The sequence below is a fragment of the Streptomyces sp. CG 926 genome (genome assembly GCF_003148825.1).
GTDB lineage: Bacteria > Actinomycetota > Actinomycetes > Streptomycetales > Streptomycetaceae > Streptomyces.
This window is the reverse complement of record NZ_QGGZ01000002.1, coordinates 508,052-618,774: the sequence shown is the minus strand read 5'-3', so window position 1 is coordinate 618,774 and position 110,723 is coordinate 508,052. Positions and strand designations below refer to the sequence as shown.

The following is a 110,723-nucleotide window of genomic DNA, read 5'->3' as shown; positions in this document are numbered from 1 at the left end:
CCCGTCGACGAGGACCTCGCCGCCGGTCGCGTCGAAGAGCCGCGGGACCAGGCCCAGCAGCGTGGACTTGCCGCTTCCGGTGGAGCCGATCACCGCCGTGGTCTCACCGGGGCGGGCCACCAGGTCCACCCCGCGCAGCACCGGGGCCTCGGCGCCCGGGTAGCCGAAGTCGGCTCCGCGCAGCTCCAGGTGGCCGCGGCGGGCGAGTTCGCGCACCGGGTCCTTGGGCGGGACCACGCTGGACTCGGTGTCGAGGACCTCCTGGATGCGCTCGCCGCAGACCTCGGCGCGCGGCACCATCATGAACATGAAGGTGGCCATCATCACGGCCATGACGATCTGCATCAGGTAGGCGAGGAAGGCCGTCAGCTGGCCGATCTCCATGCCGCCGCTGTCCACGCGCATCGCGCCGAACCAGATGACGGCGACGCTGGAGATGTTCACGACCACGATGACCGTGGGGAACATGTACGCCAGGAGTTTGCCGGCGGCCAGCGAGACGCCGGTCAGGTCGGCGTTGGCCTCCCGGAAGCGGTCCTTCTCGTAGTCGTCGCGGACGAAGGCGCGGATCACGCGATTGCCGGTGATCTGCTCGCGCAGGACCCGGTTCACGGTGTCCAGGCGCACCTGCATCTGCCGGAACAGCGGTCGCGTCCTGAAGACGATCGCGCCGACGGCGATCCCGAGCACCGGGACCACGGCGAGCAGTACGCCCGACAGCTTCACGTCGAGCGAGAGCGCCATGGCGATACCGCCGACGCACATGATCGGGGCCGAGACCATCAGGGTGAAGGTCATCAGGACCAGCATCTGGACCTGCTGGACGTCGTTCGTCGTACGGGTGATCAGCGACGGGGCGCCGAACTGGCCCAGCTCCCGCGCCGAGAAGCTCTGCACGCGGTCGAAGATCGCGGCGCGCAGGTCCCGGCCGAAGGCCGCGGCCGTGCGGGCGCCGTAGTAGACGGCGCCGACGTTGCAGACGAGCTGGACGAGGGAGACGCCGAGCATCAGCGCGCCGAAGCGCAGGATGTAGCCGGTGTCGCCGTTGACGACACCGTTGTCGATGATGTCGGCGTTGAGGGTGGGCAGGTAGAGGCTGGCGCTGGTCTGCAGCAGTTGCAGCAGGACCAGCACCGCGATGGGTTTCCGGTACGTACCCAGATGGGTCCGCAGAAGTCGTATGAGCACGCGCAGGCTCCGGTCGGCACGATCGAGGGGTTCAACCCATCTTGGGCCAACCGGCCCTGTGATCCCCACCGGATTTCGCAAAGGCCGGTCAAAAGGACCAGCCCGCCCCGACTCGCGACGTAGGCGGTGTCCGGGGGCGGGGAGTGTCCGGTCCAGGTCGTAGGGAGTGTCTAGAACGCCCCGGGGTGGATCTGCTCGCGGGTGGCGATGTACTGCTGGCGGACTCCCTGCCACGCCGGGAACTCCTCGCCCGGCTCGAAGACCTGGGCCGACGGGGCCGGCCAGACCGGCGGGGTGTGCGGGGCCAGTGTGCCCTGCGCCACACCGAGCGCCCAGGCGGCCTGGCGCGCCGCGCCCAGCGCCGCGTAGTCCGCCGGCGCCGGTACGACGACCTGCGTGCCGAACAGCCCGGGAGCCGCGGCCTGCACGGCGGGCAGCTCGGCCGCCGCGCCCAGCAGGAACACCCGACGGATCTCGACCCCGCGCGAGCGCAGCACGTCCAGCGCGTCCACCAGCCCGCACAGCATGCCCTCGAAGGCGGCCCGGGCCAGGTGCTCCGGCTTCATCGAGTCCCGGCGCAGCCCGGACAGGGTGCCGGCGGCGTGCGGCAGGTTCGGGGTCCGCTCACCCTCCAGGTACGGCAGGAGTACGAGGCCGTGCGCGCCCGGCGTCGACTTCAGGGCGAGCTCGGACAGCCCCTCCAGGTCGGTGCCGAGCAGCTCGGCGGTGCCGCGCAGGGCCCGTACGGCGTTGGAGGTGTTCACCACGGGCAGATGCATGCCGCCGGCGTCGGCCAGCGAGGTGACCAGCCCGCTCGGCTCCGACACCGCCTCGTGGTGCACCGCCATCACCGAACCGGAGGCACCCAGCGAGACCACCGCGTCGCCGGGGCCGAGCCCGAGCCCGAGCGCGGCGGCCATCGTCTCGCCGGTGCCGGCCGAGATCAGGAGACCCTCGGGCGTGGTCCCGGCGGCATCGGCCGGGCCGAGCACCTCGGGCAGCAGCGCCCGGTGGCCCAGCGCCAGCTCGACCAGATCGGGGCGCCAGGTTCCGGTGGCCGCCGACCAGTAACCGGTGCCGGAGGCGCCGCCGCGGTCGGTGGTCCGCCGGGCGGGGCGGCCCAGCAGCTGCCAGACGAGCCAGTCGTGCGGGGACATCAGCACGGCGACCCGGCGGGCGGCCTCGGGTTCGTTGCGGGCCAGCCAGGCCAGCTTCGTGACCGGCTGCGCGGAGTGCGGGACCGAGCCGACCGCCTCGACCCAGCGGTGCCGGCCGCCGAAGGCGTCGATGAGGTCGGCGGCGGCACCCTGGCCGCGCTTGTCGTTGCCGACGAGGGCGGGACGCACCAGGGCGCCCTGCGGGTCCAGCGGCAGCAGCCCGTGCTGCTGGGCGGAGACCCCTATGGCCTGGACGCCTTCGAGGAGGCCGCCGCCGGCGGCCTCGCCGAGCGAGAGCAGCCAGGCCTGCGGGTCGGTCTCGTGCGGATTCGAGGAGTCCGGTTCACCCGTGGGTTGTGGATGGGGCGCGTACCCCTGGCGCAGCACGGCGCCGGTCTCGGTGTCACAGACGACGATGCGTGTGAACGCGGAAGAGCTGTCCAGCCCGGCGACTATCCCCATGCGGTGAATTCTGCCGCACGCGGGCCCGGACGCTACCGGTCCGGAGCCCCCGGAACCTCACAGATCCCGTGGGCCCCAGGGGTTCCTGACCGGTCAGGTGTTGCTCGTGCCCCAGTCGTCCTCGCCGGCGCCGCCGCCGGCCCGGCCGCGCAGGCTCCGTACCCGCCCGGCGAGCGAGTCCGGGACGGCGTCACCGACCTTGTGGCTCACCGCGGTGAAGGCCTTCCCGGCGTACTCGCGCCCGGTCTGCCCCGCGGTCTCGGCGGCGTTGCGCACCGCCGGGTTCTGCGCGATCTGGCGGGCGGACTTCCGCAGCTGCTCGTAGCGCTCGCGTCCGGCCCGGGTTCCGAGCACGTACCCGAGGGCCAGTCCGACCACGAACGTGACCTTGTACCGCATGCCTGTCACCCTTCGTCGTGTGGTGCGCGGCCCGCTGTCGATACCGATTGGCGGAGCACCCCCCTGCTTGCGCTAATCTATGACTCGCAGCGGGCACTCGCCCCCCGGCAACGCCGGAGGTGGGCTGTTCGATGCACCGCAGCAATCCCCTGTAGCTCAATTGGCAGAGCAGCCGGCTGTTAACCGGCAGGTTACTGGTTCGAGTCCAGTCGGGGGAGCGCGGTCCCCTGTAGCTCAATTGGCAGAGCATTCGGCTGTTAACCGGAGGGTTGCTGGTTCGAGTCCAGCCGGGGGAGCAAGGAAGAAGAAGAGGGCCCCCGAGGGGTCCTCTTCTTTTCTTTGTGGCCCCGTCCGGGAACCGGACAGCCCTCAGCGCGGTCTCTCTGAACAGGCGAAGCCGATCATGCGAGGCATCCGAGGCAGGAGATCGTATGAGCGGCTATGCTGCGGCAGACGGCGCGCACACGTGTACGCGCCACGCCGTGAAGGGGCGGTAGCTCAGCCGGTTAGAGCAGCGGACTCATAATCCGTCGGCCGTGGGTTCGAGTCCCACCCGCCCCACCACATGCCGCAGGTGCAGAAACGATCGCACCTGCGGCTTCGGCGTTTCCGGGGGCTGTCGCGCCATCAGGCGAACCGAGCCGCCGACGCGGCACGAGGGACGCCGCCTCCTCGGCGGCGTCGCGCCCGACTCCATCCGGCGGGTGCCCGTACAGGTCCGTGGTGATCGTCACGGCGGGGCGCCCCTCGATCGGGCTCTCGCCCCGCGGGGCTGCGCGCGTGCGGATCGTCAGGTCCGGTCGGCCGACGGCTGGGCCGCCTCCCATCCGCCCGTGTGCGACCGGGGAGCGTGCTGGGCGGCGCCGGGCGGCAGCGCGGCGCCGCATGCGGTCGAGCAGGCGTTGACGAGTGGGTCCTTCGGGGCCGGGTGTACCCGTACTCCCGGCTCAGGTGTGCCGGGAGTACGGGTGCGGCGCCGGGGTGGGGTCAGAAGTCCTCCGTTTCGTCCGTGAGGTGGCGCAGGACGTCCGTCAGGTCCTGGCGGCGGGCGAACGCGACGCGTTGGCGGTGGGCGCCCGAGCCGTCGCGCAGGAGGCCCGCCATGGTTTTGGCGGCGTGGTCGAGGTCGCCGGCGGCGGCCAGGTCCGGGGCGACCAGGTCCAGCAGGGCCTCCGCCAGGTCCGCCGCCGGGAGTTCCGTCCCCGTGTACGGGTCGAGGCCGAAGCCCTCCAGGCCGTCGTGGGCCGCCCGCCAGCGCGCGAGGCGCAGTACGTCGTCCCGTACGGCCGGTTCGGGACGCCGCTCCGCGATCTCGCGCAGCGCCGTGGAGACCAGCGCGCGGGCCAGTTCGGCCTGCAGGATGGCCGAGTCGATGTCCGGGGACATGTCCGGTGCCCGGATCTCGAGCGTCGGCCAGTGCCCGGAGGGGCGGAGGTCCCAATAGACCATCTTGGTGTCCAGGGCCGCCCCGGAGCCGAGCAGGGTCTGCACCGAACGCCGGAAGTGCGCCGTGGACGTGAAGTGCGGCGGCAGGCCCGCCGAGGGCCAGCCGGACCAGGCCATCGCCCGCCAGCTGGCGTGACCGGTGTCACGCCCGCCCCAGAACGGCGAGTTGGCGGCCAGCGCGATCAGCGTGGGCAGCCAGGGTCTGATCCGGTTGGACACGGCCACCGCCGTGTCCACGTCGAGCGTGCCGATGTGGATGTGGCGGCCGCAGCTGACGAGGGTGTCGGTGAGCGCGCCGAAGCGGCGGTGCTGTTCGCGCTGGCGCGGCTCGTCGTCGGTCAGGTGCAGCGGCCCCTCCACGGCGACGACCGGCGAGGGGGCGGCCAGCAGTCGGCAGCCGTGGGCGCGGGCGGCCCGGCCGACGGTGCGCCGCAGGGCGGCGAGCTCGGCGCGCAGCGAAGCCGCCGAGTGGGCTATCGGGGTGGATATCTCCACCTGGTAGCGGGTGCCCTCGGGGTGGAGCTCGCCGGGCAGCCCGCCGGCCGTCGCCAGGACCAGCGGGGCGGCGGGGACCACCCGGAAGTTGTGGGCGTCGACGAGCAGGTACTCCTCCTCGACTCCGACGGTGAGGGGGACGGTGGTGCGCACCGTGTTCTGCGTCGTGCCGGTGCTCGTGGTGCTGTTGCCAGGTTCGATCACTACGCCTCCCTGGACATACGAGTCTTTTCATCATGAGCCGAACACGAGGCGGGGAGCGCACGCCGATTCGGTCAAATGTCCGGTGATAGTGGCGAGTTACCGGCAATACGCCACCCAGGTCGGGAGGCCGGAGCCGCGTGTGGCGACTGTTGCCGGTGTGCGAAGAGGCCGAAAATCCCGGAGGGCGTCGAACGGGTGGTGGTTATCATCCGCTGTGACCCGGACGACCGCCCCACCCCAGCTCTGGCAGCGAATATTCGCCGACCTGACCCCGCTCAGCGCGTCCGCCGACTACCGGCGGCTGTGGTTCGGCGGAACCATCTCCTGGGTCGGCCAGGCGATGACCATCCTCGCGATCTCGCTCCAGGTCTACGACATCACCCGGTCCAGCTTCTCGGTCGGACTCGTCGGGCTCTTCTCGCTCGTCCCGCTCGTCGCCTTCGGCCTCTACGGCGGCGCGATCGCCGACACCGTGGACCGGCGCAAGCTCGGCCTCTACAGCTCGCTGGCCGCCGCCGCGCTGTCGGTCGTGCTCGCCGCCGCCGCGCTGCTCGACTATCACCGCGTCTGGTTCCTGTACGCCGTCGTCGCACTCCAGGCGGTCTGCGGGGCGCTCACGGGCCCGGCCCGTTCCGCCATGATCCCGAGGCTGCTGCCGGCCGAGCAGTTGCCCGCAGCCAACGCCCTGAACTCCGTGACCATGACCTTCGGGTCGATGGTCGGCCCGGCCCTCGGCGGATTCATCGTCACCGTCGGGGGCTACGAGACGGCCTACCTCATCGACGCCGTCACCTTCACGGCCGCGCTCTATGCGATGTGGAAGCTGCCGTCGATGAAGCCCGACCGGGCCGAGGGCGCGCGGGGCCGGGCCTCCGTCCTCGACGGACTGCGCTTCCTCGGCACCCGGCCGAACATCCGGATGACCTTCTTCTCCGACCTGGCCGCCATGGTGCTGGCCCAGCCCCGGGCGCTGTTCCCGGCCATCGCGGGGCTCTGGTTCGGCGGCGGTCCCGGAACGGTCGGCCTGCTGGTCGCCGCCATGGCCGCCGGGGCGCTGCTCGGCGGGCTGTTCTCCGGCTGGCAGGGCCGCATCCGCCGGCACGGGCTGGCGATCCTGCTCGCCGTCGCCGGCTGGGGGCTGGCCGTCGCGGTGTTCGGGCTCACCCGGAACCTGTGGCTCGGCATGTTCTTCCTGGCCCTGGCCGGGTACGCGGACACCGCCTCGATGGTGTTCCGCACCACCATGCTCCAGGCCGCCACCCCCGACGACATGCGCGGCCGCCTGCAGGGCGTCTTCATCATCGTCGTCGCGGGTGGACCCCGGCTCGGCGACTTCCTCGCCGGGACCACCGCCGACCTGATCTCCCCGACCGTGGCCGTCACGGGCGGCGGACTGGCCTGTGTACTGGTGCTGGGCCTGCTCGCGCTCCGGTGGCGGAACTTCGCCCGGTACGACGCCCGCTCCCCACAGGCCTGACGCGACCGGCTACGCGTCCACCGGCTACGCGTCCACCGGCTCCCGCGTGCGGTCGCCGCCCGCAGAGCCGGTGTTGGTGGTGCCGGCCGGCTCGAAGAGCAGGATCTGCGCCTCCTCGGTCGCCGCCGGGCAGTGCTCCACCCCGCGCGGGACCACGTACATCTCGCCGGGGCCCAGGACCACGTCCCCGTCGCGCAGGTGGATCGTCAGGGTGCCGCCGACCACCAGGAAGAGCTCGTCGGTGTCCTCGTGGGTGTGCCAGACGAATGCGCCCTGGAGCCGGGCGATCTTGACCTCGTAGTCGTTGACGCGGGCGATGCGTCGGGGGGCCCACTGCTCGGTGAAACCGGCCAGTTTCTCGGCGATGTTGACCTTGCGTGTCGTCATGTGGACAGCCTGTCGCCGCGCCCACGGGCGGTCTTGTACGTTCCTGACATGGCCGCGATCCGTCCGCGCAGCAGCGTCTCCGCCTGGCAGCCGTCGGTGCCCGGCATCGCCGAGGTCTTCCACGCCCGTTTCACCGAGCACGCGTACCCGGCCCATGTGCACGACACCTGGGCGCTGATGATCCTCGACGGCGGGCGGGTGGATTTCGCCCTCGACGGGGAACGCCACGGCGTCGGGGTGTCGGACCGGGTGATCCTGCTGCCGCCCGGAGTGAGCCACAACGGGCGGACCGTGACCGAGGCGGGTTTCCGCAAGCGCGTGCTGTACCTGGACGCCTCGGTGCTCCCGGAGCGGCTGACCGGAGCCGCCGTCGACGCCCCACTCCTCGCCGATCCCGCGTTGCGCGAGCGGGTGCACGGGTTGCACCTGGCCCTCGCGGAGCGGGACCCCTTCGAGGCCCAGTCGCGCCTGGCCTTCGTACGGGAGCGGCTCCATCGGTGGCTGGAGGGGCGCGCGGCCGAAGGGCCGGGGCGGGATCCGCGGTCGGTGGCGGCGCCGGGCGCGCGGGTCGCCGTACGGCTGCGCGAGCTGCTCGACGCGCGGGTGCCCGAGGGGATCACCCTGGAGGAGGCCGCGGCCGAGCTGGGGTACGGGCATCCCACGCACCTGATCCGGAGTTTCACGGCGGCGTACGGGCTGCCGCCGCACGCGTATCTGACCGCGCGGCGGGTGGCGCTGGCGCGGCGGCTCCTGCTGGCGGGGGCGCGTCCGGCCGAGGCGGCGGTGGCGGCCGGGTTCTACGACCAGGCGCACCTGACACGGCACTTCGGGCGCCATGTCGGGACCAGCCCGGCGCGGTTCGCCCGATCCGGCCGCCGGTGAAGGGGAGCCGGTCGGCCGGTTCGTCGCCGCTGCCGCTGCCACTGCCGCCGCCACTGACGCCGCACCGGGGCGGCCGGGGTCAGGCCGGGTCGACGATGCCGCGGGCGACGCCGAGGGCGACCAGGTCCTGCGGGCGGATGCGGAGTTGGTCCGCCGTGGCGGGGGCGGCTTCCGCGGGGCGTTTGAGGATGGCCGCCGCCAGTTCCGGGGCGATCACCGAGAAGTAGCTGTCCGGGGTGACCCAGGTGTTCCCGGGAGCCGCCAGCGCGAGGGCGCCGCCCGAACCGCCCTCGCCGATCAGCAGGGTGGTGACGGGGACGGTGGCTGCGGCCAGCGCCGCGAAGGTGTCGGCGATGGCCGCGCCGGCGCCCGCGTGTTCGGCGGCGGCGTCGTTGGCCGCGCCCGGGGTGTCCACCAGGGTGAGCACCGGGATGCCGAGCCGGTCCGCGAGACGGATGACGCGGGCGGCCGTACGGTAGCCCGCCGGGCGGGTGGCGGTGCCGCACTGGGCGGCGTAGGCGACGGCGCGGCCCTCGCGCAGCCCGAACCCGCACAGCATGCCGGGGTCGGTGCCGCCGGCCCGGTCCCCGCAGAGGTGCAGGCGGAGGTCGAAGTACGCGTCCAGGTACGCGGCGGCGTGCGGCCGTTCGGGGTGCCGGGCCTGCCGGACGGCGTCCCAGCCGGTCCGCGGCGGTGCTACGTCGGCCAGTGCGGCCGGTGGTTCGACCGGCCCGCCGGAGCGGGGCGCGGCCAGCACACGGAGCCAGTTGGCGAGGGTGCCCGGCAGGTGGGCGGCGGGGACGACCGCGTCCACCTGGCCGGCGGCGTACTGCCCCTCGGCGCCGTAAGCCGTCGGATCCGCGTCCGCCGGCCGCACCCGGGACCCGGCGAAGCCGACCTGGGCCCCGGGGAGCGCGAGGACGACATCGGCCCCGGCCCCCAGGGTGGCCCAGCCGCCGCCCGTGGTCGGATCGCGCAGGACGGCGAGCTGGGGGAGCCCGGCGGCCCGGGTCAGGACGCACTGGCGGGCCACGCGCTGGAGTTGGGTGAGCGCGAGCATGCCCTCCTGCATCCGGGAGCCGCCGGTGGCGATGAGCGAGACGAGGGGCAGGCGGTGCTCGCGGGCATGGGCGTACGCGGCTTCGAGCCGGTCCCCGGTGCGCTGCCCCAGCGAGCCGCCCAGGAAGCCGAACTCGAAGGAGATGACGGTCGTTTCGTGGCCGCCGACCCTGGCGGTGCCGATGACCACGGACTCCTGCTCGCCGGTGCGGTCGGCGGCGCGGGCCCGGGAGTCGTCGTAGCCGGTCCACTCCAGGGGGCCGTCGGCGGGTGACTCCCGTTGGGGCGAGGGGAGTTCGGTGAAGCTGCCGGGGTCGGTCACGGAGGCGATGGCCGCGCGGGCCGAGAGGCGGGTCGTCACGCGCTCACCCTAGGCGCTGCGCCCGCGGGGCGGTCAGGGGGAGGGCGCGGGGGAGGAGGGCCGCGGTGAAGAAGAGGGCGCCGAGCGGCAGCAGGTCGAGGCTGACGGCGGAGGTGGCCGTGCCCAGCACCACCATGACGGGCCGCCAGGGGCTGACGCGGCGCTGGACGGCGAGGTGGACCAGGAGCCAGAGGAGGCCGACGTAGAAGAGCGTCGGGCCGACGGTGTAGACGGCGGGGAGCACCCCGGGGTGGCTCTGGATCTCTTCGAAGAGCCGTGTCATCTCCGGTCGGTCGGCGGAGCGGAAGCCGACGACGAGGTCGATGGTGGCCTGGGCGGCGACCGCCAGCGTGCCGGCCAGCCCGAGCAGGGTGGCGGCCCCGGCCCCGAGGCGGGCCGCACCGCGGGCGGGCCCGGTCATCCGGTGCAGCGCGGGGAGGATCAGGGCGAACTGCAGCACCCCGGCCAGCAGGAAGAGGTGGCCCGTGGTCCAGGCGAGGCCCGGCCCGTGGTCGGGGTCGCCGAGCCGGACGGCCCCGTAGACGAGCATGCACAGGGGGGCGGAGATCAGCGCGGCCCGGGTGAGGGTCGCGCGGCGGTGGCTCGGCGGCTGATTCGTCATGTACTGATCATTTCGGCCGGGGGTGTCGCACCGGATCCGGTAGCACCCCGAGATCACCCCGAGCCGTCCCTGACCCCTCCCCGGTGCCTCACCCGAGGGTCGGCAGGGGGAAGGCGATCTTGAGGGCGTAGGCGGCGACCAGGCCGTAGCCGAGGCGGAAGGTCCAGACGCGGGCACCGGCCGGGACGCGGGTGCCGGCGAGGGAGCCGAGCGTCACGAGGGCCTGCTGCCACAGGAGGGAGGCGGCGCCCACGCCGAGGAGGAAGGCGGCGCCGGCCGATCCGGTGCCGAGGGCGGCGCCCTGTGCGGTGGTGAGCGCGGCGAAGTAGAGGGCGGTGGTGGGGTTGAGGGCGGTGAGGCCGACGTACCGCACGAAGGCCTTGGCCGGCCGACCCGCGGGCGAGGCGGAGTCGGACGCCGGAGCCGAGGCGGACGCCGGGGCGGGGGCGGAGGCGGGCGCAGTGTCGGAGGCGGGGCTGGTGTCGGAGTTCGGTCCGCCGACCGGGGCCGAGGCCGAGGGCGGGTCTGACACCGGAGCGGACGCCGAAGCGGGGGCGATGGCCGAGGCGGGCGCGGAGTCCGAGGTGGGTCCGGCGGCCGGGGCCGGGGTCGGGGAGCTGGTGGGGGAGGAACCGTAGAGGCCGTGTGCCGCGATGACCAGCAGGATCACCGCCGAGGCCAGCCGGACCCAGGCCTCGACCGGGGAGATGTGGGAGGCCACCCAGGGCCCCAGGGCGGTGGCGAGGGCCGCGTAGCCGAGGTCGACCGCCGCGATTCCCGCGGCCGCGGCCACGGCCGTACGGCGGTCGCGCATCGCCTCTTGGAGCAGCAGGACGCTCATCGCCCCCATGGGCATCGCCACGCCGAGGCCCGCGGCCGCGCCCGCCAGCGTCGGTGTCATCAGTTCGTTCATGGGGCGAGCGTCGGGCCCGGCCGGCGGGGGACGAGCGCGTATACCGGCCCCGGCTGCGAGAATCGCGGTATGGACCGCCTCGACAGGGAAATCCTCGGCATCCTGCAGCAGGATGCGCGGATCTCGTACCGGGACCTGGGCGTCCGCGTGGGCCTCAGCGCCAACGCCACCGCCGACCGGGTCCGACGGATGCGCCGCGAAGGGGTGATCCGCGGGTTCACCACGATCGTGGACCCGGCGGCCGACACCGCCGGTGGGCTCGTCGTGTTCATCGACGTCACCCTGCGCCAGGACACCACCAACGAGGAGTTCGAGCGGCAGGTCGCCAAGCTCTCCGGGATCACCGAGGTCGTGCACGTGACCGGCGAGCACGACTACCTCGTACGCGCCCGGGCCGCCGACCCCGCCGCCCTCGACGGGCTGCTCCGCCGGATGAAACGGGAGGCGGGGGTGGCCCAGTCCAACACCCGGATCGCGCTGCGCGCGGCCACCCGGCCGGGCCAGTACTAGGCCGTCTCTTTCGGATCTTGCCGGGCCCGCGACGCCCGGCACCGCACCCGGCCGGGTTGTCGGGGCGACCGGGTACGTCCGGTACACGGGCGCCCCTCCGCCTTGCCGGGCACGGCACCGGACGCCGCGGGCTCGGCCGCCACGATCCGAAAGAGACGGCCCAGGTCCTGCCGTCGACGTGGTGCCAGGTCACCCGGTGGCCGCGTAGCAGTGCACGGTCACCGTCCGCTGCGGGCTCCACCGCTGCTCGACCGTGGCCAACAACTCCCAGCCCAGACGCTCGTAGAGGGCCACCGCCGAGGTGTCGGAGGCCACCACGTCGAGCACGGGGTGCAGATCGCGCTCCCGCGCCTCCCGCGTCGCCCGGGCCATCAGGAGCGCACCGATCCCGTGGCCCCGGGCCGCCGGAGCGACGAACAGCCGGCCGATCACGGCGGCCGGCGCACGGTTCGTGCCCTCGCGGCCGTTCCACAGCACGGGCGCCGCGTCGTCCGCCGCACCGCGGGACAGGCCGATGTGGCCGACGATCCGCCCGTCCAGCTCCGCCACCCAGGCCGCGAGCAGCGCCGGCGCGGACAGCCAGCCACGCGGGTCGGCCGGCCAGTCCACCGGGTAGCCGTTCCGCTCGTGGACCTCGGCGAGCACCTGGACGCACGTGGCGAGGTCGGCGTCCGTCCGACGCCGGACGAGCCCGACCACGGGTCCGCCGGTTGCGGGAGCACTCTCTTCGTTCATCCGATCATGGAAGCACGGTCCGCGGAGCAGCGATCCAGACGCCGAGAGGTCGAGAGGTCGAGAGGTCCCGAGGTCCCGAGGTCAGCTCCGGAGGTCCGTGACCGCCGTGACCGGTCGGTCCGGAGCCCGCCGACCGCCGGCCGTCACAGCGCCGACTCCCACGTGGTCGTCGTGCCCCGCGCGCCCGACTCCGTACGGCCGTCGTCCGCCACCGTCAGGCGGACCCGGGACGGGCTCGCGTCCACCTGTACGTCGATGAAGGTGATCTCGCCGCGCCGGTGCGCCGCCGCCAGGGCGCCGCGCAGGGCGCCGAGCAGGGCGACCGACACCGGATCCGGCAGCAGGGCGTCCACCGCGCCCGCGAAGTGCACCGACGGCTGGAAGCCGAGCACGGCCGCCGCCCCGCCCGTCTCGCGCAGCACCCGCCCCCGGAAGGTCGTCGGGGCGTCGGTCGGCGGCTGTTGGAGGGCGAAGATGGCCGTCCGGACCTCCTGGATGGTGGAGTCCAGCTCGTCGACGGCCCGGCTGAGCTCGTCGCCCACGGTGTCCCCCGACGGGGCGTTCGCGGCCCGCCGCCGGGTGCTCTCCAGCATCATCTCGGTGGCGAAGAGCCGCTGGACCACCAGGTCGTGCAGGTCCCGCGCGATCCGGTCGCGGTCCTCGTAGACGGCCAGTTGCTCCCGGTCGTGCTGGGCGTCCGCCAGGACGAGGGCCAGCGCGGCCTGGGAGGCGAACTGCGAGGCGAGCAGTCGGTCCACCGCGTCGTAGGCGGGGCCGCCCCGGTCGCGGGGCAGGGCCAGGGTGCCGATCAGCTGGCCGCCGCTCTGCAGCGGAAGCATCATGGACGGCCCGAACCGCTCCCGTACGTGCGTGGTCATCCGGGGATCCGTCGCCGAGTCGTCGATGAAGACGGGTTCACCGCCGAGGAGTTGGACCAGCACCGGCGAACCGGGGGCGATCGCCGTCCCCACCAGGTCACCGGGGTCGCCCTGCGTGGAGGCGGCCACGATCTCCATGCCGCCTTCGGGGGTGGGCTGGAGCACCACTCCTGCCGCGGCGTCCGCCAGCAGCCGCGCCCGTTCGGCCACGCACATCAGGGCGTCCGCCGCCGGTCGTCCGGCGAGCAGGGCCGTGGTCACGGCGGCGGCGCCGTCGATCCAGCGCTCCCGGCGGCGCGCGGTCTCGTAGAGCCGGGCGTTGCCGATCGCTATGCCCGCCTGCGAGGCCAGGACGCGCAGCAGGGCGAGGTCCTCGTCCGTGAAGGGGCCGCCGCCCCGCTTCTCGGTGAGGTAGAGGTTGCCGAAGACCTCCGTGTGCACCCGGATCGGCACACCGAGCAGGCTGTGCATGGGCGGGTGGCCCGGCGGGAAGCCGGCGGCCCGCGGGTCCTGGGTGACGTCGTCCAGGAGCAGCGGGTGCGGATCGCTGACGAGGGCTCCGAGTACGCCCGCGCGCGCGTCCGGCAGGTGCGGGATCGAGGCCCGTTCCTGCTCGGTGAGCCCTGCCGTGAACAGCTTGGTCAGCAGGACGCGCTCGGGGTCGACGACCCCGAGCGCTCCGTACCTGGCCGCGCACAGCTCGGCCGCCGAGTCCACGATGTGCTGGAGCGTGGTGTGCAGTTCCAGCTCGGACCCGACGTCGAGGACGGCTTCCAGCAGCACCGGAAGGCTTGCCGCCGCCTCGTCGGGCGCCTGCCCTGGGCCCGTCATTCGGCCAGTGGGTTGAGGACCATGGGGGCGATCTTCCCTTCGAGCATCGCGCCGAGACCGAGTACGGCGCACACGTCCGGCCGTTCCGCGATGGCGACGGGCATTCCGGTGGCGTCCCGCAGCATCTGGTCCAGGCCCGGCAGCAGGGCGCTGCCGCCCACCATCATGATCCCCCGGTCCGTCAGGTCGGCGACCAGGTCCGGCGGGCAGTCCCGCAGCACCTTGCCGATGCCGTCGAGCACGGCGGTCAGCGGGGTGTAGATGGCGTCCCGGACCGCGGCGGTGTCGACCTGCACGGAGCGGGCGAGGCCGGTGGCCACGTCGCGGCCGTGGATCAGGGTGGAGGCGGGGCCGCCGACGGTGAGGCCGTTGCCGTGGAGGGCCAGTTGCAGCGGCCGGACGGCCTGGCTGGGCAGCATCAGCTCGTGCGCGTGGCGCAGGTGCTGGACGACCGCGTGGTCGATGGCCTCGCCGCCGACGGGGATCCGCTGGGCGGTGACGATGGAGCCGAGGGAGAGGACGGCCACCTGGGTGGCCGCGGCCCCGCACACCATGATCATTGTCGCGGTCGGCTGCTCCACGGGGAGTCCGCAGCCGACGGCCGCCGCGATCAGGGTGTCGACCAGTTCGACACGCCGGGCGCCGAGTCCGACGAGGGTCTCCACGGTGGCCCGCTGGGCGAGCGGGTCCGCGTCGTGCGGGGTGCAGGCGGCGGCCCGCAGTCGCGGCTTGCGCCGCAGGGCGCGCCGCAGCTTCTCGCCGAGGAGGTGACGCAGCATCCGCTGGGCCATCTCGATGTCGACGACGGTGCCGCCGGAGACGGGGCGGACCACCCGGATGTAGTCGGGCGTGCGGCCGGTCATCCGCTCGGCGAAGGAGCCGACGGCGATGAGTGCGCCGGTGCGCGTGTTGACCGCGGCGACGCTGGGTTCGTCGACCACGAGGCCGGCTCCCTTGACGTACACACGGGTCCTTGCCGCCCCCAGGTCGACGGCGACGTGGCAGCGGCGCAACTGCTCAAGACTGACGGTCACGGCAGATCCTCCCGAGAGCGCTGACGCAAGAGGACCGACGGAAATGTCGGTCACTTTTCATATCATCGCGGGCAATTCGGTCTCATGCCCCGTTGAGATGCTCCGGCCGGGGGGTGCGGCACGGCTGCATGGGGGTGGATTTCTGTACCGACAGGCAGCACCATGCCCGCACCGCACGCGCTACTCACGCGTAACAAGGTAAAGGGGACCTGATGCTGACGGCCCGACAGAGATTGCGGGCGCTTCCGCCCGCCCCGGCGCTCCTGACCCTGCCGGTGCTCCTGCCGGCCCTCCTGGCGCTCCTGACGCTGTGCCTCGCGCTGCCGACGGCCTCCCCGGCCCGGGCCTCCGTCGGGGCCCCCTCCGTCGGGGTCGCCCCTCACAACCCGGTGGTCCTCGTGCACGGCTACAACGCCGATCCGGGAGTGTGGGGAGCCCTGCGCGCGGACCTGCGCGCCGCCGGGTACACCGACGCGGAGCTCTTCTCCTTCGGCTACGACACCCATCAGTCCGTCAACGAGGTCCTCGCCGGGCGGCTCGCCGCCTACGTCGACCAGGTCCGCCGGGAGACCGGCGCCGCCGAGGTGGACGTCGTCTCGCACTCCTTCGGCTCGCTGGTCAGCCGCTGGTACGTGAAGTTCGGCGGCGGCGCGAACGTCGTGGACCACTGGGTCTCGCTCGCCGGCCCCAACCGCGGCACCTCCACCGCCTGGGCCTGCGCGCTGTGGGACCAGGCGTGCCGGGACATGACCCCCGGGTCGTACGTGGTGAAGAACCTGAACAGCGGGGACGAGACCCCGGGCGCGGTGAAGTACGCGACCTTCTGGTCGAACTGCGACGAGATCGTCAACCCCGACGACAGCGTCCCGCTGACCGGAGCCGCCAACACGCCGGTCGGCTGCCTGAAGCACAACGACCTGCTCGGCGACGACACCACCTCGGCCGGAGTCCGCGCCTTCCTCACCCTCTAGCGGACCTGGCGGACCTCGCGGGCCTGCTCCGGCGAGAACCGCTGGAGCAGGCCGTAGGTGAACTCCGCCACGCACGGCCGCCCGCCCGCGGCGAAGGCCAGCCGCCACCGGGTCGGCGCGGTGCCCTCCATCGGCCGGACCGGGGCGAAGGCCCGCGCCACCTCGTCCACCGTCGCCGACCAGGGCCGCAGATCGTCCGGCGACTCCAGTACGGGCCCTCGCGCCCCCGGGGCCCGCACCAGCCACTCGTTCCACACCGCCCCGTCCGGCGCGGCCAGCACCTCGAAGCGCAGGTCCGGCCAGAGCGGCAGCGGCCACAGCAGGGCCTCGCACTCCAGATCGCCGATCGTGCGGTGCTCGGCGGACTCCGGCGGGCCGAGCACCGAGCGGTAACGGGCGAGGGCCCCGCGGGAGCGGGGTGATCGGACCATCGCCTGCCAGCGTTTGTTCGCCTCCCGCTGGTCCGCGAGCGAGGCGCCCAGTCTGCGGCGGGCCTCGTCGGCGAGATCCGGCTGGAAGTCGGCCATCCGCCGCAACAGCACCAACTGGAATCCGCTTGGCCCGAAAGATGTCATGCCGGAAACGATTCCACACAGGATCCTTACGTTCTCGGGATCCGGATGTTGCCGCAGACCACGTAGCCTGCGGGCGCCATGAACTACTGCCACGCATGCCGGAGGCACCTCAACGGCGCACTGGCGTGCGCCGGATGCGGAACCCCCGCCGAGTACCTGATACCCGCCGCGTCCGGTGCCGCGCCGCCCGTCGCGCCCGTTGCCGAGACGCCGTATTCCGGACCTCCGCCGGCCTTGGCCGAGGTCTTCGCCGACTCGCTCGTCGTGCTGTCCGAGCCGAACGAGCGGCGCCCCGGCGCCCGCCGCCGGGCCACGCACCGGCGCCGTCGTCGGACCGTGCTGTCGCTCTCCCTCGGCCTGCTCGTCGCGGTCGGCGGCTCGATGGCGGTGGCCCGTATGGCCACCGAAGGGGAGCGCACCGACCGGGCCTCGAACGTGGTGCTGACCGACGACGGCCCGCAGCAGCCCGCCCCGCTGCCCGACGCCCCGACGGCCGGTGCGCCGAAGGGGCCCGCGAAGGTCACGGCGAAGGCCACCGCCGCGGGGACGAAGACGGCCGGTGCCCCGGCGCCTTCCGGGAGCGTCACGCAGCCGGGTCCGACCACGTCCGCCCCCGCGCCCGAGACATCGGGCCCGGCCTCGCGCACTCCCGGCCCGGGGTCGACCGTACGGGGAACCGCGTCCGGGAAGCCCTCGCCGAGCGCTTCCACGAGCACCCAGGCCCCGCCCCCGCCCTCCCCGACGCCGACCCCCTCGCCGACGAAGGACTGCTGGATCTTCTGCGGCTGGTTCTAGCGGGACGCTCCCGGTTGCGCGGAGGGCGGTCGCCCCCCCCGTCAGGCCAGCATGCGCCTGAGCAGGTCCCGTAGGACCGTCCGCTCCTCGACGGACAGGCCTGCCAGCGGTTCGCGGGCGAAGTCCAGCGACTCGCGCAGCCGCTCCGCCGTCAGCGTGCCCTCCTCGGTGGGGGCCGCCAGCTTCACCCGCCGGTCGGCCGGGTCCGGGCGGCGCTCGACCAGGCCGCGGGTCTCCAGGCGGTCGACGATGCCGGTCACGTTCGAGGGCTCGCACCGCAGCTTCAGCGCGATGCGCCGCATCGGCATCGGCTCCAGGGAGAGCATGTTCAGCACCTTGGCCTGGGCGCCGGTGAGCTGGTGGCTGGCGGCCGCGTGCTCGTACTCCATGTGGTACCGGGCCACGACGTCACCGATGAGCTCGACGACTTCGATGGTCACTGGGTCTACGCGACGACTGGGCATGGAACCAGCGTACCCATTTACTTGACAACATGAAATATCTAGGCGCATGGTTGTTTCACCTAGTGAAGCAATTTTCGTTCTGACCAGGAGCGCCGCATGTCTCAGATCCCCGCCGTCAGCCGCGAGTGGCACCTCGTCCGTCGCCCGCAGGGCTGGCCCGTCGCCGAGGACTTCGCCCTGCGCGAGGTGCCCGTGTCCGCCGAGCCCGCCGCCGGCCGGATCCTCGTGCGCAACCTCTACATGTCCGTGGACCCCTACATGCGCGGCCGGATGAACGACACGAAGTCGTACATCCCGCCCTTCCAGCTGGACGAGCCGATGCAGGGCGGCGCGGTCGGCGAGATCGTCGCCTCCTCCGCCGAGGGCTTCGCCGTCGGCGAGCACGTCCTGCACCCCTTCGGCTGGCGTGAGTACGCGGACGTCGACGCCGCGCACGCCGTGAAGGTGGACGCCTCGCTCGCCCCGCTCTCCGCCTACCTCGGCGTCCTCGGCATGCCGGGCCTGACCGCCTACGCCGGACTCTTCGAGGTCGCCTCCTTCAAGGAGGGCGACTCCGTCTTCGTCTCCGGCGCGGCCGGTGCCGTCGGCAGCCTCGTCGGCCAGTTCGCCAAGATCAAGGGCGCCTCCCGGGTCATCGGCTCCGCCGGCTCGGACGAGAAGGTGACGCTCCTCACGGAGAAGTACGGTTTCGACGCCGCCTTCAACTACAAGAACGGCCCCGTCGCCGAGCAGCTGCCGGCCGCCGCCCCCGAGGGCATCGACGTCTACTTCGACAACGTCGGCGGTGACCACCTGGAGGCCGCCATCTCCTCGATGAAGGTGAACGGTCGGGCCACCCTGTGCGGCGCGATCGCCGGCTACAACGACACCGAGGCCGCCCCCGGTCCGCGCAACCTGATGCAGGTCATCGGCAAGCGCCTGCGCCTGCAGGGCATCCTCGTCAACGACCACAACAACCTGCAGCAGCAGTTCGTCCAGGACGTCGCCGGCTGGCTGCGTTCCGGTGAGCTGCGCTACGACGAGACGGTCGTCGAGGGTGTCGAGAACGCCACCTCCGCCTTCCTCGGCATGCTGCGCGGCGAGAACACCGGAAAGATGATCGTTTCCTTCACCGGTTAGGCTCACTGCACACCGTCGTGATCGTGGGCGCGACTCACGGCGATTACCAGGAGGATTTTCCTTTATGTCCATCCAGCAGTCCGACGTCGCCTACACCGCTGTCGCCACCGCCGAGAACGGCCGTGACGGTCGCGTCGCCACCAACGACGGCCAGCTCGACGTCGTCGTGAACCCGCCGAAGGAGCTCGGTGGCAGCGGCGCCGGCACCAACCCGGAGCAGCTGTTCGCCGCCGGCTACAGCGCCTGCTTCCAGGGCGCCCTGGGCGTCGTCGCGAAGAACGTGAACGCCGACATCTCCGGCTCCACGGTCACCGCCGAGGTCGGCATCGGCAAGAACGACGAGGGCTTCGGTCTGATCGTCAAGATCTCGGCCGTGATCCCGAACGTGGACGCCGCCACCGCCAAGGACCTCATCGAGAAGGCCCACCAGGTCTGCCCGTACTCGAAGGCCACCCGCGGCAACATCACCGTCGAGCTCGCCGTCTGATCCGGCGCTCGCAGCGCGAAGGCCGCACCCCGACCGGGGTGCGGCCTTCGCCGTAAACTGGCCCCATGCGTGATCTTGCGGGGGGCTTCCGGTATCTGCTGGCCGGACAGCGATGGGTGTTCGGCCACGGCCGGTGGCTGGGCTTCGGGCTGCTGCCCGGGCTCGTGGCGTTCGTCCTGTACGTCGGCGCCCTGATCGGGCTCGGCTACGGGGCCGACGACCTGACGGCCTGGGCCACCCCCTTCGCCGACGACTGGTCCTCGCCCTGGCTCTCGTTCTTCCGCGGCTTCCTGACCGCCCTGCTCTTCGGCCTCGGGCTCTTCCTCGCGGTGATCACCTTCACCGCCGTGACCCTGCTGATCGGCCAGCCCTTCTACGAGTCCCTGTCGGAGCAGGTCGACCGCAGCGAGGGCGGCGAGGTGCCGCAATCGGGGCTCCCGCTCTGGCAGGAGCTGTGGATCTCGGCCCGGGACAGCGTGAAGGTGCTCCTGCGGGTGCTGCTGTACGGGATCCTGCTCTTCGCCCTCGGGTTCGTCCCGGTGATCGGCCAGACGGTGATCCCGGTGCTCGGCTTCTGCGTCTCCGGCTACTTCCTGACCCAGGAGCTCACCGCCGTCGCCCTGCAGCGGCGCAAGGTGGAGCTGCCCGACCGGCTGGAGCTGATGCGGTCGCGGCGGCTGCTCGTGCTGGGCTTCGGGGTGCCGCTGGTGCTGGCGTTCCTGGTGCCGCTGGTCGCGGTGTTCCTGATGCCGGGCGCGGTGGCCGGGGCCACGCTGATGGCCCGGGACCTCATGCGGACCGACGAGGCCCCGGCCGCCGAGAGCGCCCCGGCGGGTTTCGGACCGCCGCCGCCCGCGTACTCGTGACCGCCTGAGCCACCCGCCACGGTCCGAGCGGGCCCGCCACGGCTACGATCCGCGGCCACCGCTACGTCCGCGGCTCCACCCACAGGGCCTCGGCGACCGCGCACAGTTCGCCGTCGGCCGTGGCCAGGGCCGTGCCCACGGTGTACTTGCGGCCCGAGGACGTCAGCATCCAGGCGTACGAGACCAGCCCCTCGCCCACCGGCACCGGCCGCAGCAGCCGTGCGCCGAGCGCGGCGGTGACCGCCCCGGCCCGGCGGCCGTCCAGCAGTCGCCCGGCCGCGTTCCCGGGGCAGTCCAGCGCGCCCCACACCAGCTCGGACGGCAGCAGCCCGTCCGGGCCGCCCAGTTCCGGAGCGGGCGTCCACGCGGCGGCGACCAGCTCGCGGCCCGGCACCGTACCGCAGTGCAGCCGCAGACCGGTGGCGGGCGTCCGGTCCAGGCCGCAGCCGAAGCAGTCGGCCTGACCGTCCGGCGGGTCCGCCCGGAAGGCCTCGGCCGCAGCCACCGCCCGGTCCCAGGAAGGGGCTTCGGGGCACGGGGCGGCGGGCGCCTCGATCGGGGTGGCCGCGGCCAGCAGCAGCTCGCCGTCCGTCAGCTCGCAGCCGCCCTCGGCGGTCGCGGCGAGTCGTACCGGCGCCCCGGTCGGCACGGGCCGGCGGAAGTCCACCCGTACGTCCTTCGCGGCGGCCCGGGCGGCCAGGACGCCCGCCACATAGCCGCCGAAGGCCACCCCCGGATATCCGTGGAGGCGTTCCGGAACCGTGATCGTCTCGAAGTCGCTCATGGCGCCCACCTCATCACACCAGGGCCGTCGCGATCGAGGCCGTCACCACCGAGGGCGTACGGTCGTCCGCCTCGGTCAGCAGGGCGCCGCCGGGGGCCCACACGGCCGAGCGGCCGCAGCCGGTCCACGGGCCGGCCGGGCCGACGTGGTTGGCGAGGACCACGTACAGGCCGTGCTCCCGCGCGATCCCCGGGTGCACGGTGGCGCGCTCGTGGATCCCGTCGCCCGTCCCGTACAGGGAGCTCGCCAGGTGCACCCGGCAGCCGTCGGCGGCGCCCCGACCGGGCAGTTCGGGGAAGTGGTTGTCGAAGCAGATGCCCAGGGAGAAGCGGATCCCGCCGAGTTCGAAGTGCCCGTCGCCCTCGCCGCGCTCGAAGACGTCCTGCTCGTGCCGGTACAGGTGCTGCTTCGCGTACGTCGTCACGTGCGCGCCGTCCGCGTCGTGGACCAGCGTCGCGATGGCCGGGCGCGGGCCGCCGGTGGGCAGGGCGACGTTCACCGCGGTGGCGATCCCGGCGCGGCGCAGCGGATCCAGCCGGGGGTCGTCGGCGGCCGTCCACAGGCCGGGGTCGGCGGTCAGCGCGCCCGGCTCGTAGCCGGTGAGCGCGAGCTCGGGGAACACCACCAGGTCGGCACCCTCCTCGCGGGCCCGGACGGCGAGGCCCGCGGCCTGCGCGACATTGGCTCGGACGTCGGCGGGGACACAGTTCAGCTGTGCTGCGGCGATCTTCACCGGGTCAGGATGTCAGGGCGGCGGCGACCTCCACGAGCAGGGCCAGGAAGGCGAGGGCGGCGGGGGAGGGCGCGATCCCGCACGGGGTGGCGGCGTAGACCCGGCGGCGCGGGGTGTCGTCCGGGTGCAGGGGGACGAGTGCGAGGTCGGCCCGTGCCGAGGAGGCGGCGAGTGCCGGGATCAGGGTGACGCCGAGCCCGGCGGCGACGAAGCCCTGCTTGGCGATCCAGTCGGCGGCGACGAAACCGGTGCGCGGGCGGAAGCCACCGGCCAGCGCGGAGTGCATCAGGGTCTCCTCGGGTCGGGTGTCGGCCGCGATCCACTCCTCGTCGGCCAGTTCGGCCAGTCGCAGGTCGGCGCGCCCGGCGAGCCGGTGGCCGCTCGGCAGGGCCACGTACATCCGCTCGTCGAGCAGGTGGTGCGGGGTGCAGCCGGCGGGCGGCCGGGCGGAGGTGTCGGCGACGACGGCGAGGTCGAGGTCCCCGGCGGCGAGCAGGGCCAGGTGTGTGGCGGAGGGGCCCTCGGTACGGGTGACGGCCACGCCGGGGTGGCGGGCCCGGAAGGCGGCCAGCGCCCGGGGCAGCAGGGCGGCGTCGGCGGTGGAGAAGGCGCCGATCCGCAGCCGCCCGGTATCGAGGGCGCGCAGCGCGTCGAGTTCGGCGCGGGCGGTGCGCAGCCGCTCGCCGACGGCCTCGGCGTGCGGGAGCAGGACCTGGCCGGCCTCGGTCAGGCGGACCCCGCGGGGGAGGCGGTCGAAGAGCGGGGCGCCCCACTCGTCCTCCAGGGCCTGGATCTGCCGGGAGACCGCGGACTGGGTGTAGCCGAGCGACCGGGCGGCGGCGGTGAAGGAGGCCAGGCGGGCCACGCGCAGGAAGACCTCGTACAAGCTGTGCGGAGCGGGCATGGCAGCCATGCTAGACATTCGCTTGTCGCATGGATGGGCCCGACCTAGCGTCATGGGCATGGACACAGCACAGAAGATCGCGTTCCTCGGCCTCGGCCACATGGGCGCCCCGATGGCCCGTCATCTGCTGGCCCGGGGACACGACCTGACGGTGTGGAACCGCACCCCGGGCAAGGCCGGCCCCCTGGTGGAAGCCGGCGCCGTGCTCGCGCCCTCGCCCGCCGAGGCGGTGCGCGGCGCCGACCTGGTCATCACGATGCTGGCCGACCCGCAGGCGTTGCGGGCCGTAGCCGAGAGCGTTCTGCCCGCCCTGCGTCCCGGCACGCACTGGATCGACACCTCGACGGTGGGCCCGGGTCCGGTGCGGGAGTTGGCGGGGCGGCTGCCGGCCGGGGTGACGCTGACCGACGCCCCGGTGATGGGCAGCGTGGACCGGGCCGCCGCGGGGCAGTTGCGGGTGCTGGTGGGCGGTGGCCCGCGGCCCGGCCCGGTCCGGGCCGTCCTCGACGCGCTCGGCGAGGTCACGGAGTGCGGGCCGCTGGGCTCGGGGGCGGCCCTGAAGCTGGTCCTGATCAATGCGGCGGTCGGCGGGGTCGGCCTGGTGGCCGAGGCGTTGACCCTGGGCCGGGCCCTCGACCTGCCCGCCGATCTGGTGCGCGCACAGCTGGCCGCGGGCCCGCTGGCGGGCGCGGTCGCCCGTACCTTCGCCGACGGTTCGCATTTCCCCGTGGCCCTGGCCGCCAAGGACGTGGCCCTGGCGACGGCGCACGCCCCGCTGCCCATCCTGGGAGCGGTCCACGCCACCCTCGCGGCCCGCCCGGAACTCGCGGACCGGGACCTCTCCACCCTGCGCCCATGACCCGGCCGGACCCGGAGGGAGGTTCGCCCGTGGTGTGGATCGACCTGCATAAACTGCCGGTGTGATCTTCATTGTGGTGAAATTCCCCGTCAAGCCCGAATACGTCGACGCGTGGCCCGACAAGGTCGCGCCCTTCACCCGCGCCACCCGCGCCGAACCAGGGAACCTGTGGTTCGAGTGGTCGCGCAGCCTGGAGGAGCCGAACACCTACGTGCTGGTGGAGGCCTTCCAGGACGACGCTGCCGAAGCGCACGTCACCTCGGAGCACTTCAGTGCCGCGCTGGAGACCATGCGGCCGATGGTGACCCGTACGCCCGAGATCGTTAGCACCACCATCGAGGGTGCGACCGGCTGGAGCCGGATGGGCGAGCTCCGGATCGACTAGGTCGAGGCGCTGCCCGGGCCCCGCAGCAGCTTCAGGAAGGAGCGGAAGGCGGCGGGCATGTCGACCGATTCCGGAGCCAGCAGCCACTGGTACTGGAGCCCGTCCATGACCGCCGTCAGCAGCGGGGCCACCTGCTCGGGGGTGAGGCCCGACGGGAGCCGGTCGCCGAACTCGGCGCGCAGCACCGCCGCCATCTCCGAGCGGACCTGGGCGTAGCGCTCGGTGAAGAAATCCCGGGCCGGGTGCCCGTCGGTGACGCTCTCGCCCAGCAGCGCCGAGAAGGTCTGCACGATACCCGGGCGCATGGCGTTGTACTCGACCAGCGAGTCCAGCAGGTCCAGGCGCCAGGTGTCGGCAGCGGCGCGCGAGCCGCCGCCCGTGTCCCAGCGGTCGCGTTCCTCCAGCACCGCGACCAGCAGGGCCTCCTTGGTCGGGAAGTAGTGCAACAGGCCCTGCTGGGTCAGACCCACGCGTTCGGCGACGGTGGCCAGGGACGCGCCCCGGTAGCCGCGCTCCGCGATGACCTCGACGGCCGCGCGGACGATCTCCCCGCGCCGCTCCTCGCTCCTCGCCCTGACCATCGGTCCGGCACCCCTTCCCGTTCACGTGCTGCGCCCTGCCCACAGGACCGTACGGCATCCGAATATCACGAACACATTACGAACCCTACCGTTCAACAGGTAACAGGTCCACGATGGGGGCACCGCACCGCACCGCACTCAACGAGGAGGCACGGCCGTGACCGATGCCGATCAGGTCCGCGAACAGAGCCGCAACGACGCCGTCGAGGCGGCACTGGGCAAACTGGACCTCGACACCAAGGCCCGGCTGCTGGCCGGCCGGGACATGTGGGCCCTGCCCGCCGTCCCCGCCGTCGGACTGGAGTCCCTGGTCTTCTCCGACGGACCCATCGGGGTCCGCGGCGTCCGCTGGACCGCCGACGACCCGTCCATCGCCCTGCCGTCCCCGACCGCGCTCGCCGCCGCCTGGGACCCGGAGCTCGCCCGCCGCGCCGGCCGGCTCCTCGCCCAGGAGGCCCGCCGCAAGGGCGTGCACGTCCTCCTCGCGCCCACCGTCAACCTGCACCGCTCCCCGCTCGGCGGCCGGCACTTCGAGTGCTACTCCGAGGACCCGTACCTCACCGGCGCCGTCGGCGCGGGCTATGTGAACGGCGTCCAGGACGGCGGCGTCGGCACCACCGTCAAGCACTTCGTCGGCAACGACGCCGAGACCGACCGGTTCACCGTCGACAGTGTCATCGCCCCGCGCCCGCTGCGCGAGCTGTACCTGGCGCCGTTCGAGGCCATCGTCGCGAACGCCCACCCCTGGGGCATCATGACCGCCTACAACCAGGTCAACGGCACGACCATGAGCGAGCACCGGTACCTCGTGAACGAGGTGCTGCGGGCCGAGTGGGGCTTCGACGGCTGCAACGTCTCCGACTGGATGGCCGCCCGTTCCACCACCGGCGACATCCTGGGCGGCCTGGACGTGGCCATGCCCGGCCCCACCACCGTGTACGGTCCCGCCCTCGCCGAGGCCGTCCGCGCCGGCGAGGTCCCCGAGTCCGCCGTGGACGACGCCGTGCGCAACGTCCTGCGCCTCGCCGCCCGCGTCGGCGTCCTGGAGGGCGCCCCCGCCGTCGTCGCGGACGTCCCGGCCCCGATCGACGGCCAGGCGCTGGCCCGCGAGCTCGCCGCCCGCGGCTTCGTCCTGGTCCGCAACGAGGGGGCGCTGCCGCTGGACGCGGCCGCCGGCGGCACGGTCGCCCTGTCCGGCGCCGCCGCCCGCGACGCCCGCATCCTCGGCGGTGGCAGCGCCACCGTCTTCCCCGAACGACTGATCGCCCCGCTCGACGGCCTCACCGCCGCCCTCCCCGAGGGCGCCCTCACCTTCAGCGTCGGCGCCGACCCCTCCGACGAGCTCACCCCCGCCGGCCAGGGCTTCGAGCTCCACGCCGTCTGCCGCGACGCCTCCGGGACCGTCCTCGGGGAGGGCGGCCTGCCCTCCGGCCAGGTCCAGTGGATCGGCGACGACCTGCCCGCGGGGGTCACGTACGAGACCATGGCGAGCATCGAGGTGCGCGGTACGTTCGTGCCGCGCGAGAGCGGCGAGCACGCCTTCGGCACCCGCGGACTCGGCGCCTTCGCCCTGGCCGTCGGCGGCGAGACCCTGTGGAGCGGCGTCCAGGAGATGGGCAACGAGGCCGACCCCTTCGAGGCCTTCTTCGGCGCCCCGAACGAGCGGGCCCGCCTCACCCTCACCGCGGGCGAGCCCGTCGAGGTGTCCCTGACCTTCCAGGTCCCCGACATGTCCGCGCTGCCGCTCAGGGCGATCATGTTCTCGCTGCTCCACCTCGGCCCGCGGCGCGACGCCGACGAGCTGATCGCCGAGGCCGTGGCCGCCGCGCGCGAGGCCGACACCGCCGTCGTGGTCGTCGCCACCACCGAGCGGGTGGAGTCCGAGGGCTTCGACCGCCAGGACCTCGCCCTCCCGGGCCGCCAGGACGACCTGGTGCGCGCCGTCGCCGCCGTCAACCCGAACACGGTGGTCGTCGTCAACGCGGGCTCCCCGGTGGAACTCCCGTGGCGCGAGGAGGTCGCCGCCGTCCTGCTGACCTGGTTCCCCGGACAGGAGGGCGGGGCCGCGCTGGCCGACGTACTCCTCGGCGACGTGGAGCCGGGCGGCCGGCTGCCCACCACCTGGCCCGCGCGGTTCGCGGACGCGCCCGTCACCGAGGTCGTCCCCACCGACGGGCGACTGGAGTACGGCGAGGGGCTCTTCATCGGCTACCGGGCGTACGAGAAGCACGGCGTGACCCCCGGCTACCCCTTCGGGCACGGACTCGGCTACACCGACTGGACGTACGACTCCCTGGAGGTCACCGCCGACACGGTCCGGGTCCGCCTCACCAACACCGGCGCCCGCCCCGGCCGCGAGGTCGTCCAGGTCTACCTGGCGCCCGAGCGGGACGACGTGGAGCGTCCGACGAGCTGGCTTGCCGCCTTCGCGAGTGTGGCGGCGGGCCCCGGCGAGAGCGTCGAGACCGAGATCGCCCTGCCCGCCCGGGCCTTCGAGATCTGGGACGAAGCGACCGGCGGCTGGCGGCGGATCGGCGGCACCTACGAGGTCCGCGCGAGCCACTCGCACGCAGACACCCGCCTGACCGCGACGCTCGACCTCGCGTGACACGCCGTATGGCCGGAAAGCACCCCTGAGAACCGGTCCGGGGGCGGGCCCTGACTCCCGCCCCCGGACCCTTCGCACGCCGAGGCGTCAACGCGGCGGTTCGGCCGCCGTCACCTGGCGGTGCGCCAGTTCCGCGAGCCGCGCCTGTCCGTCCTTGCCCGGATGGAACCAGTCCCAGCGACTCAACTGATCCGCCGCGAAGGGGTACTGGAACACCGCGCCGCCGTCGTAGCGGCACAGCGCGTCCTTCGCGCAGACCTCGCGCAGCACCTCGTTGTACTCCACCACCCGCGCCCGCACCTGCTCGCGCCGGGCCGTCGCCCCCGTGGCCGCCGACAGCGGATCGGCGAGCATGGACTGACAGATGCCCAGCTTCCAGATCTGCCGCACCATCGGCAGGTCCTTGCCCTGCTCCCACAGCCGTTGCAGGTCCGGCACGCTGGAGACGTACACCTGGGAGGCGGGGGAGGCGGCCCGCAGGTCCGCGATCGCCTTCTCGAATCCGGACCGGAAATCCGCCACCGAGGTCATCGACGAAGCCGTGGGCCGGCAGGCGTCGTTCGAGCCCACCATGACCGTGACCAGGTCGGGCTTGTGAGCGGCGGCCCCGGCGAGCTGCGCCGGTAGGTCCGCCATGCGCGAGCCGGTCACCGCGTAGTTCCAGCTCCGGGCGGGCACCTCGGCGTCCCCGAGCAGCCGGGCGGCCAGCGAGCGGACCGTCGGGTCGTTCCCGGTGGCCCAGGAGACCTCCGGGCAGTCGGCCAGCACCGAACAGGCGTCGAACCCGCGCGTGATGGAGTCGCCGACGGCGGCGATCGAGGTGGGCTTCGTGTTCCAGCGCGGTGCGCTCTGCGCCCCGCGTTCGCCGCCCTGCTCGCCCGACCCGCCCGAGTCGCACCCGGTGGCCGCCCCGGCCAACAGGACGACCGCCGCGCCCGCGCCCGCGAGCGTCCGGCGCGCGCGGGGGCGCGGAGCGGTGGTGCGCATGGGAAGGGCCCCTCTTTGTCGTCCCCTCATCGTTCGGGGGGTCCTGCTGAGTGAAAGCTCTGCGTTTACGGGTCTTGTAGCGACCGTACGTCACACCATGACCCCTGGCGCACGGTAGCTTTTTCCCGTGGCGTTTCGGCCGCAGGTCCCGTAGCGCAATGTCAAATAATTTCCGTTACATTACATCACGTCACATACTGTCCGTTTTCTGGAGTTTATTCCCGACCTCGTCCCACACTGGAGGTCCCGGTGACGACACGTGGAGTTCTGTACGTGCATTCCGCACCGCGCGCGCTCTGCCCGCACGTGGAATGGGCTGTTGCGGGCGTGCTCGGGGTGCGGGTGAACCTCGACTGGATCAGACAGCCCGCCTCCCCGGGCACCTGGAGAGCCGAGTTCTCCTGGCAGGCCGAGGCGGGCACCGCCTCGAAACTCGCCTCCGCGCTGCGCGGCTGGCACCTGCTGCGCTTCGAGGTGACCGCGGAACCCTGCCCGACCGCCGAGGGCGAGCGCTACAGCTCCACCCCGGAGCTCGGTATCTTCCACGCCGTCACCGGCATGCACGGCGACATCCTGATCCCGGAGGATCGGCTGCGCGCCGCCCTCGCCCGGTCCGCGAGCGGCGAGACCGACCTGGAGGCGGAGATCGCCAAGCTGCTCGGCAAGCCCTGGGACGACGAACTGGAGCCCTTCCGCTACGCGGGAGAGGGCGCCCCGGTCCGCTGGCTCCACCAGGTGGTCTAGCCGCCGGCTACGCGAAAGGCCCACCCGGATCGACCGGGTGGGCCTTTCGCGTAGCTCGGACGTACTAGACCGTGCGGAATGCCAGGGTCACGTTGTGGCCGCCGAAGCCGAAGGAGTTGTTGATCGCGGAGATCGGGCCGTCGGCCGGCAGCTTGCGCGGCTCGCCGACGACGATGTCCGCGTCGATGTCCTCGTCGAGCTCGTCGACGTTGATCGTCGGCGGGGCCAGCCGGTTGTGCAGCGCCAGCACGGTCGCGACGGTCTCGATACCGCCCGCGCCGCCCAGCAGGTGACCCGTCATCGACTTGGTCGCGGAGATCGCGATGTGGTCGAGGTGGTCGCCCAGCACCTTGCGCAGCGCCTTCAGCTCGGCCGTGTCACCCTGCGGGGTCGACGTGGCGTGCGCGTTCAGGTGGACCAGCTCGGCCGGGTCGAGACCCGTGTTGTCGAGCAGGTTCTGCACCGCGGCCGCGACACCGCGGCCGGTCGGCTCCGGCTGCGCGATGTGGTGGCTGTCCGCGGACAGACCCTGGCCCAGCACCTCGCAGTAGACCCGGGCACCGCGCGCGGCGGCGTGCTCGGCGGACTCCAGGACGACGACGCCCGCGCCCTCGCCCAGGACGAAGCCGTCACGGCCCTTGTCGTACGGACGGGAGGCCTGCTCGGGGTTCTCGTTGTTCTTGGACATCGCCATCATGTTGGCGAACGCGGCGATCGGCAGCGGGTGGATCGCCGCCTCGGTGCCGCCCGCGACGACCACGTCGGCGCGGCCGGTACGGATCATCTCGACGGCGTAGCCGATGGCCTCGGCGCCGGACGCGCAGGCGCTGACCGGAGTGTGCACGCCCGCCTGGGCGTTGACCTCCAGGCCGACGTTGGCCGACGGGCCGTTCGGCATGAGCATGGGGACGGTGTGCGGGGAGACCCGGCGCACGCCCTTGTCCTTCAGGACGTCGTACTGGTCGAGCAGGGTGGTGACACCGCCGATGCCGGAGGCGATCACGGTGCCCAGACGCTCGGGCGCGATGAAGGCGCCCTCCTGCGTCTCTTCGCCGGCCGGGGTGGTGTAACCGGCGTCGGCCCATGCCTCACGGGCCGCGATGACGGCGAACTGCGCCGAGCGGTCCAGCTTGCGGGCCAGCGGTCGGGGCAGGACTTCACTCGGGTCGACGGCGGCCCGAGCGGCGATGCGTACCGGGAGTTCGGCGAAGCGCTCGCCCTCCAGGGGCTTGACGCCGGAACGGCCGGCAAGCAGACCTTCCCAGGTCGAAGCGCTGTCGCCACCCAGCGGAGTGGTTGCGCCGATACCGGTGACGACCACGGTGCGATTGGTCGGGCTCACAGGAATTCTTTCTCCACGTCTCAGGGGGTGCTGAATTGTCACGGCGCCACCGCCAGGTGGCGACAAACGCTCGTCAGGCTCAGGCCTGGTGCTTCAGGATGTAGTCAGCGGCGTCGCCGACCGTCTTGAGGTTCTTGACGTCCTCGTCCGGGATCTTGACGTCGAAGCGCTCTTCGGCGGCGACGACGACCTCGACCATGGAGAGCGAGTCGACGTCCAGGTCGTCGGTGAAGGACTTCTCGATCGCGACGTCCTCGGTGGGGATACCGGCGATCTCGTTGACGATCTCCGCGAGACCTTCGACGATCTCTTCCTGCGTGGCGGCCATGTGGCGCTCCTTCTTTAGCTGACTGATGTGGAACAGGGTGGGATGTGGATCCCGGCCCTAGGGGAGGGTAACGACCGTCGCGGCGTAGACGAGTCCCGCCCCGAAGCCGATGACGAGCGCGGTGTCGCCGCTCTTCGCCGCTCCGGTCGCCAGGAGCCGCTCCATAGCGAGCGGGATCGAGGCGGCCGAGGTGTTGCCGGTGGTCTCCACGTCACGGGCGACCGTGACGTGCTCCGGCAGCTTCAGAGTCTTCACCATCGAGTCGATGATCCGCATGTTCGCCTGGTGCGGGATGAAGACGTCCAGGTCGTCCGCGGTGATCCCGGCGGCGTCGAGCGCCTGCTGGGCCACCTTGGCCATCTCGAAGACGGCCCAGCGGAAGACCGCCTGACCCTCCTGGGTGATGGCCGGAAACTTCTCGCCGCCGTCCTTGCCGAGGTACTCGTCCCACGGCACGGTCTGCTTGATCGTCTCGGACTTGTCGCCCTCCGAACCCCACACCGTGGGGCCGATGGCCGGCTCGTCCGAGGGGCCGACGATCACGGCGCCGGCGCCGTCACCGAACAGGAAGGCCGTCGCGCGGTCCTCCAGGTCGGTCAGGTCCGAGAGCCGCTCCACGCCGATGACCAGCACGTACTGGGCAGAACCTTCCACCACCAGACCCTTGGCCAGGGTCAGGCCGTAGCCGAAACCGGCACAGCCCGCGGAGATGTCGAACGCCGCGGGCTTGCCCGCGCCGATCCGGTGCGCGATCTCGGTCGCGACGGCCGGCGTCTGCTTGAAGTGCGAGACCGTCGAGACGATCACGGCACCGATCTGCTCCGGGGCGACACCGGCGTCGGCCAGCGCCTTCCCCGAGGCCTCCACCGACATCGCGGCGACGGTCTCCTGCGGCGAGGCCCAGTGCCGGGTCGCGATGCCGGAGCGGGAACGGATCCACTCGTCGGACGAGTCGATGGTCTCGAGGATGACCTCGTTGGGCACCACACGGGTCGGGCGGTAGCCGCCGACACCGAGGATGCGGGCGTAAGGGGAGCCCTTGGCCGGCTTGATCTTGGACATGCTGTGTGGGCTCCTTCTCTCAGACCGTCAGGTCGGCGACGAGCGCCGCGGCCTTGTCGAGATCGTCCGGGGTCTTCAGCGCCACGTTCGGTACGCCCTTCAGCGCGCGCTTGGCCAGACCCGTCAGGGTGCCACCGGGGCAGAGCTCGATGATTCCCGTGACGCCCAGCTCGGCGAACGTCTCCATGCACAGGTCCCAGCGGACCGGGTTGGCGACCTGACCGACCAGGCGGGCGACGACGTCGGCGCCCGTGGTGACGACAAGGCCGTCCTTGTTCGAGACGTACTTCAGCGCCGGGTCCGCCGGGGTGAGGGCCTCGGCGGCCTTCTCCAGCGTCGCGAGGGCGGGGGCCATGTGGTGCGTGTGGAAGGCGCCCGCGACCTTGAGGGCGACGACCTTCATGGAGCCTTCGGGCTTGTCGGCCTCCAGAGCGGCGATCTGCTCCATCGTGCCGGCGGCCACGATCTGACCCGCGCCGTTGATGTTGGCGGGCGTCAGACCCAGCTTCTCCAGGTGTGCGACGGCCACGTCCCGGTCGCCGCCCAGGACCGCGGCCATGCCGGTCTCGGTGGCGGCGGCGGCCCCGGCCATGGCCAGGCCACGGGTCCGGACGAACGACAGCGCGTCGGCCTCGGACAGCACGCCGGCATAGGCGGCGGCGGTGATCTCACCGACGCTGTGGCCCGCGACGGCGCCGAAGACGGCCGGGGAACCGAGCGCGGACGCGGACAGCAGACCCGCGGCGACCAGCAGGGGCTGGGCCACCGCGGTGTCACGGATCGCGTCGGCGTCAGCGGCCGTGCCGTAGTGGGCAAGGTCCAGCCCGATGGCGTCCGACCATGCGGCGACGCGGTCTGCGGCACCGGGAAGTTCGAGCCAGGGAGTCAAGAAGCCGGGCGTCTGAGCGCCTTGGCCGGGAGCGACGAGTACGAGCACCCTCACACTCTCTCTTGTGGATGGTCCCTGACGCCCGTGGGGACAGGGACGAAGAACCGTCGGGGTAATTGTTGATGTCCGACAAAAGTCTAGGACTGGGGGTCACCGTCGGCCAGACGCCCCAGAATCAGGGCGATCCGCAGCGTGAACGCCGATCGGACATCGGACGGCGACCATCCGGTGACGTCGGTCACACGTCGCAGCCGGTAGCGCACCGTGTTGGGGTGCACGAACAGCATGCGCGCCGCCCCTTCCAGGCTGCTCGCCTGTTCCAGGTAGACGCTCAAGGTCTCCAGCAGTGCCGACCCCGCCTCCTCGAGCGGTCTGTAGATCTCCTCCACCAGCTGTTCCCTGGCGGCCGGATCCGAGGCGATCGCACGTTCCGGCAGGAGATCATCCGCCAGGACCGGCCGCGGAGCGTCCTGCCACGCCGTACAGGCCTTCAGCCCGGCCGCCGCGGCCTGCGCCGACTTCGTCGCGTTCAGCAGGTCGGCGACGACCGGTCCGGCCACGACCGGACCCGCCGCGAACGGTCCGATCAGCGACTTCGCCACCTGGATCGGGTTGTCGCTGCCGCCCGCGATGACGACCAGCCGGTCCCCGAGCACACCCGTGAGGACCTGGAGCTTGTGGTGACGGGCCGCGCGCCGGATCGCCTCGACCGTCAGCTCGCTGTCGCCCTCCGGCGCGGTGCCGAGCACCACGCACACGTGCTCGGGGGAGTTCCACCCCAGCGCCGCCGCCCGGGACAGCGCGCCCTCGTCCGCCTCGCCGGACAGCACCGCGTTGACGACCAGGGACTCCAGCCGGGCGTCCCACGCCCCGCGCGCCTCCGCGGCCTGCGCGTACACCTGGGCGGTCGCGAAGGCGATCTCCCGGGCGTACACCAGCAGCGCCTCGCGCAGGATCGACTCGTCCCCCGGGGCCGCCACCTCCTCGATCGCGGCCTCCATGACCTCGATCGTGGTGCGGACCATCTCGACGGTCTGCCGCAGGGTGATCGCCCGGGTCAGCTCGCGCGGAGCCGTCCCGAAGACATCGGTGGAGATGGCCTGCGGGGTCTCCGGGTGCCTGAACCACTCCGTGAACGCGGCGATACCGGCCTGGGCGACCAGGCCGATCCAGGACCGGTTCTCGGGCGGCATGGCCCGGTACCACGGCAGGGTCTCGTCCATGCGCGCGATCGCGTTGGCGGCCAGCCGGCCCGCGGACTTCTCCAGTCGGCGGAGCGTCGCGGTGTGCGGATGGGCGGGAGCGTGGTGCGCGGCATGTGTGGCGGGCGAATGCTCACGTTCGGGTTGGGACACGTGACAAGACTGCCTTATCGGGACGGGTACGCGGAGTCCGGTCCCGCCCGTGGCCCGCGCCCCGGCCCCCGGCGGGGTCTACCGTGGCGTCCATGATTGATGTTCGCCCCGGCGCCGACCGGTACGAGGGCGGGGACCCGGCCTCCGGGATCACCACCCGGCACGCCTTCTCCTTCGGCGCCTTCTACGACCCGGACAACCTGCGCTTCGGTCCGGTGCTCGCCTGCAACGAGGAGACCCTCGCGCCCGGTGCCGGCTTCGACGAGCACCCCCACAGCCACACCGAGATCGTGACCTGGGTGATCGAGGGCGAACTCACCCACCACGACAGCACCGGCGAGAAGAGCGTGGTGCGACCCGGGGACGTGCAGCGGCTGAGCGCCGGATCCGGGGCCCGGCACGTGGAGCGCAACGACGGCACCGGACGGCTGCGCTTCGTGCAGATGTGGCTCGCGCCCCTCACCGCGGGCGGCGAGCCCTCGTACGGGGTCGTCCGGGAGATCGCCGACGCCACGCCCTACGAGGTCCCCGCGGCCGGCGCCGTACTGCACGTCCGGCGGCCCGGCGCGGGCGAGCGGGTCGCCGTACCCGCGGCGGAGCGGGTGTACCTGCACGTGGTGCGCGGGGACCTGCGCCTGGACGGGGCCGAGCTCGGCCCCGGGGATTCGGTACGCATCACCGCCGAGCGGGACCTGGAGGTCGTCGCCGGATCCCCGGGGGAGCTGCTGATCTGGGAGTTCCCCGACCCGCCGGCTCCGGCTCCGGCTCCCTAGCGGGAGCGCAGCTCGGCCAGCACCGCGTCGGTGAACGGGGTCCAGGCCTCGGCCGCCCACGGGCCGAAGGGGCGGTCGGTCAGGGCCACGCACGCGGCGCGCGCGTCCGGGTCCACCCACAGGAAGGTGCCGGCCTGGCCGAAGTGGCCGAAGGTGCGCGGCGAGGAGGAAACGCCCGTCCAGTGCGGGGACTTGTGGTCGCGGATCTCCAGGCCGAGGCCCCAGTCGTTGGGGGACTGGTGTCCGTAGCCCGGCAGGACGCCCTTGAGCCCGGGGTGGACGACCGAGGTAGCCTCGGCGACCGTACGGACGTCCAGCAGCCGCGGCGCCTGCAGCTCGGCGGCGAATCGGAGCAGGTCGGCGACGGTGGATACGCCGTCCTTGGCGGGCGAGCCCTCCAGGGCGGTCCGGGTCATGCCCAGCGGCTCGAAGACCGCCTGGTGCAGGTACTCCGCGAAGGGGATGCCGGTGGCCTTGGCGATGTGGTCGCCGAGCTCCTCGAAACCGGCGTTCGAGTACAGCCGGCGCTGCCCGGCCGGAGCCGCCACCCGGTGCTCGTCGAAGGCCAGACCGCTGGTGTGCGCGAGCAGGTGACGGACCGTCGAGCCCTCGGGCCCGGCCGGCTCGTCCAGCTCGATCGCCCCCTCCTCGTACGCGACGAGGGCGGCGTACGCGGCGAGCGGCTTGGTGACCGACGCCAGGGCGAACCGGTGGTCCACGGGCCCGTGGGAGCCCGCCAGGCTCCCGTCGGCCCGTACGACGGCCGCCGCGGCGGTCGGCACCGGCCAGGTCTCGATGATCCGCAGGCTTTCCATGCCGTTCTCGGCCTCCACGCTGTCCATGCCGCCGAGCCTACTTGCTTGGAGTGCACTCAAGGGTTTTAGCGTGGAGTCATGAGCCAGAGCCTGACGCAGACGCGGTACACGATCAGCGAGGTCGAGGCCCGGACCGGTCTGACCCAGCACACCCTGCGCTGGTACGAGCGGATCGGTCTGATGCCGCACGTGGACCGCTCCCACTCGGGGCAGCGGCGCTTCACCGACAAGGACCTCGACTGGCTCGCCTTCGTGGGCAAGCTGCGGGCCACGGGGATGTCGGTGGCGGACATGGTGCGGTACGCCGAACTGGTCCGTGAGGGCGAGCACACCACGCACGAACGCCGGGAGCTGCTGGAACGCACGCGCCGCGAGGTGCGCTCGCGCATCACGGAGCTCACGGACGCGCTCGCCGTACTGGATTACAAGATCGATCTTTACGCCATGAAATCGGTATCGGGGAAGGCACAGCAATGACGGAGCACGGCACCACCCTCGAACAGGTCGAGCTCGGCAAGGGCGGCCCGCAGGTCGGCGTCCAGGGCCTCGGCTGCATGGGCATGAGCGAGTTCTACGGCGACACCGACGAAACGGCGGCCCGGGAGACCCTGCACGCGGCGCTGGCCGCCGGGGTCACCCTCTTCGACACCGCCGACGTCTACGGGCGGGGGCGCAACGAGGAGTTCCTGGCACCCTTCGTGGCCGCGCACCGGGACGAGATCACGCTGGCGACGAAGTTCGCGATAGAGCGCTCCGACGACCCGCGCCACCGGGGCGTCCGCAACGACCGCGCCTACATCCGCACGGCCGTGGAGGCCAGCCTGCGCCGGCTCGGCGTGGACGTCATCGACCTGTACTACATGCACCGGCGCGACCCGGCGGTGCCCTTCACGGAGTCGGTCGGTGCCATGGCGGAACTGGTCGACGAGGGCAAGGTGCGCCACCTCGGCCTGAGCGAGGTCACCGGGGCGGAGCTGCGCGAGGCGCACGCCGTGCACCCGATCGCGGCGCTCCAGTCGGAGTGGTCGCTGTTCAGCCGGGACGTGGAGCGCAGCGCGGTGGGCGCGGCGGCGGAGCTGGGCGTGGCCATCGCCGCCTACTCCCCGCTCGGCCGCGGCTTCTTGACCGGCTCCTTCGCCGACGCCTCCGCGGAGCTGTCCCAGGACGACTTCCGGCGCCACCAGCCGCGGTTCAACGGCGACAACGCGAAGGCCAACGCGCAGCTGCTGGTCCCGGTCCGGGAGATCGCCCAGCAGCACGACGCGACCCCGGCGCAGATCGCCCTGGCCTGGGTGCAGCAGCGGGCGAAGGTGCACGGGCTGACCGTGGTCCCGATCCCCGGCACCCGCAAGCCCGGACGGCTGCGCGAGAACACCGGGGCGACCCGGATCACCCTCACACAGGCCGAGCTGGACCTGCTGGAGCCGATCGCCGCGCAGGTGGCCGGGGACCGCTACCCGGACATGAGCTCCACCTCGGTGGCCCGGGAGGTCTAGGCCGTCTGGCCGCCGGGCCCCGCTCAGAGCGACTCGGCGGCGAACCGGTCCCGCAGCGCCGCGTACTCCGCGTCCGTGAGCAGCCCCGCCGTGTGCAGCTCGCTCAGGTGGCGCAGCCGGTCGTCGCCGGAGCGGGCCCGGGGCACCGAGGCGACCGGGGTACGGGCCCGCAGGGCGGCGAGCACGGCCGCGGCGAACGGCAGCGACTCGTGCACCGCCCCGTAGCCCGTGCCGAAGACGGCCGCCGCCAGGTCGTGGTCCGGGCGGGGGTCACCGGTGGTGTCCCGCAGCAGCAGCCGAAGGTGCCCGCCGGGGCCCTCCGGGGAGGACCACTCGACGCCGGAGAGGGCGGCCAGCGGGAAGCGCTGGTCGCCCGCCTTCCACTTGGTGCTGGAGGCGCCCGTACGGGACCAGTGGAAGGTGATCGCCGAGCCGTCGAAGTCCACCCGGGCGTCGTACGCCTTCAGGCGCAGCGGCGGCTGCGCCACGTCCACGAGGAAGCGGTCGGAGGGCTCGGCGGCGTCGGGCCCGAGCCGGGACCGCAGCGCGTCGGCGAACGCGGCGGCGGCCGGCGCCTTGTCGGCGGGCAGCACCAGCCGGTACGGGTCGCAGACCTCCTTGAGCTGCCCGGCGGCGGCCTCCATCAGCGGGTCCGCGCCCGGCCGCGGCCGGGCATGCAGGACCACCGTGTCCCGCTTGCCGCCGGTCACGGTCACCTCCACGGCGGACACCGCTTCGAGGGGGATCCGGCGCGAGCCCAGGGCATGCCAGAGTCTCGGCAGCCTCGGCGTTCTGATCCCCCGTGCGAAGCGGATGAGCACCGAGTCCGATTCGAACTCCCAGACGGCATGATTTCCGGCCAGTACGTCACCCATGCGGCACATCGTAAACGGCGGCGCCCCCGCGCGTCCCCCCGGTTGCGGGAGCCGATTTCCACGCCTCTACGCGCGTCAGTCCTGCTCTGTCCCGGAAATCCCGCGTCGGCACGCATCGTTCCCGGTCGCACAGACAACGGAACCGAACGCGCCGGTTCCGATCTTGGCGAAGTTGTCCATCGAGTCAGTACCTGGCGCGAAATAGCCGGTGTGGCTCTTGGCCCGGGCCGAGGACAGCAGCCGCGCGCCGAAGGCCGGGGACACCGGATCGGCGCCGTGGCCGAGGCCGCCGACCTCCAGGTGCGGAACGTCCGCGATCCAGTCGCCCTCGTCGCGCGTCGCCCAGACCCGCGCCGAGGTGTGCAGCCCGGCGACGTTCTCCGCGCGCATCCCGGGGCTGCCCGCCACCACCACGTCGGTCACCCGGCGCGGCAGCTCGTGCGCCGCGACCCCGCAGACCACCGATCCGTAGCTGTGGCAGAACAGCGCCACGCTCGCGTCCCCGGGCAGGGCCGCGGTCAGGGCCTTCAGCAGGACGGCGCCGTCGACGGCCATCCGGCCCGTGGCGGCGTCCACGCCGACCCCGGTGGGCGCGGTGTAGCCGGCCCAGGCGATGACCGCCGTCCGGCTGTCCGGCTCGGCCGCGCGCTGCGCCTCGTACAGGGACTCGGCCATGCCGACCGGAGAGGTCAGGCGGCGCTGGGTGCGCTCGAAGGTGAGGACGTCGGTGTCGACACCCGGGACGATCACCGAGACCCGCTCGGCCCCGGAGAGGTCACCGAAGACCTCGGCCACGCGGCCGTTGCCGGTCGGGTCGAAGGCGAGGATCTGCCGGCCGGGCTCGGCGAGCGAGGCGAAGCGGTGGGAACGCCGAGTGGCCGTCGACCGGTCGGCCGGGGTCAGCGAGACGTCCCGGCTACGGGCCTCCTCGACCTGGCGCGCCTGCTCCAGGCCCTGCAGGTTGGCCCGGTAGCGGACCGCCGCGGGGGCCCCGTCGAGATTGCCCACGACGAGCGGGTAACCGTCGGCGAGTCGGGCGCGATCGGCACCGCCGAGGCCGGCGAAGAAACGGGCCACCGTCCGGGCGGGGGCGTCTGCGGGCGGCACCGGGCGGCCGTCGACCCGGGCCTTGGCCCAGGCGCCGAGGGCGGAGACCCGCATCGGGGTGCCCTCCTCCGGCCGGTGAACGGCCGTCCAGCCGGTGGTCGCCAGCATGATGAAGACCACCGCCAGCGCGAGCAGGGCACGCAAGGCGGCAGGGCGCGGGTCGGCGCCGAGGGCGGTGGGGTGGGCAAGGCCGGGCACGTTCACTGTGACCAGCCTATGAGACGTCTTACGCCAAGGACGTGCCAGGTGACCGGACTCACGGCCGACCGTGGGACCGCGTGAGGTCCGACCGGGCGACCCGCCGACGCGCCGGCGCCGGCGGCCGCGCGGGCCACCGGGCTACGCGGACCCGCGCCAACTGGAGGTCAGCGCCGGGCCGATCCGATCGAGGTACGTCTCCGTCAGTCTCCGGATCGACTCCACACTCGTGTCCTCGCCCCGCCCCCAGAGCCGCCCTGTGACGCGCATCACGCCGCAGAACGCGGCGACGGCGACCCGCGGCCTCGGATCGGCGTCCACGTCCAGACCCTCGCGGGCGCCGATCAGCCGGGAGATCCGTTCCTCCAGCTCCGTGGAGCGCCGCAGGTGCACGGCGAGCAGGGCCGGGGTGGACTCGATCAGCCGGTAGCTGCGCATGTAGAGATCGACCGGGACCACCTCGGACAGGGCCACCTCGACGGTGTCCCAGGCCGCGAGCGCCGCGCCCCGCAGGGCCTCGAAGGGGCCCTCGGCGGCCGGCCGGGCGTGCAGTTCGGCGACGAACCGGGACTCGACCAGCTCCTGGAGGGCGAAGACGACCTCCTCCTTGTTGGCGAAGTACCGGAAGAAGGTGCGCTGGGACACGTGCACGGCGTCGGTGATCTCGTCGACGGTGGTGCGCTCGTACCCCTGGGAGAGGAACAGCAGGAGGGCGGCGCGCAGCAGCGCGTTCCGGGTACGGCGTTTCTTGCGTTCGCGTAGTCCGGTCACCGGCGCGGCCGTCGCCGACCGCTCGTCGATCATCACCGCGGGGCTCCCTTCTGACGCCGAGTGGGCGGTCAGCGTACCGGTGACCGGTGGGGTGGCGACCGCCTCGTTGAGCCGTTTGCGAGGAGCTTTCCGAGGTCTTGGGCATGCCCGCCGGAGCGCTCGCGCATGACACGTTCGGGTCCGGTCCGGCCGGGCCCGGCGGCTCCCGGCAGCTCCGGAGGCGTCAACTCCGCACCGAAGAGGGCCCTGTCGGAGGGGTCCGCCGGGGCTGTCGCCTATCCGGGTGGACCCGCCCGAGGCCTCTTCCGTCCGCCTGTCCGCGCAGGTCAGCGTGGTCTCGGCGGAGCACCGGAAACGGTCCGGGCGCCCGCCGTCCACAAGGAGTTGACCCGTCATGCGTACGTGTCGAAGCGCCCGCGCCACCACCACGACCACCCGCGCCACCACCACCCTCGCCGCGACCGTCCTGGCCCTGACGGCCCTGATCCCGAGTACGGCCGGCACGGCGCACGCCGCGGGCCCGCCAACGCTCGGGGCCTGCGCGACCGGGCAGCTGTGCCTGTGGGCGAAACCGGAGTTCAAGGGGGCCCGGCAGACGCACGAGCTCAGCAACCTGGACATCAACAGCTGCACCGCGCTGCCGGCCGGCACCAGCGCCCAGTCGCTCACCAACCGCACCGGGCGCCCGGTGACCACCTACCAGTCGGCCGAATGCGCGGAGACCGGCGAGTTCCAGACCTACCCGGGCGACGGGGTCTGGCTGCCCCAGTCGCCTTACCAGGTGCGGGCGTTCAAGGTGTGGGAGAGGTGACCTCCCGCTGAGCCGGGGCGTTCGGCAGGTCGGCCGGCGCCCCGGTCGCAGCCCCGGCCCCGGTCACGGCCCCGGCCCCGGTCATGGCCCCGGCCCCGGCCCCGGTCACGGCCGGGCTCGGGGCCGCGGTCGCCGCGCCGCCCAGCCGGGCGACCTCGCCGCGCAGCGCCCGTACCTCGTCCTGCAGCTCCCGGATGGCCGCCAGTTGGAGCATGTCCGCCCGGTCGTCGCGCTCGAAGCGGGAGATGAACCACGCGGCGATGTTGGCGGTCACCACACCGAGCAGGGCGATCCCGGACAGCATCAGACCCACGGCCAGGACCCGGCCGAGGCCGGTGGTGGGCGAGTGGTCCCCGTACCCGACCGTCGTCATCGTGGTGAAGGACCACCACACGGCGTCGCCCAGATTCTTGATGTTCCCGTCGGGGGCGTCCCGCTCCACGCTGAGCACCGCCAGCGAGCCGAACATCAGCAGCCCCACCACGGCCCCGGCCACGTAGGTCGTCAGCTGGATCTGCGGAGCCATCCGGGCCCGCCGGCCCACCAGCATCAAGGTGGCGACCAGTCGCAGCAGGCGCAGGGGCTGTACGAGCGGCAGCACCACGGCGGCCAGGTCCAGCCAGTGGGTCCGGACGAAGTGCCTGCGGTCGGCCGCCAGGGCCAGCCGGACCACGTAGTCCACCGCGAAGGCCCCCCACACCACCCATTCGACGTAGGTGCAGGCCCGGTGCACCCCCGTACGCGCGTCGGGGGCGACGATGGGCACGGCGTACGCCACGGCGAAAGCCACGGCGAGCAGGAGCAGCGGGGTCTGGCTCCGCCGCTCCCACAGCAGCTGGCGGGAGGGTTCCTTCATGCCGAGCATCGTAAGGAACCTGTAAAGGGAAGCGGGTCCCGGCCGAAGCCGGGACCCGCTCACAGGATGCTGCCGCGCGCGGAGCCGGCGGGGTCGCCGAGGCGCGCCACCGGCCCGCCGCGCAGCGACTACGCGTCGCCGCCCGCCGGCACCCGGATCCGGCCTGCGGCTCGGCGGAGGCGGGGACCGGCGGGCCGGTGCCGACCCCGCCCGCCCCGCTCGTCCGCCCCGCCCGCCGCAGGCGCTACGCGTCGCCGCCCGACGCGCCCGGGTGCGCCGCCGCCACGTCCAGCAGCTGGTACCGGTCGACCGCCTGCTTCAGCACCGAGCGGTCGACCTTCCCCGCCCGGGCCAGCTCGGTGAGCGTCGCCAGGACCACCGACTGGGCGTCGATGTGGAAGAAGCGCCGCGCGGCGCCACGGGTGTCCGCGAAGCCGAAGCCGTCCGCGCCCAGCGAGGTGTACGCGCCCGGCACCCAGCGCGAGATCTGGTCCGGAACCGACCGCATCCAGTCCGAGACCGCCACGAACGGCCCCTCCGCACCCGACAGCTTCCGCGTCACGTACGGGACGCGCTGCTCCTCCTCCGGGTGGAGCAGGTTGTGCTCCTCGACCTCGACCGCTTCGCGGCGCAGCTCGTTCCAGGAGGTCGCCGACCAGACGTCCGCCCGCACGCCCCAGTCGGCCGCCAGGATCCGCTGCGCCTCCAACGCCCACGGCACGGCCACGCCCGAGGCCATCAGCTGGGCCCCGATCGTGCCCTCGGTGCCCTGGGACACCCGGTGGATGCCCTTGAGAATGCCGTCCACGTCGACGTCCGCCGGCTCGGCCGGGTGCTGGATCGGCTCGTTGTAGACGGTCAGGTAGTAGAAGACGTCCTCCGCCTCCGGGCCGTACATCCGCCGCAGACCGTCCTTGACGATGTGCGCGATCTCGTAGCCGTAGGCCGGGTCGTACGCCACGCAACCCGGGTTCGTCGAGGCCAGCAGCTGGGAGTGACCGTCGGCGTGCTGGAGGCCCTCACCCGTGAGGGTGGTCCGTCCGGCGGTCGCGCCGAGCACGAAACCGCGCGCGAGCTGGTCGGCCATCTGCCAGAACTGGTCACCCGTGCGCTGGAAACCGAACATCGAGTAGAAGACGTAGACCGGGATCAGCGGCTCGCCGTGCGTTGCGTACGCCGAACCGGCGGCGATCAGCGAGGCCGTGCAACCCGCCTCCGAGATGCCGTCGTGCAGCATCTGGCCGGTCGGGGACTCCTTGTACGCGAGCAGCAGGTCGCGGTCGACCGCCTCGTACTGCTGGCCCAGCGGGTTGTAGATCTTGGCGCTCGGGAAGAACGCGTCCATACCGAAGGTGCGGTACTCGTCGGGCGCGATCAGCACGAAACGCTTGCCGATCTCCTTGTCGCGCATCAGGTCCTTCAGGATGCGGACGAAGGCCATGGTGGTGGCGATCGACTGCTGTCCGGAGCCCTTCTTGGCGGCCGCGTACGCCTTGTCGTCCGGCAGCTGCAGCGGCTTGGCGCGCACCACACGGGTCGGCACGTAGCCGCCGTGCGCGTTGCGCTGGTCGTGCATGTACTGGATCTCCGGCGAATTGCGGCCCGGGTGGTAGTACGGCGGGGCCCCGCCCTCCAGCTGCGCGTCCGTGATCGGGATGTGCAGGCGGTCGCGGAAGCGCTTGAGGTCGTCGACCGTCAGCTTCTTCATCTGGTGCGTCGCGTTGCGGCCCTCGAAGTTCGGGCCGAGCGTCCAGCCCTTGACCGTCTGGGCCAGGATGACCGTCGGCTGGCCCTTGTGGGCCTTGGCCGCCGCGTAGGCCGCGTAGACCTTCTTGTGGTCGTGACCGCCGCGGCCCAGGTGCTGGATCTGCTGGTCGGACATGTTCTCGACCATCGACCGCAGCCGCTGGTCGCCGCCGAAGAAGTGCTCGCGGATGTACGCGCCCGACTCGGTGGCGTACGTCTGGAACTGCCCGTCGGGCGTGGAGTTCATCTTGTTGACGAGGATGCCGTCGCGGTCCTGCGCCAGCAGCGGGTCCCAGGAGCGGTCCCAGATCAGCTTGATGACGTTCCAGCCGGCACCGCGGAAGATCGACTCCAGCTCCTGGATGATCTTGCCGTTGCCGCGTACCGGGCCGTCGAGCCGCTGCAGGTTGCAGTTGACCACGAAGGTCAGGTTGTCCAGACCCTCACGGGCGGCGATCGACAGCTGGCCCAGCGACTCCGGCTCGTCCATCTCGCCGTCGCCGAGATACGCCCAAACGTGGGACTTGGAGGTGTCGGCGATACCGCGCGCCTGCATGTACCGGTTCATCCGCGCCTGGTAGATCGCCCCCAGCGGGCCGAGGCCCATCGAGACGGTCGGGAACTCCCAGAAGTCCGGCATCAGCCGCGGGTGCGGGTAGCTGGAGAGGCCGTACGGGGCCTTCGACTTCTCCTGCCGGAACGCGTCCAGCTGCTGCTCGGTGAGCCGGTCCAGCAGGTACGCGCGGGCGTAGATACCGGGGGAGGCGTGCCCCTGGAAGAAGATCTGGTCGCCGCCGTCGCCCTCGTCCTTGCCCCGGAAGAAGTGGTTGAAGCCCACGTCGTAGAGGGAGGCGGAGGAGGCGAACGTGGCGATGTGGCCGCCGACGCCGATCCCGGGCCGCTGGGCACGTGAGACCATGACGGCCGCGTTCCAACGGGTGGCGTTGAGGACCTTGCGCTCGATCTCCTCGTTGCCGGGGAAGAACGGCTCGTCCCGGGTGGCGATCGTGTTGACGTAGTCCGTGCTGCGCATCTCCGGCACGGCCACGCGCTTCTCGCGGGCGCGCTCGATCAGCCGCAGCATCAGGTAGCGGGCCCGTTCACGGCCGCGCTCGTCGACTGCGGCGTCGAGGGAGTCGAGCCACTCCTGCGTCTCCTCCGGATCGAAGTCCGGTACCTGACTCGGCAGGCCGCCAATGATGATCGGATTGCGATCGGATGCGGAAGCCACGCTGTTCCTTCGCTGTCGGGGAGTCGTGCGGGAGGCATGCCTGGAGGCGCCGCCTCCCATGCTCTTACGCTGGGCCGAAATCTTCATCTTTACCACCGGGTAATCCCTGGAAACCGTAGGGAACCCGGGAGGGCAGGATCGGCGGGGATCCGTCGCGAATCCGACCGAACCGCAACCTTACGCTCAAGACGGGCACCGACTTCGTAAGACTGTTCGTCCCTCAAACAGGTAGGAAAGACCCAAGCGTCGACGATGATGCCGAATGAGCTGGAATGGTGTGGGATGAATCACGAGAGGTGCACACGGGAAGGCTGAAAGTTGCGGCGAGACGGCCGTAATCGTCACCGTTTCGACGGTCTCGGCGGCCGGGTACTTGCGCGATCCGCCGCGCCCGTGTGGACTACGCCCAATGCTGCGCGTACGCGCGCCGCCGAAGACATTCACCGAACATGAGCAGGAGGCACCCCGTGAGCGCGACCGCGGACCACGCGGAGAGCCTGGCCGCCCGGCTGGGTTTCCAGTCCGAACAGGTGGTCCAGGAGATCGGCTACGACGACGACGTCGATCAGGAATTCCGTGACAGCGTCGAAAAGCTCGTCAACGAGCTCGCCGACGAAGACTACGACGACGTCGCCGACGCGGTGCTGTTGTGGTTCCGTGACGAGGACGGCGATCTGACGGACGCCCTGGTCGACGCGACCGAGCTGGTCGAGGACGGCGCACTGATCCTGCTGCTGACCCCCAAGACGGGCCGTGACGGCTACGTCGAGGCCAGCGACATCAGCGAGGCGGCCGAGACGGCCGGCCTCTCCCTCGCCAAGGGCCTGCCCGTCGGCAAGGAGTGGACCTCCACCAAGCTGGTGACGCCCAAGGCGGCCAAGGCCAAGCGCTGAGCCGAGCCCCGCAGCGATGCGGACACACGCCCCGCCGCACCGGGTCACCCCGGTCGGCGGGGCGTGTGCGTTCACGGCCCGGAGCTAGGCCCAAAAGGCCGGGCCCATAAGGTGGGACCACCCGAACAGCCCAACGCGGGGATGCGGGAACGAAGGGATGCGAGAGATGGCGATCGAGGTCGGCGACAAGGCCCCGGACTTCGAGCTCAAGGACAACCACGGCCGGACCGTGCGGCTCTCCGACTTCCGGGGCGAGAAGGCAGTGGTGCTGCTCTTCTACCCGTTCGCCTTCACCGGCGTCTGCACCGGCGAGCTGTGCGAGCTGCGCGACCGGCTCCCGCGCTTCCAGAACGACGACGTGCAGCTCCTCGCCGTCTCCAACGACTCCGTGCCCACCCTGCGGGTCTTCGGTGAGCAGGAGGGCCTGGAATACCCGCTGCTGTCCGATTTCTGGCCGCACGGGGAGACCTCGCGCGCCTACGGCGTCTTCGACGAGGACAAGGGATGTGCGGTCCGCGGCACCTTCATCATCGACAAGGACGGCGTCGTGCGCTGGACTGTCGTCAACGGACTGCCCGACGCGCGTGACCTGAACGAGTACATCAAGGCACTCGACAGCCTCTGAGCGCGCCGGCGTGGGCCGTACACGCATTTTCCCTGCGAAAACCGCTTACAGGCGGGAACCCGTCACTAGGATCGAAACGTTGATCCGGTAGCTCCCCCGGTCACGACCGGGAGGGCCCCCTGCACGACGGGGCACCGCCCCACACACAGAACCCAATGGAGGACCCGTGGGAGTCAGCCTCAGCAAGGGCGGCAACGTCTCGCTGACCAAGGCCGCGCCTAACCTGACGGCGGTCATCGTCGGTCTGGGCTGGGACGCTCGCACCACCACCGGTGTCGACTTCGACCTCGACGCCAGCGCGATCCTGACCAGCGACCAGGGCAAGGTCACCAGCGACGCGAACTTCGTCTTCTTCAACAACCTGAAGAGCCCCGACGGCTCGGTGGAGCACACCGGTGACAACACCACCGGTGAGGGCGAGGGCGACGACGAGGCGATCAAGGTCAACCTGGCCGGCGTCCCGGCCGACGTTGCCAAGATCGTCTTCCCTGTCTCGATCTACGAGGCCGAGAGCCGTCAGCAGAGCTTCGGCCAGGTCCGCAACGCGTACATCCGCGTGGTGAACCAGGCCGACAACAGCGAGCTCGCTCGTTACGACCTCTCCGAGGACGCCTCGACCGAGACCGCCATGGTCTTCGGCGAGCTGTACCGCAACGGTGCGGAGTGGAAGTTCCGCGCCATCGGCCAGGGTTACGCATCGGGTCTGCGCGGCATCGCGCAGGACTTCGGCGTCAACGTCTGAGTCCGAGAGCAGTCCGTCCGTCCGGCGCCGTGCACTGTGTGTACGGCGCCGGACCGGCTTCGGCGCCACCCGCACACCGCACCGCCGGACGCCATACGCACCGCTGGAAGTCATCCGCACCACCGGCGCCGTCCGCACCACCGGCGCTGACCGCACCACCGGCGCTGACCGTCGCACCGCACCACACCCGCCGCACCGGCACATCGCCGTACCGCCACACCGTCGTCCGGGGAGGACCACAACATGGGCGTCACACTCGCCAAGGGGGGCAATGTCTCCCTCTCCAAGGCCGCACCGAACCTCACCAGGATTCTGATCGGTCTCGGATGGGACGCGCGCTCGACCACGGGAGCCGACTTCGACCTCGACGCCAGCGCGCTGCTGTGCAACAGCGGCCGAGTGCTGGGGGACGAGTACTTCGTCTTCTACAACAACCTGAAGAGCCCCGACGGCTCCGTCGAACACACAGGGGACAACCTCACCGGCGAGGGTGAGGGCGACGACGAGTCGATCATCATCGACCTCACCAAGGTCCCGGCGGCCGTGGACAAGATCGTCTTCCCGGTCTCGATCCACGACGCGGACTCCCGCCGGCAGAGCTTCGGCCAGGTCAGCAATGCCTTCATCCGCGTGGTGAACCAGGCCGACGGCCAGGAACTGGCCCGCTACGACCTGTCCGAGGACGCGTCCAGCGAGACCGCGATGATCTTCGGCGAGGTCTACCGGTACGGGGGTGAATGGAAGTTCCGTGCGGTGGGGCAGGGGTACGCGTCGGGGCTCCGAGGCATCGCTCTAGACTTCGGGGTCAACGTTTCGTAAAGCCGTACAAGACGATGGGGTGCCAGTGGTTCTCAAAACCTTCGGCTGGTCGTTCGCAATCACTGCGCTCGGTCTGGTCGCAGCGGTGTTCTACGGGGGGTGGCAGGCCTTCGGAATCGTGGCGATCCTGTCGGTCCTCGAGATCTCGCTGTCTTTCGACAACGCGGTGGTCAACGCCGGGATCCTGAAGAAGATGAATGCCTTCTGGCAGAAGATCTTCCTCACCATCGGTGTACTCATCGCGGTCTTCGGTATGCGACTGGTCTTCCCCGTTGTGATCGTCGCGATCAGCGCCAAGATCGGGCCCATCGAGGCCGTGGACCTCGCCCTCTCCGACAAGGAGATGTACGAGCAGCTGGTGACGGACGCCCACCCGTCCATCGCCGCCTTCGGCGGCATGTTCCTCCTGATGATCTTCCTCGACTTCATCTTCGAGGACCGTGACATCAAGTGGCTCGCCTGGCTGGAGCGCCCGCTCGCCAAGCTCGGCAAGGTCGACATGCTGTCCGCCTGCATCGCGCTGATCGTTCTCGTCGTCGCCTCGATGACGGTGGGGGCCAATGCCCACCAGCACGGTGGCATCCACGTGGACAAGGCGCAGACCGTCCTGATCTCCGGCATCCTCGGCCTGATCACCTACATGATCGTCGGTGGCCTTTCCGGCTACTTCGAGAACAAGCTGGAGGAAGAGGAGGAAGCCGAGCACGAGGCCGAGGAAGAGGCCAAGAAGACCGGCAAGCCCGTCACGGCCGTCGCCATGGCCGGCAAGGCCGCCTTCTTCATGTTCCTCTACCTCGAGGTCCTCGACGCCTCCTTCTCCTTCGACGGAGTCATCGGCGCCTTCGCCATCACCAACGACATCGTGCTCATGGCCCTCGGCCTCGGCATCGGTGCCATGTACGTCCGTTCGCTGACGGTCTACCTGGTCCGCCAGGGCACCCTCGACGACTACGTGTACCTGGAGCACGGCGCGCACTACGCGATCGGCGCGCTCGCCGTCATCCTGCTCGTCACCATCCAGTACGAGATCAACGAGATCATCACCGGTCTCGTCGGCGTGGTGCTCATCGGATGGTCCTTCTGGTCCTCCGTGCGCCGCAACAAGCGCCTGGAACTGGAGGGTTCCACCGCCGAGGCATGACCGCGGCGGTAATGCGGAACGCTCACTCTGCGGGGCGGTCCACCGGGTTCACGGACCCGGCGGGCCGCCCCGCTTCCGTAGGCTCAGGGCGTTTCAGGGGATCAGGGGACCAGGGGGTAGGGGATGGGCTTCTTCGACGGCATCATGGGCAGCCGGGCCGTGCAGTTCCAGTCGGGCAGTGCCTCGTCGAACGCGATCGAGTTGAACAAGCGACATTCGACGGTGTCGCTCACCAAACAGGGGGCCGTCCACGGCAATCTGCGCGTCAATCTGTCCTGGCGCATGCGTACCTCGGACATCGGCGGCCGTTCCGGGCAGAGCGGTCAGCTCTTCCGGCACCCGTTCAAGCTGTTCAAGCCGGACATGGTGCAGGCGCACACCCAGGGCATGGTCAATGTCGACCTCGACATGGGCTGCCTGTACGAGCTGACGGACGGCACCCGCGGCGCGGTGCAGCCGCTGGGGAACCTGCTGGGCGACCTCAACGACCCGCCGTACGTGAAGCTCAGCGGGGACGACCGGTTCGGCTCGGCGTCGGGGGAGACCCTCTACGTCAATCTCGACCACGCCGACGAGATCAAGCGGCTGCTGGTCTTCGTTTACATCTACGACCAGACCCCGGCCTTCGACCGGACGCACGCCATGGTGACCCTCTACCCCGTCACGGGGCCGCGGATCGAGATCCCGCTGGACGAGCGGCACCCGCAGGCCCGGTCCTGCGCGGTCGTCTCCCTGGAGAAGGTCAAGGGCGAGCTGGTGGTGCGGCGCGAGGTCAAGTTCGTGTACGGCTTCCAGGCCGAGCTGGACCGGCTGTACGGCTGGGGGCTGCAGTGGGGGCGGGGCTACAAGAGCGCCAAGAGCTGACCGGGGCCCCGGGACGCGGAAGCGCCCGCAGGGCCCTCGGTGGGCCGTCGAGGGTCGTCGGTGAGCCGTCGGTGAGCCGTCGGTGGGCCTCGGCGGCAGAGGCCCGAGCGGTGTCAGGGCCTCAGCGGCCTCAGCGGCGGATGAACTGCGGGCCCTGCACCGGCAGCCGGAAGGACGGATCGCCGCCCGGACCCGGCACCGGGGCCGGCGACACCGGCTGCGGGTACCCGTAGGCGGGCTGGACGGGCGGCGGTGCCTGCGTGGGCGGGGCCATCATCGCCGTGTCCTCGGAGGCGGGCCCGGCGCCAGAACCGGCACCGGGGCCGGTACCGACGCCGGCCGCGGGGCTCGCGTCCGGCTCGGCGGCGTTCTCGTCGACCGAGATCCCGTGGTCGGTCGCCAGCCCCACCAGTCCGTCGGAGTAGCCCTCGCCGAGCGCCCGGAACTTCCACCCCTCGCCCCGCCGGTACAGCTCCCCGCAGATCAGCGCCGTCTCGGCGCCGGTCTCGGGCCGCACGTCGAAGTAGGCCAGTGGTTCGGAGCCGCCGGTCGCGGTGGCGTCGTAGAGGAGGATCCGCAGGTCGCCGACCCGGCGGAACGGTACGTCCTCGGCGGAGGCGACCACCAGGATCCGGTCCACCGTGGGGGTCACCGTGCGCAGGTCCGCCTGGACGGCGTCGGTGATCGCGTCACCGATCTGCTTCTTGCCGAGTCGCCAGACGGCCCCCGAGGGGTGCCGGGGCTGGTTGTAGAAGACGAAGTCCTCGTCCGAACGCACCCGGCCGTCCGGGCCGACGAGCAGCGCCGAGGCGTCCACGTCCGGCACCTCGGGGCCGCCGGTCCAGCGCAGCACCGCCCGGACCGCCACGGCGGCCACCGGGATGTTCGAGCCCTTCTGCATCGCGTGCGTCATGCACGTCATCCTGCCCTCCCGGGGTGGACAGGGACAATGCGGCCCCCCGTAGGGCCTTGTCTCGAACGCGAGACCTGGGCATGGTGCGAGAGGGTTACCTGAACTTCATGTGCTTGAGGAACTCTTGACTCACGTTCGTACGTACTATTACCGGCCATGCCAGTTGGGCCGCCGAGGCAGTACGGGGGAAGCACATGCGTCACTTTGGGCACATAACGCCCACCGTCCGTAAGGACCTCTTCCACCAGGAACCGGCGGAATTCACCGGAGCCTCGCCTTCGCACGTCCTCGCGGCGGCGCTGGGAGCCACGCTCTACAGTCCGGCCACCCGGCCCACGCTCGCGGCCGACATCCGCAAGCAGGCCGGCCGCGGCGTCGTCTCGATGGTCCTCTGCCTGGAGGATTCCATCAGCGACGGCGATGTGACCGGAGCCGAGGAGAACCTCGTCCGGCACTTCCGTGAGCTCGACACCGACGGCGCGGAGCTCCCGCTGCTCTTCATCCGCGTCCGCACGCCCGAGCAGATACCCGACCTGGTGCGCCGGCTCGGCCGCTCCGTACGGCGACTGGCCGGATTCGTACTACCGAAGTTCGACGAGAACCGCGGGATCGCCTTCCTCGAAGCGGTCGCGGCGGCGGAGGCGGCCGGCGGACTGCCCCGCCTGTATGCCATGCCCGTCCTGGAGACCCCGGACCTCCTCCACCTCGAAACCCGCGTCGAGGCCCTCGCCGGTATCTCCCGCACGGTCAACAGCCACCGCGAGCGCGTCCTGGCACTGCGGCTCGGCGTGACCGACTTCTGCTCGGCCTACGGTCTGCGGCGCACGCCCGACATGACCGCCTACGACGTCCAGATCGTCGCGGGCGTCATCGCGGACGTCGTCAACGTCCTCAGCCGCGCCGACGGCACCGGCTTCACGGTGACCGGGCCCGTCTGGGAGTACTTCCGCAGCCAGCAGCGCCTCTTCAAGCCCCAGCTGCGCCGCAGCCCCTTCCTGGAGGAGGGCGTGGAGGAGCTGCGCACCGCCCTGATCGAGCACGACCTCGACGGACTGCTGCGCGAGATCGAACTGGACCGGGCCAACGGACTGCTCGGCAAGACCTGCATCCACCCCGCGCACGTCACGCCCGTGCACGCGCTGTCGGTGGTCTCGCACGAGGAGTTCTGCGACGCGCAGGACATCCTGCGGCCCGAGCGCGGCGGCGGCGGAGTGATGCGCAGCGCCTACACGAACAAGATGAACGAGGTGAAGCCCCACCGGGCCTGGGCCGAGCGCACCATGCTGCGCGCCGAGGTCTTCGGGGTGGCGAAGGAGGAGGTCGGCTTCGTCGACCTGCTCACGGCCGGGCTCCAGGTGTGAGCACGCCCACCGGTACGCCTGCCGGAACGCCCACCGGTACGCCCGCCGGCATGCCCGCCGGGCCGCCGACCGGTACGCCCGCGCGGACGCAGGTACCGGCGCGGACAATGACGATGACTATGACGATGACGAGGAAAGGCAAGACGATCGAAGCGGTGTGGTCGGGTACCTGGGTCGCGGACCGGCTGGGCGTGAGCCTGGAGGACTCCGGTGAAGGCCCGCGGCTGACCGAGCTCCTCGGACTGGCCCTGCGGCGCAACCCCAAGCGCGCCCACCTGCTGGTCTCGCAGGTCCTCGGCAAGCACGTCCCGCAGTCCCCCGAGGTCGTGTACGGGGCGGGCTTCGGCCTCGGCGAACGGATACGGGAGCTGCTCGGCGAGGACGGCGCCGCCGCCGTGGTCCTCGGCTACGCCGAGACCGCCACCGGCCTCGGCCACTGCGTCGCCGACGGCCTCGGCCCGGCCCCCTACCTGCACTCCACCCGCCGCCCCGTGGCCGGCGTGGAGCAGGCCGGCGGCTTCGAGGAGGCGCACTCGCACGCCACCTCGCACCTGCTGCTGCCCGAGGACCCGCGGCTGCTCGCCGGCAGCGGACCGCTCGTGCTCGTCGACGACGAGTTCTCCACCGGCAACACGGTCCTGAACACCATCCGCGACCTGCACGCCCGCCACCCGCGCTCGCACTACGTCGTCGTCGCCCTCGTCGACATGCGCTCGGCCGCAGACCGCGACCGGCTCACCGCCTTCGCCGCCGAGCTGGGCGCGCGCGTGGACCTGATCGCCCTCGCCTCGGGCACCGTCTCCCTGCCGGACGGCGTCCTGGCCAAGGGCCAGGCGCTGGTCGAGGAGTACGAGAAGGCCGGGCAGGATCAGCCCCTGCGGCATTCGGTCGGCGAGGCCGGGGGTACAGCCTCGGCAGAGGTGCCGCGGCCGATCACGCGCGTCGACCTGGACTGGCCCGCGGAGGTTCCCGACGGCGGACGCCACGGCTTCACCCCCGCCCACCGCACGGCGCTGGAGGCCGCTCTGCCCGCGCTGGCCGGGCAGCTCGGCGCCGCGCTCGGAACCGAACCCGGGCGGGTCCTCGTACTCGGCAACGAGGAGCTGATGTACGCGCCGCTGCGCCTCGCCAAGGCCCTGGAGGAGGCGGGGGCGGCCCGCGAGGTCCGCTTCTCCACCACCACCCGCTCGCCCGTCCTCGCCGTCGACGACCCCGGCTACGCCATCCGCACCCGGCTGGTCTTCCCGGCCCACGACGCCCCGGCCGACGGCCCCGGCGACCGCTACGCCTACAACGTCCGCGCCACGGACGGCGCCGGTTTCGACGCCGTCGTCGCCGTCGTGGACTCGGCCGGGGACACCCCCGAGCTGCACACCGGACTGCTGGCGGCCCTCGCCCCGCACACCGGCCACGTCGTCCTGGCCGTCGTCCCGTCCTACACACCCGACCGGCGGGAGCCGAAGCCGATCATGACCGAGCCGACCCTGCCGACCGAGTCGAGTGCGTCGACCCTGCCGACCGAGCCGACCCTGCAGACCGTGCCGACCCTGGGCGAGCCCCTGCGCGGCCCCGCCTTCTCCTCGTACGCCCCCGAGGACGTCGGCTGGCTGCTCCAAGACTTCTCCGACGTCGAACTGGAGGCGCCGACCGAGGAGCGCGAGGAGGCGATACAGGCGGGCGGGGCCCACTACGCCGAGTCCCTGCCCGTCGAATACCAACCCTCCCCCCAGTACCAGGAGCTGTACGGCAGCGCGCTGGCCGCCTCCGCCGTCCGCGTGGCCCGCGCCGTCGGCACGGTCACCGAGACCGTCCTGGCCGAACGCTCCCCGTCCCCGGTCCTGGTCTCCCTGGCTCGCGCCGGCACCCCCGTGGGCGTGCTGATGCGCCGCTGGGCCCGCGCCCGCCACGGCCTGGACCTGCCGCACTACGCCGTCTCCATCGTGCGCGGGCGCGGCATCGACGCCAACGCCCTGCGCTGGCTGGCCGCCCACCACGACCCGGCCGACATCGTCTTCGTCGACGGCTGGACCGGCAAGGGCGCCATCACCCGTGAGCTGCGCGAGGCCCTCGCCGAGTTCGAAGGCTTCGACCCGGAGATCGTCGTCCTCGCCGACCCCGGTTCCTGTGTGCCCACGTACGGCACCCGGGAGGACTTCCTGATCCCTTCCGCCTGTCTCAATTCCACCGTCTCGGGTCTCATCTCGCGTACGGTGCTGAGGTCCGACCTGGTCGGTCCCGCCGACTTCCACGGCGCGAAGTTCTACCGCGAGCTCGCCGGAGCCGACGTCTCCGTCGCCTTCGTCGACACGGTCGCCGCCCACTTCGACGCGGTGGCCGACGCCGTCGACGAGGAGGTCAAGGAGCTCCTCGCGGCCGACCGCACCCCCACCTGGGAGGGCTGGGCGGCCGTCGAGCGGATCAGCGAGGAGTACGGCATCCACGACGTGAACCTCGTCAAGCCCGGCGTCGGCGAGACCACCCGGGTCCTGCTGCGCAGGGTCCCGTGGAAGATCCTGGCGCAGCGCGGCGCCGGGGCCGACCTGGACCACGTACGGCTGCTCGCCGAGCAGCGCGGCGTCCCGGTGGAAGAGGTCGACGGGCTGCCCTACACCTGCGTAGGACTCATCCACCCCCGATACACGCGCGGCGCCACCGGCGCCGACGGAAAGGCTGTGGCCTCGAAGTGACTGTCCTCGTAGCCAGTGATCTCGACCGTACGCTCATCTACTCGGCGGCCGCCCTCGGCCTGACCATGCCCGACCCGGTGGCCCCCCGGCTGCTGTGCGTCGAGGTCCACGAGAGCAAGCCGCTTTCCTACATGACGGAGACGGCGGCGGGACTGCTGGCGGAGCTGACGGCCGATCCTTCGGTGGTCTTCGTCCCCACCACCACCCGGACCCGCAAGCAGTACCAGCGCATCCGCTTCCCCGGCCGCCCGGCCCCGTACGCCATCTGCGCCAACGGCGGGCAGCTGCTCGTCGACGGGGTACCGGACCGGGACTGGCGGCGGCAGGTCGCCGCGCGCCTGGCCGAGGAGTGCGCCCCCCTGGAGGAGGTGCACCAGCACCTGCTGGCCGTGGCCGACCCGGCGTGGCTGCGCAAGGCGCGCCTCGCGGAGGACCTCTTCGCGTACCTGGTCGTGGAGCGGGACCTGGTCCCGGACGAATGGCTCAAGTCCCTGACGGCGTGGGCCGAGGCCCGCGGCTGGACGATCTCCCTCCAGGGCCGGAAGATCTACGCGGTCCCGCGCCCGCTCACCAAGAGCGCGGCGATGCGCGAGGTCGCCCGCCGTACCGGAGCCACCACCACCCTCGCGGCCGGCGACTCGCTGCTGGACGCGGACCTGCTGCTCGCGGCGGACGCGGGCTGGCGCCCGGGGCACGGCGAACTGGCCGACGCGGCCTGGACGGCGCCGTCGGTGACCGCCCTGGCCACGGCGGGCGTCCTGGCGGGCGAGGAAATCGTGCGCGCATTCGCCCAGGAGGCGGCCCGACTGGGCAGACTGGACGCATGACCAAGGGCAACAGCACCAAGATCACAGACGAGCTCTACCGGTACATGCTCGACCACAACCCCCCGCTGGACCAGGTCCAGCGGGGGCTGGTGGCGACGACGTACACGAAGTTCCCGGACGTGGCCGGAATGCAGTCGGCGGAGGAGCAGGGTCCGCTGCTGGCCTTCCTGGTGCGACTGACCGGAGCCCGCCACATCGTGGAGGTCGGCACCTTCACCGGCTTCTCGGCCCTGTCGATGGCCCAGGCACTGCCCGCCGACGGCCGCCTCATCGCCTGCGACGTCTCCGAGGAGTGGACCCGGTACGGCCGGCAGGCCTGGGAGGAGGCGGGCGTCGCGGACCGTATCGAGCTGCGCATCGCGCCGGCGCTGGAGACCCTGCGCGCGATGCCGACCGAACCGCACATCGACATGGCGTACGTGGACGCGGACAAGCAGAGCCAGATCTCCTACTGGGAGGAACTCGTGCCGCGACTGCGTCCGGGCGGCCTGATCGTCACCGACAACACGCTGTACCACGGCACGGTCCTCGACGAGTCGGCCACCGGCGCGGCGGCAGGCGTCCGCGCCTTCAACGACCACGTGGCGGCGGACCCGCGCATGGAATCCGTCCTGCTCGCGATCTCGGACGGCCTGACCCTGTCGCGCAAGCGCTGACCCCTACGCCGGGCTGGGCCGTCGGGCTTCCGAGCTCGGGGGCTGGGGCCTCCGCGCTCGCCTGCTCAGGCCTTGAGCTCGGGGTTCAGGCCTTCGAGCCCGCGATCTCAGCCGCAGCCGCCGCCACCGCAGCAGCCGCCGCCCCCGCCGCCCATCGCGGGCGCGGGGGCACTGCTCGTCCCACCCACGGCGACGGCGGACAGCAGCTTCACGGTGTCGGAGTGCCCCGCCGGGCAGTCAGCTGGCGCGGAGGACTCGGCCATGGGCCGGCTGACCTCAAAGGTGTCGTCGCAGGTCCGGCAGCGGTAATCGTATCGAGGCATGCGCACAGGCTAAGGGCGCCCGGGCGCCGCGCGCTACGCAACTCTCGTCTGTCGCGAACCGGCCCGACGCGCCCGGTCCTCCCTGGCCGCCTGCTCGGGGTGGCGGGCCCGCCAGTACGGATTGTCGTGCGGCAGGGCGCTGCCCACCCGCCCGTACATCCCGAACCACATCAGCATCACGCCGACGACGAAACTGAACAGCACGTTCTGGATCCTGAAGGCCAGGAAGTTCAGCTCCGTGTCCAGCAGCGCGAGATTCACGAACCCGCTCGCGATGAAGAGCACGCCCAGCACGATGTTCAGGGTCGAGGCGAAGGTTCCGCCCATGACCATCCCGAAGATCAGCAGCGCGCCGATGCAGATCGACAGGACGCTCAGCGCCCCGTTGGTGTTCAGGGCCAGCACCGTGTCCCCACCGGTGTCGAAGAACCCGATCTGGTTGACCAGGCCCAGGATCCCGAACACGACCAGCAGCAGACCGGTCAGCCCCGCCCCGACCCGGTACACCTGGCCGAGCTTGTGGTCGGTGGGCAGATGATCGTCGAGCTGCGCGTTGACGGGATGCAGGACCCGTTCCATACGCCGGGAGACCGTGTCCGCCAGACGCGGTGGGACGGGTGCGTCGGGATCGGGCTCGTGGGCGACGTACGGCGCGTAGTGCTCGTGCGGTTCCGTGCACCCGTACGCCGCATGAGCCACGTAGGGCTCATGGGTCACAGGAGGCTTCTTGTAGGTGCGGGCAGCCATGGTGCCCTCCTCTGCTCCGGTTCCCGGCACCTCCCAGCATCCGCCGCCGGCCGCCCGGAAACAACCGGGTGCCATGCAGAGGTACCCGGGCCGTGACGCGGCGGGGCGTGACCAGGCGGGGCGGGGCGGGGACGCGGTGCGGCGGGGCCGGGACGAAGCAGCGCACCGGACGCCCCGGCCGGGGCGTCCGCCGACGAAGCGGTCAGCGGTCAGGGGTCAGGGGTCAGCCGTGCCCGCGCTCGGCCCGGATTCCGGTCACCACCCGGTTCACGGAAGCCCGTACGTCCGCCATCTCCAGCAGGAACGCCCAGTAGTCCGGATGCCGCCCCTCCAGCGCCGAAAGCGCCCGAGCCACCCGCGCCACCGCATCGTCCAGCGGCCGCGCGTGCTGCGGATCCGGCACACTGCGCCCCGCCATCGCCAGCCGCTGCGCATCCCGGATCGCGAAACGGGTCCGGTCCACCTCCGCCTGCGGATCCCGCGCCACCGCCTCCAGCCGCGTCAGCCGGTCCTGCGCCGCCGACACCGCCTCGTCCGTCGCGTCCAGCGAGCCCCGGACCGCCTCGATCAGCGCCCCGACGTCGGCCCAGCGCTGCTCGTCCCGGGCCTGCCCGGCCTCCCGCAACTGCTCCTCGGCCCGCGCCACGTCCCGTACCGCCTCGTCCGGCACGTGCTGCAGATCCTGCCAACAGGCCGCACTGAACCGCCGCCGCAGCTCACTGAGCACCGGATCCACCCGGTCCGCCCGGTTGCGCAACGCCTGCGCCCGCGTCCGCAGGCTCACCAGCCGCCGATCGATCTCCGCCGCCCGCTCGGGCAGCCGCGCCGCCTCGGCCCGTACGGCCTCCGCGTCCCGCAGGATCCGGTCGGCACGCTGCACCGTCTCCTGCACACCGTGCTGGGCCGCGCCCTGGTTCAGCTTGGTCAGCTCCGGACCGAGCGCCGCCAACCGCGCCGCCAGATCGTCGGCCCGTATCCCCTTGGCCCGTACGGCGTCCAGCGCGTCGCTCGCCCCGAGCAGCGCGGCCCTGGCCCGCTCCCGGGCCGGCGCCACCCGCGCGAGCTGCGTCTCGGCCTTGTCCAACAGCGGCTGCAGCCCCTGCGCGAACCGCTCCAGCTCGCCCTGGACCCGCACCAGCTCGTCCCGGGCCCGGGTCAGCTGCTCCCGCGCGCGTGTGGCGACCGAGGCCTCCAACTCCGCCCGGTCCAGGTCGTGCGCGTCGACCGCCTCGATGTAGACGTGACTGACCTCGTCGATCCGCCGCCCCAGCGCGGCGAACCCCTCGGTCGCCTGCCGCGCGGCGGGCGACCCGTCCGCCGCGGCGATCGTCTCGATCGAGATCCGCAGATCCCGCTGCGCCGTGTCCAGCTCGTAGAAAGCCGCCGCGGCGGCATCCTTCGCCGCCTGCGCATCCGCCCGCCGACTCTCGTCCCGCCCGCCGAACCACCGCCGGGATGCCGTCGTCACAATCCCTCTCCCGTACCGCGTCCGCCATGCCCCGGTCCATTCTCTCCCACGCGAACGGGTTTGCGTGGGGGGTGTGCCCGCCATGTAGGCTGTCCACTCATCCACGGGTGCGTAGCTCAGGGGTAGAGCGCTGCTCTTACAAAGCAGATGTCGGCGGTTCGAAACCGTCCGCGCCCACCAGCCAAAAGGCCCCCAACCGATCACGGTTGGGGGCCTTTTGCATCCGCATCCGACATCGACGTCCGTGGTCATCCGGGCTCCGGGCTCCGGGGTCGGTCCGGCCGGTCATGATGAGCATCAGGGCTGGGGTTCCGTCGAAGGGCGAACGGTGGAGGACGTTTTCGACACGACCGGCAGACCGCCGAAGGGATGGATGCACGCCATCTTTCACGGCGGCCCGTACGGAGAGGACGTAGGCCGCTGCGTTCCAGGTCCTCCCGCGCCGGAAATCCTCACGGTGTCGCCGGTGCGGGGAGAGGTCCACGTCTACCGCCTGGGGACGGTCGGGTCGTGGTCCGATCCGGACGACCCCATCGCTGTCTACAACCCCGACGGGCCCCCCGTGCCGCCGTCTCTGTTGAGCGACCAGGAGAAGGAACTGCTCAGGCAAGCGCAGCAGCGCAGGGGGCTCGGGCCGATCGGGCTTGTCGCGCTGTTCCGCGGACGCCTGGCGCGCGACCCTGATGTCTCCACCATCGAGTCGATGCTTGCCGGGCTGCGGCACAGGGAGCACCTGCTTCTCCAGCGCCTGACCGACCACGACGAGGGCGACCGGTACATCCAGGTCCTGCTCGACGAGGACGATACCTACGAGGTGGAACACCAAGCGGGCACGGCCGCTGAGCGCGATCGGACACGGTCGCCTTCCCTGGCAGCGGTCCGTGATGCCGTCCTGCGCTGGGCGGCCGATCAGCCGAGCCGGCGCACCGCACTCGAAGGACCTGAGCCCGGGGACGGTACGTAAGCAGCCGGTCCGTGTCCCGAACGCCTTGATGGCTTGAGGAGTTGGTACTCGTTCGTCGCCCCACCGCGGTCTCGGCGGAAGACGGGCGGGCTGGGGCGGCTTCGGGGTCGGAATGCCGGGAGGGCGTTGCGGCGGGACAATCGGGATCCGCCGCAAGGTCGAGCCGGGAGGTTGCCATGAGCCCTCAGTCGCCGCCGCAGTGGGGGCCTGCCCCGGAGCGTCCGCCGGATCGGCGCGGGTGGTTCGCGCGGCATCGGCTGCTGACCGTGCTGATGGCCGTCACCGCCGGGCTCGTGGTCCTGGGGATCGCCGGATCCTTCGCGGGCAAGGAGCCGGCCGCACCGCCACCGCCCGCCCCGACCCGAGCCGAAGCCGTCACCGATGCCGCGCGTCTGCCCGGGGTGGGGGAGCCGGTACGGGACGGGAAGTTCGAGTTCACCGTCACCAGGCTGCAGCCCGGGGTGCGGAACATCGGGGGTGCGTACGGTCAGGACGCGCAAGGGCAGTTCTTCCTCGTCCATATGACCGTGAAGAACATCGGGGACAGGGCTCGGACCTTCGACGGCTCCGACCAGGAACTCATCGACCGCAACGGCAACAAGTACAGCGCGGACACCGTCGCGGCGATCCATCTCGACGGCAGTGAGTCGTTCCTCGAACAGATCAACCCCGGCAACGTCGTCGACGGGATCGTCGTCTTCGACATCCCGAAGGGCGCGGCTCCCGCGCGCATCGAGTTGCACGACTCGATGTTCAGCGGCGGCACCACCGTCGATCTGACCCACCGGAGTTGACGGGCCAAGACCCCCGGCCGGGTGTGGTCGGGGGTCTTTCGGGTTCAGGCGTTGGGGCGCTTGCCGTGGTTCGCCTTCTTCTTCTTACGGGCCCGACGCTTGTTGCCTCGCTTGGCCATGGCGTGTTCTCCCTCGTCGGCGACAGGTGCATGCCTCGGTCAGTCTAGGTTCGGGGTAGTTCGTTCGCATTTGGGGCGACGGGTGCTCTCTTGGCCGCCGCTTCGGGGCGTGGGATCGTCGGGGGATGGGCGAGCTCGCGTGGGGTGGGTCGGTCGTGGCCGTGGTCGCCGGGGTGCTGGCGCTGGTGGAGCGGTCCCGGGCGGTGGGGTTCGAGCGGAAGCGGGACGAGGAACGGGCGCGCCTGCTGGCGAGCCTCGCCGAGCCGGAGCAACGACCCACCGCCCTGCCCGGAGGGGGGAAATTCCAGGACGTCGGGGGGATACAGCACCCCGCGGCCGAGAGCGGAGAGCGGCGGGACGACTTCACGCCGCTGCTCGTGGAGTACTACGCCTACGGGCTGACCCAGGCGCGGAGCAGCTTCGCGACCAGCCAGCGGTTCGCCGGGGTCGGAGCGGCGATCCTGCTCTTCGGGGTGGGCCTGGCCGTCTGGAAGGCCGAGGGCAGCGGGGAGCTGTACCTGGGGATCGTCACGAGCTCGGCGGGGCTGGTCATCACCCTGATCGGTCAGCTCTTCCACCGGCGCGCCGACATCGCGCTCAAGCACATGGCCGACCAGACCGCCTCGCTGCGCGACGACCGGCGGGCCGCCGAGACGACCCAGCAGGCCATCGAGCTGCTGGACACGGTCGAGGACCCAGGGCTGAGGGCCCGCCTCCAAGCCGGTTTGATCATGAAACTTTCCGGGGCCGAGCTGCCCCGGTAGCGGGATAGTAGGGGTATGTGCCGTTCCATTAAGACTCTGCGTCCGCCCGCCATCCCCGAGAAGGCGACCGAGGAGGAGATCCGCGCCGCCGCCCTGCAATACGTACGGAAGGTGTCCGGATTCCGGGCGCCCGCCGCGCACAACCGCGAGGTGTTCGAAGCGGCGGTGGACGCCGTCGCCGAAGCCACCGCGGCACTGCTCGACGGCGTGCACGTACGGGGGCAGGCCGCCCCGGCATGACCCGGGCCAGGCCTACGAGGCTGCGGCGCGGCGGCGGATCACCCACACCCCGGCGCCCAGTGCGCCCGCGGCGAGGGCGCTGCCGAGAGCGATCTGCCCCGGGCTCATCGAGCCGATGCTGCCGCCCGTCCCACCACGCGCCGCACCCGTGCTGACCTGCAGCGACAGGGTGACACGCTCCCCGCCGGGGCCGCCGCACTCGAACACGACGCTGTGCGCGCCCGAGGCGGCGTTGTTGAAGACCGTGGCGCTGCCGATGAGGCTCGCGGCGCTCTGGTTGCCCGGGGTCAGCCGGGCCTCGCCGAAGGCGGTCGAGGTGACGCGGGCGACCTGCGTGCCGCAGCCCGCGACACTGAGAGCGACCCGGCCGCCCGGGGCGACGGAGGTGGGGGAGACGGTGGCGGAGGGGGCGGCGTACGCGAGCGTGGCGGGAGCGGCGGCAGCGGCGATGAGGGTCGCGGCGGCGACGGTCATCAAGCGACGTGCTGCGGTGGGCGGTGCGGCGGGCGGTTTGGCGGGCATGGAGAGGACTCCTCGGCTCGTCGAAACGGCGCGGCCGGGCCACGGATGTGACGCGCATTCGGTTGCGCACCGTGCTGTGGACGCTAGGAGCCGAACCCGGGCGCGGCGATCGGGGCCGGGTGAACGGGTGAGCCACTGCTCCGCCCGGGGGAAAGCCAGGTGGCGGAGCCCGCCCTACGCCGCCGTCGCCGCGGCCGGCGGCGGGCGGCGGACGAGGAAGGCAGCCAGGGCGCCCGCGGCGAACAGGGCGACCACCGAGAGGGCGGTGCCCAGCCACTGGGTGCCGAGCCACTGCGTACCGAAGTAGCCGAGGGCCACGCTGTAGCCGGCCCAGGCCATACCCGCCAGGACCGACCAGGGCAGGAACTCCGCCACCTTGCGCTGGGTCTTGCCCGCACCCAGGGACACCACCGAGCGCCCCGCCGGGGCGAAGCGGGCGATGACCACCAGGGCGCCGCCACCACGGGCCAGAGCCGTGCCGAGGCGCTCATGGGCCCGGGTCAGCCGGCGGGAACGGGCGATGGCCCGGTCCAGCCGGGCTCCGCCGCGCCGGCCCAGCCGGAACGCCGCCATGTCTCCCAGTACCGACGCCGTCGTCGCGATCACGAGCAGGAGCAGGATGTCCGGCACCTGCTCGGGCACCGGTACCGGACCCGTCGCCCCGGCGGCCGCCGCGGCCGCCGCCGCGGTGATCACGAGGACCCCGCTCGGGAGCACCGGGAGGAAGACGTCGAGCACGATGGACAGCGCCACGAGGGCGTAGATCCATGGGCTCGCGGTCAGCGATCCCAGCGTCTCAAACAAAACGGGACTCCCCAGTCCGGTTGACGTGCTGCGACACGAAACGAAACGACATGAAGCGGCACGAAGCGCCGCGACGTCGCGGGGAGCGGCAGGAGCGGCTTGACAGCCAGACAGCGTACGCCCGGTGTTCACATCCCGGATGCCCGGGGCGCCCGCCCGTTTCGCGCGCCGGGACGGACGAACGCCGAGGACGCGCCTCAAGGACGAATGCCGAGGACGCCCCCAAGGACGAACGCCTCCCCGAGGTGCCGATTCCCCGAGGTGCCGATTCCCCGAGGTGCCGATTCCCCGAGGTGCCGATTCCCCGAGGTGGAGACTCCCGCACCGCCGAAGCCCGCCGCGTCCCCTAGTCCGCCGCCGTGAGCTCCCGGTCCAGCACCGTCACCAGCACGGCCCCCTCCCGCTTCTTGCGCGCCTGGTCCAGCCGCAGCCGAGCCGTCCGCCCCGACAGCGCCAGCGTCATCAGCTGGTTCCCGAACCAGGGCCCACCCGTACGCCGCCAGTTCAGCGGCGGCCGCCCCGTACGGCCGTGCAGGGAGAAACCGCGCCCCAGCCACCGCCCCATCCGGGACCAACCCAGCCGGAAACCCCACTTCACCGCCGTATGGATGGAATTGTGAACCGGCGAGCACGTCAGCTGGAACACCCGCGCCGTACTCGGTATTCGAGGCTCGGCCACATACGCGTGATGGACGTCGCCGGACAGCACGCACACCGTCGCCGGCGCCCGCGGTCCCGTCCCGACCTCCTCGATCAGATCCGTCAGCGCCGCGAACGAGGCCGGGAACGCCGCCCAGTGCTCCAGATCGCTCCGCCGCCGCAGATCCTCCCCGATCCGCGCCCACCGAGGCCCCCGCTCCCCGCGGCACAGCGCGGCATTCCACGTCTCGGCATCGTGGATCAGCGGCGGCATCAGCCAGGGCAGTGAGGACCCGATCAGCAGATGGTCGTAACCGCCGTGCCCGGCCAGGGCGTTCTCCCGCAGCCACTGCTGCTCCGCCGGATCGAGCATCGCCCGCCCGTCCTCGGCCAGCACCCGCGCCGCCCGGGTGTCCACCATCAGCAGCCGGGTCCGACCGAAGTCGCGCCGGTAGCTCCAGCGCGTCGTGGCCGGATCGGCATCCGCCGCGGACGCGAAGGCCTGCAGTACGTCCGTACCGTCAGGGGTCTGCCGTACCGCCTCGTACACCGCGTCGGCCGCGAGCTCGGCGGGGGAGAGGTTCCCCAGGTGCTGGTACACCCAGTACGACATCAGTCCGCTCAGGACGCGCTCGCGCCACCACGGCGTCGCCCGCATCTCCGCCAGCCAGGCCGCGCTCGTGTTCCAGTCGTCTATGACGTCGTGGTCGTCGAAGATGTGCAGGCTGGGGACGGTCGACAGCAGCCAGCGGATCTCCGGGTCGAGCCAGGACTCGTAGTAGAGCCGGGTGTACTCCTCGTAGTCCGCGACCTGGGCGCCCGGCGGCTCCCGCAGATCCCGACGGGCCGCGAGCCACGCCCGGGTCTCCCGCGACAGCGCGTCCGCGTACACCTGGTCGCCGAGCAGCAGCAGGACGTCCGGGCGCGCCGCCTCCGGGTCCGCGGCCAGCCGCGCCGCGAGGGTGTCGAGGGCGTCCGCGCCGTGCGGCCCGCGCCGGCCCGCGGGCGGCGCGGCCTGGCGGCAGGAACCGAAGGTCACGCGCAGCCCCGGCCCGGGCCTGCCCGGGCCTGTCACGGCCGGAGCGGTGATCGTGCTCGGCGGGAAACCGCTCTCCGGCAGCGGCCACACCGGCCGGTCGTCGAGCAGCACCTCATAGGCCGTGGTCGCGCCCGGGGTCAGGCCGCTCACCGGCACCAGCGCGTAGTGGTGTCCGGCTATCTGGAAGGTGCGCGCACGACCGCCCGCCCCGTCCGCGCACCGCACCTCGGCCGTGCACGGGCGGTCCGCCTCGACCCATATCGTGGCCGACCGCCCCGTGTCCCAGTCGACGTGGCGCAACAGCGGCCCCAGACGCAGTCCGGCCATGCAACTCCCCCTCCTCCGTAGCCCCTTCGATCACGGTACGACGGGTGGGGGGAGCCACGCCTCCCCCTGACGGGGGAAAGATCGGCCGGCTCGGTCAGCAGCCGTTGAGGATGTTGACCAGGGCCGTCTTCTCGCCGGAGTCCATGCTCAGACCGTAGTACTGCTTCACGTTGACCCACATCCGTGCGTACGTGCAACGGTAGGCCGTCCGCGAGGGCAGCCACTTGCCGGGGTCGAGGTCGCCCTTGGCCTGGTTGACGTTGTCGGTGACGGCGATGAGCTGCGGGCGGGTGAGGTCGTTGGCGAACTGCTGGCGCTTGCTCGTGGTCCAGGAATTGGCGCCGGAGCGCCAGGCCTCGGCGAGCGGGACGACGTGGTCGATGTCGAGGTCGGAGGCGGCGGTCCAGGTGGCGCCGTCGTACTCGGAGTACCAGCTTCCGCTCACCGCGGCGCAGGCGGAGTCCTGGACGACGTTGACGCCGTCCCGCTTGAGGACGGTCTCGCGGGTGTTGCAGCTGCCGGAGACGGTGCTCCAGTGCGGGAAGAGGTCGCGGCTGTAGCCGCTGGTGGACCCCTCGGTCTTCGGGGTGACCGTCGCCAGGTAGGCGCGGGCGGCCGAGGCGCTGATGGGGGCCGGCGGGGCGGCCTGGGCGGCGGGCGCGTTGAGGAGGGAGGTCAGCGCGGCGAGGGCAGCCGCTGACGCGAGCACGCCAATTCGACGCGCGTAGATGCTGGGCATGAGTGTCATGAGGGGCTCCCTGGGTGCGGGGGGTGTGGCCGTGCGGCCCCGGCGGGGCGTGGCCATCGTGGCGGCGCCGGGTATCGCGGGGATGGGCGCCAGGTGACAGCCTGGCGACATGAGCACGTCACATCAAGGCACTCAACGCCCCTGATTTAATCGGAAGTTGATATTCCGCAACCGCGTGGGGCGCTCCGCGGCGCCATCGGAGACGGTTCAGGGCGGGCCGAGGTGGGTCAGGGGGCGGCCCGGGCCGGGACCAAAGGCCCATACGGCCGACCGCGGGCGTCGCGTATTGTGTTCGGAGCAGAAGGGGAGTAGCTCTTCGCCGGACCGTCGACATACTGCTGGGTCACCCCAGCCGGCGCCCGGAGGCAGGCCGCGGACAGCGGCCGGCCAGCGAGACCTTCGGCCGCAGTGTCCTGTTCAGCGCAGGCGCGTTTCGTACGCGCACGCGCAAGCCAGGGCGCCGCCGAGCCGAAGCGACCCCTGACACACCCCAGGTCTCTCGGTCCCGATGGCGCCCTGCCCGACCGATCGAGGTTTCACCCCCGTGTTCAGCTTCAGCATCACGGCGATCGCCTTCGGCGTCGTCTTCCTTGCCGAACTCCCCGACAAGACGGCCCTCGCCGGCCTGATGCTCGGCACCCGCTACCGCGCCTCCTACGTCTTCGCGGGCGTCGCCGCCGCCTTCGCCGCACACGTCGCACTCGCCATCGCCGCCGGCAGCGTCCTCACGCTGCTCCCGCACCGGCTCGTCCAGGCCGTCGTCGGCATCCTCTTCCTCCTGGGCGCGGCCATGCTGCTCCTGAAGAAGGACGACGGGGACGAGGAGGTCAAGCCGCCCGCCGACCAGTCCTTCTGGAAGGTCTCCGGGGCGGGCTTCATGCTGATCCTGGTGGCGGAGTTCGGCGACCTGACCCAGATCATGACCGCCAACCTCGCCGCCCGGTACGACGACCCCGTCTCGGTCGGCATCGGCGCCGTGCTCGCCCTGTGGGCGGTCGCGGGCATCGGCATCCTGGGCGGACGCACCCTGATGAAGTACGTGCCGCTGCGGCTGATCACCAAGATCGCGGCTGCCGTGATGGCCGCGCTGGCCGCGTTCTCGCTGTACGAGGCGATCGCGGGCTGAGCCGAGGGGCCGCAGGCGGGGCCGGGGAGGCGGATATTTCCTTGCGGACGGAGAACGTACAGGTCAGGCTCGTGCGCGTGACCGACACCGCTGCCTTCACCGGCCCCTCCGTGCGCCCCTCCATCAGTCCTTTCGTCGAGCCCGCGCTTCTGGCGGCTCCGACGCAGGCGCCCGCGCCGGTGACCGAGGAGGTGACCGCGTCGGTGACCGAGGAGGTGACCGAGGTCGTGTCCGCCGAGGATCGGCAGTTCGGCTGGTCCAACATGTTCGTCCACCCCGACGAGGACACCCGGACCGACGGCGGATTCCGGGGCGAACGCGCCGTCCTCGCCGGCTACCTGCGCGACCAGCGCCTGACCCTGGAACTCAAGTGCGCGGGCCTCGACGCGCAGGCCCTGGCGCGGCGCTCGGTGGAACCGTCCAACCTGTCCCTGCTGGGTCTCGTACGCCACCTCGCCGGCGTCGAGCAGTACTGGTTCCGGCAGGTCATGGCGGGCCAGGAGATACGTCGGCACTACCGCTCGGAGGAGGACCGCGCGGGGGAGTTCACCGGCGCGGTGGCAGATCCGGCGGTGGTCGCGGACGCGTGGGCCACCTGGCGCGCCGAGGTCGCCTTCGCGGAACAACTCGTGGCGGAGACCCCTGACCTGGACGTCACGGGTGACGGCGGGCACGACGACGAACCCATGGAACTCCGCGAGGTCCTGGTCCACATGATCGAGGAGTACGCCCGCCACAACGGCCACGCGGACTTCCTGCGGGAACGCATCGACGGGCGAGTGGGGCAGTAGGGACCGCCCCGGCACGGGGGACATGGAGGGGCGAGGGGACTGACGGCTCCCGTACGCGTCACCGGTACAGGAGCCGTTGCCTCCGCCTCGCCGGCCGGCCCGGCCCGCTCGGGGTCAGGCCGCCGGGTGGAGCGTGACGGTGATCGAACCGTCCGGGGTGGTCGTGACGCGCAGGGCCGTCAGGTCCGGGACGTGGGCCGTCGGGGCGTGGGCGGCTGCGCGGGGGCCCACGCCGATCACGCGCATGCCTGCTGCCCGGCCCGCGGTGATGCCCGCGGCCGAGTCCTCGAAGACGATGCAGTCGGCCGGGTCCACGCCCAGCGCGGCGGCGCCCATGAGGAAGCCCTCGGGGTCGGGCTTGCTGGCCTGGACGGACTCGGCCGTGACCCGTATCTCGGGCATGGGCAGGGCGGCGGCGGTCATCCGGGCCGAGGCGAGGGCGGCGTCGGCGGAGGTGACCAGCGCGTGCGGCAGACCGTCGAGCGCGGCCATGAACTCCGAGGCGCCCGCGACCGGGACCACGCCGTCGGTGTCGGCCGTTTCGCGGGCCAGCATCACCGCGTTCTCGGCGTGGTTGACCTCCATGGGGCGGTCCGGCAGCAGTACGGCCATGGTGGCGTAGCCCTGGCGGCCGTGGACCACCTTCATGGCCGCCTGGGGGTCCAGCCCGTGGGAGACGGCCCACTCGCGCCAGCAGCGTTCGACCACCGCGTCGGAGTTGACGATCGTGCCGTCCATGTCCAGGAGCAGGGCCTTGGCGGTGAGGGCGACGGGTGCGGTGGTGGTGCTGGCCGGCATGGGCGGGGCTCCAGACGGGGCGGGAAAGAGAACAAGTGGTTCCGTCCACCGGTCAGGGAATGAGGACGGAACCACTTTGTTCCCTCACGATACAAAACAAAGAGCGGTGCGCGCCACCAGCGGACATGTGACGCTCATCCCTCCAGGGCCTTGCGGGTCACCGGCCCGTAGAAGCCCCACTCCTGGTCGTCGATGCCCCTGTCGTACTGGAACTCCGACACGGCGTCCTCCACCCGCCGGTCGAACCGGCCGTTGATCCGACCCCGGTACAGGCCCTGCGCCGCCAGCAGCCGCTGGAGCTTCTCCACCTCCGCACCCGAGTCCCCGTGCCGCAGGGTCGGGGCCTGCGCGGGCGGCGGGGCGGTGGAGCGGCTCGCGCTCGGCGACGGACTGGGGGACGGGGGCGCCGAGGTGAGGGACGCGCTCGGCGACGGGGACGGGGACGTCGACTTCGAGGCGCTCGGCGACGGGGACGCCGAGTGGGACGGGCCGGCCTTGGTCGGGGACGGGCTCGCGGAGGGCGCGGCCGGGGCGGCGCTCGTCACGGGCACCGAGGCCTTCGCCTCCACCAGCGCGGCATCGCTCTCGTTGGAACTCGGGAGCGCCCACACCGCCACGGCCGTCCCACTGAGGGCGACCACCGCCGCGGCGCCGATCAGCAGCGCGAGTGGCTTCCGGGCGGCCGGGCCGGTTCGCTTCTCCGGGCCCCCGCCCCCACCCCCTCCCGCTCCGCTGCCGTACGCCCGGCCCGCCGCCGGGATCGCCCGGAGCTGGACCGTCTCGGCCGGGTTCGCCGGGTACGCCGGCCCGCCGGGTTCCGCGGGCCACGGCCCGTCCTGCGGCGGCACGGGTATCCCGTACGCCGGGGTGTCGTCCTCGACCGGCGCAGGCGCAGGCACGGGCACGGGCGTCGACACCGGAGCCGACGCGGGCGCCGGGTGCGGGTGCGGGGCCACCGCACCGGACACCGGCTGCGGGGACACCGGGGCGTCCGGCTCGCCGGGGTCCGGCAACGTCACGTACGGGCGGATGCGCAAAGGGTTGAAACCCACACCCGGCACGCACCCGCAGCCTGCGCCGGCGGCGCCGCATTCTGGACAGTGCTGACGGCTCACTGGACTCCCTCCCTGGCTATTGCCTGCGATTATGCAGACCCGTGGGGGCCCTCCCAACCGCCCGAGAGGCCATAACCGGACACACCGCTCAGGATGGAGATGTTGATCCGGCCTGAGGAGGTATCGATGGCTCAGGATGTGACCGCGAAGGGCCCGGGCCCCGTTCCCGACCCGGACAAGACCGGCCCCGCCACCGAGCACGCCTCCCGCGAGGTACTCGTCTCCATCGGAGCGCTGCTGCTGGGCCTGCTGATCGCCGCGCTCGACCAGACCATCGTCTCCACCGCACTACCGACCATCGTCAGCGACCTCGGCGGCATGGCGCACCTGTCCTGGGTCGTCACCGCCTACATGCTCGCCTCCACCGCCGCCACCCCCCTGTGGGGCAAGCTCGGCGACCAGTACGGACGCAAGAAGCTCTTCCAGTACGCCATCGTCCTCTTCCTCATCGGGTCGGCACTGTGCGGGATCGCCCAGGACATGCCCCAGCTCATCGGCTTCCGCGCCCTGCAAGGTCTGGGCGGCGGGGGACTGATCGTGCTGTCGATGGCGATCGTCGGCGACATCGTCCCGCCGCGCGAACGAGGCAAGTACCAGGGCCTCTTCGGCGGTGTCTTCGGCGCGACCAGCGTGCTGGGCCCGTTGCTGGGCGGCCTGTTCGTGGACAACCTGTCCTGGCGCTGGGTCTTCTACATCAACCTCCCCATCGGTCTCGTCGCGCTCGTCGTCATCGCCGCCGTCCTGCACATCCCGGCGCGCTCCTCGAAGCACACCATCGACTACCTCGGCACCTTCCTCATCGCCTGCGTCGCCACCTGCCTCGTGCTCGTCGCCTCCCTCGGCGCCACCTGGGGCTGGGGCTCCGCCCGGATCATCGGCGTCGCCGTCCTCGGCGTAGTCCTGCTCGCCGGCTTCCTCCTCGTGGAGCGCAAGGCCACCGAACCCGTACTGCCGCTCGGTCTGTTCCGTATCCGCACCTTCACCCTCTGCTCGGCGATCAGCTTCGTCGTCGGCTTCGCGATGTTCGGCGCGATGGTCTACCTGCCGACCTTCCTCCAGGTCGTCCAAGGCGTCTCACCGACCATGTCCGGCGTCCACATGCTGCCGATGGTGATCGGCATGCTGCTCACCTCCACCGTCTCCGGTCAGATCGTCAGCCGGACCGGGCGCTGGAAGGTCTTCCCGATCGCGGGCACGGGGGTGACCGCGCTCGGTCTGCTCCTGCTGCACCAGTTGCACCGCACCAGCTCCACCTGGGAGATGAGCGTCTACTTCTTCGTCTTCGGCGCCGGACTCGGCCTGGTCATGCAGGTGCTCGTCCTGGTGGTGCAGAACGCGGTCAGCTACGCCGACCTCGGAGTCGCCACCTCCGGTGCCACCTTCTTCCGCTCCATCGGCGCCTCCTTCGGCGTCGCCATCTTCGGCACGGTCTTCACCAACCAGCTCGACGACAAGCTGGCCACCTCCCTCGCGGGCGTCACGCTGCCGGCCGGCGCGAGCGTCGCGCAGCTGGAGGCGGATCCGCGGGCCATCGCCGCGCTTCCCGCCGATCTCCGACCCCAGGTGCTCGACGCCTACGCCACGGCCATCACCGACGTGTTCCTCTACGCGGTGCCGATCGTCCTGGTCGCCTTCGTGATCGCCTGGTTCCTGAAGGAGGACAAGCTCCGCGGCTCCGTCACCGCCCCCGATGTGACGGAGACCCTGGCCTCCAACCCCGTCCAACGCTCCTCCCACGACGAGGTCGCCCGCGCCCTGTCGGTCCTCGGCACCCGTGAGGGCCGCCGGCACGTCTACGAGAAGATCACCGAGAAGGCCGGCTACGACCTGCTGCCCGCCTCCAGCTGGCTGCTGCTGCGGATCAAGAGGTACGGCTCCGTGGAGCCCTCGATGCTCGCCGAGCGCACCAATGTGCCGCTGAAGGTCGTCACGGACGCCGCGCGCCAGATCGAGGAGCGTGGGCTCGCCGTCCGGGACGGGCTGCCGCTGGTCCTGACGGACCAGGGGCGCGTGAGCGCCACGAAGCTCGCCGAGGCGCGGCAGGAGTCGCTTGCCGAGCTGCTCGGTGACTGGTGGGGCCCGGACCGCCCGACCGACCTGGTGAAGCTGGTCGAACAGATCAACGCGGAGCTGTGCGGGTCCGACGCGGAGGAGCCCTACGACACCTTGCCGCGGCGGGACCACGCCGCCCACTAGACCAGGCGCTTCTCGAACCAGTGCTGTGCGTACGGGCCGGAGTTGTAGGCGGGTATTTCCGCATACCCGTGCCGCGCGTACAAAGCTCGGGCCTCCACGAGGTCCGACCGCGTGTCCAGGCGGACCCGCTCCGCGCCGAGCGCTCGGGCCTCCGCTTCCAGGACCTTCAGCAGGGCCGCCCCGCCGCCGGTGCCGCGGGCGCGTTCGTCGACGTACACCCTGGTGAGCTCTGCGGTCCGGGGGTCGAGCAGCCGGATCCCGCCGCAGGCCAAGGGCTCGCCGGCGAGTCGACCGACGACGAACTGCCCCGCCGGCGGGACGAGCCCGTCGTCCGGGAAGTCCAGCAGTCCTTGGTCGATCTCTGCCTCGGTGACCTGCCGTTCCCAGTACCGGCCGGCGACCTCGGCGTAGTACGCGCGGCGCAGGTCGGTGGCGTCCCGGGTGGTGAACGGCTCGGGGGCCACGGTCCACGACAGGGTGGGTGCGGGTGCGGGTGCGGGTGCGGGTGCGGGTGCGGGTGTGGGTGTGGGTGTGCGGTGTTCGCTGTGAGTGGTCATGGCGTCATTGTGGAGTTCGCGGCGGATCTCCCGCGTGGAATATCCACAAGGCCGGGCCGATGATAGGAAAAAGGACATTCCCTGCGTACCCGGAGGGTGGGAAACGCCATGTCAGAGCATCCCGACTGTGCCCTGGTCCGCCGCGGCTACGAGGCCTTCGGCAAAGGCGACATGGAGATGATGAGCACGTTGCTGACGGCCGATGTCATCCACCACGTGCCGGGCAGCAACCCGTTGTCCGGGCACCACAAGGGCCGGGAGAACGTTCTGGACCACTTCCGGCGCCTCGGCACGGAGACGAAGGGCACCTTCCGGGTGGATCTGGAATCGGTGTTGGCGGACGGGCGCGGGCACGTGATGAGTTTCCACACGGCGCGCGCCGACCGTGGTGACCGCGGCATCGAGATCCGCCAGGGGCTCTTCTTCACGATCATCGGGAACAAGATCACCGATATCGACCAGTGCACCGCGGACATCGACGAGGAAGACGCATTCTGGAGCTGAGCTCCTCGCGCCCCACCCTCCCGGGCCCACCCTCCCGGGCCGGGTCTACCCGCGCCCGGCCCTTCCGCGCCGGCCGGCCGGGCCCTCACGGGCAAGGCGTTCCGCGCTTGGTCCCTCCGGGCCCGGCTTTTCCGCGTCCGGCCTCGCGCGCCTGGTCTTCCGGGCCTGGCCTTTCGGCGCGCCCAGCCTTTCGAGCACGGCCTTTCGAGCGGGGCCTTCCGGGCCTGGCTTTTCCGCGCCCGGCCTTCCGCGCCTGGTCTTCCGGGCCTGGCCTTTCGGCGCCCGGCCTTTCCAGCTCGGCCTTCCGGGCTCCGCCTTGCGCGCCTGGGCTTTCCGAGCCAGGCCTCCGGGCCCGGCTTGGCCCTTCGGCGCCTTGGCCTGGCTCTTCGGCGCCTGGCCTGCCCTGGCCTGGCCTCCGGCGCCTGGCCTGCCCTGGCCTGGTCTTTCCGCGCCTGGCTCTCGGCGCCTGGTCCTTCCGGGCCCGGTCTTTCCGCGCCTGGGTTTGTGCGTCTGACCTGACGGTCCGGGTCGGGCTCGGCTCGGGTCGGTGTCCGGGTCGGGCCCCGACCGCGCCCCGACCCGGGACCGCGGCGTGTCAGGACTGCTTCGGCGCCGCCTGCTGCACGACCTCGAACGACCACACCGTGGACGCGGACGCCGCCGGCTTCGGCCGCTCGCCGCCACCCTCGCCGCCGCCCTGGTGGGCCGCCTTCATCGGGCCCTCCATCCACGCCTGGAAGTCCTCCTCCGAACGCCAGCGCGTGTAGACCAGGTACTGGTCCGTGCCCTCCACCGGGCGCAGCAGCTCGAACCACTCGAAGCCGTCCGAGCTCTCCACCGCCCCGGCCCGGGAGGCGAAGCGCTTCTCCAGGATCTCCCGCTGCTCGGCGGGGACCGTCAGTGCGTTGATCTTTACGACGCTGGGCACAGGACACCTCTCATGGAACGCCGGCCGGGCGGTATGCCCGGCCTCGACGACATGCGTGCAGTTTCCTACATCCGTCCGCGCATCCGCCCGCGGGGACCGCACCGTGCGTGGTGCGGTCCCCGCGGGCGGATGCGCGGACGGTCGTTGTGCTGTGGTCCCTATGCCCTGCCGGCCCGAAGGCCCGAAGGCCCGGAGATCCGGTTCAGGGCTGCGGCGGACGGGTCTGCCCGGGCGCGGGCGGCTCCTTGCCGATCTGCTCGTTGAGCTTCTGCTGTGCCGTGTCGACCTGGCTCTGGTACTTGTTGCCGCTCTTCGCGTCGAAGGCGTCCCCGGCCTTCTCGACACCTTGGCGGGCCTGGTCAGGGTGTCCCTTGATGAGGTCCTTGAGCTTGTCAAGCATGGACATGAGCCGTCCTCTCCACGGAATGCCTGTCCACCTCAGCTTCGCCATGAAGTCCGGTGTCCGCACCTGGAGAGCCCGTCGCTCCCCGGCTCGCGACCGGGCGCCCGGTCCAGGAGCAGCCCGCGCAGGTCGGCGCGGCCGTCGGTCCGCACGATGCCCGTGAGAGCCGCCCGACACATCCCGTGGGGGATATCGTCGTGCGGGTAATGGAGCGCGGCAGCCAGGCGAAGTCGGGGTTGCGGTCAACAGGGCGGGAGGCCGGCGAGGCGTGGCTAACGCGGCAGAGCACAGCGGTGCGAACGGACATGCCGGAGTCATAGGCGATCACGGCAGGCTCGGGGCGGCCCGGCTGCTCCTGTGGGCGCTGGTCGGAGCACTCGCCGTCAGACAGGCCGCCTCCGTGCTGCGGATGCCACCGGGCGACTGGCTGAGCGGCTTCCACCTCCCCGGCAGCCCGCCCGGATCGCTCTACGACACCGGCCAGTTCTCCGACACCCCCTTCGCCGGGCTGGTCCTCAAGCCGCTGGTCGGCCTCGCCGCCCCGTCGCTGGAGGTCGCCTGGACCTGCGTGACGCTGCTGTGCGTCGCCGCCATCGGGCTCGTCGCCGCCCGCGGCCTGCCCGACCCGGTGCCGCGGCGCACCGCGCTGCTCGCCGCGCCCGTGCTCACCGCGCTGATGATGGTCTCGCTACCCGTCCGCGAGGCCGCCTCGCCCGGCCAGACCGCCGTCCTGCCCGTGCTGCTGGTGCTGCTCGCCGTGTTCCGCGTGCCCGGCGATCGGCCCGCCGGTTTCCTCGTCGGCCTCGCCGCCGCGATCCAGCCCGCGCTCCTGCTGTTCGCCCCGCTGCTGTGGCTGACCGGACGCCGCCCCACCGCGCGCACCGCCGCCGTGACCTTCGCCGGAGCCACCGCGCTGTCCTGGGCGGCCATGCCGCGCGACTCGTGGACGTACTGGGTCGAGCACCTGGCCGGTACCGGCCTCGGCGGCGCCCCCGACGGCCTCGCCAACCAGTCCGTGCACGGCGCGCTGCTGCGCCTCGGCCTGACCGGACCCACCGAGATCCTGCTCTACGGCGCCCTCGCCGCCGCCGTCGTGTGGATCGGCCTGCGCCGCGCGGTCCGCTACGCCCGCGACGGCCAGCTGCTGCTCGCCGTCGCCGTCACCGGCTGCGTGGCCGTCGCCGTGTCCCCGACCGGCTGGCGCCACCAGCTGCTCTGGGTGCTCCTCGCCGTCGCCGGCAAGGTGGGCAAGCGGGCCGCCGACCGGCCCGTGTGGCCGGTGGCCGTGGTGCTCGCCATGACCCTGCCGAGCGCGATGCTGCTGCCGAACCTGGCCGCGCTGGCCCCCGTACGCGACAACGTGCCGCTGCTCACCGCGGTGGCGGCGGCCTGCGCGGTACCGTTCCTGCAGCGCTCGTCGGCGTACTGGCGCGAGCCCGTACCCACCGACTACGGCCGGCCCGCTGAGGCCCGCTGGGCACGGGTGCCGCTGCTGCCGTTCTGGCGGCGCGTCCTGTCCCGCCCGAACCTCCTGCTGGAACTCCTGCTGATACGGGTCGGGTACTCGCTCTACTCGCACATCCGGGCCGCGGCGCCCACCAGCCGCAGCCTCGCCGAGGGCAACGGCAGCCAGATCCACGGCATCGAGCAGGCGCTCGGCATCGACATCGAGCACGCCGTGAACCACGCCGTGGTGAACACGCCCTGGCTGGAGGCATTCTTCAACTTCTACTACACCTCCTTCCACTTCGTCGTCCCGCTGACGATCCTGGCGGTCCTGTACTGGCGGCGCCCCGGCGACTACCGCTGGGCGCGGGCCTCCCTGGGGCTGGCCACCGTCCTCGCCCTCGCCGGGTTCTGGCTCTACCCGCTCGCGCCGCCGCGCCTGATGCCCGGCCTCGATTTCATCGACACCGTGCACGGGCCGCAGGACCTGGCCAACCCCTCGTACGGGGCCATGACCGCGATCTCCAACCAGTACGCGGCGATGCCCTCGCTGCACTTCGGCTGGTCGCTGTGGTGCGGGATCGTGATCGTGGTGCTGGCCCCGAAGGGCTGGCAGAAACTGCTCGGGGCGCTGCACCCGCTGATCACGGTGTGCGCGATCGTGGCCACCGCCAACCACTGGGTACTGGACGCCGTGGGCGGCGCCGCGGTCGTGTCCGCCGGCTTCGGGCTCGTGTACGTACTGTCCGGGCCGCGGGGGCTGCAGCTGGACCTGCCCGGGCAGCGCCGGGGCGCCGAGGTGGCGCCGGGCGAGGGGGAGTCGGGCGAGGGGGAGCGCAGGCTACGGGCCGGGGCGCGGGCCTCTTCGTAGCGGTAGGCCGCGGTCGGTCGGTGCGGTGTCCGCCGGGCGACGCGGCCCGGCCGGTGCCAGCATCGGGTCATGACTGCGAAGCCGATGCGGGCGGGCTGAGACGTGGGCGACTGGTACCAGCGCCAGATCGTCGAGCCGGGCAAGCAGCCGCTGCTCTGCCTGCTGCTGGGCTTCCTCGGCGCGTTCCTCTTCATCCGGATCAGCGTGCGGCTGATCCGGGCGCAGGTCTCCTGGTGGCCGAAGAACGTCACGCCGGGCGGGCTGCACATCCACCACGTGGTGTTCGGCGTGGTCCTCATGATCGTGGGTGGGCTGGGGCTGGCCTCCCCGACCGGGAACAAGTCCCCGTGGGCGGAGATCGACGCGGCGGTGTTCGGCATCGGGACGGCGCTGGTGCTCGACGAGTTCGCGCTGATCCTGCACCTGAAGGACGTGTACTGGTCCGAGGAGGGCCGGCTCTCCGTGGACGCGGTGGTGGTCGGAGCCGGGGCGTGCGGGCTGCTGTTGCTGGGGGCGTCGCCCTTCGGCGTCGACGACGCCTCGGAGGGCGGTACGCGGGCCTCCGGCTGGACGTCCGTGGTGGTGGTCGCGGTGAACGCGGGCTTCGCGCTGGTGACGCTGTCCAAGGGGAAGGTGTTCACCGGGCTGCTGGGGATCCTCGTACCGGTCTTCGCGCTGGTCGGGGCGGTACGGCTGGCGCGGCCGGGGTCGCCGTGGGCGCGGGCGCGGTATCCCGCCGGGGGGCGGAAGGAGCGGAGGGCGCGGGTGCGGGAGGAGAAGGAGGGGTGGCAGCGGCGGGTGCGGCTGCGGGTGTACGACGCGGTTGCGGGGCGGCCGTCCCGGCCGTAGCCCTGGCCGGGCCGTTGCCCTGGCCGGGCCGTTGCCGTTGCCCTGGCCGGGCCGTCGCCCTGGCCGTTGCCGGGCTCGGGGTGGCCGAAGGGGCGCCGGGGCATTCGCTGCCCCGGCGCCCCTTCGGCTGGATCGCCGCTGCTTGCCAGGATCACTCCGTTCGGGGTGAGCCGCCACTCGAACGGGTGCGGCGCCGTTGCCGGGGGCGCCGCCCCCGGACCCCCGCGCCTCAAACGCCGGCGGGGCTGGAAGAGACGCGGCGAGGCTGGAAGAGGCGCGGCGAGGCTGAAAGAGGCGCCGGTCGGGCTGGGTGGGCCCGGTGGGGGAGTTGCTCAGGTGTGGGTGACGCGGAGTTCCTTGATGCCGTTGAGCCAGGCCGCGCGGAGGCGGCGGGGGGGTGCGTCCGTGAGGTGGAGGTTCGGGAGGGTGTCGGCCAGGGCGTTGAAGATCAGGTCGATCTCCATCACGGCGAGGGACTTGCCGAGGCAGAAGTGCGGGCCGCCGCCGCCGAAGCCCAGGTGGGGGTTGGGGTCGCGGGTGATGTCGAAGACGTCCGGGTTCGTGAATACCTCGGGGTCGTGGTTGGCGGAGGAGTAGAACATCCCCACCCGGTCGCCCGCCTTGATCTTCGCGCCGCCCAGTTCGGTGTCCTGGGTGGCGGTGCGCTGGAACGACACCACCGGGGTGGCCCAGCGCACGATCTCCTCGGCGGCGGTCGACGGCCGGGTCGCCTTGTAGAGCTCCCACTGCTCGGGGTGGGTCAGGAAGGCGTGCATGCCGTGGCTGATGGCGTTGCGCGTGGTCTCGTTGCCCGCGACCGCCAGCAGCAGGACGAAGAAGCCGAACTCGTCGGAGCCGAGGTTGCCCTGGCCCTCGGCCGCCACCAGCTGGGTGACGATGTCCTTGGCCGGACATTCCTTGCGCTGGGCGGAGAGGTTCATCGCGTAACCGATGAGCTCCATCGCCGCGTTGGAGCCGACCTCCTCGGTGATCGCGTACTCCGGGTCGTCGTAGGCGATCATCTTGTTCGACCAGTCGAAGATCTTCGCGCGGTCCTTCTGCGGTACGCCGATCAGTTCGGCGATGGCCTGCAGCGGGAGCTCGCACGCCACCTGCGTCACGAAGTCGAAGCTGCCGTCGGCGGCCGCGGCCGACGCCTCCTCGACGATCTTCCGGGCCCGGTCGCGCAGGGCTTCCTCCAGGCCGCGGATGGCCCGCGGGGTGAAGCCGCGCTGCACGATCTGGCGTACGCGGGTGTGTTCCGGCGGATCCATGTTCAGCATGATCAGGCGCTGGGCATCTATCGCATCACGCGGAATGTGCTCGTTGAAGCGGATGATCGCGGTGTTGGTCGTCGAGGAGAACAGTTCCGGGTGCGTGGAGACGTACTTGACGTCCGCGTGCCGGGTCACGGCCCAGTAGCCCTCGTCGTCGAAGCCGGTGACGCCCCGCCGCTGCGGGCACCACCACACGGGTGCGGTCTGCCGCAGCTGCGCGAACTCCGGGAAGGGGACGCGGCTTTGGAGCAGGTCTGGGTCGGTGGCGTCGAAGCCTTCGGGCAGTGCGGGGCAGGACATCGGGCAACTCCAAAGTCTGACGGACCATCAGAAGTTGGCTTGAAGGTAGTAACGAGTTCCAGAAGTGACAAGGGTCGTGGCGCCAACTGTTGCGTGTGGAATCCGTGCAGGGCGCGTGCAAGACCCTTGCGTGCCGGGGCCTCAGGTCATAAGACTGCGGGGAGAACTAGAACGCGTACTAGTTCGGGGCGGGGCGCCGGGACGGCCCGCCGTGCTGACGCAGTGCAGGAGAGGACGAGCTCATGGCCGCGGAACCCGTCATTGTCGAAGCCGTACGCACCCCCATCGGTAAGCGCGGGGGCGCTCTCGCCAACCTCCATCCCGCCTACCTGCTCGGTGAGACCTACCGCGAACTGCTGGCCCGTACCGGAATCCAGCCCGACTGCGTGGAGCAGATCGTCGGCGGCACCGTGACGCACGCCGGCGAGCAGTCGATGAACCCCGCCCGCAACGCCTGGCTCGCCATGGGGCTCCCGTACGAGACCGCCGCGACGACGGTGGACTGTCAGTGCGGCAGCTCCCAGCAGGCCAACCACATGGTCGCCAACATGATCTCCGGCGGGGTCATGGACATCGGCATCGCCTGCGGCGTCGAGGCCATGAGCCGGGTGCCGCTCGGCTCCGGATCCAAGCACGGCCCGGGGAAGCCCTTCCCGGACGAGTGGAACGTCGACCTCCCCAACCAGTTCGAGGCCGCCGAGCGGATCGCCCGCCACCGGGGCCTGTCCCGCGAGGACGTCGACCGGCTCGGGCTTCTCTCCCAGGAGCGGGCCGCGGCCGCATGGGCCGAGGAGCGGTTCAAGCGCGAGACCTTCGCCGTGCAGGTGCCGACGACCGAGGAGGAGCAGGCCGCCGGGCAGGGCATGTGGCGCCTGGTCGATCGGGACGAGGGCCTGCGCGACACCAGCATGGAGGCGCTGGCCCGGCTCAAGCCGGTCATGCCCACCGCCGTGCACACCGCCGGGAACTCCTCGCAGATATCCGACGGCGCCGCCGCGGTGATGTGGGCCTCGCGCAAGATGGCGCGCGCCCTCAAGCTCAAGCCGCGCGCCCGGATCGTCGCCCAGACCCTCGTCGGCGCCGACCCCCACTACCACCTGGACGGACCGATCGACGCGACGCGGGCGGTGCTCGGCAAGGCCGGGATGTCGCTGCGCGACATCGACCTCGTCGAGATCAACGAGGCCTTCGCCTCCGTGGTCCTGTCCTGGGCGCAGGTCTTCGACCAGGACCTGGAGAAGGTCAACGTCAACGGCGGGGGCATCGCGCTCGGCCACCCCGTCGGCGCCACCGGCGCCCGGCTGATCACCACCGCGCTGCACGAGCTGGAGCGCCGTGACAAGGAGTTCGCGCTGATCACCATGTGCGCGGGAGGCGCGCTGGCGACCGGCACGATCATCCAGCGCCTGTGAGGCGCCCCTGAGACCCGTGGGATGGGATGCAGAAGGCCCCGGAGGCCGGACCTGGGGAGGCCGGCCACCGGGGCCTTCGTATGTCTGCTGTGTGGTGCTGTGGTGCGGACCGCTGGTGGCTTAGTACCAGTGGTTGGCGGACCAGAAGTTCCAGGCGCCGACGGGGCTGCCGTAGCGGTCGTTCATGTAGTCCAGGCCCCACTTGATCTGGGTGGCCGGGTTGGTCTTCCAGTCGGCACCCGCGGAGGCCATCTTCGAGGCCGGCAGGGCCTGGGCCAGGCCGTACGCGCCGGAGGAGGCGTTCGTCGCGGTGTAGTCCCAGCCGCTCTCGTGCGAGATGATCTTGTCGAAGGCGGCGAACTGGGCCGGGTCCTTGATCATCTGCTGCGCGATCGCCTTGGCGCTCGTCGGGGCCGCGGCCTGGGCGGGCACCGTGGCGAGCATGGAGCCGGCGACGCCGAGGGCGACGACGGTGCCCGCGAGGGCCTTCTTGGAAGCGGCGATGCGGCGGATGACGGTGTTGGACACGGAGGGAACCTTCCGACGGGGACAAGGGCGGTCGCACGCATGCCGAAGACATGCGTGAGCCACTCACGCAAAGGAGAGGGGTTCGTCGGCGGCGGGTGAGGTACCGAAGTACCCCTGCCGCCTTGCGACTCATCCAGTTCTACAGACGCCCCGACGCCCTGGCAAAGGTCCCGCTTACTAGCGGTCCTCGCAGCGGGCGCCCTGCCGACCCCCCGCCGAGGCCGTGGTCCGGGGCCGTGAGGCCTACTAGCCGCCCTCGTATGTGACGTGGGCCCTATGGGGCGGGTCACCGGGGGAGGCCCCGAATGTCACCCTCCGCTGCTGTTCGTACCCTTTTCGAGGGCGGGTTCGGGCGCTGCTGCGACGCCCGGATCGAAGGAGACCGGGGCGTCGAACGCGGCCTTGCGGGTCGCCCGGCGCAGCGCTTTGAGCAGCGTCGCCCCGAGGGTCAAGGTCAGTACGACCGTCAGCACGGCCCGGCCCAGGTCCCAGCCCACCGAGGTCGCCAGGCAGTACGCGGCGAACCGCGCCAGGTTCGCGGCAACGGGCTCCCCCGGGTGGAAGGAGATGCCCTGCCCCATGCCCTGCAGCAGTACCCAACCCTGCAGATTCATGACCGTGCCGTACGCGAACGAGCCCGCGAGGCCGTACGCGGCCAGCATCAGCAGCTCCGCCCGGCCCCGGATCCGCTCCGGGCCCGGCAGCAGCCCGGCCCCCAGCGCGAACCAGCCCATGGCCAGCATCTGGAACGGCATCCACGGCCCCACCCCGCCCGTCAGCAGGGCGGAGGCGAACATCGTCACCGAGCCCAGGACGAAGCCGAAGCCGGGGCCGAGGACGCGCCCGCTGAGCACCAGCAGGAAGAACATCGGCTCCAGCCCGGCCGTGCCCGCGCCCAGCGGTCTCAGCGCCGCCCCGACGGCGGCGAGCATACCGAGCATGGCCACCGCCTTCGCGTCCATGCCGTTGTCGGCGATCGTCGCGACGACCACCGCCACCAGCAGCGGGAGGAGCGCGGCGAAGAGCCAGGGGGCGTCCTGCGAGTGGGCGAGGCCCGACTGTCGGTCGGCGAGCAGCGGCCAGCCGAAGGCCGCGATGCCGATGAGGGTGACGAGGACCAGGGCGACGGCGGCGCGGGGACCGATGCGGACGGGCCTGTTCACCGGGCCTCCGCCGCGTCGAGGGCGTCGGCGACCTGGCGCACGGTGAGCCACGGGTCCGGGGCCAGGACCTTCGCCACCTGCGGCGCGAAGGCGGGCGAGGAGACGACCACCTCGGCGGTCGGACCGTCCGCGACGACCTCCCCGCCGGCCAGGATCACCACGCGGTGGGCCAGCTCGGCGGCCAGCTCCACGTCATGGGTGGCCAGGACGATGGCGTGGCCGTCGGCGGCCAGGCCGCGCAGGATCTCGATCAGGCGGACCTTGGCGGCGTAGTCCAGGCCGCGGGTGGGCTCGTCGAGGAGCAGCAGGGCGGGGCGGCCGGTGAGGACCAGCGCCAGGGCGAGGGCCAGGCGCTGGCCCTCGGACAGATCACGCGGGTGGATGTCGTCGGGGACGTCCGGAAGCAGCGCGGAGACGAGATCCCGGCAGGTGCCGGGGGACGCGGCGGCGTCGGAGTCGGCGGCGGCGCACTCGGCGGCGACCGTGTCGGCGTAGAGGAGGTCGCGGGGCTCCTGCGGGACGAGGCCGACGCGGCGCACCATCTCGGGCGGTGCCGTGCGGTGGGGGGTGCGGCCGCCGACGGTCACCTCGCCGGTGGTGGGGGCGACCGTACCGACGAGGGTGGAGAGGAGGGTGGACTTGCCGGCGCCGTTGCGGCCCATGAGGGCGATGGTCTCGCCGGGGGACACGGTGAGGGTGACGTCGTGCAGGGCCTGGACGCGGCCGCGGCGGACGGTGACCCGGTGGACCTCGGCCGGGGCGGTCCCCGCGGGGGCGGTCCCCGCAGGGGCGGTGGCGGGGCTCGGCTTGTTGCGGCGGAGCAGGCGCGCGAGCAGGCCGGGGGCTCCTGCTACGGGGGCTCCGCCCCCGGACCCCCGCGCCTCAAACGCCGGCGAGGCTGGGTTCGGGGCTGGGTTCGGGGCTGGGTTCGCCTCGAACGCCGGCGGGGCTGGGTTCGGGGCCGGGTCCGGGGCGGAGCCCTGGGGAGCGGCGGGGCGGGCGACCGATGACAGGCGGGACCGCAGCGGAGCGGCCCGGCGGCGGGCGTCGCGGATCGAGAGGGGCAGCGGGGACCAGCCCGCGAGGCGGCCCAGGGAGACCACCGGCGGGTGGACCGGGGAGACGGCCATGATCTCCGCCGGGGTACCGATGACCGGGGCCGCGCCCGGCGAGGGCAGGAGCAGGACCTGGTCGGCGTACTGGACGACCCGCTCCAGCCGGTGCTCCGCCATCAGCACGGTCGTGCCCAGGTCGTGCACCAGGCGCTGCAGGACCGCGAGGACCTCCTCCGCCGCCGCCGGGTCGAGAGCCGACGTCGGCTCGTCCAGCACCAGCACCTTCGGATGCGGGGTGAGGACCGAGCCGATCGCCACCCGCTGCTGCTGGCCGCCGGACAGCGTCGCGATCGGACGGTCGCGCAGCTCGTTCAGGCCCAGCAGGTCCAGGGTCTCCTCCACCCGGCGGCGCATCACCGCAGGTGCCAGCCCCAGTGACTCCATGCCGTAGGCGAGCTCGTCCTCCACCGTGTCCGTCACGAAGTGCGCGAGGGGGTCCTGGCCGACCGTGCCGACCACGTCCGCGAGCTCGCGCGGCTTGTGGGTGCGGGTGTCCCGGCCGGCGACCGTGACCCGGCCCCGCAGGGTGCCGCCCGTGAAGTGCGGGACCAGTCCGGAGACCGCCCCCAACAGGGTGGACTTCCCGACGCCCGACGGGCCGACCAGCAGCGTCAGCTCCCCCTCGGGGATCACCAGGTCGACGTCCCGCAGGGAAGGACCGGGCGCGCCCTCGTAGGTGACCGACACCTGCTCGAAGCGGATCACTGCGACGCCTCCTTGGGCGGTACGGGGGCCACGAAGGCGGGCAGCAGGCCGATCAGGATCGCGGCCGCCGGCCACAGCGGGAGCGTGGGGGCCACCAACGGGACCACGCCCGGCTGCAGCGCGGCCGGATCGACGGAACCGGCGCGGATCATCAGGGCGGCCACCATCGCGCCCGAACCGGAGACCAGCCAGGCCCGCGCGCCCCAGCGGTCGGGCCGGTAGCGGGTCCGCACCGACCGGCGGCCGCCCAGGCGCAGACCCGCGACGGCCAGGGCCGCGCCGACGCCGAGCACGGGCAGCCCGTACGCGGCGCCCTGCGCGGCGAGCAGCCCGTACGTGCCCGCGCACATGCCGAGCAGGCCGCCGAGGGTGAGCACGTTGGTGGTGTGCCGGACGGCGGGCGGGACCTCGGCCGTACGGCCGTAGCCGCGCGCGTCCATCGAGGCGGCGATGGCGACGGAGCGTTCCAGGGCGCCCTCCAGGACCGGCAGGCCGATCTGGAGGACGGCCTTCACCCCGCCCGTGGGGCGGCCGCGCAGCCGGCGGGCGGTCCGCAGACGGACGACGTCGGCGACCATGTTCGGCGCGAAGGTCATGGCGACGACGACGGCGACCCCGGCCTCGTACAGGGCGGCCGGGAGGGACTTCAGCAGCCGCGCCGGATTGGCGAGGGCGTTCGCGGCGCCGACGCACACCAGGAGCGCGGCCAGCTTCAGGCCGTCGTAGAAGGCGAACACGAGCTGCTCGGCGGTGACGCGGCCGCCCAAGCGGATGCCCTGCGCCCAGGCCGGGAGCGGGATCTCCGGAAGGGTGAAGAGGGCGTGCGAGCCGGGGACGGGGGAGCCGAGGAGCATGGAGAAGAGCAGGCGCAGGCCGATGACGAAGAGCCCGAGCTTGAGGAAGGCGCCGTAGGAACGGGCCCAGGGCGCGTCGGTGCGGCGGGCCGCGACCACATAGCCGGCGACGCCGATGATCAGCCCGAGCAGGAGCGGGTTGGTGGTGCGGGAGGCGGCGGTGGCGAGACCGAGGGCCCACAGCCACCAGGCCCCCGCGTGCAGGGCGGTGGCGCGCACGGCCTGCGAGGGCCGCCACCTTTCGTACGTCGACCGGTGCGGGGGATCCTGCGCCCCGGCCTGGCTCCGCCGGGCCGGGGGCACGCCTTCGGGTGCCGCTCCGGTGGGGGCGTGCCCGGCGAGGGAGCGCCCGGTGGGGGTGTGCCCGCCCGACCGGCGGGCCGTGGGCGCGCCGGCCGACGGCCCGGTGTCGTGGTCCGTCATCGGGAGCGGCGGCGGGACTGCCAGACGCCGGCCGCGGCCAGGGCGACCACCGCGGCGATGCCCGCGAGCAGGCCTGCGGACGGGCCCCCGCCGGAATCCGGCGCGGCGGACTGCGCCGGGGTCGGGGCGGCGGACCGCGTCGCGCCGTCCGCGACCTGGTCGCCGCACCCCTGCTTCGGGTAGCCGGAGATCGCGCACAACAGCGCCGCGCTGTTGTAGCGCAGCGGCTTGGCGACCGAGGCCAGCGCCTCGGCCGTCGTGGCGTCGGCGGCGACCTGCGCGCAGGCCGTGCGCGGGGCGGCATCGGGCGGGGTGTCGCCCGTCGGGGCGTCCTCGGGGACGCCGAAGTCGATGACCAGCGCCACCCGCTTGCTGCCCTCCGTCGGGGCGGTCGCCCCGCAGACGGCTTGGAAATCGGCCGCCGCGCGCGGCTGGGCGGCCTGCGCCGCCGCGTCCTTGCTCACCGAGAAGCGGAAGCCCTGGACGGAGCCGTCCTTGGGGCGGGCCAGCGAGGGACCCTGGGTGGCGTACGACCAGCCGCCGCCCGCCGAGCCGTCCCAGAACGACCAGTAGCGGTAACCGGCCGCCAGCGCCGGAGCGGCGGACAGCAGGGCCAGGGCGATCCCGAGAGCGAGGGCCACGGCGGGCGGGCGGCGGCGCATCAGGACCGGTTCTTCTTCCGGCGGCCGCTCAGCAGGATGCCCATGCCGATACCGGCCGCGGCGCCCGCGCCGACGACCCACCAGATGTTCTGGTTGCCGGAGGACTTCTTCTTCTCGCCGTCCACCTCGGTCGCCTCGGTGTCCGCGCCCTGCGGGGCCGGGCCGGTCGCGTTCAGTGCGGCGACGAGGTCGGTGCCGCCGAAGGACTTCGGGTCGGCGCCGGTCGCGTTGGCGGCGAGGACGAGGGTGCCCAGGGCCGCCGGGCTGCCCTTGGCCCACTCGGCGGAGTTCGTCTCCAGCCACTTCAGCGCGCCCGCCGCCGACTCCTTGTGTCCGGCGGCGGCCAAGGCCAGTACCGCGTCCACGGTGTTGCCGGTGTCGGGGGTGGGCTGGTCCGAGCCGGGGGTGACGGCCGTGAGGTGGCCGTCCTTCTTGAGGGCCTCGGCCAGGTAACCGGCCGCGCCCTGGGCGGCGGCCACCGGGTCGGCGGCGTTCGCGGCCGGGCAGGCGAGCGGGGCGGCGGGGGTGTTCTCGGCGGACGGGACGACGGCCGCGCCCTTGCCGAGACCGGCCAGGACGGCTGCGGCCGTGGCGTCCCCGTTGGCGACGAGCTTGCCGTCGGCCGGCTGGTACGCGAAGGCGCCCCGGTCGGCGGCCGGCTCTGCGGCGCAGCCCAGCTGGAAGGGGAGCAGGCCCTCGTAGGCAGACTTGCCCGCCTTCGACCGGACCTCGGCCGGCTTCTCGCCCGCCACGGACAGGGCGCTGATCACCACGGCGGTGGAGTTGGCGTCGCTGGGGGAGCCGGGGACGTAGCTCCAGCCGCCGTCCTCGTTCTGCACGGACTTCAGCCAGTCCACGCTCCTGCGCATGGTCGCGTCCTGGCCGCCGAGGGCCTTCATCGCCTGTACGGCCGCCGCGGTGGCGTTCGTGTCGTACGTCGTGTTCGCGTCGCACGCCACGGCGGCGTTCGGGCGGAACGAGGCGAATCCGCCGTTGTCGCACTGCTGGCCGGCCAGCCAGACGACGGCCTCCCGGGCGGGCTCGACGCCGACCGTGTGCTGGGCGAGCAGCGCGAAGGACTGCCGCCACACACCGTCGTAGGTGGGGTCGGCCTTGCCGTACAGGCCGGAGGGGATCACCGGGGGCGCGGAAGGGGAGGCGGGCGGCGCGGTGTCGGCGAGGGCCGCGGGGGCGACGCCCACGCAGAGCACGGCGGAGGCGGCGAGCGCGGCTGCGCTGCGACGGACGTTCATCAGGGGGGTGGGTGCCTCTCGTACGGGGGAACCGGCAGCAGGCACGCACAGGCACCGGGCTCCGGCTCCGTTTACCTCGACGGTGCCGGCCGCCGGGGGCTCCGGCGGCACGAGCCGCGCACCTGCCGTACGGGGCATTCCGGCTCCCCGCCCGGGCGGTGCCGGGTGCGGGTCACGGTTGCGGGTCAGCGCCGGATCTGCACCGGCTTCCCCCCGTACAGAGGTGTGGACGACAGGTTCACTCTACCGGCCCGTAACCGGCGGGCCCGGGGGCGCGGGGGGCGGGCGCCCCTTACCGGGCCCGGCAAGATCCGGAAGGGGCGGCCCGGTCACAGGGCCCGGTAGGTGACCGGGTCCGTGCCCGGCACCGCCTCGGCGCGTCCCTGCTTCACCAGCCGCCGCACATGGGCCTCCGCCTCGGAGACGGCGATGTTGCGGGAGCCGTACGGGATCTGCTCCCAGGGGCGGTTCCACTCCATCCGCTCGGCCAGCCCCCACGGGGTCAGCGGCTCGGCCAGCAGCCGCAAGAGGCCGGTGAGTCGTTCCTCGTGGTGGTCGAGGAGCTCCCGTACGCGGGCGGGCGCGTCGGTGAAGGCGTACTGGTGGGCCGGGAGCACCTCGGCGGGTCCGAGGCGGCCGATGCGTTCCAGGGAGTCGAGGTAGTCGCCGAGGGGGTCGGTGACGCGGGTGTCCTCCGGGGCCTCGTACAGGCCGATGTGGGGGGAGATCCCGGGCAGCAGGTGGTCACCGGAGAAGAGGCGGCCGTTGCCGGGGAGCTGCGCCGGGTGCTGTTCCTCCAGGTGCAGGCAGACGTGGCCGGGGGTGTGGCCGGGGGTCCAGATCGCGCGCAGCCGGCGGCCGGCGAGGGGGAGCAGCTCGGCGGGGACGATCTCCCGGTCGGGGACGGCGGCGCGCAGGCCGGGCAGGGTCCGCATGCGGCCGCTCGCGCGGGCGGCGCGCAGCGGGGCGATGTGCTCCTCGGGGGCTCCGGCGGCGGCGAGCTTGGCGCTCATGTAGTCGAACCAGACACCGGGCTCGGAGGAGCGGGTGCGTACGACGACCTCGGTGTCGGCGGCATGCATGGCGATCCAGGCGCCAGAGGCCTCGCGGACCTGGCCGGAGAGGCCGTGGTGGTCGGGGTGGTGGTGGGTGATGACCACGCCGTGGATCTCGGTGACGGCGGTGCCGAGGGCGGCGAGGCCGGCGACGAGGGTGTCCCAGGAGGCGGGGTCGTCCCATCCGGTGTCGATCAGGACCGGGCCGCGGTCGGTGTCGAGGACGTGGACGAGGGTGTGCCCGAGGGGGTTGTCGGGGATGGGGACCTTCACGGCCCACACGCCGCCACCGTGATCGGTGACGTGCGGCGCGTGCCCGGTGACCTGCGAGGTGCCGCCCTGGGCGGCCCGAGGGGTGCCGTCCTGCGTGGCGGGTGCGGTGCGGTCCTGGGCGGCGGCCTCTGCCCTGCCGCCCTGCGCAGCCGGTGCGTCCTGCGCGTCCCGTACGTCCCGTGCGGCCTGTGACGTGCCGTCCTCCGTCATGCGCCCTCGCCCTCCCCTGTTGCCGCCCTCGGATGAGAACGTGTTCCAGTAGTCGCCCAAGTCGACCACTTTCCGGGCCCGCTGACTAGTCGTTCGATCTTCTCCAGGGCGGCGACGGAGGTTCCGTCCTGGCCGTGGACTCCTCTAACTAGAACTGGTATCAGTTCTGCAACGCCAAGCCGCAGGAGGCCTCAGCCATGACCGAGCTCGTGGAACACGGAAAGCTGTTCATCGGCGGGGAGTGGACGGATCCGCTGGGCACCGACACGATCCGGATCGTCTCCCCCCACACCGAGCAGGTCATCGGCTCCGTCCCGCACGCCTCGAAGGCGGACGTCGACCGCGCCGTCGCCGTCGCGCGCAAGGCGTTCGACCAGGGGCCCTGGCCGCGGATGACCCTGGACGAGCGGATAGCCGTCGTCTCCCGGATCAAGGACGCCATCGCCGTCCGGCACGAGGAGATCGCCCGCTCGATCAGCTCCCAGAACGGCTCCCCGTACTCCTGGAGCATCCTCGCCCAGGCGCTCGGCCCGATGATGGTCTACGACGCCGCGATCACGGTCGCCCGCGCCTACCCGTACGAGGAGCACCGCCAAGGCGTGCTCGGTCCGATCCTGGTGCGCCGGGAGCCGGTGGGCGTGGTCGCCGCCGTCATCCCGTGGAACGTCCCGCAGTTCGTGGCGGCGGCCAAGCTCGCTCCCGCCCTCCTGACCGGCTCGACCGTCATCCTCAAGCCCTCGCCCGAGGCGCCGCTCGACTCCTACATCCTCGCCGACATCGCGCGCGAGGCCGGACTTCCCGAGGGGGTGCTGTCGATCCTGCCCGCGGACCGGGAGGTCAGCGAGTACCTCGTCGGGCACCCGGGGATCGACAAGGTCGCCTTCACCGGCTCGGTCGCGGCCGGCAAGCGCGTGATGGAGGTCGCCGCGCGCAACCTCACCCGCGTCACCCTCGAACTCGGCGGCAAGTCCGCGGCCGTGGTCCTCCCGGACGCCGACGTCGCAGCCGCCGTCGCCGGCATCGTGCCCGCGGCCTGGATGAACAACGGCCAGGCGTGCGTGGCCCAGACCCGCGTCCTCGCCCCCCGCAGCCGCTACGAGGAGGTGGCCGAGGCCCTCGCGGAGGCGGCCGGCGCACTCGTCGTCGGCGACCCGCTCGACCCGGCGACCCAGCTCGGCCCGCTCGTGGCCGAGCGGCAGCGGCAGCGCTCGTTGGACTACATCCGGATCGGGCAGGAGGAGGGCGCGAAGATCCTGGCGGGCGGCGGCCGCCCGGCGGGCCTGGAGCGGGGCTGGTACGTCGAGCCCACCCTCTTCGGCGACGTCGACAACTCCATGCGGATCGCCCGCGAGGAGATCTTCGGGCCGGTGGTCTGCCTGATCCCCTACGGCGACGAGGCCGAAGCGGTACGCATCGCCGACGACTCGGACTTCGGCCTCAGCGGCAGCGTCTGGACCGCGGACGTCGAGCGCGGCATCGACTTCGCCCGCCGGATCCGCACCGGCACCTTCAACGTGAACACCTTCAGCCTGGACATGCTCGGACCGTTCGGCGGCTACAAGAACAGCGGCCTGGGGCGGGAGTTCGGCCCGGAGGGCCTGAGCGAGTACCTGGAGCACAAGATGATCCACCTCCCGGCCGGCTACGAGGCGGGTGCCTGATGGGTGACCGCTGGCAGGTCGAGGTGGACAGAGGGGTCTGCATCGGCTCCGGCATGTGCGTGAACCACGCCCCGGACGGCTTCGTCCTGGACTCGGCACGCCAGTCCCACCCCCGCACACCCGAGTCGGACGCGAACGAACCCACCCTCACAGCGGCGGAGGGCTGCCCGGTGGAGGCCATTCTCATCACCCTCGCGGCGACGGGCGAACCGGTCTTCCCGCCGGAGGAGTAGGGCCTGACTCTCGGGCGAGACGGCTCCCGGGGCCCCTCGGACGGGGCTCCCGGGGGCCTCTCGGGCGGGGGCCCCGGCGGCCCTTGGAGGTTTCACGGTCGGTGGTGCATACTCCGCTGCGCTCACGTCTCGAACGGACGGGCGAACGAGCGGACGAGTTCAACGACAGGAACCTCAGTGGCCGTGTACCCGGAGTTCGTTTCGCCGGTGGTCGATCCATCCGTGTCCGTCCCCATCTTCCTCGGTGCGGTGGCGTTCGTGGTGGTCTGCTTCCTCCTCACCACCCTGATACCGCTGCGGCGCCTGAACGGGCGCATGGCCGGCCCCGATCCCCGACTGCAGGCCGCGATCGAGGCCATCGGCTCCGGAGCGTGGCAGCCGGCGGCCGATCTCCTCGCGGAGGCCGGTACCGACTGGGAGCGCCGAACGGCCTGCACGAGGGCCCTGGCCTACTCGGCCGTCCACGACGGTGACGCCTGGCTGACGGCGTGGCAGGCGGCCGCCCCGGACGACCCCGACGCGGTCATGGTCGCCGCGAGTGCGCGGGTCCAGCAGGCGTGGAAGCTGCGCGGAGCGCAGCGCGCGGTCGCGACGTCGCAGGAGCAGTTCGACGCCTTCCACCGCGAGCTCCACGCGGCGCGCGAGGCGTTGGCGCACGCGGCACGGGTCTGTCCGGAGGATCCCACGCCGCTGGTCGACACGATCTGGACGGCGCTGGGCCTCGGGTACTCCAAGGACGAGATGCGTGAGGTGTGGATCGAGCTGGACGCGAGGGCGCCGCACCACTTCGTCGCCCACTGCTCCGCGGTGCAGTACTACAGCCGCAAGTGGCGCGGCTCCCGGCTGGAGGCCGAGGAGTTCGCGGCGCGGGCGGTCCACGAGGCGCCGCGCGGGCGCCTGATGACCCTGCTGCCGCTCATCGTGTGGTTCGAGCACGAGGAGGAGGGCGACAGCGCGGGGCGCTACGGGATGCCGGACGCGATCGCGCTGGTGGACGCGGCGCTGGAGGACGTCGCCGCCACCGCGGAAGGCCATCCGGGGCTGCCCGTGGCACGGCACCTGCTCGCCTACTTCCTCGTCCGCCAGCACCGTTACCGCGCGGCGCTGGAACAGTTCCGCCACGTCGACGGCTATACGGACGCCATGCCGTGGAGGTACCGCCCGTGGGGGAAGCTCTCCTACCGACTGCACCGCGCGCGGGCCGTATGGGGAGCCCTGCTCACCCGTCGATGACGGGTGGGGGTGGGGGCGGGGCGAGGTGACGGAGCCGGAGATCGGGCCCCACCTGCCCGGCCCCCTCCGCGAGCGGCGGCTTCAGGCCTTTTCCGGAGCCGTCAGGTCGATCAGGCGGCACACCGTTTCGATGTCGATCTTGACCTGGGCGATCGAGGCGCGGCCGGAAAGCCACGTGATCAGCGCCGAGTGCCAGGTGTGCTCGATGACCCGGACCGCCGACAGCTGCTCCGCCGTCGGCGCCTGCTCCAGCCCCATCGCGTCCAGGATGATCGCCGTGGTCAGCCGGGACACCGTGTCGACCTCGGGGCTCACGCTCCGGTCCGCGAACGTCAGTGCCCGCACCATCGCGTCGGCCAGCTGCGGCTCCCGCTGCAGCGCGCGGAAGGCCCGCATCAGGGTCTCCGCGACCCGCGCCGCCGGGTCGTCCCCGGCCGGTGGGCGCTTGCGCAGCGTGGTGTGCATGTGCTGGAGCTGGTCCTGCATCGTGGCGACCAGCAGGTGCACCTTCGAGGGGAAGTAGCGGTAGAGCGTGCCCAGGGCCACCCCCGCCGCCTCCGCGACCTCGCGCATCTGGACGGCGTCGAAACCGCCCCGGCTGGCCAACTGGGCGCTGGCATGCAGGATCCGGCGGCGGCGTGCCTCCTGGCGTTCCGTCAGGGGAGGCGACGCCGGTGTGGTGACGGCCTTCACTTCCGCTGTCATGTGTCCCGTTCCGTGTCGTTGCGCGGGCTGAATCCGGGCTGGTCCGCGGCCAGCATCGTAGGCGCAGGAGCCGTGGCGCGAATCACCTGCTCCGCCTCTTACGGTGTGGTTTCCGGCCGGTAGATTCAATGGTCTTCGACGGATCAAGTCTGAAACTTGTTCTACATTATCCGAGCGGTTACGCTCCGGCGAAAGTTGCAGTGAGAAGGGGGCCGAGAGTGACCGCAGAGGCCATGGTGACGAGCCCTTTCGCGGGCCCCGCCGCCGACGGCGACCGCCCGCTGCGCATCGCACTCCTCACCTATAAGGGGAACCCGTTCTGCGGCGGCCAAGGCGTCTACGTCCGCCACCTCTCGCGCGAACTCGTACAGCTGGGGCACTCCGTCGAAGTCATCGGCGCGCAGCCCTACCCGGTCCTCGACACGGGCGCCTCGCTCACCGAACTCCCGAGCCTGGACCTGTACCGCAGCCCGGACCCCTTCCGCACACCCAAGCGTGACGAGTACCGGGACTGGATCGACGCCGTCGAGGTCGCCACCATGTGGACCGGCGGCTTCCCCGAGCCGCTGACCTTCTCGCTGCGCGCCCGCCGCCATCTGGCCGCACGTGCGGGTGAATTCGACGTCATCCACGACAACCAGACCCTCGGCTACGGCCTCCTCGCCGACCTCGGCGCCCCGCTGGTCACCACGATCCACCACCCCATCACCGTCGACCGCAAACTCGACCTCGACGCCGCGCGGGGCCGGCTGAAGCGGGCCTCCGTACGCCGCTGGTACGGCTTCACCCGCATGCAGGGCCGAGTGGCCCGCCGGCTGCCGTCCGTACTCACCGTCTCCGGGTCCTCCCAGCAGGAGATCGCCCAGCACCTGGGCGTCCGGGACGAGCGCATCCACGTCGTGCACATCGGCGCCGACATCGACCTCTGGTCGCCGGACCCGTCCGTGGCCGAGGTGCCGGGCCGCATCGTCACCACCTCCAGCGCCGACGTACCGCTCAAGGGGCTCGTGTACCTCGTCGAGGCGCTCGCGAAGCTGCGTACCGAGCAGCCCGAGGCCCACCTCGTGGTCGTCGGCAAGCGCGCCGAGCAGGGTCCCGTCGCCCGCGCCATCGAGACGTACGGCCTCCAGGACGCCGTCCGCTTCGTCAAGGGCATCACCGACGCCGAACTCGTCGACCTCTACCGCAGCGCCCAGATCGCCTGCGTGCCCTCCCTCTACGAAGGCTTCTCGCTCCCGGCGGCCGAAGCCATGGCCACCGGCACCCCGCTCGTCGCCACCACCGGCGGCGCGATCCCCGAGGTCGCCGGACCCGACGGCGAGACCTGCCTCGCGGTGCCCCCGGGCGACGCGGGCGCGCTGGCCGCCGCGCTGGGCCGGACGCTGGGCGACCCCCTGCTGCGGGCCCGCCTCGGAGCCGCCGGACGCGAACGGGTCCTGACCCGGTTCACCTGGGCCGCGGCCGCCAAGGGCACCGTCGCGCACTACCGCGCCGCCATCGAGCAGGCCGCCGCCGGCCGTACCCGCCGGGCGCGCTGACCTCCGCCACCCCCGCTTCCTCACCATCCCCCGAACACCCCCGCGACCGCGAAGGCAGGACCCCGTGCTGACCGTCGATTTCTCCCGGTTCCCGCTCGCCGCAGGCGACCGCGTACTCGACCTGGGCTGCGGCGCAGGCCGGCACGCCTTCGAGTGCTACCGGAGAGGCGCCCAGGTGGTCGCCGTCGACCGCAACGGCGAGGAGATCCGCGAGGTCGCCAAGTGGTTCGCAGCGATGAAGGAGGCCGGTGAGGCCCCCGCCGGGGCCACCGCCACCGCCATGGAGGGCGACGCGCTCGCGCTGCCCTTCCCCGACGACTCCTTCGACGTCGTCATCATCTCCGAGGTGATGGAGCACATCCACGACGACAAGGGCGTGCTCGCCGAGATGGTGCGCGTGCTCAAGCCCGGCGGGCGCATCGCCATCACCGTGCCGCGCTACGGCCCCGAGAAGATCTGCTGGGCGCTCTCCGACGCCTACCACGAGGTCGAGGGCGGCCACATCCGCATCTACAAGGCGGACGAGCTGCTCGGCAAGATGAAGGCCGCGGGCCTCAAGCCGTACGGCACGCACCACGCGCACGGGCTGCACTCCCCGTACTGGTGGCTCAAGTGCGCCTTCGGCGTCGACAACGACAAGGCGCTGCCCGTCAAGGCGTACCACAAGCTCCTGGTCTGGGACATCATGAAGAAGCCGATGGCGACGCGGCTCGCGGAGCAGGCCCTGAACCCGATCATCGGCAAGAGCTTCGTCGCCTACGCGACCAAGCCCCACCTCCCCGTCGGCGCGACCCAGTGAGCTCGCCGGGGCGCACCGAACACCTGGTCCTGGACGGCGTACTGACGGCCGAGGAGGCCGCCCTCACGGTGGCGGGGATCCTCGCCGCGCAGCGCGCCGACGGCGCCATACCGTGGTTCCGCGGGCACCACCTCGACCCGTGGGACCACACCGAGGCCGCGATGGCACTCGACGCGGCCGGTGAGCACGAGGCCGCGGAGCGGGCGTACACGTGGCTGGCCCGGCACCAGAACCAGGACGGTTCCTGGTACGCGGCCTACGCCGACCGGCCCGACGGGGTGGACACCGCCGAGCCGCAGGACGCGAGCCGCGAGAGCAACTTCACCGCCTACATAGCCGTCGGCGTGTGGCACCACTACCTGTCCACCGGCGACGACACCTTCCTCGACCGCATGTGGCCGGCCGTGTACGCGGCCGTGGAGTGCGTCCTGACGCTCCAGCAGCCCGGCGGCGAGATCGGCTGGAAGCGGGAGGCGGACGGCACGGCCGTCACCGACGCCCTCCTCACCGGCTCCTCCTCCATCCACCAGGCGCTGCGCTGCGCGCTGGCCATCGCCGAGCACCGTGAGGAGCCGCAGCCCGACTGGGAGCTGGCGGCGGGCGCGCTGCGGCACGCCATCCGGCGCCACCCGGAGCGGTTCCTCGACAAGAACCACTACTCGATGGACTGGTACTACCCGGTCCTCGGCGGGGCCCTGACCGGCTCCGAGGCCAGGGCGCGCATCGACGAGCGCTGGGACGAGTTCGTGGTCCCGGACCTGGGCGTGCGCTGCGTACTGCCCAACCCGTGGGTGACGGGCGGAGAGTCCTGCGAGCTGGCGCTCGCGCTGTGGGCGACGGGGGAGTCGGACCGGGCGCTGGAGATCCTGCGGTCGATCACCCACCTGCGCGCGGACAACGGCATGTACTGGACGGGGTACGTGTTCCAGGACGAGGCCGTCTGGCCGGTGGAGCAGACCACCTGGACGGCCGGGTCCCTGCTGCTCGCCGTCGCGGCGCTCGGCGGGGACGAGGCCACCACCGAGGTGTTCGGCGGGACCACGCTCCCGGCCGGGCTGGAACCGGACTGCTGCGGCTGACCGGTCGATCGACCGGTCAGCGGCGGTAGAGCCAGCCGGCGACGGCGTGGCCGACCAGGAGATAGGCCACGGCGGCGATGCCGTAGCCGATGACGACCTGGACCCATTCGCGGCTGAAGGTGAACAGGTCGTAGGACCAGGCCGCGAGCCAGGAGGCGATGTCGTGGACGAAGTCGACCAGGGCGTTGCCCTGGTTGGCCTCCAGCAGGTAGAGCAGGATCCAGAGACCGATGATGAAGGCGAGCACGTCCGCCACCAGCGCGACGGCACGGCCTGCCTGACTGCTTCCTCGGGTGCGTACTCGTGTGTGAGTGCTCATACGGCCCGTGTTGCCGCCTTGGCGTGTCGTAAACCCGAACGGGTTCCCCCGGTGGCGGGGCGCGGGGACCGGGGCGAGGCTGCGAAGGACGCCTCAGTCTCCGGAGGAAACCGTGTCCGTACCCACGACCGTCCGATTCCGCCGCGCCGTCACCGCCGTGGTGCTGTCCACCGCGCTGATGGTCGGCGCCACCGCATGCGGCAGTGGTGGCAGCGGCCCGCGCGAGGAGCTGTCCGCCGCGTCGATGGGTGAGCTGGCCGCCCTCGCGGCGGCGGAGCCCGTCGCCGCCGAGGCCGACGAACTGGCCGCCGCGACGCCGTCACCCAGCACCTCCGCGGAGAAGCAGAAGTTCGCCAAGACGCGGTTCGTCGCCAACGCGAGCCTCGCGGCCGGCGCGACGTACCAGTGGATCGTCAAGCCGTATCGAGCGGGCAAGTTCAAGAAGGGCGCCAAGGGCCGTACCTTCGCGCTGATCAAGGCGGGCCTGGCGGGCGCGTTCGCGTACAACCGGCTCAAGGCGGCGACCGAGAACGCCAAGGGCGACCCGCTGCTGGCGAAGGCGGTGGCCCCGCTGGCGGCGGGCATCGAGTCGCTCAAGGGCCTCGGCAGCAAGCTGCGCAAGGGGCAGGCGGGTGACGGTGACATCGACGCGTTCGACAGCGTCATCAACAGCGTGAAGGAAGCCGGGCAGAGCGCGGGCGCGACGGTGACGGACAAGGTCCCGAGCGCGTCGCAGCTGGGCGGTTAGTTTCTGCCCTTGCCCTTGCCCTGGCCGGGCGGTGCGGGTTCGTCGTCCGGGTGCCACCCGGTGGTCGCGCCTCAATCGCCGGCGGGGCTGGGGTTGGGCCGCCGGGCCGGTGGGGTGGGGGTGCGGGGCCGGCGGCGGGTGTCTCCTCGGCTCGCGCGGTACCCCGGGTCTCGGCTGTACCCGGTGGTGCGCGCTCGTCCTGCGGGGACACCCCCCACCGTCCCCACACCCCCACCTGCCTGACCGCGGCCGTGGGGCGGGGACACTCCGGGGGCTCCCCGCAGGACGAGCGCGCAACCGAGGCCGCACAGCACAACCATGGCCGCGCCGCGCGAGCCGAGGAGAGCCCCCGGAGGGGCCCCGCCCCACCCGAAGCCAAACCCAAGCCCCGCCGGCGATTGAGGCGCGACCACCGAGGCCGCAGCCAACCCCAGCCCCGCCGGCGTTTGAGGCGCGACCACCGGGCCGTACTCGGAAACGCACCCGCACCCCGGACAATGGTGCCGTGATCGAGATCGTGGTGGGTGTCCTCGCCGCCGTCGGGGCCGGGTGGCTGCTGCGGCGCAAGCATCGTGCTCGGACGGCCGCCGGGCCCGTGCCCGGGATTCCGTGCATGGTCCGGATCCCGGCCGGTGAGGGCCGCTGGCGGGCGGGACGGGTGTACGGGGACCAGGGCGCGGCCCGGTGGGTTCCGGGGCGCGGGGCGCCCGTGGCGTTGCCCGGCGCGCGGGCCACCGGGATCCGGGTGCCCTCCATGAAGGAGGGGATCTCCATCAACCCCGGCTCGCGGATCGTCGCCTGCTCCTACGACGGCGGCGGCAGCATCGAGATCGCCGTCATGCCGCTGGACGTGCGGGAGCTGTTGGAGTCCGTGCCGCAGGCCGAGTCCTGATCCCTCAGCTGTTGAGTTCCGCCAGGACGCGCAGGGTGTGCGGGTCCGGGGCCGTCAGGAGCAGGTCGGTCACGGGGCCCTTGCGCCAGAGGTCCAGGCGTTCGGCGATCCGTTCCCTGGGGCCGATGAGCGAGATCTCGTCGGCGAAGGCGTCGGGCACGGCCAGGACCGCCTCCTCCTTGCGGCCCGCGAGGAACAGCTCCTGGATCCGGCGGGCCTCCTCCTCGTAGCCCATGCGGGCCATCAGGTCGGCGTGGAAGTTGCGGGCCGCGTGGCCCATGCCGCCGATGTAGAAGCCGAGCATCGCCTTGACCGGGAGCAGTCCCTCCGCGACGTCGTCGCAGACCTTGGCGCGAGCCATCGGCGCGATCATGAAGCCCTCGGGGAGGTCGGTGAGGGAGGCCTGGTAGACGTCGGTGCGGGTCGGGGACCAGTACAGGGGGAGCCAGCCGTCGGCGATGCGGGTGGTCTGGGCGATGTTCTTCGGGCCCTCCGCGCCGAGGAGGATCGGCAGGTCCGCACGCAGCGGGTGGGTGATCGGTTTCAGCGGTTTGCCGATGCCGGTGCCGTCCTCGCCGCGGTACGGGTGGCTGTGGAAGCGGCCGTCCAGCGCGACCGGGCCCTCGCGGCGCAGCACCTGCCGGACGATGTCCACGTATTCGCGGGTGGCGGTGAGCGGTGACGCGGGGAAGGGGCGTCCGTACCAGCCTTCGACGACCTGTGGCCCGGACAGGCCGAGGCCGAGCATCATCCGGCCGCCGGAGAGGTGGTCCAGGGTCAGGGCGTGCATGGCGGTGGCGGTGGGGGTACGGGCGGCCATCTGCGCGATGGCCGTGCCGAGCCGGATCCGGGAGGTGTGCGCGGCGATCCAGGTCAGGGGGGTGAAGGCGTCCGAGCCCCAGGCTTCGGCGGTCCACACCGAGTGGTAGCTGAGGTTCTCGGCCTCGGTGGCGAGGTCGAGGTGGTCGGGGTGGGGGCCGCGGCCCCAGTAGCCGAGTGCGAGTCCGAGGCGCATGTCCGGTCCCTCCAGAATCTGACGAGGCGTCAGGTGACTGTAGGGCAACGGCCCCCCGCCCGGAAGGGCGGGGGGCCGTCGGCCTGGGTCCGGGTGGCGGTCAGCCGCGCTGGATGCCCGAGGTGTCGTTCAGGACGCCGCGGCGGCCGTCCTGGGTCTGGGCGATCAGGGTGGCGGCGCCACGCTGCTCGACGGCCAGGTACCAGGTGCCCGGGGCGAGTTCGGCGATCGGGGTCGGCGAGCCGTCCTCCCCGTACAGGGGGCGGGCCACCGGCACGGCGAACCAGAACGGGGTGAAGTCCGCGGCCGGAGCCGGGGCCGGGGTGTGCTGCGCGTCCTGCGGACCGGGGCCCGGCGTCGGGTTCGGCGTGCCGCCGTACGGCGGGACCGGCTGCGGGGTGGAGCCGTACGGGGTCTGCTGCTGCGCGCCCGGGTAGCCGTACCCGGCACCCGGCTGGGGCTGGCCCGGCTGGCCGCCGTACGGCGGGACCGCGGCGGGCCGCGGTTCCGGGACGAGCTGACCGGCCAGCGCCGGGACCTTCGCGCCGGCCACGGCCACACCGGCCAGGGCCAGCGTGGCGATGAGGGCGAGGATGGAGCCCGCGCCCAGGTCGAGCAGCTCAGGGCACGCGATGAGCGCCCACACCGACGACCAGGCGGCGGAGACGGCGAGCACGGTGCCCCACGCCGTCAGCGGCAGGCCGACCACCTTGCGCTCCGGCTGGAAGCGGGCCGCGATCAGCAGACCCGCGGCGATGAAGCCGAGCAGGAAGATGCTGGGGAGCGTCAGGTGGTTGGCGCCGAGGTCCCACGGGCTCGGCCGGTCGACGCCGGTGGCGGAGTAGAAATCGAGGAACGAGGCGATGAACAGCAGCGCCGCTGCTCCGATCACCACGCCGTCGCCTCGAGTGAGGGAGCGGATGTTCACGTCTCAGGTGTCCTTCTCGGTCTCGGTCGTCGTCTCGTGGTGCCACGGTCGCAGAGCGTGTCTGCAGCAGGGCGGGCGGCACCATGGTACGGAGGTTTCCGACGGCCGAGATGATCGGGTCGACGGGTGGTCCCGCCGGACTCCCGAGGGGGCCTACCCGCCGAGGAAGCCGACGATGCCGTCCGCGATGCCCTGGGCTGCCTTCTGCCGCCACTCCGGACTCGTCAGCTGCGCCGCGTCCTTGGCGTCACGCATGTTGCCGCATTCGATGAACACCTTGGGGCGAGTTGACAGGTTCAGTCCGCCGAGATCGTCGCGCACCACCAATCCGGTACCGCTGCCGAGGTAGTTGGCGGGCGCGGAGCCGGTGGTGCGGGCGAAGTTCCCGGCGATCCGCTCGCCGAGCTGCCGCGACGGTTCGACGATCTTCGCGGTGTCGGCGGCGCCGCTCTTGACCTTGGCCGGAAGGATGATGTGGAAGCCGCGGTTGCCCGCCGAGACCCCGTCGGCGTGGACGGACACGACGGCGTCGGCCTGCGCCTCGTTGCCGATGCGGGCCCGCTCGGTGATGCAGGGGCCCCACGGGCGGTCGGCCTGGTGGGTGAGGACGACCTTGGCGCCCTGGCTCTCCAGGGCGGTCCGCAGGCGCAGGGAGACGTCGAGGGTGAAGTCCGCCTCCTTGTAGCCGGCGTTGGTGGTGGTACCGGTGGTGTCGCATTCCTTGCGGTTCGTACCGATGTCGACCTGCTGGTCGATCTCTTCGGTGTGCTCGAAGTTTCCGGCGTTGTGGCCGGGGTCGACGACCACCGTCTTGCCGGTGAGCGGGCCCTTGGCGGGTGCGGGTGCGGGTGCGGCCGCGGCGGTGCTCGTGCTCGCACTGGGGGTGGAGCCCGGCTTCGCGTCGCGCTGGCCCGGCGACAGGGCCGCGTGCGAGGCGGACCGCGATGCCGAGCCGGACGGCCCGTCGGACCCCGATCCGGCGAACGCCTGGGTCAGGACCCACCCCGCCAGAGCGGCCGGGGCGAGCGCGGCAACCCCGACGACGAGCGTGGAGCGTCGGGTGAACCAGGACCGGTCCGGGTCGATGGACGAGCCGGACTCGGGGGGCGGGGGGCTGTTGTCGTTGCGCACGCCGCGATGCTAGACCGGCCTCCCGACCCTCGTCCGGACCGTAGGCCATCCGAAGGCGTGGTGCGATTGTCAGCCCGGCGTTCATCAGGTCATATGCGCACGCCTGTGTGACCGGTGCCTCAGGCCCGGCTTTCCCGCTTCCGCGCCGAGCGCACCCACTCCCACACCATGTGCCCCACCAGAGCCACGGCGGCGAGGACGGCGAGCACCCGAATCGTGTCCCAGGTCACCTCGACGAATTTCCCCGCCGAGGCCGCTTCCGCTTCCAGACGTGCGGACGTCTCGACAAAGGCGATGAGCGGAACGAGGAGGCGGAACGCGAGTCCGCCGATTCCGGGGATCCGCGCGAGATTCCCGAAAAGACCCATGGGGGCGCCGAACAGAAGAGCGGCGATTCCCCAGGCGATGATTCCCGCCGAGATCCCGTCTGGTTCGATCCCGTCGGACGACATTCCGATCGGAGCGACGGGGCTCAGCCACTTGAGCACGTAGTAGACGACCACACCGACGGCCAGTCCCGCCGATGCCAGACAGGCCGACTCGATCTTCGATCGCCGGGTGTACCCGACGACGAAGGCGAAGCACGCCCACGACCATCCCCCGGAGAACACGACGCCCGTGACGTGGAAGAACGGGCTGTCGGATTTACCCGAGAGCGCACCGAGCGCGCCGAGCGGCGCACCCGCCCCGAGGACCAGAAGGACGGGCATGGTGCGGGTGCGCGATAAATTCACGTCGTACTTTCCTGTCTGCGGGTCGCCGGTAGCAGGCGGGTCAGGCGGGTTGTGAACAGCTGTCGGTCGCGGAGTCAGACGCCCGCGCCCGTGCGGCGCAGCACGCGCAGCGAGTCGGTGACCGAGATCTCCTCGAAGGCGCCGGAGGCCAGGGCCCGCAGATAGATGCGGTACGGGGCCTGGCCGCCGTCGGCCGGGTCCGGGAAGACGTCGTGGATGACGAGCGTGCCGCCCTCCGCGACGTGCGGGGCCCAGCCCTCGTAGTCGCCGCTCGCGTGCTCGTCGGTGTGGCCGCCGTCGATGAAGACGAAGCCGAGCTTGCCGCCCCAGGCCGCCGCGACCTGCGGGGACCGGCCGACGATCGCGATCACGTGGTCCTCCAGCCCGGCCTTGTGCAGGGTCCGGCGGAAGGTCGGCAGGGTGTCCATCAGCCCGACCTCCGGGTCCACCACCGTCGGGTCGTGGTACTCCCAGCCCGGCTGCTGCTCCTCGCTGCCCCGGTGGTGGTCCACGGTGATCGCCGCCACGCCCGCCTCGCGGGCGGCGTCGGCGAGCAGGATGGTGGAGCGGCCGCAGTACGTCCCGACCTCCAGCAGCGGCAGCCCGAGCGCACCGGCCGCGGCGGCCGCCTCGTACAGGGCGAGCCCCTCCCGTACGGGCATGAACCCCTTGGCGGCCTCGAAGGCGGCGAGGGTCTCCGGCTTGGGCTGGGCGGCCATGGTGTTCCTCCTGCTGAGCGACGTGTGGCGGCCCATGCTGCCTTACCGGTCGGTAGGGCGCTACGGCCGGGGCCGGCTCCTACGCCGCCTCCCCGTCAGCGGCCGAACAGCCGGGCCAGGCCGCCCGTCCCGCCGGCCCCTTCCGCCCGCCGCTGCTCCCGGACGGCACGCCGGAAGTCCGCCCGGGTGTCGGAGACCTCCTGGGCCAGCCCCTGCATGCCGGACAGGAAGGGGAGTCGGTGCAGCAGCAGGTTCATGTGCGCCAGGGCGGCCGCCGGATCGCCCGCCTCGCCGATGGTGCGCAGCACCCGGTGGGCCACCTCCGGATCGCCGCGGTCGGCGAGTTCGGCGAGGTCGGGGAAGAGCCGCCGGTACAGGAGCGCGGCGCCGGCGACGTCACCGATCAGCCAGGCGTCGTGGGCCAGCCGGCGCCGTACGTCCAACAGGACAGGACTGTCGGCGGTCAAGGCCCACTCCAGGTCGGGCAGCAGCGGCCCCAGCCAGGCCCGTTCGCCGAGCGCGCGCTCCCGGCTGCGCGCGTCCCACTGGCCGTCGCGGGCGTGGGCGCCCCGGTGCATGGCCGAGGCGAGGTGGTAGCGGGCGGTCAGGGTGACCAGGTGGTGCCTGCCCAGTACCCGCGTCGCCTGCTCGACGATCTCGCGCAGTTCCTGCTCGCTCCGGCGGCCGTCCCCGGACCCGAAGGCCGCCGCCTCGCCGACCCAGGCGGCCCGCCCGGTGATGGTGTCCGGGTGCTCCAGGCCCAGCACCCGCACCATGCGCGGAAGCAGGCGTTCCAGATCGGTCGTCCTGGACCGCCCAGGAAGCCGCATCACGCGGTGGTAGGCGGCCCGCACCGTCAGCGCGTCCTGCGCGCCGAACTCCTCGGTCAGATCGTCGGTCAGCATGCGCAGCCGTTCCACGACGTCGACCGGTTCGTCCTCCACCAACTGCGTCAGCCTGCGCTCCAACATCGCGCGGACCGGATCGGCGGCCGCCGTGTGCACGGTGGGGGCGTACGCGGGTGGGGGCGGGAAGGCGACCGTCGGCGCGGGGGTCGGGGTGGTCCCGGTCCGGGCGATCTCCGCGAGCCGCCGGGACACCTCCGCCGCGTCCGCGGGCCGGTCCGCCGGGTCCTTGGCGAGGAGGTCCAGGACGAGGGAGTCCAGCGCGGCCGGTAGCTCCGCGCGCAGCGAACTCGGCGCGGGCGGCGCGGTCGTGAGGTGCTGGGCGAGCAGCTCGTGCATCTCGCGGGCCCCGGCGAAGGGGTGGCTGCCGGTCACCAGCTCCATGAGGACGCAGCCCAGGGCGTACAGGTCGGCCCGCCCGTCGACGGGCACGCCGTTCGCCCCGCCGGTCCACCGCTCGGGCGCCATGTAGGGGAACGAGCCGATGACCATGCCGGTGGCCGTCAGCCCCGTCGTCGTGGTGGCGCCGCCGCTGCCGGCCCCGGCCTTGGCGATGCCGAAGTCGAGCACCTTCGTCACCCCGCCGTCCGTGACCATCACATTGGCCGGCTTGACGTCCCGGTGGACGATCCCGGCGGCGTGCGCCGCCCCCAGCGCGTCCGCGATGCGCCCGGCCCACTCCAGGGCGTCCGCGAGCGGCGGTAGCCCGGCTTCCAGCACGTCGGCCAGGCTGCGGCCCCGGAGCAGCTCCATGACGAGGTAGACGGCGTCGCGCCCCTGGCGCTCGGTGCGGCCGAAGTCGTGGATGGTGGCGATGTTGGGGTGCGCGAGGTTCCCGGCGAGGCTCGCCTCGCGCTCGAAGCGCCGGGTGTCCTCGGGCGTCTGCGGATATCCGATCTTGACTGCGACCTGCCGCCCCACCCGACTGTCCTCGGCCCGCCACACCTCGCCGAAACCGCCCTGGCCCAGCAACTCCTCCAGCGCGTACCGCTCTTCGATCTCTTCCCGCACGTTCGCATTATGGCCGACCGTGCCGAAGGGTTACCGATTTCGACCGGACGGTGACCAGTTGGACGGTTCCAACCCCTGTGTGTGGTGGCGTCATTACGCTCGGCGGCAGCGGCATGAACGCCGAACAGCGTGAACTTGGGGGCGACCTCCTCATGGTCAAGATCCGCGAACTCGATCCCAGCGCTTCCCCGCTGGACTACTACGGCTACGAACTGCGGCGGCTGAGAGAGGCCGCCAGCCTGAAGCAGGCGCAGCTGGGCGAGATCATCTACTGCACGGGCTCGCTGATCGGCCAGATCGAGACGACGAAGCGGGTCCCGACGCGGGACTTCTCGGAGCGGGTGGACGCGGCGCTGGGCACGGATGGGGTGTTCTCGCGGCTGGTGGGTCTGGTCCTGCGGAGCGTGCTGCCGACGTGGTTCCAGGCCTATGCGGAGATGGAGGCGCGGGCGACTTACCTCTCCACCTACCAGGCGCAGTTGGTGGACGGACTGCTGCAGACAGAGGCATACGCGCGCGCGGTGCTGGGGGTGTGGGGTGAGGACGACCTCGACGCGAAAGTGGCGGCCCGGATGGAGCGTCAGCGCGTACTCGACCGCGAAAATCCGCCACTGATGTGGGTGGTCATGAGCGAGGCGGTGCTGCACCAGGAGATCGGCGGCCGGGAGGTCATGCGGAATCAACTTACCCATTTGCTGGCCCAGCAGAGGCGGCAGTGGGTGCAGGTGCAGATCCTGCCATTCGAGGCGGGCGCCCATGCTGGGCAGCCAGGCTCGTTCAGCCTCATGCGGTTCGACGGCGACCCGGACATGGTCTACACCGAGGACTTCGTCCAGGGGTATATGACGGCCAATCCGCAGGCTCTCAGGGAAGGTTCGCTCCGTTACGATCACTTGCAGGCTGCCGCGCTCTCCCTGGAGGAATCGGCGGTTCGGATCGCCCGCGTAATGGAGGAACGCTATGGAGATCATCCAGAACCTGACGGGCGCACGATGGCGTAAGTCCTCGTACAGCTCTGACACCGGCGGCCAGTGCGTCGAGTGCGCGCCGCTCGGTGACACCGGCTGGCTCAAGTCCTCGTACAGCGGGGACACCGGCGGTGAATGCGTCGAGGTCGCCGCTCAGCCCTGCCTCGTTGCCGTACGGGACTCCAAGAACCCCGAGGGACCCGTTTTCACCGTCCAACCGGCCGCGTTCCAGGCCTTCGTGAGGTCCGTCTCTGTATGATCCGCCCCTGACGACGGGGAGGGAGTCGGGGGGACATGAAGCACGTAGGACCGGACGGTCCGACGCACGTCGGGCCGTTCAAGGTGGCCGGTGTGCTCGGGCAGGGCGGCATGGGGCGGGTGCTGCTGTGCGCGGGGCCCGACGGGCGGCTCGTCGCCGTCAAGCAGGTGCTCGCGCACTTCGCCGACGACGAGGGCTTCCGGGCCCGGTTCCGGCGCGAGGTCGCCGCTTCGCGCAAGGTCTCTGGTGCCTACACGGCCGCCGTCATGGACGCCGACCCGGACGCGCCGACGCCGTGGCTGGCCTCGGTGTTCGTGGCCGGGCCCTCGCTGGGCGCCGTGGTCAAGGCGGACGGGGTGCTGGACGAGGACGCCGTCCACCGGCTCGCGGCCGGGCTGGCGTCGGCCCTCGCGGAGATCCACCGGGCGGGGCTGATCCACCGGGACCTCAAGCCGGACAACGTACTTCTCACCGAGGACGGCGTGCGCGTCATCGACCTCGGTATCGCGCGCGTCACCGAGGGCGAGGCGGAGGCGGAGGGCGACACCGGGCTGACGCGCACCGGGTGGGTGATCGGTTCGCCGTCGTTCATGTCGCCCGAGCAGGCCGAGAGCAAGCCGCTGACCCCGGCGAGCGATGTGTTCTCGCTCGGCTCGATGCTGGTCATGGCGTTCACCGGTAGCAGCCCCTTCACCGGGGCCTCGACCCTCCGGACGCTCTACGACGTGGTGCACTCCACCCCCGACCTGAGTGCGGTACCGGTCGGTCTGCGCGGGATCGTGGAGCGCTGCCTGGCCAAGGACCCGGCCGCCCGGCCCACACCGGCGGAGCTGCTGGAACTCCTCGGGCCGGTCGCCCCGGCCGGGCGGCAGTGGCCGGCCGCCGTGGACCGGATGCTGGCCGACCAGCGCACCGCCATCGACCGGCTGTTGTCCGGTGGGCCGGGGACCGTGTCGGTGCCACCGACGCCGACGCCGGTGCCCGCTGCCGCGCCCGGGCCCGAGCTCAGGTCCGCTCCGGCTCCCGTTCCCGTGGCCGATGCGGCGGTGGATCGGGTGGCCGCGGCCACGGCGACCGAGCCGTCGCACACCCTGCCGCGGTCGCGGTCGCGGACGGTTGCCCTGGTGGCCGCCGGGGTGCTGGTGGCGACGGGTGTCGGCGTGGGCGCGTACGCCCTGGACGGGGTGGCGGGGGGCGTTGCACCCGCTGCCTACGCCGACGTACCGGCCTGTCCCAAGGTCACCCGGAACATCGCGTTGACCGGGCGGGATGCCAAGGAGGACTTCCACAGTACGACCGAGAGCCAGGCGCACACGATGTGCTCCTGGTTCGACCCCATGACAGGCGGTCGGATCGGGCAGGTCCGGTGGGACGTCAAGCGGGGCCGTGACGACGTCGGCAACGCGAAGCTCCAGCAGACCGCCTTTGCCGCGGACGCGGCCGAGGGGAGGCGGGCGAGCAACCTCGGATTCGGCGACGGGGCGTACTGGAAGTCCGGCGACACCGACCAGACCTGTGTCCTCAACGTCCGGAGCGGCAATCTGGTCGTCTCGGCCTCCGTCCACCATCCGGGGGCCTGCGAGCAGAAGGCCAAGGAGGTCGCCAAGGCCGCGCTGGCGGCGGTGCCCGCCACATCCGGCTGAGGGCTCCGCAGGGCTCCGTCCTACTGCTTCTCCTGCTGCCGTCGGACCATCTCGCCGATCCAGGCGGGTGCGAACGGGGACGTGCAGTTCGGGGGAGTCGGGTAGTCCTTGAGGACTTCCAGCCGCTCGCCGATGTCGATCGCGCGGGCGCGGTGCTCGGGGTGCTCGATGCCGATCTGGGCCAGGCAGTGGTTCATCGCCCACTGCAGACGCTCCGGGGCGTCCTTCATCTGCGCCTCGATGACATCGAGCAGTCCCGGGAGGTCGAGGCCGTCGGGCTTCTTCGCGACCCGTTCGGTGGTCAGGGCCCAGCCGGCGCTCGCGACCACCGGATCGGGATCCGCGAACCAGGCGAGCCGCAGCTCCTCGGCGTGCGGGCTCTTCTTGACGACGTAGTTCACGAGCCAGTCGTGCACCTTGGGGGTGCGGGACGCGCGCAGCATGGCGTCCAGCTCGTCCCGCTCGAAGGCCTTCGGGCGGCAGATCAGCAGGGCCAGGAGCCTGGCCGCGCTGTCGTCGGTCTTCCAGAGGTCGCGTGCGAGGTCCTGCTGCGTCTTGAGCCGCTTGGCGACCGCGCGCAGCTTGGTGAGGTTCACGCCGTGATCGTCGCCGTGCCGCTCGTTGACCTCGCGCATCCGCGGGTCCTCCAGCCCGGCCAGCTCGGCCATGACCTGCTCGACCGTGGTCCCGGTCGTCCCGGTCATCGTGGCCTCCTACCCTTCGTGGATGAGTTCCGGCCACCCTATGGCGCTCCGGATCCGGGCCGGTGGTCCGCCTCAGCGGAACTCGTGGACCACCTGGATCTCGCCGACGATGTGGGCGTTGAACTCGTCCAGCTCCTCCGCCGGGACCCAGAGCTCGAGGATCGTCCGGCCGCCCGCCTGCTGGACGGGGTAACGGGTCAAGAACTCCGAGTCGACCTCGAAGCGGGTGACGAAGCCGACGCCGCTGTGCTTCACGTTCCAGTCACGGGCGATCCTGATCGCGTAGTCCTCGTTGAGGACCGGGTAGAAGATCGGCTGCTCGGGCAGGCGGGGCGGCCACGCGCGCCAGTCCAGCTCCCGCACCAGGTCCAGCTCCTCAGGGCCGGTGGGGCGCCACAAGGTCGTCGTCTGCGGGGCGGTCATGTGCGTCGCTCTCGGAACGGGTCCGCCGGGCCGGCGGGTCGGGGGACCGGACGCTACCGGCATCGGGTTCCCGGCGGCTACGCGGTTTCCGCACCGGCGGTCCCGCGTTCCTACGGCCCGGCCGCGGCCTTCGCGGCGGACATGGTCCGCTGTTTGGCGGCCAGTGGCTCCGCCAAGGTGCTCTTGTTGGACTCGATCGCGTACCGCTGGTATTCGCTCTCGGCGTCGGACCATACGCCGATGAGGTTCACCTTCTGCTTGCACAGGACGTCGGCGAGGGCCACTTCCTTCTCGTGGGGTCCGGGGGTCGCGGCGCTGAATTCCTTGTCGTTGATCGCGGCGAGCGGATCGGGATAGGTGTGACCGGATTCCTTCATGCACGTCGACCAGGCCTCGGTCGCCTTCACCACCGCGGGGGCCTTCTGGGACTTCAGGTAGCTCTCCATGTTGAGCTTCTGCGGAAGCGCCAGGGCTTCCTGCAGATCCGTTTCGTGGAGTTCTCGTTGTGCCTGTCCCGCGCAGCCGCCTTCCGGTACGGGTACGCCGTTGTGCGTGGTGGCTTGGCCCGTGACGAGCGGCATGATCGACGATGGGTAGTCTTCGGCCGTTTTCGCCACGTCCGGCACGTGATAGCCGTGTTGCTTCGCGAGTTCCGCGTCGGCCAGGCCGTAGCGCCGCTCGTTCGTTTCGATATCGGTGTTTGCTCGCGCTTCGGGCGTGTACGGGGCGCCCAGTCCGGCCAGGCACTTCCGCATGAGGGAATCGCGTCCCCGGGCGAGCTCGCCGGCGTCGATCGTCGTCAGTAGGTACTCGTCCAGCGGCAGTTCGAGGGCCTTGCTGTCGGCGAGCCGGTGCGCCGCCGTCGGCCCCGGGGTTTCGCCGGGGGCGGCGGGGTCGGCCGCGCAGGCGGACAGGAGCGGGAGCAGGAGCACCGCCATGCCGGCACACGCTCGGGAGGAAGGGGAGGTCACGTTCACTGGATTCCTCTACGGGTGGCAAGGACGGGTGCCCCGCGGCCGCGATCGCGGCGGCGGAACACCCTTTCCCGGTCACAGCACCAGGCGCCGATGCTCAGCAGATCATGTCCCTGAGGGACGCGTTGTTGTTGTACGTGTTCACGAGGTTCCGGGACGTGTGCGCCTGGACGGTGTCGTACGGGCCGGAATAGTTCGAGTTGTAGTAGACCCGGTAGCAGTAGTTAGAGGCGTTCTGGGTCGAGGCGGCATTGTTCTTCACCGGCTCGCCCTCACCATTGGCCCACGTGGTGAATATTTCCCCGGCGAGATTGGGTACGTCGCCGTCCGTGAACCAGCGGGCGCCACCCTGGTTCGAGTTGTAGTAGAGACAGAAAAAGCCGGTGTTGCACGCGTATGCGCTCGCCGGGGTGGCCATTCCGATGGTGACGCCGGCTGCGGCAGCCAAGAGTGCCAGGGTCCGCTTCATGCGCATGATTCATCCCCCTATGTCGTGGTGTTCTCTGCCGACACCAAATCTGGCGCGACGAGGGGGAGTCGGTTCCCGGATGCGGCACGCTCGGACCCGGGCCGGCCGTGTCGGTGCCGACTATAGTGAATGGCCCATTGGTACTCAACGGCCTGTATATAAGACCGAGTTGAGGTGTATTGGGTTCGGTGGACCTTCCGAGTGGGGGTGCACTCAGATGTGCAACTCGGGCGGGAAACCGGTCCATCGCAGCTCGGCCGGTAGGTGCCGCATGTCGTTGGAGAACAGGACGCAGGCGGGCCGGTCGGGCGCGTACCGGATGACCGTCAGGGCGGCGTTGGAATGGTTGAGGCCGAGCCAGCGCCATTTCGGCGCGAACATGGCGTCCCGAACGAGCCAGGCGACCAGGAAGTTGTGCGTGACGACCAGCTCGTGCCGGTCCTCGTCCCCGTCCACCGGCCCGGCGAACAGGTCCATCGCCCGGCGGGCCAGCTCGGGCCCCTGCTCACGCTCCTCGGCGGAGGCGCCTTCGAGGAAGCGGAGATAGAGGTCGGCCGATTCCGGCGGGAGCTCCTCCCGTGCCGGTAGGTACGGGACGTAGTCGCCGGCCGCTTCCGAGCGGTGCAGGGGGACGCCGGTCAGCTGGTCGCCGATCAGGCGCGCCGTCTCCTGCGCCCGGGGCAGCGGGCCGTGATGGACGGCCGCGAGGGGCACGTCCTTCAGGCGCCGGCCGAGCAGGACGGCCTGCCGGCGGCCGTTCTCGGTGAGCCCGCTCTCGTCCGGCAGCGCCTCGCCGTGCCGGACGAGATAGAGGTATCGGGTGGCCGTGCCGGTCATTCGTGACTCCTTCGAACTCGCGATCGATCTTGTCATCGGTGGACGTCACCCCTTCCCGCCCCGGTTCCCGCCTCCGACTCACCTCACATCTGACCTTCCGTCAGATTGGAACGTGTTCTAGTCTGCCGCGCATGGGCATCGGAATCACACAGGAGCAACGGGAGTTGGCCGAGGCGGTGCGCGGCTGGGTCGCGCGGGCCGTGCCTCCCGAGGAGGTCCGCAAGCTGCTCGACACCCCGCCGCAGACCGGGTCGCGGCCCGCCTACTGGGACGCGCTGACCGCGCAGGGGCTGCTCGACCCGCACCTGGACGGCGGCACCCTGCTCGACCTGGCCGTCGTCGTCGAGGAGGCCGCCCGGGCCGCGCTGCCCGGGGCGTACCTGCCGAGCGCGCTGGCCT

General features: G+C 72.1%; 113 protein-coding genes and 4 tRNA genes (2 of these 117 running past the window's edge). 53 read left to right on the top strand and 64 right to left on the bottom strand.

Annotated features, from left to right (window positions below):
- From BCL76_RS07970 to BCL76_RS07960, 3 genes are all read right to left on the bottom strand, one after another.
- Positions 1–1,188, bottom strand: partial view of an ABC transporter ATP-binding protein gene (locus tag BCL76_RS07970; protein ID WP_109778785.1) — the 5' portion only. It extends 546 nt beyond the left edge of the window; 1,188 of the gene's 1,734 nt are visible here — the first part of the coding sequence; it begins with the start codon at positions 1,186–1,188; its stop codon lies beyond the left edge, outside the window.
- Between the two features lie 170 nt (positions 1,189–1,358).
- Positions 1,359–2,807 carry an FGGY family carbohydrate kinase gene (locus BCL76_RS07965; protein ID WP_109778784.1) on the bottom strand — a complete coding sequence of 483 codons (1,449 nt, stop codon included), beginning with the start codon at positions 2,805–2,807 and terminating at the stop codon, positions 1,359–1,361.
- A 93-nt stretch (positions 2,808–2,900) separates the two neighbouring features.
- Positions 2,901–3,206, bottom strand: a complete 306-nt coding sequence (locus tag BCL76_RS07960; RefSeq protein WP_109778783.1) for a hypothetical protein — start codon at positions 3,204–3,206, stop codon at positions 2,901–2,903.
- Between the two features lie 145 nt (positions 3,207–3,351).
- On the opposite strand from BCL76_RS07960, the gene BCL76_RS07955 reads away from it, so the two are divergent.
- The 3 genes from BCL76_RS07955 (at position 3,352) to BCL76_RS07945 (ending at position 3,770) form a co-directional block, all read left to right on the top strand.
- Positions 3,352–3,424, top strand: a tRNA-Asn gene (locus BCL76_RS07955).
- A 5-nt stretch (positions 3,425–3,429) separates the two neighbouring features.
- A tRNA-Asn gene (locus BCL76_RS07950) sits at positions 3,430–3,502 on the top strand.
- 191 nt (positions 3,503–3,693) lie between these two features.
- Positions 3,694–3,770, top strand: a tRNA-Ile gene (locus BCL76_RS07945).
- A gap of 423 nt (positions 3,771–4,193) precedes the next feature.
- On the opposite strand, the gene BCL76_RS07940 is transcribed toward BCL76_RS07945, so the two are convergent.
- Complete coding sequence (locus BCL76_RS07940) at positions 4,194–5,351, bottom strand: carboxylate-amine ligase (RefSeq protein ID WP_109778782.1); 1,158 nt, start codon at positions 5,349–5,351, stop codon at positions 4,194–4,196.
- 214 nt (positions 5,352–5,565) lie between these two features.
- On the opposite strand from BCL76_RS07940, the gene BCL76_RS07935 reads away from it, so the two are divergent.
- Complete coding sequence (locus tag BCL76_RS07935; protein WP_109778781.1) at positions 5,566–6,828, top strand: MFS transporter; 1,263 nt, start codon at positions 5,566–5,568, stop codon at positions 6,826–6,828.
- A gap of 24 nt (positions 6,829–6,852) precedes the next feature.
- Here BCL76_RS07935 and BCL76_RS07930 read toward each other — a convergent pair whose 3' ends face one another.
- Positions 6,853–7,215 carry a cupin domain-containing protein gene (locus tag BCL76_RS07930; protein ID WP_109778780.1) on the bottom strand — a complete coding sequence of 121 codons (363 nt, stop codon included), beginning with the start codon at positions 7,213–7,215 and terminating at the stop codon, positions 6,853–6,855.
- A gap of 48 nt (positions 7,216–7,263) precedes the next feature.
- Between BCL76_RS07930 and BCL76_RS07925 the strand changes: the two genes are divergently transcribed.
- Entirely contained in the window at positions 7,264–8,097 is an 834-nt protein-coding gene (locus BCL76_RS07925; RefSeq protein WP_109778779.1) for an AraC family transcriptional regulator, read from the top strand.
- A gap of 79 nt (positions 8,098–8,176) precedes the next feature.
- On the opposite strand, the gene BCL76_RS07920 is transcribed toward BCL76_RS07925, so the two are convergent.
- From BCL76_RS07920 to BCL76_RS07910, 3 genes are all read right to left on the bottom strand, one after another.
- A complete protein-coding gene (locus tag BCL76_RS07920) occupies positions 8,177–9,517 on the bottom strand; it encodes a carboxyl transferase domain-containing protein (RefSeq protein WP_109778778.1) in 1,341 nt (446 codons plus the stop codon).
- 4 nt (positions 9,518–9,521) lie between these two features.
- Positions 9,522–10,139 (bottom strand): hypothetical protein, encoded by a 618-nt coding sequence (locus tag BCL76_RS07915; protein WP_109778777.1) that lies wholly within the window; start codon positions 10,137–10,139, stop codon positions 9,522–9,524.
- A gap of 88 nt (positions 10,140–10,227) precedes the next feature.
- Entirely contained in the window at positions 10,228–11,052 is an 825-nt protein-coding gene (locus tag BCL76_RS07910) for a LysE family transporter (protein ID WP_109778776.1), read from the bottom strand.
- Positions 11,053–11,121: 69 nt separating this feature from the next.
- Between BCL76_RS07910 and BCL76_RS07905 the strand changes: the two genes are divergently transcribed.
- A complete protein-coding gene (locus BCL76_RS07905) occupies positions 11,122–11,562 on the top strand; it encodes an Lrp/AsnC family transcriptional regulator (protein ID WP_030012642.1) in 441 nt (146 codons plus the stop codon).
- Positions 11,563–11,751: 189 nt separating this feature from the next.
- Here BCL76_RS07905 and BCL76_RS07900 read toward each other — a convergent pair whose 3' ends face one another.
- The 3 genes from BCL76_RS07900 to BCL76_RS07890 form a co-directional block, all read right to left on the bottom strand.
- Positions 11,752–12,297, bottom strand: coding sequence for a GNAT family N-acetyltransferase (locus tag BCL76_RS07900; RefSeq protein ID WP_109778775.1), 546 nt, complete (start codon positions 12,295–12,297; stop codon positions 11,752–11,754).
- Positions 12,298–12,440: 143 nt separating this feature from the next.
- Positions 12,441–14,006, bottom strand: a complete 1,566-nt coding sequence (locus BCL76_RS07895; protein WP_109778774.1) for a GAF domain-containing protein — start codon at positions 14,004–14,006, stop codon at positions 12,441–12,443.
- Positions 14,003–15,040, bottom strand: a complete 1,038-nt coding sequence (locus tag BCL76_RS07890; protein WP_030757608.1) for a rod shape-determining protein — start codon at positions 15,038–15,040, stop codon at positions 14,003–14,005. Before BCL76_RS07890 ends, BCL76_RS07895 begins: the two co-directional genes overlap by 4 nt.
- 212 nt (positions 15,041–15,252) lie before the next feature.
- Between BCL76_RS07890 and BCL76_RS07885 the strand changes: the two genes are divergently transcribed.
- Positions 15,253–16,011, top strand: a complete 759-nt coding sequence (locus tag BCL76_RS07885; RefSeq protein ID WP_109778773.1) for an esterase/lipase family protein — start codon at positions 15,253–15,255, stop codon at positions 16,009–16,011.
- On the opposite strand, the gene BCL76_RS07880 is transcribed toward BCL76_RS07885, so the two are convergent.
- Positions 16,008–16,586, bottom strand: a complete 579-nt coding sequence (locus BCL76_RS07880) for a hypothetical protein (protein WP_109778772.1) — start codon at positions 16,584–16,586, stop codon at positions 16,008–16,010. The two genes, BCL76_RS07885 and BCL76_RS07880, sit on opposite strands and share 4 nt — an antisense overlap.
- A 78-nt stretch (positions 16,587–16,664) precedes the next feature.
- Between BCL76_RS07880 and BCL76_RS07875 the strand changes: the two genes are divergently transcribed.
- Entirely contained in the window at positions 16,665–17,381 is a 717-nt protein-coding gene (locus tag BCL76_RS07875; RefSeq protein ID WP_146228341.1) for an SCO2400 family protein, read from the top strand.
- A 41-nt stretch (positions 17,382–17,422) separates the two neighbouring features.
- Here BCL76_RS07875 and BCL76_RS07870 read toward each other — a convergent pair whose 3' ends face one another.
- Entirely contained in the window at positions 17,423–17,845 is a 423-nt protein-coding gene (locus BCL76_RS07870; protein WP_109778770.1) for a MarR family winged helix-turn-helix transcriptional regulator, read from the bottom strand.
- A 96-nt stretch (positions 17,846–17,941) separates the two neighbouring features.
- Here BCL76_RS07870 and BCL76_RS07865 point away from each other — a divergent pair, with 96 nt between their 5' ends.
- From BCL76_RS07865 to BCL76_RS07855, 3 genes are all read left to right on the top strand, one after another.
- Positions 17,942–18,964, top strand: coding sequence for an NADP-dependent oxidoreductase (locus BCL76_RS07865; protein ID WP_109778769.1), 1,023 nt, complete (start codon positions 17,942–17,944; stop codon positions 18,962–18,964).
- A gap of 64 nt (positions 18,965–19,028) precedes the next feature.
- Positions 19,029–19,451, top strand: a complete 423-nt coding sequence (locus BCL76_RS07860; RefSeq protein WP_030757623.1) for an organic hydroperoxide resistance protein — start codon at positions 19,029–19,031, stop codon at positions 19,449–19,451.
- 65 nt (positions 19,452–19,516) lie between these two features.
- A complete protein-coding gene (locus BCL76_RS07855) occupies positions 19,517–20,317 on the top strand; it encodes an EI24 domain-containing protein (RefSeq protein ID WP_109778768.1) in 801 nt (266 codons plus the stop codon).
- 61 nt (positions 20,318–20,378) lie between these two features.
- On the opposite strand, the gene BCL76_RS07850 is transcribed toward BCL76_RS07855, so the two are convergent.
- Genes BCL76_RS07850 through BCL76_RS07840 form a run of 3 tightly spaced genes read right to left on the bottom strand, consistent with a single transcriptional unit; the run spans position 20,379 to position 22,747 of the window.
- On the bottom strand, positions 20,379–21,101 hold the full coding sequence (locus tag BCL76_RS07850; protein WP_109778767.1) for a hotdog fold domain-containing protein: 723 nt from the start codon (positions 21,099–21,101) through the stop codon (positions 20,379–20,381).
- Between the two features lie 13 nt (positions 21,102–21,114).
- Entirely contained in the window at positions 21,115–21,834 is a 720-nt protein-coding gene (locus BCL76_RS07845) for a carbon-nitrogen hydrolase family protein (protein WP_109778766.1), read from the bottom strand.
- Positions 21,835–21,838: 4 nt separating this feature from the next.
- Positions 21,839–22,747 carry a LysR family transcriptional regulator gene (locus tag BCL76_RS07840; protein WP_109778765.1) on the bottom strand — a complete coding sequence of 303 codons (909 nt, stop codon included), beginning with the start codon at positions 22,745–22,747 and terminating at the stop codon, positions 21,839–21,841.
- A gap of 49 nt (positions 22,748–22,796) precedes the next feature.
- Between BCL76_RS07840 and BCL76_RS07835 the strand changes: the two genes are divergently transcribed.
- A complete protein-coding gene (locus BCL76_RS07835) occupies positions 22,797–23,597 on the top strand; it encodes an NAD(P)-dependent oxidoreductase (protein ID WP_109778909.1) in 801 nt (266 codons plus the stop codon).
- A gap of 61 nt (positions 23,598–23,658) precedes the next feature.
- The gene (locus tag BCL76_RS07830) at positions 23,659–23,982 is read left to right on the top strand and encodes a putative quinol monooxygenase (protein ID WP_109778764.1); all 324 of its coding nucleotides are present in this window, start codon (positions 23,659–23,661) and stop codon (positions 23,980–23,982) included.
- Here BCL76_RS07830 and BCL76_RS07825 read toward each other — a convergent pair.
- Positions 23,979–24,563, bottom strand: a complete 585-nt coding sequence (locus tag BCL76_RS07825; RefSeq protein WP_109778763.1) for a TetR/AcrR family transcriptional regulator — start codon at positions 24,561–24,563, stop codon at positions 23,979–23,981. The two genes, BCL76_RS07830 and BCL76_RS07825, sit on opposite strands and share 4 nt — an antisense overlap.
- A 157-nt stretch (positions 24,564–24,720) precedes the next feature.
- On the opposite strand from BCL76_RS07825, the gene BCL76_RS07820 reads away from it, so the two are divergent.
- The gene (locus BCL76_RS07820; RefSeq protein WP_109778762.1) at positions 24,721–27,171 is read left to right on the top strand and encodes a beta-glucosidase family protein; all 2,451 of its coding nucleotides are present in this window, start codon (positions 24,721–24,723) and stop codon (positions 27,169–27,171) included.
- Positions 27,172–27,258: 87 nt separating this feature from the next.
- On the opposite strand, the gene BCL76_RS07815 is transcribed toward BCL76_RS07820, so the two are convergent.
- Positions 27,259–28,158, bottom strand: a complete 900-nt coding sequence (locus BCL76_RS07815) for an SGNH/GDSL hydrolase family protein (RefSeq protein WP_109778761.1) — start codon at positions 28,156–28,158, stop codon at positions 27,259–27,261.
- Between the two features lie 249 nt (positions 28,159–28,407).
- Here BCL76_RS07815 and BCL76_RS07810 point away from each other — a divergent pair, with 249 nt between their 5' ends.
- Positions 28,408–28,902 (top strand): DUF3145 domain-containing protein, encoded by a 495-nt coding sequence (locus BCL76_RS07810; RefSeq protein WP_030757646.1) that lies wholly within the window; start codon positions 28,408–28,410, stop codon positions 28,900–28,902.
- 64 nt (positions 28,903–28,966) lie between these two features.
- Here the strand turns inward: BCL76_RS07810 and fabF are convergent, their stop codons facing one another.
- From fabF to BCL76_RS07785, 5 genes are all read right to left on the bottom strand, one after another.
- Positions 28,967–30,244 carry a beta-ketoacyl-ACP synthase II gene (gene fabF, locus BCL76_RS07805; protein WP_109778760.1) on the bottom strand — a complete coding sequence of 426 codons (1,278 nt, stop codon included), beginning with the start codon at positions 30,242–30,244 and terminating at the stop codon, positions 28,967–28,969.
- 79 nt (positions 30,245–30,323) lie between these two features.
- Positions 30,324–30,572 (bottom strand): acyl carrier protein, encoded by a 249-nt coding sequence (locus tag BCL76_RS07800; RefSeq protein ID WP_030009997.1) that lies wholly within the window; start codon positions 30,570–30,572, stop codon positions 30,324–30,326.
- A gap of 57 nt (positions 30,573–30,629) precedes the next feature.
- Positions 30,630–31,634: a ketoacyl-ACP synthase III gene (locus BCL76_RS07795; RefSeq protein ID WP_109778759.1), complete on the bottom strand. Its 1,005-nt coding sequence runs from the start codon at positions 31,632–31,634 to the stop codon at positions 30,630–30,632.
- Between the two features lie 19 nt (positions 31,635–31,653).
- Positions 31,654–32,577 (bottom strand): ACP S-malonyltransferase, encoded by a 924-nt coding sequence (locus BCL76_RS07790; protein WP_109778758.1) that lies wholly within the window; start codon positions 32,575–32,577, stop codon positions 31,654–31,656.
- Between the two features lie 83 nt (positions 32,578–32,660).
- The gene (locus BCL76_RS07785; protein WP_109778757.1) at positions 32,661–33,878 is read right to left on the bottom strand and encodes a PucR family transcriptional regulator; all 1,218 of its coding nucleotides are present in this window, start codon (positions 33,876–33,878) and stop codon (positions 32,661–32,663) included.
- Between the two features lie 92 nt (positions 33,879–33,970).
- Between BCL76_RS07785 and BCL76_RS07780 the strand changes: the two genes are divergently transcribed.
- Positions 33,971–34,651, top strand: a complete 681-nt coding sequence (locus tag BCL76_RS07780) for a pirin family protein (protein WP_109778756.1) — start codon at positions 33,971–33,973, stop codon at positions 34,649–34,651.
- Here BCL76_RS07780 and BCL76_RS07775 read toward each other — a convergent pair.
- The gene (locus BCL76_RS07775; protein WP_109778908.1) at positions 34,648–35,466 is read right to left on the bottom strand and encodes a serine hydrolase domain-containing protein; all 819 of its coding nucleotides are present in this window, start codon (positions 35,464–35,466) and stop codon (positions 34,648–34,650) included. The two genes, BCL76_RS07780 and BCL76_RS07775, sit on opposite strands and share 4 nt — an antisense overlap.
- A 78-nt stretch (positions 35,467–35,544) precedes the next feature.
- On the opposite strand from BCL76_RS07775, the gene BCL76_RS07770 reads away from it, so the two are divergent.
- Both BCL76_RS07770 and BCL76_RS07765 read left to right on the top strand, forming a co-directional pair.
- Positions 35,545–35,943 (top strand): MerR family transcriptional regulator, encoded by a 399-nt coding sequence (locus BCL76_RS07770; protein WP_109778755.1) that lies wholly within the window; start codon positions 35,545–35,547, stop codon positions 35,941–35,943.
- Entirely contained in the window at positions 35,940–36,962 is a 1,023-nt protein-coding gene (locus BCL76_RS07765; RefSeq protein ID WP_109778754.1) for an aldo/keto reductase, read from the top strand. The genes BCL76_RS07770 and BCL76_RS07765 overlap by 4 nt, the downstream gene beginning before the upstream one ends.
- A gap of 23 nt (positions 36,963–36,985) precedes the next feature.
- Here BCL76_RS07765 and BCL76_RS07760 read toward each other — a convergent pair whose 3' ends face one another.
- The 3 genes from BCL76_RS07760 to BCL76_RS07750 form a co-directional block, all read right to left on the bottom strand.
- A complete protein-coding gene (locus BCL76_RS07760) occupies positions 36,986–37,846 on the bottom strand; it encodes a DUF4429 domain-containing protein (protein ID WP_109778753.1) in 861 nt (286 codons plus the stop codon).
- 66 nt (positions 37,847–37,912) lie between these two features.
- Positions 37,913–39,064 carry an alpha/beta hydrolase gene (locus tag BCL76_RS07755; RefSeq protein ID WP_375137896.1) on the bottom strand — a complete coding sequence of 384 codons (1,152 nt, stop codon included), beginning with the start codon at positions 39,062–39,064 and terminating at the stop codon, positions 37,913–37,915.
- Positions 39,065–39,283: 219 nt separating this feature from the next.
- Positions 39,284–39,946 carry a TetR/AcrR family transcriptional regulator gene (locus BCL76_RS07750; RefSeq protein ID WP_109778752.1) on the bottom strand — a complete coding sequence of 221 codons (663 nt, stop codon included), beginning with the start codon at positions 39,944–39,946 and terminating at the stop codon, positions 39,284–39,286.
- A gap of 361 nt (positions 39,947–40,307) precedes the next feature.
- Between BCL76_RS07750 and BCL76_RS07745 the strand changes: the two genes are divergently transcribed.
- The gene (locus tag BCL76_RS07745) at positions 40,308–40,724 is read left to right on the top strand and encodes a peptidase inhibitor family I36 protein (protein WP_109778751.1); all 417 of its coding nucleotides are present in this window, start codon (positions 40,308–40,310) and stop codon (positions 40,722–40,724) included.
- Here the strand turns inward: BCL76_RS07745 and BCL76_RS07740 are convergent.
- Both BCL76_RS07740 and aceE read right to left on the bottom strand, forming a co-directional pair.
- Complete coding sequence (locus BCL76_RS07740; protein WP_109778906.1) at positions 40,705–41,580, bottom strand: potassium channel family protein; 876 nt, start codon at positions 41,578–41,580, stop codon at positions 40,705–40,707. The two genes, BCL76_RS07745 and BCL76_RS07740, sit on opposite strands and share 20 nt — an antisense overlap.
- Positions 41,581–41,824: 244 nt before the next feature.
- Positions 41,825–44,557 (bottom strand): pyruvate dehydrogenase (acetyl-transferring), homodimeric type, encoded by a 2,733-nt coding sequence (gene aceE / locus BCL76_RS07735; protein ID WP_109778750.1) that lies wholly within the window; start codon positions 44,555–44,557, stop codon positions 41,825–41,827.
- Positions 44,558–45,024: 467 nt separating this feature from the next.
- Between aceE and BCL76_RS07730 the strand changes: the two genes are divergently transcribed.
- The 6 genes from BCL76_RS07730 to BCL76_RS07705 all read left to right on the top strand — a co-directional run bounded on the left by BCL76_RS07730 (position 45,025) and on the right by BCL76_RS07705 (position 49,641).
- The gene (locus BCL76_RS07730) at positions 45,025–45,450 is read left to right on the top strand and encodes a DUF3052 domain-containing protein (protein ID WP_030757681.1); all 426 of its coding nucleotides are present in this window, start codon (positions 45,025–45,027) and stop codon (positions 45,448–45,450) included.
- A 166-nt stretch (positions 45,451–45,616) separates the two neighbouring features.
- Positions 45,617–46,075, top strand: coding sequence for a peroxiredoxin (locus tag BCL76_RS07725; RefSeq protein ID WP_109778749.1), 459 nt, complete (start codon positions 45,617–45,619; stop codon positions 46,073–46,075).
- A gap of 166 nt (positions 46,076–46,241) precedes the next feature.
- Complete coding sequence (locus tag BCL76_RS07720; protein ID WP_030715382.1) at positions 46,242–46,817, top strand: TerD family protein; 576 nt, start codon at positions 46,242–46,244, stop codon at positions 46,815–46,817.
- A gap of 243 nt (positions 46,818–47,060) precedes the next feature.
- Positions 47,061–47,636: a TerD family protein gene (locus BCL76_RS07715; RefSeq protein WP_109778748.1), complete on the top strand. Its 576-nt coding sequence runs from the start codon at positions 47,061–47,063 to the stop codon at positions 47,634–47,636.
- Positions 47,637–47,661: 25 nt separating this feature from the next.
- Positions 47,662–48,777: a DUF475 domain-containing protein gene (locus tag BCL76_RS07710; protein WP_109778747.1), complete on the top strand. Its 1,116-nt coding sequence runs from the start codon at positions 47,662–47,664 to the stop codon at positions 48,775–48,777.
- 123 nt (positions 48,778–48,900) lie between these two features.
- Entirely contained in the window at positions 48,901–49,641 is a 741-nt protein-coding gene (locus BCL76_RS07705) for a TerD family protein (RefSeq protein ID WP_109778746.1), read from the top strand.
- 130 nt (positions 49,642–49,771) lie between these two features.
- On the opposite strand, the gene BCL76_RS07700 is transcribed toward BCL76_RS07705, so the two are convergent.
- Complete coding sequence (locus tag BCL76_RS07700) at positions 49,772–50,554, bottom strand: TerD family protein (protein ID WP_109778745.1); 783 nt, start codon at positions 50,552–50,554, stop codon at positions 49,772–49,774.
- Between the two features lie 194 nt (positions 50,555–50,748).
- On the opposite strand from BCL76_RS07700, the gene BCL76_RS07695 reads away from it, so the two are divergent.
- From BCL76_RS07695 to BCL76_RS07680, 4 genes are all read left to right on the top strand, one after another.
- Positions 50,749–51,915: an HpcH/HpaI aldolase/citrate lyase family protein gene (locus BCL76_RS07695; RefSeq protein ID WP_109778744.1), complete on the top strand. Its 1,167-nt coding sequence runs from the start codon at positions 50,749–50,751 to the stop codon at positions 51,913–51,915.
- Positions 51,916–52,028: 113 nt separating this feature from the next.
- Positions 52,029–54,602, top strand: a complete 2,574-nt coding sequence (locus tag BCL76_RS07690; RefSeq protein ID WP_109778905.1) for a phosphoribosyltransferase — start codon at positions 52,029–52,031, stop codon at positions 54,600–54,602.
- Positions 54,599–55,429: an HAD family hydrolase gene (locus BCL76_RS07685; RefSeq protein ID WP_109778743.1), complete on the top strand. Its 831-nt coding sequence runs from the start codon at positions 54,599–54,601 to the stop codon at positions 55,427–55,429. The genes BCL76_RS07690 and BCL76_RS07685 overlap by 4 nt, the downstream gene beginning before the upstream one ends.
- A complete protein-coding gene (locus BCL76_RS07680; RefSeq protein WP_109778742.1) occupies positions 55,426–56,085 on the top strand; it encodes an O-methyltransferase in 660 nt (219 codons plus the stop codon). Before BCL76_RS07685 ends, BCL76_RS07680 begins: the two co-directional genes overlap by 4 nt.
- Positions 56,086–56,192: 107 nt before the next feature.
- On the opposite strand, the gene BCL76_RS07675 is transcribed toward BCL76_RS07680, so the two are convergent.
- The 3 genes from BCL76_RS07675 to BCL76_RS07665 form a co-directional block, all read right to left on the bottom strand.
- Complete coding sequence (locus BCL76_RS07675) at positions 56,193–56,408, bottom strand: FmdB family zinc ribbon protein (protein ID WP_030715356.1); 216 nt, start codon at positions 56,406–56,408, stop codon at positions 56,193–56,195.
- Positions 56,409–56,441: 33 nt separating this feature from the next.
- On the bottom strand, positions 56,442–56,987 hold the full coding sequence (locus tag BCL76_RS07670; RefSeq protein ID WP_109778904.1) for a DUF4383 domain-containing protein: 546 nt from the start codon (positions 56,985–56,987) through the stop codon (positions 56,442–56,444).
- A 391-nt stretch (positions 56,988–57,378) separates the two neighbouring features.
- A complete protein-coding gene (locus BCL76_RS07665) occupies positions 57,379–58,623 on the bottom strand; it encodes a hypothetical protein (RefSeq protein WP_258309421.1) in 1,245 nt (414 codons plus the stop codon).
- 105 nt (positions 58,624–58,728) lie between these two features.
- Between BCL76_RS07665 and BCL76_RS07660 the strand changes: the two genes are divergently transcribed.
- The 3 genes from BCL76_RS07660 to BCL76_RS07650 all read left to right on the top strand — a co-directional run bounded on the left by BCL76_RS07660 (position 58,729) and on the right by BCL76_RS07650 (position 60,381).
- Positions 58,729–58,803: transfer RNA gene (locus BCL76_RS07660), tRNA-Val, on the top strand.
- Between the two features lie 148 nt (positions 58,804–58,951).
- Entirely contained in the window at positions 58,952–59,587 is a 636-nt protein-coding gene (locus BCL76_RS07655; protein ID WP_146228340.1) for a hypothetical protein, read from the top strand.
- Between the two features lie 176 nt (positions 59,588–59,763).
- Positions 59,764–60,381, top strand: coding sequence for a DUF4352 domain-containing protein (locus tag BCL76_RS07650; RefSeq protein ID WP_109778740.1), 618 nt, complete (start codon positions 59,764–59,766; stop codon positions 60,379–60,381).
- 44 nt (positions 60,382–60,425) lie between these two features.
- Here BCL76_RS07650 and BCL76_RS40480 read toward each other — a convergent pair whose 3' ends face one another.
- A complete protein-coding gene (locus tag BCL76_RS40480; protein WP_100661309.1) occupies positions 60,426–60,500 on the bottom strand; it encodes a 50S ribosomal protein bL37 in 75 nt (24 codons plus the stop codon).
- Positions 60,501–60,625: 125 nt separating this feature from the next.
- On the opposite strand from BCL76_RS40480, the gene BCL76_RS07640 reads away from it, so the two are divergent.
- Together BCL76_RS07640 and BCL76_RS07635 are read left to right on the top strand one after the other, a co-directional pair.
- Entirely contained in the window at positions 60,626–61,264 is a 639-nt protein-coding gene (locus BCL76_RS07640; protein WP_258309418.1) for a TRADD-N-associated membrane domain-containing protein, read from the top strand.
- 15 nt (positions 61,265–61,279) lie between these two features.
- Positions 61,280–61,504, top strand: a complete 225-nt coding sequence (locus BCL76_RS07635) for a DUF2277 domain-containing protein (RefSeq protein WP_030389450.1) — start codon at positions 61,280–61,282, stop codon at positions 61,502–61,504.
- 12 nt (positions 61,505–61,516) lie between these two features.
- Here the strand turns inward: BCL76_RS07635 and BCL76_RS38840 are convergent, their stop codons facing one another.
- The 4 genes from BCL76_RS38840 to BCL76_RS07615 form a co-directional block, all read right to left on the bottom strand.
- A complete protein-coding gene (locus BCL76_RS38840; protein ID WP_181382463.1) occupies positions 61,517–62,026 on the bottom strand; it encodes a hypothetical protein in 510 nt (169 codons plus the stop codon).
- Between the two features lie 174 nt (positions 62,027–62,200).
- Positions 62,201–62,830: a DedA family protein gene (locus BCL76_RS07625; RefSeq protein WP_109778739.1), complete on the bottom strand. Its 630-nt coding sequence runs from the start codon at positions 62,828–62,830 to the stop codon at positions 62,201–62,203.
- A gap of 346 nt (positions 62,831–63,176) precedes the next feature.
- Positions 63,177–64,835: an alkaline phosphatase D family protein gene (locus tag BCL76_RS07620; RefSeq protein ID WP_109778738.1), complete on the bottom strand. Its 1,659-nt coding sequence runs from the start codon at positions 64,833–64,835 to the stop codon at positions 63,177–63,179.
- 94 nt (positions 64,836–64,929) lie between these two features.
- The gene (locus BCL76_RS07615; RefSeq protein WP_109778901.1) at positions 64,930–65,574 is read right to left on the bottom strand and encodes an HNH endonuclease family protein; all 645 of its coding nucleotides are present in this window, start codon (positions 65,572–65,574) and stop codon (positions 64,930–64,932) included.
- A gap of 553 nt (positions 65,575–66,127) precedes the next feature.
- On the opposite strand from BCL76_RS07615, the gene BCL76_RS07610 reads away from it, so the two are divergent.
- The gene (locus BCL76_RS07610; RefSeq protein ID WP_109778737.1) at positions 66,128–66,709 is read left to right on the top strand and encodes a TMEM165/GDT1 family protein; all 582 of its coding nucleotides are present in this window, start codon (positions 66,128–66,130) and stop codon (positions 66,707–66,709) included.
- Positions 66,710–66,972: 263 nt separating this feature from the next.
- On the top strand, positions 66,973–67,500 hold the full coding sequence (locus BCL76_RS07605; RefSeq protein ID WP_109778900.1) for a DinB family protein: 528 nt from the start codon (positions 66,973–66,975) through the stop codon (positions 67,498–67,500).
- Between the two features lie 114 nt (positions 67,501–67,614).
- Here BCL76_RS07605 and BCL76_RS07600 read toward each other — a convergent pair whose 3' ends face one another.
- Together BCL76_RS07600 and BCL76_RS40290 are read right to left on the bottom strand one after the other, a co-directional pair.
- Positions 67,615–68,298: an HAD-IA family hydrolase gene (locus BCL76_RS07600; protein ID WP_109778736.1), complete on the bottom strand. Its 684-nt coding sequence runs from the start codon at positions 68,296–68,298 to the stop codon at positions 67,615–67,617.
- 134 nt (positions 68,299–68,432) lie between these two features.
- Positions 68,433–69,317, bottom strand: a complete 885-nt coding sequence (locus BCL76_RS40290) for a peptidoglycan-binding domain-containing protein (RefSeq protein ID WP_181382462.1) — start codon at positions 69,315–69,317, stop codon at positions 68,433–68,435.
- A gap of 222 nt (positions 69,318–69,539) precedes the next feature.
- On the opposite strand from BCL76_RS40290, the gene BCL76_RS07590 reads away from it, so the two are divergent.
- Complete coding sequence (locus tag BCL76_RS07590) at positions 69,540–71,609, top strand: MDR family MFS transporter (RefSeq protein WP_352041310.1); 2,070 nt, start codon at positions 69,540–69,542, stop codon at positions 71,607–71,609.
- Here BCL76_RS07590 and BCL76_RS07585 read toward each other — a convergent pair.
- A complete protein-coding gene (locus BCL76_RS07585) occupies positions 71,606–72,085 on the bottom strand; it encodes a GNAT family N-acetyltransferase (RefSeq protein ID WP_109778898.1) in 480 nt (159 codons plus the stop codon). The genes BCL76_RS07590 and BCL76_RS07585 overlap by 4 nt on opposite strands.
- Before the next feature lie 189 nt (positions 72,086–72,274).
- On the opposite strand from BCL76_RS07585, the gene BCL76_RS07580 reads away from it, so the two are divergent.
- Positions 72,275–72,670 (top strand): nuclear transport factor 2 family protein, encoded by a 396-nt coding sequence (locus tag BCL76_RS07580; RefSeq protein ID WP_109778734.1) that lies wholly within the window; start codon positions 72,275–72,277, stop codon positions 72,668–72,670.
- A gap of 595 nt (positions 72,671–73,265) precedes the next feature.
- On the opposite strand, the gene BCL76_RS07575 is transcribed toward BCL76_RS07580, so the two are convergent.
- Both BCL76_RS07575 and BCL76_RS07570 read right to left on the bottom strand, forming a co-directional pair.
- Positions 73,266–73,598 (bottom strand): antibiotic biosynthesis monooxygenase family protein, encoded by a 333-nt coding sequence (locus BCL76_RS07575; protein WP_109778733.1) that lies wholly within the window; start codon positions 73,596–73,598, stop codon positions 73,266–73,268.
- A 202-nt stretch (positions 73,599–73,800) separates the two neighbouring features.
- Positions 73,801–74,004 carry an antitoxin gene (locus BCL76_RS07570; protein ID WP_109778732.1) on the bottom strand — a complete coding sequence of 68 codons (204 nt, stop codon included), beginning with the start codon at positions 74,002–74,004 and terminating at the stop codon, positions 73,801–73,803.
- A 265-nt stretch (positions 74,005–74,269) separates the two neighbouring features.
- Between BCL76_RS07570 and BCL76_RS07565 the strand changes: the two genes are divergently transcribed.
- Positions 74,270–76,318, top strand: coding sequence for a bifunctional glycosyltransferase 87/phosphatase PAP2 family protein (locus tag BCL76_RS07565; RefSeq protein WP_109778731.1), 2,049 nt, complete (start codon positions 74,270–74,272; stop codon positions 76,316–76,318).
- 102 nt (positions 76,319–76,420) lie between these two features.
- Positions 76,421–77,167, top strand: a complete 747-nt coding sequence (locus BCL76_RS07560) for a hypothetical protein (protein WP_109778730.1) — start codon at positions 76,421–76,423, stop codon at positions 77,165–77,167.
- A 332-nt stretch (positions 77,168–77,499) separates the two neighbouring features.
- On the opposite strand, the gene BCL76_RS07555 is transcribed toward BCL76_RS07560, so the two are convergent.
- The gene (locus tag BCL76_RS07555; RefSeq protein WP_109778729.1) at positions 77,500–78,744 is read right to left on the bottom strand and encodes a cytochrome P450; all 1,245 of its coding nucleotides are present in this window, start codon (positions 78,742–78,744) and stop codon (positions 77,500–77,502) included.
- 242 nt (positions 78,745–78,986) lie between these two features.
- Here BCL76_RS07555 and BCL76_RS07550 point away from each other — a divergent pair, with 242 nt between their 5' ends.
- Positions 78,987–80,156, top strand: coding sequence for a steroid 3-ketoacyl-CoA thiolase (locus BCL76_RS07550; protein ID WP_030390693.1), 1,170 nt, complete (start codon positions 78,987–78,989; stop codon positions 80,154–80,156).
- Between the two features lie 120 nt (positions 80,157–80,276).
- On the opposite strand, the gene BCL76_RS07545 is transcribed toward BCL76_RS07550, so the two are convergent.
- The 7 genes from BCL76_RS07545 to BCL76_RS07515 form a co-directional block, all read right to left on the bottom strand.
- Positions 80,277–80,684: a transglycosylase SLT domain-containing protein gene (locus BCL76_RS07545; RefSeq protein WP_109778728.1), complete on the bottom strand. Its 408-nt coding sequence runs from the start codon at positions 80,682–80,684 to the stop codon at positions 80,277–80,279.
- Positions 80,685–80,992: 308 nt separating this feature from the next.
- The gene (locus BCL76_RS07540; protein ID WP_258309415.1) at positions 80,993–81,898 is read right to left on the bottom strand and encodes an ECF transporter S component; all 906 of its coding nucleotides are present in this window, start codon (positions 81,896–81,898) and stop codon (positions 80,993–80,995) included.
- Positions 81,844–83,667: an ABC transporter ATP-binding protein gene (locus BCL76_RS07535; protein WP_109778726.1), complete on the bottom strand. Its 1,824-nt coding sequence runs from the start codon at positions 83,665–83,667 to the stop codon at positions 81,844–81,846. The genes BCL76_RS07540 and BCL76_RS07535 overlap by 55 nt, the downstream gene beginning before the upstream one ends.
- Positions 83,664–84,944: an energy-coupling factor transporter transmembrane component T gene (locus BCL76_RS07530; RefSeq protein ID WP_258309413.1), complete on the bottom strand. Its 1,281-nt coding sequence runs from the start codon at positions 84,942–84,944 to the stop codon at positions 83,664–83,666. Before BCL76_RS07530 ends, BCL76_RS07535 begins: the two co-directional genes overlap by 4 nt.
- Positions 84,941–85,606 (bottom strand): SCO2322 family protein, encoded by a 666-nt coding sequence (locus BCL76_RS07525; protein ID WP_109778724.1) that lies wholly within the window; start codon positions 85,604–85,606, stop codon positions 84,941–84,943. Before BCL76_RS07525 ends, BCL76_RS07530 begins: the two co-directional genes overlap by 4 nt.
- Complete coding sequence (locus BCL76_RS07520; protein ID WP_109778723.1) at positions 85,606–86,859, bottom strand: prenyltransferase/squalene oxidase repeat-containing protein; 1,254 nt, start codon at positions 86,857–86,859, stop codon at positions 85,606–85,608. The genes BCL76_RS07525 and BCL76_RS07520 overlap by 1 nt, the downstream gene beginning before the upstream one ends.
- A gap of 329 nt (positions 86,860–87,188) precedes the next feature.
- A complete protein-coding gene (locus BCL76_RS07515) occupies positions 87,189–88,397 on the bottom strand; it encodes an MBL fold metallo-hydrolase (RefSeq protein WP_258309412.1) in 1,209 nt (402 codons plus the stop codon).
- A gap of 197 nt (positions 88,398–88,594) precedes the next feature.
- Between BCL76_RS07515 and BCL76_RS07510 the strand changes: the two genes are divergently transcribed.
- The 3 genes from BCL76_RS07510 (at position 88,595) to BCL76_RS07500 (ending at position 91,524) form a co-directional block, all read left to right on the top strand.
- Positions 88,595–90,058 (top strand): aldehyde dehydrogenase, encoded by a 1,464-nt coding sequence (locus tag BCL76_RS07510; RefSeq protein ID WP_109778722.1) that lies wholly within the window; start codon positions 88,595–88,597, stop codon positions 90,056–90,058.
- Positions 90,058–90,291: a ferredoxin gene (locus BCL76_RS07505; RefSeq protein ID WP_109778721.1), complete on the top strand. Its 234-nt coding sequence runs from the start codon at positions 90,058–90,060 to the stop codon at positions 90,289–90,291. Before BCL76_RS07510 ends, BCL76_RS07505 begins: the two co-directional genes overlap by 1 nt.
- Before the next feature lie 222 nt (positions 90,292–90,513).
- Complete coding sequence (locus BCL76_RS07500; protein WP_146228338.1) at positions 90,514–91,524, top strand: hypothetical protein; 1,011 nt, start codon at positions 90,514–90,516, stop codon at positions 91,522–91,524.
- Positions 91,525–91,605: 81 nt separating this feature from the next.
- Here BCL76_RS07500 and BCL76_RS07495 read toward each other — a convergent pair whose 3' ends face one another.
- Complete coding sequence (locus BCL76_RS07495; RefSeq protein ID WP_030757790.1) at positions 91,606–92,229, bottom strand: TetR family transcriptional regulator; 624 nt, start codon at positions 92,227–92,229, stop codon at positions 91,606–91,608.
- A 218-nt stretch (positions 92,230–92,447) separates the two neighbouring features.
- Here BCL76_RS07495 and BCL76_RS07490 point away from each other — a divergent pair, with 218 nt between their 5' ends.
- From BCL76_RS07490 to BCL76_RS07480, 3 genes are all read left to right on the top strand, one after another.
- Positions 92,448–93,767, top strand: a complete 1,320-nt coding sequence (locus tag BCL76_RS07490) for a glycosyltransferase family 4 protein (protein WP_109778719.1) — start codon at positions 92,448–92,450, stop codon at positions 93,765–93,767.
- Between the two features lie 64 nt (positions 93,768–93,831).
- Positions 93,832–94,566 (top strand): class I SAM-dependent methyltransferase, encoded by a 735-nt coding sequence (locus BCL76_RS07485; RefSeq protein ID WP_109778718.1) that lies wholly within the window; start codon positions 93,832–93,834, stop codon positions 94,564–94,566.
- Positions 94,563–95,645: a prenyltransferase gene (locus BCL76_RS07480; RefSeq protein ID WP_109778717.1), complete on the top strand. Its 1,083-nt coding sequence runs from the start codon at positions 94,563–94,565 to the stop codon at positions 95,643–95,645. The genes BCL76_RS07485 and BCL76_RS07480 overlap by 4 nt, the downstream gene beginning before the upstream one ends.
- Positions 95,646–95,661: 16 nt before the next feature.
- Here BCL76_RS07480 and BCL76_RS07475 read toward each other — a convergent pair whose 3' ends face one another.
- Complete coding sequence (locus BCL76_RS07475) at positions 95,662–95,964, bottom strand: hypothetical protein (protein ID WP_037862823.1); 303 nt, start codon at positions 95,962–95,964, stop codon at positions 95,662–95,664.
- 178 nt (positions 95,965–96,142) lie between these two features.
- Here BCL76_RS07475 and BCL76_RS07470 point away from each other — a divergent pair, with 178 nt between their 5' ends.
- Positions 96,143–96,712 (top strand): hypothetical protein, encoded by a 570-nt coding sequence (locus BCL76_RS07470; RefSeq protein WP_109778896.1) that lies wholly within the window; start codon positions 96,143–96,145, stop codon positions 96,710–96,712.
- 505 nt (positions 96,713–97,217) lie between these two features.
- Positions 97,218–97,604 (top strand): hypothetical protein, encoded by a 387-nt coding sequence (locus BCL76_RS07465; RefSeq protein ID WP_109778716.1) that lies wholly within the window; start codon positions 97,218–97,220, stop codon positions 97,602–97,604.
- Between the two features lie 4 nt (positions 97,605–97,608).
- Here BCL76_RS07465 and BCL76_RS07460 read toward each other — a convergent pair whose 3' ends face one another.
- The 6 genes from BCL76_RS07460 to BCL76_RS07435 form a co-directional block, all read right to left on the bottom strand.
- A complete protein-coding gene (locus tag BCL76_RS07460; RefSeq protein WP_109778715.1) occupies positions 97,609–98,619 on the bottom strand; it encodes an LLM class F420-dependent oxidoreductase in 1,011 nt (336 codons plus the stop codon).
- Between the two features lie 100 nt (positions 98,620–98,719).
- Positions 98,720–99,547 carry a DUF5336 domain-containing protein gene (locus BCL76_RS07455; RefSeq protein ID WP_109778714.1) on the bottom strand — a complete coding sequence of 276 codons (828 nt, stop codon included), beginning with the start codon at positions 99,545–99,547 and terminating at the stop codon, positions 98,720–98,722.
- A 153-nt stretch (positions 99,548–99,700) separates the two neighbouring features.
- Positions 99,701–100,678, bottom strand: a complete 978-nt coding sequence (locus BCL76_RS07450) for an N-acetylmuramoyl-L-alanine amidase (protein WP_109778713.1) — start codon at positions 100,676–100,678, stop codon at positions 99,701–99,703.
- 119 nt (positions 100,679–100,797) lie between these two features.
- Positions 100,798–101,412: a hypothetical protein gene (locus BCL76_RS07445; RefSeq protein WP_146228337.1), complete on the bottom strand. Its 615-nt coding sequence runs from the start codon at positions 101,410–101,412 to the stop codon at positions 100,798–100,800.
- Positions 101,413–101,486: 74 nt separating this feature from the next.
- Positions 101,487–102,131, bottom strand: coding sequence for a class I SAM-dependent methyltransferase (locus BCL76_RS07440; protein WP_109778711.1), 645 nt, complete (start codon positions 102,129–102,131; stop codon positions 101,487–101,489).
- Between the two features lie 95 nt (positions 102,132–102,226).
- Positions 102,227–104,047, bottom strand: a complete 1,821-nt coding sequence (locus tag BCL76_RS07435) for a serine/threonine-protein kinase (RefSeq protein WP_109778710.1) — start codon at positions 104,045–104,047, stop codon at positions 102,227–102,229.
- A gap of 152 nt (positions 104,048–104,199) precedes the next feature.
- On the opposite strand from BCL76_RS07435, the gene BCL76_RS07430 reads away from it, so the two are divergent.
- From BCL76_RS07430 to BCL76_RS07420, 3 genes are read left to right on the top strand one after another with little or no spacing between them, the layout of a single operon-like run.
- Positions 104,200–105,048 (top strand): helix-turn-helix domain-containing protein, encoded by an 849-nt coding sequence (locus tag BCL76_RS07430; RefSeq protein ID WP_109778895.1) that lies wholly within the window; start codon positions 104,200–104,202, stop codon positions 105,046–105,048.
- A complete protein-coding gene (locus BCL76_RS07425) occupies positions 105,008–105,274 on the top strand; it encodes a DUF397 domain-containing protein (RefSeq protein WP_109778709.1) in 267 nt (88 codons plus the stop codon). Before BCL76_RS07430 ends, BCL76_RS07425 begins: the two co-directional genes overlap by 41 nt.
- 35 nt (positions 105,275–105,309) lie before the next feature.
- Positions 105,310–106,917: a serine/threonine-protein kinase gene (locus BCL76_RS07420; RefSeq protein ID WP_109778708.1), complete on the top strand. Its 1,608-nt coding sequence runs from the start codon at positions 105,310–105,312 to the stop codon at positions 106,915–106,917.
- A gap of 20 nt (positions 106,918–106,937) precedes the next feature.
- Here BCL76_RS07420 and BCL76_RS07415 read toward each other — a convergent pair whose 3' ends face one another.
- From BCL76_RS07415 to BCL76_RS07395, 5 genes are all read right to left on the bottom strand, one after another.
- A complete protein-coding gene (locus BCL76_RS07415) occupies positions 106,938–107,621 on the bottom strand; it encodes a DNA alkylation repair protein (RefSeq protein WP_109778707.1) in 684 nt (227 codons plus the stop codon).
- Positions 107,622–107,693: 72 nt separating this feature from the next.
- Complete coding sequence (locus tag BCL76_RS07410) at positions 107,694–108,044, bottom strand: hypothetical protein (protein WP_109778706.1); 351 nt, start codon at positions 108,042–108,044, stop codon at positions 107,694–107,696.
- A gap of 110 nt (positions 108,045–108,154) precedes the next feature.
- Positions 108,155–108,982, bottom strand: a complete 828-nt coding sequence (locus BCL76_RS07405; RefSeq protein ID WP_109778705.1) for a hypothetical protein — start codon at positions 108,980–108,982, stop codon at positions 108,155–108,157.
- A 133-nt stretch (positions 108,983–109,115) separates the two neighbouring features.
- On the bottom strand, positions 109,116–109,493 hold the full coding sequence (locus BCL76_RS07400; RefSeq protein WP_109778704.1) for a peptidase inhibitor family I36 protein: 378 nt from the start codon (positions 109,491–109,493) through the stop codon (positions 109,116–109,118).
- A gap of 207 nt (positions 109,494–109,700) precedes the next feature.
- Complete coding sequence (locus BCL76_RS07395) at positions 109,701–110,324, bottom strand: histidine phosphatase family protein (RefSeq protein WP_109778703.1); 624 nt, start codon at positions 110,322–110,324, stop codon at positions 109,701–109,703.
- Between the two features lie 131 nt (positions 110,325–110,455).
- Between BCL76_RS07395 and BCL76_RS07390 the strand changes: the two genes are divergently transcribed.
- Positions 110,456–110,723, top strand: the start of a protein-coding gene (locus tag BCL76_RS07390) for an acyl-CoA dehydrogenase (protein ID WP_109778702.1). It continues 1,865 nt past the right edge of the window; only the first 268 of its 2,133 coding nucleotides appear in the window; the start codon lies at positions 110,456–110,458; its stop codon lies off the right edge, out of view.

Bases quoted from the DNA above. Each gene is read 5' to 3' on its own strand.
- BCL76_RS07795 (WP_109778759.1), bottom strand. From the start codon at position 31,634: ATGTCCAAGATCAAGCCGGCCAAGGGCTCCCCTTACGCCCGCATCCTC.
- BCL76_RS07740 (WP_109778906.1), bottom strand. From the start codon at position 41,580: ATGAAGGAACCCTCCCGCCAGCTGCTGTGGGAGCGGCGGAGCCAGACC.
- BCL76_RS07835 (WP_109778909.1), top strand. From the start codon at position 22,797: ATGGACACAGCACAGAAGATCGCGTTCCTCGGCCTCGGCCACATGGGC.
- BCL76_RS07700 (WP_109778745.1), bottom strand. From the start codon at position 50,554: ATGACGCACGCGATGCAGAAGGGCTCGAACATCCCGGTGGCCGCCGTG.
- BCL76_RS07960 (WP_109778783.1), bottom strand. From the start codon at position 3,206: ATGCGGTACAAGGTCACGTTCGTGGTCGGACTGGCCCTCGGGTACGTG.
- BCL76_RS07590 (WP_352041310.1), top strand. From the start codon at position 69,540: ATGGCTCAGGATGTGACCGCGAAGGGCCCGGGCCCCGTTCCCGACCCG.
- BCL76_RS07640 (WP_258309418.1), top strand. From the start codon at position 60,626: ATGGGCGAGCTCGCGTGGGGTGGGTCGGTCGTGGCCGTGGTCGCCGGG.
- BCL76_RS07895 (WP_109778774.1), bottom strand. From the start codon at position 14,006: ATGACGGGCCCAGGGCAGGCGCCCGACGAGGCGGCGGCAAGCCTTCCG.
- BCL76_RS07510 (WP_109778722.1), top strand. From the start codon at position 88,595: ATGACCGAGCTCGTGGAACACGGAAAGCTGTTCATCGGCGGGGAGTGG.
- BCL76_RS07815 (WP_109778761.1), bottom strand. From the start codon at position 28,158: ATGCGCACCACCGCTCCGCGCCCCCGCGCGCGCCGGACGCTCGCGGGC.
- BCL76_RS07775 (WP_109778908.1), bottom strand. From the start codon at position 35,466: ATGGAAAGCCTGCGGATCATCGAGACCTGGCCGGTGCCGACCGCCGCG.
- BCL76_RS07460 (WP_109778715.1), bottom strand. From the start codon at position 98,619: ATGCGCCTCGGACTCGCACTCGGCTACTGGGGCCGCGGCCCCCACCCC.
- BCL76_RS07770 (WP_109778755.1), top strand. From the start codon at position 35,545: ATGAGCCAGAGCCTGACGCAGACGCGGTACACGATCAGCGAGGTCGAG.
- BCL76_RS07520 (WP_109778723.1), bottom strand. From the start codon at position 86,859: ATGAACGTCCGTCGCAGCGCAGCCGCGCTCGCCGCCTCCGCCGTGCTC.
- BCL76_RS07420 (WP_109778708.1), top strand. From the start codon at position 105,310: ATGAAGCACGTAGGACCGGACGGTCCGACGCACGTCGGGCCGTTCAAG.
- BCL76_RS07400 (WP_109778704.1), bottom strand. From the start codon at position 109,493: ATGCGCATGAAGCGGACCCTGGCACTCTTGGCTGCCGCAGCCGGCGTC.
- BCL76_RS07800 (WP_030009997.1), bottom strand. From the start codon at position 30,572: ATGGCCGCCACGCAGGAAGAGATCGTCGAAGGTCTCGCGGAGATCGTC.
- BCL76_RS07530 (WP_258309413.1), bottom strand. From the start codon at position 84,944: ATGACGGACCACGACACCGGGCCGTCGGCCGGCGCGCCCACGGCCCGC.
- BCL76_RS07780 (WP_109778756.1), top strand. From the start codon at position 33,971: ATGATTGATGTTCGCCCCGGCGCCGACCGGTACGAGGGCGGGGACCCG.
- BCL76_RS07605 (WP_109778900.1), top strand. From the start codon at position 66,973: ATGTTCGTCCACCCCGACGAGGACACCCGGACCGACGGCGGATTCCGG.
- BCL76_RS07725 (WP_109778749.1), top strand. From the start codon at position 45,617: ATGGCGATCGAGGTCGGCGACAAGGCCCCGGACTTCGAGCTCAAGGAC.
- BCL76_RS07745 (WP_109778751.1), top strand. From the start codon at position 40,308: ATGCGTACGTGTCGAAGCGCCCGCGCCACCACCACGACCACCCGCGCC.
- BCL76_RS07675 (WP_030715356.1), bottom strand. From the start codon at position 56,408: ATGCCTCGATACGATTACCGCTGCCGGACCTGCGACGACACCTTTGAG.
- BCL76_RS07690 (WP_109778905.1), top strand. From the start codon at position 52,029: ATGACTATGACGATGACGAGGAAAGGCAAGACGATCGAAGCGGTGTGG.
- BCL76_RS07570 (WP_109778732.1), bottom strand. From the start codon at position 74,004: ATGTCCATGCTTGACAAGCTCAAGGACCTCATCAAGGGACACCCTGAC.
- BCL76_RS07440 (WP_109778711.1), bottom strand. From the start codon at position 102,131: ATGGCCGCCCAGCCCAAGCCGGAGACCCTCGCCGCCTTCGAGGCCGCC.
- BCL76_RS07600 (WP_109778736.1), bottom strand. From the start codon at position 68,298: ATGCCGGCCAGCACCACCACCGCACCCGTCGCCCTCACCGCCAAGGCC.
- BCL76_RS07410 (WP_109778706.1), bottom strand. From the start codon at position 108,044: ATGACCGCCCCGCAGACGACGACCTTGTGGCGCCCCACCGGCCCTGAG.
- BCL76_RS07870 (WP_109778770.1), bottom strand. From the start codon at position 17,845: ATGCCCAGTCGTCGCGTAGACCCAGTGACCATCGAAGTCGTCGAGCTC.
- BCL76_RS07850 (WP_109778767.1), bottom strand. From the start codon at position 21,101: ATGAGCGACTTCGAGACGATCACGGTTCCGGAACGCCTCCACGGATAT.
- BCL76_RS38840 (WP_181382463.1), bottom strand. From the start codon at position 62,026: ATGCCCGCCAAACCGCCCGCCGCACCGCCCACCGCAGCACGTCGCTTG.
- BCL76_RS07580 (WP_109778734.1), top strand. From the start codon at position 72,275: ATGTCAGAGCATCCCGACTGTGCCCTGGTCCGCCGCGGCTACGAGGCC.
- BCL76_RS07855 (WP_109778768.1), top strand. From the start codon at position 19,517: ATGCGTGATCTTGCGGGGGGCTTCCGGTATCTGCTGGCCGGACAGCGA.
- BCL76_RS07670 (WP_109778904.1), bottom strand. From the start codon at position 56,987: ATGGAACGGGTCCTGCATCCCGTCAACGCGCAGCTCGACGATCATCTG.
- BCL76_RS07525 (WP_109778724.1), bottom strand. From the start codon at position 85,606: ATGCGCCGCCGCCCGCCCGCCGTGGCCCTCGCTCTCGGGATCGCCCTG.
- BCL76_RS07865 (WP_109778769.1), top strand. From the start codon at position 17,942: ATGTCTCAGATCCCCGCCGTCAGCCGCGAGTGGCACCTCGTCCGTCGC.
- BCL76_RS07885 (WP_109778773.1), top strand. From the start codon at position 15,253: ATGCTGACGGCCCGACAGAGATTGCGGGCGCTTCCGCCCGCCCCGGCG.
- BCL76_RS07415 (WP_109778707.1), bottom strand. From the start codon at position 107,621: ATGACCGGGACGACCGGGACCACGGTCGAGCAGGTCATGGCCGAGCTG.
- BCL76_RS07515 (WP_258309412.1), bottom strand. From the start codon at position 88,397: ATGACGGAGGACGGCACGTCACAGGCCGCACGGGACGTACGGGACGCG.
- BCL76_RS07965 (WP_109778784.1), bottom strand. From the start codon at position 2,807: ATGGGGATAGTCGCCGGGCTGGACAGCTCTTCCGCGTTCACACGCATC.
- BCL76_RS07760 (WP_109778753.1), bottom strand. From the start codon at position 37,846: ATGTGCCGCATGGGTGACGTACTGGCCGGAAATCATGCCGTCTGGGAG.
- BCL76_RS07505 (WP_109778721.1), top strand. From the start codon at position 90,058: ATGGGTGACCGCTGGCAGGTCGAGGTGGACAGAGGGGTCTGCATCGGC.
- BCL76_RS07470 (WP_109778896.1), top strand. From the start codon at position 96,143: ATGGTCGGCGCCACCGCATGCGGCAGTGGTGGCAGCGGCCCGCGCGAG.
- BCL76_RS07915 (WP_109778777.1), bottom strand. From the start codon at position 10,139: ATGACGAATCAGCCGCCGAGCCACCGCCGCGCGACCCTCACCCGGGCC.
- BCL76_RS07495 (WP_030757790.1), bottom strand. From the start codon at position 92,229: ATGACAGCGGAAGTGAAGGCCGTCACCACACCGGCGTCGCCTCCCCTG.
- BCL76_RS07900 (WP_109778775.1), bottom strand. From the start codon at position 12,297: ATGAACGAAGAGAGTGCTCCCGCAACCGGCGGACCCGTGGTCGGGCTC.
- BCL76_RS07695 (WP_109778744.1), top strand. From the start codon at position 50,749: ATGCGTCACTTTGGGCACATAACGCCCACCGTCCGTAAGGACCTCTTC.
- BCL76_RS07910 (WP_109778776.1), bottom strand. From the start codon at position 11,052: ATGAACGAACTGATGACACCGACGCTGGCGGGCGCGGCCGCGGGCCTC.
- BCL76_RS07425 (WP_109778709.1), top strand. From the start codon at position 105,008: ATGGAGATCATCCAGAACCTGACGGGCGCACGATGGCGTAAGTCCTCG.
- BCL76_RS07875 (WP_146228341.1), top strand. From the start codon at position 16,665: ATGAACTACTGCCACGCATGCCGGAGGCACCTCAACGGCGCACTGGCG.
- BCL76_RS07620 (WP_109778738.1), bottom strand. From the start codon at position 64,835: ATGGCCGGACTGCGTCTGGGGCCGCTGTTGCGCCACGTCGACTGGGAC.
- BCL76_RS07765 (WP_109778754.1), top strand. From the start codon at position 35,940: ATGACGGAGCACGGCACCACCCTCGAACAGGTCGAGCTCGGCAAGGGC.
- BCL76_RS07615 (WP_109778901.1), bottom strand. From the start codon at position 65,574: ATGCCCAGCATCTACGCGCGTCGAATTGGCGTGCTCGCGTCAGCGGCT.
- BCL76_RS07635 (WP_030389450.1), top strand. From the start codon at position 61,280: ATGTGCCGTTCCATTAAGACTCTGCGTCCGCCCGCCATCCCCGAGAAG.
- BCL76_RS07705 (WP_109778746.1), top strand. From the start codon at position 48,901: ATGGGCTTCTTCGACGGCATCATGGGCAGCCGGGCCGTGCAGTTCCAG.
- BCL76_RS07925 (WP_109778779.1), top strand. From the start codon at position 7,264: ATGGCCGCGATCCGTCCGCGCAGCAGCGTCTCCGCCTGGCAGCCGTCG.
- BCL76_RS07880 (WP_109778772.1), bottom strand. From the start codon at position 16,586: ATGACATCTTTCGGGCCAAGCGGATTCCAGTTGGTGCTGTTGCGGCGG.
- BCL76_RS07825 (WP_109778763.1), bottom strand. From the start codon at position 24,563: ATGGTCAGGGCGAGGAGCGAGGAGCGGCGCGGGGAGATCGTCCGCGCG.
- BCL76_RS07930 (WP_109778780.1), bottom strand. From the start codon at position 7,215: ATGACGACACGCAAGGTCAACATCGCCGAGAAACTGGCCGGTTTCACC.
- BCL76_RS07555 (WP_109778729.1), bottom strand. From the start codon at position 78,744: ATGTCCTGCCCCGCACTGCCCGAAGGCTTCGACGCCACCGACCCAGAC.
- BCL76_RS07650 (WP_109778740.1), top strand. From the start codon at position 59,764: ATGAGCCCTCAGTCGCCGCCGCAGTGGGGGCCTGCCCCGGAGCGTCCG.
- BCL76_RS07840 (WP_109778765.1), bottom strand. From the start codon at position 22,747: ATGGCTGCCATGCCCGCTCCGCACAGCTTGTACGAGGTCTTCCTGCGC.
- BCL76_RS07905 (WP_030012642.1), top strand. From the start codon at position 11,122: ATGGACCGCCTCGACAGGGAAATCCTCGGCATCCTGCAGCAGGATGCG.
- BCL76_RS07475 (WP_037862823.1), bottom strand. From the start codon at position 95,964: ATGAGCACTCACACACGAGTACGCACCCGAGGAAGCAGTCAGGCAGGC.
- BCL76_RS07550 (WP_030390693.1), top strand. From the start codon at position 78,987: ATGGCCGCGGAACCCGTCATTGTCGAAGCCGTACGCACCCCCATCGGT.
- BCL76_RS07405 (WP_109778705.1), bottom strand. From the start codon at position 108,982: ATGGCGGTGCTCCTGCTCCCGCTCCTGTCCGCCTGCGCGGCCGACCCC.
- BCL76_RS07715 (WP_109778748.1), top strand. From the start codon at position 47,061: ATGGGCGTCACACTCGCCAAGGGGGGCAATGTCTCCCTCTCCAAGGCC.
- BCL76_RS07860 (WP_030757623.1), top strand. From the start codon at position 19,029: ATGTCCATCCAGCAGTCCGACGTCGCCTACACCGCTGTCGCCACCGCC.
- BCL76_RS07680 (WP_109778742.1), top strand. From the start codon at position 55,426: ATGACCAAGGGCAACAGCACCAAGATCACAGACGAGCTCTACCGGTAC.
- BCL76_RS07430 (WP_109778895.1), top strand. From the start codon at position 104,200: ATGGTCAAGATCCGCGAACTCGATCCCAGCGCTTCCCCGCTGGACTAC.
- BCL76_RS07750 (WP_109778752.1), bottom strand. From the start codon at position 39,946: ATGATCGACGAGCGGTCGGCGACGGCCGCGCCGGTGACCGGACTACGC.
- BCL76_RS07395 (WP_109778703.1), bottom strand. From the start codon at position 110,324: ATGACCGGCACGGCCACCCGATACCTCTATCTCGTCCGGCACGGCGAG.